The 115,343-nt window shown below is 70.2% G+C and carries 99 protein-coding genes and 3 tRNA genes (2 of these 102 only partly in view); 38 read left to right on the forward strand and 64 right to left on the reverse strand.

What is annotated here, in order from left to right; all coding sequences use genetic code 11:
- On the reverse strand, positions 1–509 hold the 5' portion of the coding sequence (locus N7E59_RS03920; protein WP_261623600.1) for a Nif3-like dinuclear metal center hexameric protein. 397 nt of this gene lie to the left of the window's left edge; only the first 509 of its 906 coding nucleotides appear in the window; the start codon lies at positions 507–509; its stop codon lies off the left edge, out of view.
- Between the two features lie 102 nt (positions 510–611).
- Here N7E59_RS03920 and msrA point away from each other — a divergent pair, with 102 nt between their 5' ends.
- From msrA to epsC, 3 genes are all read left to right on the forward strand, one after another.
- Positions 612–1,199: a peptide-methionine (S)-S-oxide reductase MsrA gene (gene msrA, locus N7E59_RS03925; RefSeq protein WP_261623601.1), complete on the forward strand. Its 588-nt coding sequence runs from the start codon at positions 612–614 to the stop codon at positions 1,197–1,199.
- Between the two features lie 135 nt (positions 1,200–1,334).
- Positions 1,335–2,270, forward strand: a complete 936-nt coding sequence (cysK, locus tag N7E59_RS03930; protein ID WP_261623602.1) for a cysteine synthase A — start codon at positions 1,335–1,337, stop codon at positions 2,268–2,270.
- A gap of 77 nt (positions 2,271–2,347) precedes the next feature.
- Positions 2,348–2,947 (forward strand): serine O-acetyltransferase EpsC, encoded by a 600-nt coding sequence (epsC, locus tag N7E59_RS03935; protein WP_261623603.1) that lies wholly within the window; start codon positions 2,348–2,350, stop codon positions 2,945–2,947.
- A 49-nt stretch (positions 2,948–2,996) separates the two neighbouring features.
- Here the strand turns inward: epsC and gndA are convergent, their stop codons facing one another.
- The 3 genes from gndA to zapE form a co-directional block, all read right to left on the reverse strand.
- Entirely contained in the window at positions 2,997–4,439 is a 1,443-nt protein-coding gene (gene gndA / locus N7E59_RS03940) for an NADP-dependent phosphogluconate dehydrogenase (RefSeq protein WP_261623604.1), read from the reverse strand.
- 83 nt (positions 4,440–4,522) lie between these two features.
- The gene (gene ppk2, locus N7E59_RS03945) at positions 4,523–5,458 is read right to left on the reverse strand and encodes a polyphosphate kinase 2 (RefSeq protein ID WP_261623605.1); all 936 of its coding nucleotides are present in this window, start codon (positions 5,456–5,458) and stop codon (positions 4,523–4,525) included.
- Positions 5,459–5,652: 194 nt separating this feature from the next.
- Positions 5,653–6,705 (reverse strand): cell division protein ZapE, encoded by a 1,053-nt coding sequence (gene zapE, locus N7E59_RS03950; protein WP_261623606.1) that lies wholly within the window; start codon positions 6,703–6,705, stop codon positions 5,653–5,655.
- 181 nt (positions 6,706–6,886) lie between these two features.
- Here zapE and N7E59_RS03955 point away from each other — a divergent pair, with 181 nt between their 5' ends.
- Positions 6,887–7,783 (forward strand): sulfurtransferase, encoded by an 897-nt coding sequence (locus tag N7E59_RS03955; RefSeq protein WP_261623607.1) that lies wholly within the window; start codon positions 6,887–6,889, stop codon positions 7,781–7,783.
- 105 nt (positions 7,784–7,888) lie between these two features.
- Entirely contained in the window at positions 7,889–8,326 is a 438-nt protein-coding gene (locus tag N7E59_RS03960) for a SufE family protein (RefSeq protein ID WP_261623711.1), read from the forward strand.
- Here N7E59_RS03960 and N7E59_RS03965 read toward each other — a convergent pair.
- Positions 8,316–9,701, reverse strand: a complete 1,386-nt coding sequence (locus tag N7E59_RS03965) for an alpha/beta hydrolase family protein (RefSeq protein WP_261623608.1) — start codon at positions 9,699–9,701, stop codon at positions 8,316–8,318. The genes N7E59_RS03960 and N7E59_RS03965 overlap by 11 nt on opposite strands.
- Positions 9,702–9,922: 221 nt before the next feature.
- On the opposite strand from N7E59_RS03965, the gene msrB reads away from it, so the two are divergent.
- From msrB to N7E59_RS03995, 6 genes are all read left to right on the forward strand, one after another.
- Positions 9,923–10,333: a peptide-methionine (R)-S-oxide reductase MsrB gene (gene msrB / locus N7E59_RS03970; RefSeq protein ID WP_261623609.1), complete on the forward strand. Its 411-nt coding sequence runs from the start codon at positions 9,923–9,925 to the stop codon at positions 10,331–10,333.
- Entirely contained in the window at positions 10,326–11,372 is a 1,047-nt protein-coding gene (locus N7E59_RS03975; RefSeq protein WP_261623610.1) for a threonine aldolase family protein, read from the forward strand. Before msrB ends, N7E59_RS03975 begins: the two co-directional genes overlap by 8 nt.
- 228 nt (positions 11,373–11,600) lie before the next feature.
- On the forward strand, positions 11,601–12,245 hold the full coding sequence (locus N7E59_RS03980) for a DUF3000 domain-containing protein (protein WP_261623712.1): 645 nt from the start codon (positions 11,601–11,603) through the stop codon (positions 12,243–12,245).
- A gap of 10 nt (positions 12,246–12,255) precedes the next feature.
- On the forward strand, positions 12,256–13,506 hold the full coding sequence (locus tag N7E59_RS03985) for an HRDC domain-containing protein (protein ID WP_261623611.1): 1,251 nt from the start codon (positions 12,256–12,258) through the stop codon (positions 13,504–13,506).
- Positions 13,507–13,607: 101 nt separating this feature from the next.
- The gene (locus tag N7E59_RS03990; RefSeq protein WP_261623612.1) at positions 13,608–15,755 is read left to right on the forward strand and encodes a 3-hydroxyacyl-CoA dehydrogenase NAD-binding domain-containing protein; all 2,148 of its coding nucleotides are present in this window, start codon (positions 13,608–13,610) and stop codon (positions 15,753–15,755) included.
- 164 nt (positions 15,756–15,919) lie between these two features.
- Complete coding sequence (locus tag N7E59_RS03995) at positions 15,920–16,204, forward strand: Rieske (2Fe-2S) protein (RefSeq protein ID WP_261623613.1); 285 nt, start codon at positions 15,920–15,922, stop codon at positions 16,202–16,204.
- A gap of 26 nt (positions 16,205–16,230) precedes the next feature.
- Here the strand turns inward: N7E59_RS03995 and N7E59_RS04000 are convergent, their stop codons facing one another.
- The 7 genes from N7E59_RS04000 to dut form a co-directional block, all read right to left on the reverse strand.
- Complete coding sequence (locus N7E59_RS04000) at positions 16,231–16,728, reverse strand: hypothetical protein (protein WP_261623614.1); 498 nt, start codon at positions 16,726–16,728, stop codon at positions 16,231–16,233.
- 39 nt (positions 16,729–16,767) lie between these two features.
- Positions 16,768–18,777 carry a 1-deoxy-D-xylulose-5-phosphate synthase gene (gene dxs, locus N7E59_RS04005; RefSeq protein WP_261623615.1) on the reverse strand — a complete coding sequence of 670 codons (2,010 nt, stop codon included), beginning with the start codon at positions 18,775–18,777 and terminating at the stop codon, positions 16,768–16,770.
- Between the two features lie 181 nt (positions 18,778–18,958).
- Positions 18,959–21,655, reverse strand: coding sequence for an aconitate hydratase AcnA (acnA, locus tag N7E59_RS04010; RefSeq protein ID WP_315942981.1), 2,697 nt, complete (start codon positions 21,653–21,655; stop codon positions 18,959–18,961).
- Between the two features lie 324 nt (positions 21,656–21,979).
- Positions 21,980–23,506: a class I SAM-dependent RNA methyltransferase gene (locus N7E59_RS04015; RefSeq protein WP_261623617.1), complete on the reverse strand. Its 1,527-nt coding sequence runs from the start codon at positions 23,504–23,506 to the stop codon at positions 21,980–21,982.
- Positions 23,506–24,231: a DUF3159 domain-containing protein gene (locus N7E59_RS04020; RefSeq protein WP_261623618.1), complete on the reverse strand. Its 726-nt coding sequence runs from the start codon at positions 24,229–24,231 to the stop codon at positions 23,506–23,508. The genes N7E59_RS04015 and N7E59_RS04020 overlap by 1 nt, the downstream gene beginning before the upstream one ends.
- A 109-nt stretch (positions 24,232–24,340) precedes the next feature.
- A complete protein-coding gene (locus N7E59_RS04025) occupies positions 24,341–25,225 on the reverse strand; it encodes a DUF3710 domain-containing protein (protein ID WP_261623619.1) in 885 nt (294 codons plus the stop codon).
- On the reverse strand, positions 25,222–25,731 hold the full coding sequence (dut, locus tag N7E59_RS04030; protein ID WP_261623620.1) for a dUTP diphosphatase: 510 nt from the start codon (positions 25,729–25,731) through the stop codon (positions 25,222–25,224). The genes N7E59_RS04025 and dut overlap by 4 nt, the downstream gene beginning before the upstream one ends.
- A gap of 103 nt (positions 25,732–25,834) precedes the next feature.
- Here dut and N7E59_RS04035 point away from each other — a divergent pair, with 103 nt between their 5' ends.
- Positions 25,835–26,317 carry a DUF3093 domain-containing protein gene (locus tag N7E59_RS04035; RefSeq protein ID WP_261623621.1) on the forward strand — a complete coding sequence of 161 codons (483 nt, stop codon included), beginning with the start codon at positions 25,835–25,837 and terminating at the stop codon, positions 26,315–26,317.
- A gap of 155 nt (positions 26,318–26,472) precedes the next feature.
- Here N7E59_RS04035 and N7E59_RS04040 read toward each other — a convergent pair whose 3' ends face one another.
- On the reverse strand, positions 26,473–26,772 hold the full coding sequence (locus N7E59_RS04040; protein ID WP_261623622.1) for a DUF4193 domain-containing protein: 300 nt from the start codon (positions 26,770–26,772) through the stop codon (positions 26,473–26,475).
- Positions 26,773–27,162: 390 nt separating this feature from the next.
- Between N7E59_RS04040 and sepH the strand changes: the two genes are divergently transcribed.
- Complete coding sequence (gene sepH, locus N7E59_RS04045; RefSeq protein ID WP_261623623.1) at positions 27,163–28,563, forward strand: septation protein SepH; 1,401 nt, start codon at positions 27,163–27,165, stop codon at positions 28,561–28,563.
- A gap of 22 nt (positions 28,564–28,585) precedes the next feature.
- Here sepH and N7E59_RS04050 read toward each other — a convergent pair whose 3' ends face one another.
- Both N7E59_RS04050 and N7E59_RS04055 read right to left on the reverse strand, forming a co-directional pair.
- The gene (locus N7E59_RS04050) at positions 28,586–29,827 is read right to left on the reverse strand and encodes an alkaline phosphatase family protein (protein WP_261623624.1); all 1,242 of its coding nucleotides are present in this window, start codon (positions 29,825–29,827) and stop codon (positions 28,586–28,588) included.
- A complete protein-coding gene (locus N7E59_RS04055; RefSeq protein ID WP_261623625.1) occupies positions 29,824–30,444 on the reverse strand; it encodes a DUF5998 family protein in 621 nt (206 codons plus the stop codon). Before N7E59_RS04055 ends, N7E59_RS04050 begins: the two co-directional genes overlap by 4 nt.
- Positions 30,445–30,534: 90 nt before the next feature.
- On the opposite strand from N7E59_RS04055, the gene N7E59_RS04060 reads away from it, so the two are divergent.
- From N7E59_RS04060 to N7E59_RS04070, 3 genes are read left to right on the forward strand one after another with little or no spacing between them, the layout of a single operon-like run.
- Entirely contained in the window at positions 30,535–31,563 is a 1,029-nt protein-coding gene (locus tag N7E59_RS04060) for a 3-oxoacyl-ACP synthase III (protein WP_261623626.1), read from the forward strand.
- 4 nt (positions 31,564–31,567) lie between these two features.
- Positions 31,568–34,375 (forward strand): alpha/beta fold hydrolase, encoded by a 2,808-nt coding sequence (locus N7E59_RS04065; RefSeq protein ID WP_261623627.1) that lies wholly within the window; start codon positions 31,568–31,570, stop codon positions 34,373–34,375.
- Positions 34,372–35,424 carry an NAD-dependent epimerase/dehydratase family protein gene (locus N7E59_RS04070; protein ID WP_261623628.1) on the forward strand — a complete coding sequence of 351 codons (1,053 nt, stop codon included), beginning with the start codon at positions 34,372–34,374 and terminating at the stop codon, positions 35,422–35,424. Before N7E59_RS04065 ends, N7E59_RS04070 begins: the two co-directional genes overlap by 4 nt.
- Before the next feature lie 19 nt (positions 35,425–35,443).
- Here the strand turns inward: N7E59_RS04070 and N7E59_RS04075 are convergent, their stop codons facing one another.
- From N7E59_RS04075 to N7E59_RS04090, 4 genes are read right to left on the reverse strand one after another with little or no spacing between them, the layout of a single operon-like run.
- Positions 35,444–36,907 (reverse strand): NCS2 family permease, encoded by a 1,464-nt coding sequence (locus tag N7E59_RS04075; protein WP_261623629.1) that lies wholly within the window; start codon positions 36,905–36,907, stop codon positions 35,444–35,446.
- Between the two features lie 31 nt (positions 36,908–36,938).
- Positions 36,939–38,186 carry an MFS transporter gene (locus N7E59_RS04080; protein ID WP_261623630.1) on the reverse strand — a complete coding sequence of 416 codons (1,248 nt, stop codon included), beginning with the start codon at positions 38,184–38,186 and terminating at the stop codon, positions 36,939–36,941.
- Positions 38,183–38,716: a redoxin domain-containing protein gene (locus N7E59_RS04085; protein ID WP_261623631.1), complete on the reverse strand. Its 534-nt coding sequence runs from the start codon at positions 38,714–38,716 to the stop codon at positions 38,183–38,185. The genes N7E59_RS04080 and N7E59_RS04085 overlap by 4 nt, the downstream gene beginning before the upstream one ends.
- Positions 38,713–39,111, reverse strand: a complete 399-nt coding sequence (locus tag N7E59_RS04090; RefSeq protein ID WP_390905005.1) for a DUF3052 domain-containing protein — start codon at positions 39,109–39,111, stop codon at positions 38,713–38,715. Before N7E59_RS04090 ends, N7E59_RS04085 begins: the two co-directional genes overlap by 4 nt.
- A 342-nt stretch (positions 39,112–39,453) precedes the next feature.
- Here N7E59_RS04090 and aceE point away from each other — a divergent pair, with 342 nt between their 5' ends.
- From aceE to fabF, 6 genes are all read left to right on the forward strand, one after another.
- Positions 39,454–42,195, forward strand: coding sequence for a pyruvate dehydrogenase (acetyl-transferring), homodimeric type (aceE, locus tag N7E59_RS04095; protein WP_261623633.1), 2,742 nt, complete (start codon positions 39,454–39,456; stop codon positions 42,193–42,195).
- Positions 42,196–42,316: 121 nt separating this feature from the next.
- Positions 42,317–43,495, forward strand: a complete 1,179-nt coding sequence (locus N7E59_RS04100) for a PucR family transcriptional regulator (protein WP_261623634.1) — start codon at positions 42,317–42,319, stop codon at positions 43,493–43,495.
- A 105-nt stretch (positions 43,496–43,600) separates the two neighbouring features.
- Positions 43,601–44,539, forward strand: a complete 939-nt coding sequence (locus N7E59_RS04105; protein ID WP_261623635.1) for an ACP S-malonyltransferase — start codon at positions 43,601–43,603, stop codon at positions 44,537–44,539.
- Positions 44,540–44,660: 121 nt separating this feature from the next.
- Positions 44,661–45,665 (forward strand): beta-ketoacyl-ACP synthase III, encoded by a 1,005-nt coding sequence (locus N7E59_RS04110; protein WP_261623713.1) that lies wholly within the window; start codon positions 44,661–44,663, stop codon positions 45,663–45,665.
- Positions 45,666–45,802: 137 nt separating this feature from the next.
- Complete coding sequence (locus tag N7E59_RS04115; protein WP_261623636.1) at positions 45,803–46,048, forward strand: acyl carrier protein; 246 nt, start codon at positions 45,803–45,805, stop codon at positions 46,046–46,048.
- A gap of 111 nt (positions 46,049–46,159) precedes the next feature.
- On the forward strand, positions 46,160–47,404 hold the full coding sequence (fabF, locus tag N7E59_RS04120; protein ID WP_261623637.1) for a beta-ketoacyl-ACP synthase II: 1,245 nt from the start codon (positions 46,160–46,162) through the stop codon (positions 47,402–47,404).
- A gap of 108 nt (positions 47,405–47,512) precedes the next feature.
- Here fabF and N7E59_RS04125 read toward each other — a convergent pair whose 3' ends face one another.
- The 14 genes from N7E59_RS04125 to ffh form a co-directional block, all read right to left on the reverse strand.
- Positions 47,513–47,872: a hypothetical protein gene (locus tag N7E59_RS04125; RefSeq protein WP_261623638.1), complete on the reverse strand. Its 360-nt coding sequence runs from the start codon at positions 47,870–47,872 to the stop codon at positions 47,513–47,515.
- 268 nt (positions 47,873–48,140) lie between these two features.
- A complete protein-coding gene (locus N7E59_RS04130; protein WP_261623639.1) occupies positions 48,141–48,644 on the reverse strand; it encodes a DUF3145 domain-containing protein in 504 nt (167 codons plus the stop codon).
- Positions 48,645–48,857: 213 nt separating this feature from the next.
- Positions 48,858–49,814: a tyrosine recombinase XerC gene (locus N7E59_RS04135; RefSeq protein WP_261623640.1), complete on the reverse strand. Its 957-nt coding sequence runs from the start codon at positions 49,812–49,814 to the stop codon at positions 48,858–48,860.
- 9 nt (positions 49,815–49,823) lie between these two features.
- Positions 49,824–51,215, reverse strand: coding sequence for a DNA-processing protein DprA (locus tag N7E59_RS04140; RefSeq protein ID WP_261623641.1), 1,392 nt, complete (start codon positions 51,213–51,215; stop codon positions 49,824–49,826).
- 3 nt (positions 51,216–51,218) lie between these two features.
- Positions 51,219–52,805, reverse strand: coding sequence for a YifB family Mg chelatase-like AAA ATPase (locus N7E59_RS04145; protein ID WP_261623642.1), 1,587 nt, complete (start codon positions 52,803–52,805; stop codon positions 51,219–51,221).
- The gene (locus tag N7E59_RS04150; RefSeq protein ID WP_261623643.1) at positions 52,802–53,176 is read right to left on the reverse strand and encodes a YraN family protein; all 375 of its coding nucleotides are present in this window, start codon (positions 53,174–53,176) and stop codon (positions 52,802–52,804) included. Before N7E59_RS04150 ends, N7E59_RS04145 begins: the two co-directional genes overlap by 4 nt.
- A gap of 164 nt (positions 53,177–53,340) precedes the next feature.
- Complete coding sequence (locus N7E59_RS04155; protein WP_261623644.1) at positions 53,341–54,033, reverse strand: ribonuclease HII; 693 nt, start codon at positions 54,031–54,033, stop codon at positions 53,341–53,343.
- A complete protein-coding gene (gene lepB / locus N7E59_RS04160) occupies positions 54,024–54,848 on the reverse strand; it encodes a signal peptidase I (RefSeq protein ID WP_261623645.1) in 825 nt (274 codons plus the stop codon). Before lepB ends, N7E59_RS04155 begins: the two co-directional genes overlap by 10 nt.
- A gap of 55 nt (positions 54,849–54,903) precedes the next feature.
- Positions 54,904–55,299 (reverse strand): 50S ribosomal protein L19, encoded by a 396-nt coding sequence (rplS, locus tag N7E59_RS04165; protein ID WP_261623646.1) that lies wholly within the window; start codon positions 55,297–55,299, stop codon positions 54,904–54,906.
- 204 nt (positions 55,300–55,503) lie between these two features.
- Positions 55,504–56,223, reverse strand: a complete 720-nt coding sequence (trmD, locus tag N7E59_RS04170) for a tRNA (guanosine(37)-N1)-methyltransferase TrmD (RefSeq protein WP_261623647.1) — start codon at positions 56,221–56,223, stop codon at positions 55,504–55,506.
- A gap of 8 nt (positions 56,224–56,231) precedes the next feature.
- Positions 56,232–56,822: a ribosome maturation factor RimM gene (gene rimM, locus N7E59_RS04175; protein ID WP_261623648.1), complete on the reverse strand. Its 591-nt coding sequence runs from the start codon at positions 56,820–56,822 to the stop codon at positions 56,232–56,234.
- A 25-nt stretch (positions 56,823–56,847) separates the two neighbouring features.
- Positions 56,848–57,090 (reverse strand): RNA-binding protein, encoded by a 243-nt coding sequence (locus N7E59_RS04180; protein WP_261623714.1) that lies wholly within the window; start codon positions 57,088–57,090, stop codon positions 56,848–56,850.
- Positions 57,091–57,108: 18 nt separating this feature from the next.
- Positions 57,109–57,567: a 30S ribosomal protein S16 gene (gene rpsP / locus N7E59_RS04185; RefSeq protein ID WP_261623649.1), complete on the reverse strand. Its 459-nt coding sequence runs from the start codon at positions 57,565–57,567 to the stop codon at positions 57,109–57,111.
- A 243-nt stretch (positions 57,568–57,810) separates the two neighbouring features.
- Positions 57,811–59,439 carry a signal recognition particle protein gene (ffh, locus tag N7E59_RS04190; RefSeq protein ID WP_261623650.1) on the reverse strand — a complete coding sequence of 543 codons (1,629 nt, stop codon included), beginning with the start codon at positions 59,437–59,439 and terminating at the stop codon, positions 57,811–57,813.
- A gap of 132 nt (positions 59,440–59,571) precedes the next feature.
- Between ffh and ftsY the strand changes: the two genes are divergently transcribed.
- Both ftsY and N7E59_RS04200 read left to right on the forward strand, forming a co-directional pair.
- Entirely contained in the window at positions 59,572–60,774 is a 1,203-nt protein-coding gene (gene ftsY / locus N7E59_RS04195) for a signal recognition particle-docking protein FtsY (RefSeq protein ID WP_261623651.1), read from the forward strand.
- 164 nt (positions 60,775–60,938) lie between these two features.
- On the forward strand, positions 60,939–62,273 hold the full coding sequence (locus tag N7E59_RS04200; protein ID WP_261623652.1) for an ammonium transporter: 1,335 nt from the start codon (positions 60,939–60,941) through the stop codon (positions 62,271–62,273).
- On the opposite strand, the gene N7E59_RS04205 is transcribed toward N7E59_RS04200, so the two are convergent.
- The 3 genes from N7E59_RS04205 to wecB form a co-directional block, all read right to left on the reverse strand.
- Positions 62,239–63,480, reverse strand: a complete 1,242-nt coding sequence (locus N7E59_RS04205) for an MFS transporter (protein WP_261623653.1) — start codon at positions 63,478–63,480, stop codon at positions 62,239–62,241. The genes N7E59_RS04200 and N7E59_RS04205 overlap by 35 nt on opposite strands.
- 72 nt (positions 63,481–63,552) lie before the next feature.
- On the reverse strand, positions 63,553–67,206 hold the full coding sequence (gene smc / locus N7E59_RS04210) for a chromosome segregation protein SMC (RefSeq protein ID WP_261623654.1): 3,654 nt from the start codon (positions 67,204–67,206) through the stop codon (positions 63,553–63,555).
- A 13-nt stretch (positions 67,207–67,219) separates the two neighbouring features.
- The gene (wecB, locus tag N7E59_RS04215) at positions 67,220–68,395 is read right to left on the reverse strand and encodes a non-hydrolyzing UDP-N-acetylglucosamine 2-epimerase (protein ID WP_261623655.1); all 1,176 of its coding nucleotides are present in this window, start codon (positions 68,393–68,395) and stop codon (positions 67,220–67,222) included.
- Between the two features lie 299 nt (positions 68,396–68,694).
- On the opposite strand from wecB, the gene N7E59_RS04220 reads away from it, so the two are divergent.
- From N7E59_RS04220 to N7E59_RS04230, 3 genes are all read left to right on the forward strand, one after another.
- The gene (locus tag N7E59_RS04220; protein WP_261623656.1) at positions 68,695–69,828 is read left to right on the forward strand and encodes a hypothetical protein; all 1,134 of its coding nucleotides are present in this window, start codon (positions 68,695–68,697) and stop codon (positions 69,826–69,828) included.
- A gap of 133 nt (positions 69,829–69,961) precedes the next feature.
- Entirely contained in the window at positions 69,962–70,918 is a 957-nt protein-coding gene (locus N7E59_RS04225) for an ABC transporter permease (protein WP_261623657.1), read from the forward strand.
- Positions 70,915–71,820 (forward strand): ABC transporter ATP-binding protein, encoded by a 906-nt coding sequence (locus tag N7E59_RS04230; RefSeq protein WP_261623658.1) that lies wholly within the window; start codon positions 70,915–70,917, stop codon positions 71,818–71,820. Before N7E59_RS04225 ends, N7E59_RS04230 begins: the two co-directional genes overlap by 4 nt.
- Before the next feature lie 13 nt (positions 71,821–71,833).
- On the opposite strand, the gene ndk is transcribed toward N7E59_RS04230, so the two are convergent.
- From ndk to valS, 5 genes are all read right to left on the reverse strand, one after another.
- A complete protein-coding gene (ndk, locus tag N7E59_RS04235) occupies positions 71,834–72,247 on the reverse strand; it encodes a nucleoside-diphosphate kinase (protein WP_261623659.1) in 414 nt (137 codons plus the stop codon).
- Positions 72,244–72,762 carry a DUF4233 domain-containing protein gene (locus tag N7E59_RS04240; protein ID WP_261623660.1) on the reverse strand — a complete coding sequence of 173 codons (519 nt, stop codon included), beginning with the start codon at positions 72,760–72,762 and terminating at the stop codon, positions 72,244–72,246. The genes ndk and N7E59_RS04240 overlap by 4 nt, the downstream gene beginning before the upstream one ends.
- A gap of 1 nt (position 72,763) precedes the next feature.
- A complete protein-coding gene (locus N7E59_RS04245) occupies positions 72,764–74,221 on the reverse strand; it encodes a bifunctional folylpolyglutamate synthase/dihydrofolate synthase (protein ID WP_261623661.1) in 1,458 nt (485 codons plus the stop codon).
- Positions 74,218–77,598 (reverse strand): isoleucine--tRNA ligase, encoded by a 3,381-nt coding sequence (gene ileS / locus N7E59_RS04250; protein ID WP_261623662.1) that lies wholly within the window; start codon positions 77,596–77,598, stop codon positions 74,218–74,220. The genes N7E59_RS04245 and ileS overlap by 4 nt, the downstream gene beginning before the upstream one ends.
- Before the next feature lie 345 nt (positions 77,599–77,943).
- Positions 77,944–80,628, reverse strand: coding sequence for a valine--tRNA ligase (gene valS, locus N7E59_RS04255; RefSeq protein ID WP_390905001.1), 2,685 nt, complete (start codon positions 80,626–80,628; stop codon positions 77,944–77,946).
- Between the two features lie 133 nt (positions 80,629–80,761).
- On the opposite strand from valS, the gene N7E59_RS04260 reads away from it, so the two are divergent.
- The gene (locus N7E59_RS04260) at positions 80,762–81,526 is read left to right on the forward strand and encodes an SDR family oxidoreductase (RefSeq protein ID WP_261623663.1); all 765 of its coding nucleotides are present in this window, start codon (positions 80,762–80,764) and stop codon (positions 81,524–81,526) included.
- A 47-nt stretch (positions 81,527–81,573) separates the two neighbouring features.
- On the opposite strand, the gene N7E59_RS04265 is transcribed toward N7E59_RS04260, so the two are convergent.
- Together N7E59_RS04265 and N7E59_RS04270 are read right to left on the reverse strand one after the other, a co-directional pair.
- Entirely contained in the window at positions 81,574–82,176 is a 603-nt protein-coding gene (locus tag N7E59_RS04265; RefSeq protein ID WP_261623664.1) for a mycothiol-dependent nitroreductase Rv2466c family protein, read from the reverse strand.
- A gap of 70 nt (positions 82,177–82,246) precedes the next feature.
- Positions 82,247–83,695 carry a mycothione reductase gene (locus N7E59_RS04270; RefSeq protein WP_261623665.1) on the reverse strand — a complete coding sequence of 483 codons (1,449 nt, stop codon included), beginning with the start codon at positions 83,693–83,695 and terminating at the stop codon, positions 82,247–82,249.
- Between the two features lie 57 nt (positions 83,696–83,752).
- Between N7E59_RS04270 and N7E59_RS04275 the strand changes: the two genes are divergently transcribed.
- Together N7E59_RS04275 and N7E59_RS04280 are read left to right on the forward strand one after the other, a co-directional pair.
- A complete protein-coding gene (locus N7E59_RS04275; protein WP_261623666.1) occupies positions 83,753–84,076 on the forward strand; it encodes a putative quinol monooxygenase in 324 nt (107 codons plus the stop codon).
- A 46-nt stretch (positions 84,077–84,122) separates the two neighbouring features.
- Entirely contained in the window at positions 84,123–84,923 is an 801-nt protein-coding gene (locus tag N7E59_RS04280) for a ParA family protein (RefSeq protein ID WP_261623667.1), read from the forward strand.
- 20 nt (positions 84,924–84,943) lie between these two features.
- Here N7E59_RS04280 and N7E59_RS04285 read toward each other — a convergent pair whose 3' ends face one another.
- The 4 genes from N7E59_RS04285 to gcvH all read right to left on the reverse strand — a co-directional run bounded on the left by N7E59_RS04285 (position 84,944) and on the right by gcvH (position 87,620).
- Positions 84,944–85,570, reverse strand: a complete 627-nt coding sequence (locus tag N7E59_RS04285; RefSeq protein ID WP_261623668.1) for a MerR family transcriptional regulator — start codon at positions 85,568–85,570, stop codon at positions 84,944–84,946.
- Between the two features lie 288 nt (positions 85,571–85,858).
- Entirely contained in the window at positions 85,859–86,617 is a 759-nt protein-coding gene (ftsR, locus tag N7E59_RS04290) for a transcriptional regulator FtsR (RefSeq protein WP_261623669.1), read from the reverse strand.
- Between the two features lie 144 nt (positions 86,618–86,761).
- Positions 86,762–87,199 carry an FHA domain-containing protein gene (locus N7E59_RS04295; protein ID WP_261623670.1) on the reverse strand — a complete coding sequence of 146 codons (438 nt, stop codon included), beginning with the start codon at positions 87,197–87,199 and terminating at the stop codon, positions 86,762–86,764.
- 34 nt (positions 87,200–87,233) lie between these two features.
- Entirely contained in the window at positions 87,234–87,620 is a 387-nt protein-coding gene (gene gcvH / locus N7E59_RS04300) for a glycine cleavage system protein GcvH (protein WP_261623671.1), read from the reverse strand.
- Between the two features lie 245 nt (positions 87,621–87,865).
- On the opposite strand from gcvH, the gene N7E59_RS04305 reads away from it, so the two are divergent.
- A complete protein-coding gene (locus N7E59_RS04305) occupies positions 87,866–89,542 on the forward strand; it encodes a glycoside hydrolase family 13 protein (RefSeq protein WP_261623672.1) in 1,677 nt (558 codons plus the stop codon).
- 37 nt (positions 89,543–89,579) lie between these two features.
- On the opposite strand, the gene N7E59_RS04310 is transcribed toward N7E59_RS04305, so the two are convergent.
- From N7E59_RS04310 to N7E59_RS04355, 10 genes are all read right to left on the reverse strand, one after another.
- Positions 89,580–90,842, reverse strand: coding sequence for an ABC transporter ATP-binding protein (locus tag N7E59_RS04310; RefSeq protein ID WP_261623673.1), 1,263 nt, complete (start codon positions 90,840–90,842; stop codon positions 89,580–89,582).
- Between the two features lie 103 nt (positions 90,843–90,945).
- On the reverse strand, positions 90,946–91,797 hold the full coding sequence (locus tag N7E59_RS04315) for a carbohydrate ABC transporter permease (RefSeq protein ID WP_261623674.1): 852 nt from the start codon (positions 91,795–91,797) through the stop codon (positions 90,946–90,948).
- The gene (locus N7E59_RS04320; protein ID WP_261623675.1) at positions 91,797–92,756 is read right to left on the reverse strand and encodes a carbohydrate ABC transporter permease; all 960 of its coding nucleotides are present in this window, start codon (positions 92,754–92,756) and stop codon (positions 91,797–91,799) included. Before N7E59_RS04320 ends, N7E59_RS04315 begins: the two co-directional genes overlap by 1 nt.
- Before the next feature lie 26 nt (positions 92,757–92,782).
- On the reverse strand, positions 92,783–94,090 hold the full coding sequence (locus N7E59_RS04325; protein ID WP_390905002.1) for an extracellular solute-binding protein: 1,308 nt from the start codon (positions 94,088–94,090) through the stop codon (positions 92,783–92,785).
- 161 nt (positions 94,091–94,251) lie between these two features.
- The gene (gene clpX / locus N7E59_RS04330) at positions 94,252–95,544 is read right to left on the reverse strand and encodes an ATP-dependent Clp protease ATP-binding subunit ClpX (RefSeq protein ID WP_261623676.1); all 1,293 of its coding nucleotides are present in this window, start codon (positions 95,542–95,544) and stop codon (positions 94,252–94,254) included.
- Positions 95,545–95,681: 137 nt separating this feature from the next.
- A complete protein-coding gene (locus N7E59_RS04335) occupies positions 95,682–96,323 on the reverse strand; it encodes an ATP-dependent Clp protease proteolytic subunit (protein WP_261623677.1) in 642 nt (213 codons plus the stop codon).
- A gap of 50 nt (positions 96,324–96,373) precedes the next feature.
- Positions 96,374–96,982: an ATP-dependent Clp protease proteolytic subunit gene (locus N7E59_RS04340; RefSeq protein ID WP_261623678.1), complete on the reverse strand. Its 609-nt coding sequence runs from the start codon at positions 96,980–96,982 to the stop codon at positions 96,374–96,376.
- Between the two features lie 207 nt (positions 96,983–97,189).
- Positions 97,190–98,662 carry a trigger factor gene (gene tig, locus N7E59_RS04345; protein WP_261623679.1) on the reverse strand — a complete coding sequence of 491 codons (1,473 nt, stop codon included), beginning with the start codon at positions 98,660–98,662 and terminating at the stop codon, positions 97,190–97,192.
- Between the two features lie 61 nt (positions 98,663–98,723).
- A tRNA-Pro gene (locus N7E59_RS04350) sits at positions 98,724–98,797 on the reverse strand.
- 102 nt (positions 98,798–98,899) lie between these two features.
- Positions 98,900–100,579 (reverse strand): AbgT family transporter, encoded by a 1,680-nt coding sequence (locus N7E59_RS04355; RefSeq protein ID WP_261623680.1) that lies wholly within the window; start codon positions 100,577–100,579, stop codon positions 98,900–98,902.
- 279 nt (positions 100,580–100,858) lie between these two features.
- Between N7E59_RS04355 and N7E59_RS04360 the strand changes: the two genes are divergently transcribed.
- The 6 genes from N7E59_RS04360 to N7E59_RS04385 all read left to right on the forward strand — a co-directional run bounded on the left by N7E59_RS04360 (position 100,859) and on the right by N7E59_RS04385 (position 105,830).
- A tRNA-Lys gene (locus N7E59_RS04360) sits at positions 100,859–100,931 on the forward strand.
- Between the two features lie 128 nt (positions 100,932–101,059).
- A complete protein-coding gene (gene bcp / locus N7E59_RS04365; protein WP_261623681.1) occupies positions 101,060–101,527 on the forward strand; it encodes a thioredoxin-dependent thiol peroxidase in 468 nt (155 codons plus the stop codon).
- Between the two features lie 74 nt (positions 101,528–101,601).
- Positions 101,602–101,685: transfer RNA gene (locus N7E59_RS04370), tRNA-Leu, on the forward strand.
- Between the two features lie 30 nt (positions 101,686–101,715).
- Positions 101,716–103,365 (forward strand): ABC transporter substrate-binding protein, encoded by a 1,650-nt coding sequence (locus tag N7E59_RS04375; RefSeq protein ID WP_261623682.1) that lies wholly within the window; start codon positions 101,716–101,718, stop codon positions 103,363–103,365.
- A 169-nt stretch (positions 103,366–103,534) separates the two neighbouring features.
- Positions 103,535–105,028: a malate:quinone oxidoreductase gene (locus N7E59_RS04380; RefSeq protein ID WP_390905003.1), complete on the forward strand. Its 1,494-nt coding sequence runs from the start codon at positions 103,535–103,537 to the stop codon at positions 105,026–105,028.
- Between the two features lie 7 nt (positions 105,029–105,035).
- Entirely contained in the window at positions 105,036–105,830 is a 795-nt protein-coding gene (locus N7E59_RS04385) for an alpha/beta fold hydrolase (protein WP_261623683.1), read from the forward strand.
- Here N7E59_RS04385 and N7E59_RS04390 read toward each other — a convergent pair.
- Complete coding sequence (locus N7E59_RS04390) at positions 105,820–108,984, reverse strand: AAA family ATPase (protein ID WP_261623684.1); 3,165 nt, start codon at positions 108,982–108,984, stop codon at positions 105,820–105,822. The genes N7E59_RS04385 and N7E59_RS04390 overlap by 11 nt on opposite strands.
- Entirely contained in the window at positions 108,981–110,276 is a 1,296-nt protein-coding gene (locus N7E59_RS04395) for an exonuclease SbcCD subunit D (protein ID WP_261623685.1), read from the reverse strand. The genes N7E59_RS04390 and N7E59_RS04395 overlap by 4 nt, the downstream gene beginning before the upstream one ends.
- Positions 110,277–110,341: 65 nt before the next feature.
- On the opposite strand from N7E59_RS04395, the gene N7E59_RS04400 reads away from it, so the two are divergent.
- The gene (locus N7E59_RS04400) at positions 110,342–111,178 is read left to right on the forward strand and encodes a hypothetical protein (protein WP_261623686.1); all 837 of its coding nucleotides are present in this window, start codon (positions 110,342–110,344) and stop codon (positions 111,176–111,178) included.
- On the opposite strand, the gene N7E59_RS04405 is transcribed toward N7E59_RS04400, so the two are convergent.
- The 5 genes in view from N7E59_RS04405 to murI are tightly spaced (at most 14 nt apart) and all read right to left on the reverse strand, a layout consistent with a single transcriptional unit that may run on beyond the window.
- Complete coding sequence (locus tag N7E59_RS04405) at positions 111,159–112,241, reverse strand: exonuclease domain-containing protein (RefSeq protein WP_261623687.1); 1,083 nt, start codon at positions 112,239–112,241, stop codon at positions 111,159–111,161. The two genes, N7E59_RS04400 and N7E59_RS04405, sit on opposite strands and share 20 nt — an antisense overlap.
- A 14-nt stretch (positions 112,242–112,255) precedes the next feature.
- Positions 112,256–112,921, reverse strand: a complete 666-nt coding sequence (rdgB, locus tag N7E59_RS04410) for an RdgB/HAM1 family non-canonical purine NTP pyrophosphatase (RefSeq protein WP_261623688.1) — start codon at positions 112,919–112,921, stop codon at positions 112,256–112,258.
- Complete coding sequence (gene rph, locus N7E59_RS04415) at positions 112,918–113,673, reverse strand: ribonuclease PH (protein WP_261623689.1); 756 nt, start codon at positions 113,671–113,673, stop codon at positions 112,918–112,920. The genes rdgB and rph overlap by 4 nt, the downstream gene beginning before the upstream one ends.
- Before the next feature lies 1 nt (position 113,674).
- Positions 113,675–114,523 (reverse strand): MBL fold metallo-hydrolase, encoded by an 849-nt coding sequence (locus N7E59_RS04420; protein WP_261623690.1) that lies wholly within the window; start codon positions 114,521–114,523, stop codon positions 113,675–113,677.
- On the reverse strand, positions 114,514–115,343 hold the 3' portion of the coding sequence (gene murI, locus N7E59_RS04425; RefSeq protein WP_390905006.1) for a glutamate racemase. The gene runs 142 nt beyond the window's last position; only the last 830 of its 972 coding nucleotides appear in the window; its start codon lies beyond the right edge, outside the window; its stop codon occupies positions 114,514–114,516. The genes N7E59_RS04420 and murI overlap by 10 nt, the downstream gene beginning before the upstream one ends.

Consider the following 115,343-nt stretch of genomic DNA (forward strand, 5'->3'; position numbering starts at 1 on the left):
CCCTGCGGCAGAGTCCCGACCCGTCCGAGGCCCTCCTCGCCGAGGCCGTCGGGGGCCGGACTCAGAGGCTCGGCGTCCTCGATCCCGAGGATCTCGGTGAGGACGTCGTTGACGCCGCCGACCGCCGAGTCACCGTTGGTGTGGGCCGTCAGCAGGGCGCATCCGGACTCGATCAGACGATGGACGACCTCACCCTTGAAGCCGTCGGCCTCCACGCTGTTCACCGGCCGGAGCAGCAGCGGATGATGGGTGATCAGCAGGTCGGCACCGGCGCCGCAGGCCTCCTCCACGACGGCCCGCACCGGATCGACGGCGAAGTGGACGGTCCGCACCTCGGCGTCGCGTCGCCCCGCCACGAGTCCCACGGCGTCCCAGTCCTCCGCCAGTCCGGCCGGCCAGAGCTCCTCGGCGACGTCGAGGACGTCCCGGAGCCGGGGGGTCCGCCGCGCCGCGCCGGCGCCCTGGGTCGGATGGTCGGTCGGCACGGCCTGCTCGGGAGTCTGTGACATACCCACTGTTCTACCGTCTGAGGGCACCGTGGTCATCACGGACACACCCTGGGACGGAGCCCGCGGGGAATGAACCGGACCCGGGACGGGTTGTCGATCGACATGAGCATCAGCACTCGGACCTCGTCGTCCGCAGCCGCCCGAGACCGCGGCGGGCACCTGAGGACCCTGGTCATGGGCGCCGGCTGCTTCTGGTGCCTGGACTCGCTGGCGCGCCGGCTGCACGGAGTCACCGACGTCCGCAGCGTCTACACCGGAGGCACGGGTCCCGCCGTCTACGAGGCGGTCTGCTCCGGCACCACGGGACACGCCGAGGCGGTCGAGATCACCTACGATCCCGAGCAGCTTCCGACCGACGTCGTCTTCGACGTCTTCTTCTCCTCCCACGACCCGACCTCGCTGAACCGACAGGGCTACGACGTCGGCACCCAGTACCGCTCGGTCCTCTTCTACTCCGACGACCGGGAACGGAGCGAGTTCGCCGAACGCATCGCCCGTGCGCAGGCGGCCTACGACCGACCCCTGATGACGGCGCTGGAGCCGCTGGGCCCGCTCTTCGAGGCCGAGCCCGAGCACCAGGACTTCCATTCCCGTCGGCCGGAGGTCGGCTACTGCCGAGTGATCATCGATCCCAAGGTCGCCCGTCTCAGGCAACGTTACGCCGCATGGCTCCGAGACCCCGACGGCTGAGGAGTCCGTCGATAGGCTGACAGAGCCGGACACTCCGATCAGGGCCCCCGATCCGAGACCGGCGACCAGAGAGTTCCGTCAGGTCCCGGTGCCCGCACCGGGACCGCCCGCAGCGAGAGAGGCGAGATCCCGACCATGGCCAAGATCCTCGACAACATCACCCAGGCCGTCGGCGGCACGCCGATGGTCCGGCTCAACCGGCTCGACGCCGACCTGCCCGGCGATGTGGCCGTCAAGCTGGAGTTCTACAACCCGGCGAACTCGGTGAAGGACCGGATCGGCACGGCGATCGTCGACGCGGCCGAAGAGGCAGGCGTGCTCACTCCGGGCGGCACGATCGTGGAGGGCACCTCCGGCAACACCGGCATCGCCCTCGCCATGGTGGGCGCGGCCCGGGGCTATCGCGTGGTGCTGACCATGCCCGAGACCATGTCCACCGAACGTCGCGTCATGCTGCGCGCCTACGGGGCGGAGATCGTCCTGACCCCGGGTGCCGACGGGATGCGCGGAGCGGTCGAGAAGGCGAAGGCCATCGTCGAGGAGACCGACAACGCCATCTGGGCCCGCCAGTTCGCCAACGAGGCCAACACCAAGGTCCACTACCAGACCACCGGTGAGGAGATCTGGGACGCGACCGACGGTGCCGTCGACGTGCTCGTCGCCGGAGTCGGCACCGGCGGGACGATCACAGGCGCGGGACGTCGTCTCCGCGAACTCCGCCCCGACATCCGGATCGTGGCCGTGGAGCCCGAAGACTCCCCCATCCTCTCCGGCGGGAACCCGGGCCCCCACAAGATCCAGGGCATCGGAGCGAACTTCGTCCCCGAGATCCTCGACCGCGAGATCTACGACGAGGTCCTCACCGCGAATCTGGACCGGGCGCTGAGCACGGCTCGCGAACTCGGCACCCAGGAGGGCATCCTCGGCGGCATCTCCACCGGCGCCAACGTCGCCGCCGCACTCGAGGTCGCGTCCCGTGAGGAGAACCGCGGCAAGCTCATCGTGACCGTCGCCTGCGACTACGGCGAACGCTACATCTCCACCCTGCTGTACGAAGACATCCGCGGCTGAGCGGACCGTCCGCGGTCCCGCACGGCCTCAGCCTCCACCCCGACGGCCCCTGCGCCGCCCGACCGAGGGAGCACCCGATGGGCATCCTGAACCGACTCCGCGACACCGTGCGTGAGGACATCCGCTCCGCCCGAGAGCACGACCCCGCCGCACGCAGCGACGCGGAGATCGCCATCGTCTACTCCGGGCTGCATGCCATCTGGTCCCACCGGGTGGCCCATCAGATGTGGCGCCATGAACGCCTGAGGACGGCGGCCCGTGCCCTCTCGCAGGTGACCCGCGGCGTGACCGGCATCGAGATCCACCCGGGAGCCACCATCGGACGGCGGTTCTTCATCGACCACGGCATGGGTGTCGTCATCGGTGAGACGGCGGAGATCGGCGACGACGTCATGCTCTACCAGGGAGTGACCCTGGGCGGGCGCTCGCTCGAGGCCGTGAAGCGTCACCCGACCCTGGGCGACGGCGTCGTCGTCGGCGCCGGGGCCAAGGTGCTCGGTCCCGTCGAGATCGGAGCCGGATCCGCCGTGGGTGCGAACGCCGTGGTGGTGAAGTCGGCGCCGGACGACTCCATCCTCACCGGCATCCCCGCCCATTCGCGTGAGCGCAGGGAGCAGGAGCGGAAGCCGGCGGTCGACCCGGCCGAATATGCGCTGGATCCGGCGCTGTTCATCTGAGGCGATCGGGGCTGCGCCGCGCCGAGCAGGGAGGCGGGGGTGGTCCCCGTCAGGCCTCCACCTCGCCGCGGTCGCCGGACCACAGCGTGTGGAAGGTGCCCTCCTGATCCACCCGTCGATAGGTGTGGGCGCCGAAGTAGTCCCGCAGGCCCTGGGTCAGTGAGGCCGGGAGCCGCTCCCGCCGCAGCCCGTCGTAGTAGGCCAGCGAGGAGCCGAACACCGGGGCGGGCACTCCATGGGTCGCCGCGGCGGCGACCACCCGGCGCCATGCCGGCAGACATTCGTTGATCGCCTCGGTGAAGTCCTCAGCCAGCAGGAGGTTGGCCGGACGGCGGGACGCCGGGACCTCGAAGGCCTTCATGATGGTGTCCAGCAGGTCGGCCCGGATGATGCAACCGGCCCGCCACAGCGAGGCCACGGACCTCAGGTCCAGGTCCCAGCCGTACTCCTCACCGGCTGCGACCAGCATGTCGAGCCCCTGGGCGTAGGCGACCAGCTTCGAGGCGTAGAGGGCCTTGCGGACGTCCTCGACGAAGTCGGGGCCGTAGTCCGGCGCGGGGGCATGTTCGTCGATCCCCGAGCTGAACACGGCGGTGGTCCGGCGGCGCAGATCCTCCTGGGAGGAGATCGAGCGGGCGAACACCGATTCGGCGATCGCAGTCACCGGTGACCCCACCTCCAGGGCGGAGATCGCCGTCCACCGGCCGGTGCCCTTCTGCCCGGCCGCATCGACGATGACGTCGACCAGCGGACGACCGGTGATCTCGTCCTCCTGCTCGAGGACCTCGGAGGTGATCTCGATGAGGTACGACGCCAGGTCGGTGGTGTTCCATTCGCGGAAGACCTCGGCCTGGGCGGCCGGTTCGAGCCCGGCGAGGCTGCGCATCAGGTCATAGGCCTCACCGATGACCTGCATATCGGCGTACTCGATGCCGTTGTGGACCATCTTCACGTAGTGGCCGGCCCCGTCCGTGCCGATCCACGCGCAGCACGGCTCACCGTGGAAGTCGGCGGCGATCCGCTCCAGCATCGGTCCGAGCGCGGCGTAGGACTCCTCGGAGCCTCCGGGCATGATCGACGGCCCGTTGAGCGCGCCCTCCTCGCCTCCGGAGACGCCGACTCCGACGAAGTGGATCCCCCGCTCCCGAAGGGACTGCTCACGCCGTCGGGTCTCCTCGAAGAAGGAGTTGCCGCCGTCGATGATGATGTCGCCCTCGTCGAGCAGCGGCACGAGCTCGTCGATGACGGCGTCGACCGGGGAGCCGGCCTTGACCATCAGCAGCACCCGACGCGGTCGGTCGAGCGACTCCACCAGCTCGGTGAGCGTCTCGGTGCGGACGAACGCACCCTCCTCGCCGTGGGCCTGCAGCAGCGCGTCCGTCTTGGCCGCGGACCGGTTGTGGAGCGCCACCGTGAAGCCGTTCCGAGCGAGGTTGCGTGCCAGGTTGGCACCCATGACGGCCAGTCCGGTGACTCCGATGTCGGCGGTCATTCAGTCTCCTTGGTGCGGGGGCGGGCGGCAGGACCACTCTAGTCGCTCGGGTCCGTCACGGAGCGAGCGGCTGCGGTGCGCCGTCAGTCCCCGACGGCCTCGCGGCCCCGCTGGACGATGTGCGGGTCCGGCTCCCCGACGACCTCGTGGTCCTTGCCCTCGTACTCGAACTGGCTCAGGAAGTAGCGCATGGCGTTGAGCCGGGCACGCTTCTTGTCGTTGGACTTGATCGTCGTCCAGGGGGCGTGGTCGGTGTCGGTCCGCAGGAACATCTGCTCCTTGGCCTCCGTGTAGTCCTCCCACCGGTCGAGGGACTCCAGGTCCATCGGCGAGAGCTTCCACTGACGCACCGGATCGATCTGCCGGATGGCGAACCGGGTGCGCTGCTCCTTCTGGGTCACCGAGAACCAGAACTTCGTCAGATGGATGCCGGCGTCGACGAGCATCTGCTCGAACTGCGGAGCCTGTCGCATGAAGATCTCGTACTCCTCGTCCGAACAGAACCCCATCACCCGCTCCACTCCGGCGCGGTTGTACCAGGACCGGTCGAACAGGACCATCTCCCCGGCGGTGGGCAGACGGTCGATGTAGCGCTGGAAGTACCACTGGCCGCGCTCCCGGTCGGAGGGCTTGTTCAGCGCCACGACCCGGGCCGTCCGAGGGTTGAGGTGTTCGGTGAACCTCTTGATCGTGCCGCCCTTGCCGGCCGCGTCCCGTCCTTCGAAGACGACCACATGCTTCAGGCCGTGGTCCTCCGCCCAGTACTGGAACTTCAGCAGCTCCACCTGCAGGTGGTACTTCTCGATCTCGTAGACCTCGCGGCTGAGCCGCTCGTCGTAGGGGTAGTTCTCCTGCCAGGTCTCGACGGCATTGCCCTGGGGATCGATCAGATCGGGGTCAGGGGTGTGCCCGTCGAGCACCTGATAGCCGCCGTCGCGCAGCCGGTCGATGAATTCGCGCAGATTCTCCCTGGGGGTGTCCTCCACGTCGAACCATGACTCATCGAGCGATTCCTTCATCGCCTCTCCTCCCTGACGCCCCATCACCTGGACCGGGGACGCGGGATCGTGTGTCCCGCATCTCTGCCGGTCAGCCGCCGACGGCCCGGCGACGCCGTCGTCCGCGCGCCGCAGCGGCTCACTGCCATCCTACTCGGTGCCGGGCTCCCGGACGCCGCCGGACGCGGGAGCCGATCGGAACGTCGGATGAACGCTCAGAGCGCGTCCTCGCCCATCTGTCCGGCGCGCGCGAGGGCCGTGAGTCGGGACACGGCTCGGTTGTACTTCTTCATGTAGCCGCCCGACATCATCTCCTCGGTGAACAGTGCGTCGAAGGGCCGTCCCGAGGCCAGGACCCTGACGTTCTGGTCGTAGAGGCGGTCCGCCAGCACGACGAAGCGCAGCGCCACCGACTGGGACTCGATGGTCTCCACATCGCGGAGCACCAGCACGTCGACCCCTTCGACGAGCTGTCCGTACCGGCTCGGATGCACCTGGGTCAGATGCGAGGTGAGCTCCGAGAAGTCGTCCACCGCCACGGCGGCCTCCGGGAAGGTCTCCTCGGCGACGCTCTCCAGCTCCGAGGTCTCCAGGGGGGCGGGAGCCTCGGGCAGGCCGCGATGCCGGTAGTCCTCCCCGTCGACCCGGATCGCCTCGAACTGATCGGCCAGGACCTGGATCTCCCGCTTGAAGTCCTGCGCGGCGAATCGGCCGTCGCCCAGCGATCCGGGAAGCGTGTTCGAGGTGGCGGCGAGCTTCACACCGGCGTCGGCCAGCTCGCGCATGAGGCGTGACATCAGGACGGTGTCCCCGGGATCGTCGAGCTCGAACTCGTCGATGCACACCAGGGAGTACTCGCTGAGCACATCCACCGTGCGGCGGAAGGAGAGCGCTCCGACCAGGTTCGTGTACTCGACGAATGTGCCGAACGCCCGCTGACCCGAGGAGGCGTGGTAGAGCGAGGCCAGCAGGTGGGTCTTCCCGACCCCGAACCCGCCGTCCAGGTAGATCCCGCTCGGCGACGCCGTGCGACGTCCTCCCCCGAACAGGCGTCCCAGGAGACCGCCGCCGCCGGACCCCCGTCCGACCGTCTCCGAGAACTCCCGCAGCCGTTCGACGGCGTGGGCCTGCGACGGATGGTTCGGGTCCGGGATGTAGGAGTCGAAGGAGACCTCTGCGAAGCGGAACGACGGTCGCAGCCCCTCGAGCAGCTCGCCGACGCCGACCTTCGGGCTGCGGCTGCTGAGCGGAGTGGCGGTGGACGTCATCGGAGACCTCGTTCTGTGGGGCTGGTCATGCGGAGCCGGTCGGGTGAGACCTGTGTGCCGCCACTCTACCGCCGGCCGGTGTGTCAGCAGATGACGTCGGCTGTCTGTCGTGCGGGCCCGGCCGATACGATGCCGGTGGAGCACGTGATCCGACCGGCACCGACCAGAAAGGCCGTCCCCCATGCCTGCTGAGACCGCAGAGAAGGACTTCTCCCAGTACGCCCACCCCGAGCGTCTGGTCTCCACCGAATGGGTGGCCGCGCACAAGGACGACGACGACGTCGTCCTCGTGGAGTCGGACGAGGACGTCCTGCTCTACGAGACCGGACACGTCCCGGGCGCCGTGAAGGTCGACTGGCACACCGAGCTCAACGACCCCGTCGCCCGCGACTTCCTCGACGGTGAGCGCTTCGCCGAGTTCGCCGCGTCCAAGGGCATCTCGCGCAGCAGCACGGTCGTCTTCTACGGCGACAAGTCCAACTGGTGGGCGGCCTACGCCCTGTGGGTCTTCACGCTCTTCGGCCACGAGGACGTCCGCCTGATGGACGGCGGACGCCAGAAGTGGACCGAGGAGGGTCGTCCGATGAGCACCGAGCGCCCGGACGTCGCCCCCGGCGACTACCCGGTCGTCGACCGTGACGACTCGACCGACCGCGCCTTCCTGCAGGACGTGCTCGGTCACTTCGGCCGGCCCCTGGTCGACGTGCGCTCACCCCTGGAGTACTCCGGGGAGAAGACCCACATGGAGGGCTACGAGGAGGAGGGCGCCCTGCGCGGCGGCCACATCCCCACCGCGGCCTCCGTCCCCTGGGCCAAGGCCGCGAACGAGGACGGCACGTTCCGCTCCCGCGAGGAGCTGGAGGCCATCTACCGCGACGAGGCCGGACTGGGCACCGCCGACGACGTCGTCGCGTACTGCCGCATCGGTGAGCGGTCATCGCACACGTGGTTCGTGCTCAAGCACCTCCTCGGCTACGAGAACGTGCGCAACTACGACGGTTCCTGGACCGAGTGGGGCAACGTGGTCGGCGTGCCGATCGTCCAGGGGGATCAGCCCGGAGAGAAGCCCCGCCGCTGAACCGCCCGTCGGCGGTAGGCTGGACGGGATATGACGACCTCACAGGACTCCGTGCCCCAGCCCTCCGCCGCACAGGACGACCGGAACGGCGCCCCCGACACGCATATGCCGGCCGCCCTCGACGAGATCGTCGAGGAGTTCCGCGCCGTGGGCGACCGCGACAAGCTCGAGCTGCTGCTCGAGCTCTCACGAGAGCTCCCCGAGCCGCCGTCGAGCTATGCGGACCGGCTCGACGAGATGGAGCAGGTCGTCGAATGTCAGACGCCGCTGTTCCTGGCGGTCGAGTTCGACGATGCGGCCGGGACCGCCGACCTGATCTTCGCCGCGCCGCCCGAGGCGCCCACCACCCGCGGCTTCGCATCCATCCTCCATCAGGGCCTGAGCGGTCTGCGCTGCGAGGAGATCCTCGCCGCGCCCGACGACATCGCCGACCGCCTGGGGCTGAAGAGGGCCATCACGCCTCTGCGGATGCGTGGGATGTCCGCGATGCTGGCCCGCGTCAAGGCCAACGTCCGCCGACACACCCACTCGGTCAGCGGCTGACGCCGGCCCCTCGGTGGCGCTGCGCCTCGGACATGTGTGCCGGGGCGTCGCCGAACAGATCGGTGACCCAGGTGCGCACCTTGCGGTTCCACCGGTCCGGGGCGCAGTTGTACTCCTTGATGTGACGGGCGTCGGTGAACGGGACGTAGGTGACCAGCTCGTTGCGCTGGGCCAGGTCTCGCGAGGGACCGTAGGGCACGACGAGGTCGTCCACGCTGTGGAGGATGAGCGTCCGCACGTGCAGCTGGTCGGACCGGGCGATCCAGTTCATCGCCTTCAGATCGACCGGGGCACCGAGGCCCGTCACCACCCGTCCGGCCCTGTTGCTGATGTACCAGCGCCCCATCCGACCCACCAGGGTGGGTATGCGGTTCGCCCGGGCCTGGTGGGCGAGCACGTCCGTCCAGTCGATGACCGGCCCGGTCAGCACCAGTCCGCGCACCGCCGGTGACAGCCGCGAGCGGTCCGCCGTCTGCAGAGCGATCGCTCCCCCCATCGACCAGCCGAAGAGCAGCACATCCTCGGCGCCCTGGTCGAGGGCGTATCGGACGGCCACCTCCACGTCCTCCCACTCGGTGATGCCCAGTCCGTAGCGCCCGTCCGCGGCGTCCGGGGCCTCGCCGTCGTTGCGGTAGGAGATCAGCAGGGCATCGATGCCCAGCTGATCGGCCACCTCCAGGGCACGGATCCCTTCGGAGCGTCGTCCACCCCTGCCGTGGACCATGATCGCCCAGACCTTCGATCCGGCCAGCGGCCCGTCGGTCGACCGCGGTCGGACGTGCCAGGCCGGCGCCGGCCCGCCGGGCAGCTCGAGCACCACATCCTCAGCCTCGAATCCGGCCTCCTGGGGGGTGCGATGGGCCACCGAGGTCCACTGCCCGCGGACGGCGCGGCGCAGATCGCCGTCGTAGACGCGCTCCACCCGGCGCGCGATCGTCCCGTCGCGCGGCGCGAAGCTGGTGATCTCGGCGATGCGGGCGAAGCCGCGCCCTCCGTCGAAGTAGAGGCCGTAGGTCCCCTCCACCACGGTCTCCTCGGTCGCCGGCAGAATGATCTCATCGCCGTGGGAACCCCGCATCACAGCCAGGATCGGCATGTCTTCCGGGTGGATCCGCACCGGAGTGACGACGACCCGGGCGAAGTACCCTGCGGCCGCCGAGAGCAGAGTGCCGCCGAGGACCCCGGCGCCGACGCCCAACGTCGAGGATCGGAGCCACGGGGTCCGGGGCTCCGGCTCGGGCCCGAAGCGACGTCGCAGCGTCTCAGCCGTGCGGGTCAGTCCCGTGGCCGCCGCCTCTGCGCCGAGCCCCATCCCGTGCCAGGTCCGACGTCGGAGCTCCGCATACCAGGGCTCCTCAGCAGGGCGCAGTCGCATATCCGGTGTCCTCCGTGTGCTGGGTGCGGCGGCAGCGGGCGTACGGCGCTGCCCGTTCCCGCACCACACTACGTGTCGGGGACCGCTCCGGGCAGGGCCCTCGATCGCCCCCGCCCGCGGAGGCCGCCTGGTCAGGCGCCCGCGGCGGTGAGAGAGTGGGACACCGGAGCGCCGGGCCGCACGCCGCGGCACGCCACGCGCGACGTCACGAGGAGGACCCGATGGCAGAGCACGAGACGACCGATGAGCAGTGGCGCCGGCGGCTGACGCCCGAGGAGTTCCAGGTACTGCGGCGCGGCGGCACCGAGCGGGCCTACACCGGCGAGTACTGGGACAACCATGCCGCAGGGACGTACAGCTGCCGAGCCTGCGGAGCCGACCTGTTCACCTCCCGGGAGAAGTTCGACTCCCGCTGCGGATGGCCGAGCTTCTACCAGCCCGCCGCCGGAGACCGCGTGACCTACCTGCGTGACGGCTCCGCCGGGATGGAGCGCATCGAGGTCCGGTGCACACGATGCGACTCGCACCTGGGCCACGTCTTCTCCGGCGAAGGCTTCGACACCCCCACCGACAGGCGCTACTGCATCAACTCGCTCGCGATGCGCTTCGTCGAGGAGGAGTCCGATGGCTGAGGCTCCGGATCCGTCGTTCGCCTCCGACAACGTGGCCGGGGCCTCCCCCGAGATCCTCGAGGCGCTGACCGAGGCGGCCCGTGGAGCCGACGCCCCCTACGGCGACGACTCCGTCACCGCGCGGCTCGGGGAGGTGATCCGCGAGCAGTTCGGATCCCGGGCCGAAGTGCTTCCGGTGTTCAACGGCACCGGCGCCAACGTCGTGGCCCTGCAGGCGGCCTCCCCGCGGTGGGGAGCGGCGATCTGCAGCGCCTCCGCCCACATCCACCGCGACGAGGGCGGGGCGCCGGAGAAGGTCGGCGGGGTCAAGCTGCTCCCCCGGCCCGCCGCACATCTGGGGGTCGAGGACGTCCGGGAGGAGCTGCGGACCCAGGGCTTCGTCCATGCCGCACAGCCCACCGTGGTGAGCCTGACCCAGGCGACCGAGCAGGGGACCGTCTATCCGCTGGACCAGGTCGCCGCAGTCGCCGACGCCGCCCACGCGGCCGGGCTGACCGTCCATATGGACGGCGCCCGACTGGCGAACGCGGCCGCGGCGCTGGGCGTCGACCTCCGCACGGCGGTGACCGACGTCGGCGTCGACGTGCTCAGCCTCGGGGCGACGAAGAACGGCGCCGTGGGTGCCGAGGCCGTCGTCGTCATCGACCCGGACCGGGTGCCGGGCATCGACTACGTCCGCAAGGCTTCGATGCAGCTGGCCTCCAAGCAGCAGTTCCTCTCGGCACAGCTGGTGCGGATGTTCGGCACCGACCTGTGGCATCGTCACGCCTCCCATGCGAACCGGCAGGCCCGGAGGCTCGGTGAGGCCCTGGACCGCTGCCCGGGGGCACGTCTGGCCAGGGACCCCGAGGTCAACGCCGTGTTCGTGGAGGTCTTCGACGAGGTCGCCGCCGCCGTGCGCACACGCTACGTCTGCCACACCTGGGAGCACTCGGACGAGGGCCACCAGGTCCTGCGGCTGATGTGCTCCTTCGAGACCACCGATCGGCAGATCGACGACCTGGTCGCCCTGGTGCGCGGCGTGGGAGCGACCGACTGAGCCGACTCATCACGCGGCACGCCGTCGACGTCGAGGGCTGAGGACGGAGGACGCACCGGTGCCTCGGCGCGCCTGCCGAGGCACCGGTGCGCGGCTCCATACGCTGGAGTGGTGACCTTCTTCGGCCCCCTCGGATCCGGTGCGCTGCGCTCCCCCGCGCAGCGCCGCACCGACGCGCCGGGCTCCGACGCGCAGGGCTCCGACGCGCAGGGCCTCGATGCTCCCGGCATCGACGAGCTCCCGGAGGAGTTCCGCACGGCGCTGGGCGAGATCCGGCGGTCGGCTCCCCGAGCCGAGGCGCAGATCGAGGAGATCCCGGCCCCGCGCCGACTCGCCCCCTACGCCGTGGCGCTTCGTGCTGAGGTCGCCGCCCCCGATCCGCACCATCTCCGGACGGGCGGACCAACCGGGGCGGTGTCGGCGATCGGTGGGGCGGACGCTCGGGACTCCGACGACGAGGCCGAGCAGCTCGCTGCCGGACGCTTCATCCTGCTGCACGACCCCGACGGCCAGGACGCCTGGGACGGCACCTCGCGCGTCGTCATCTACATCCGGGCCGAACTCGACGCCGAGATGAGCAACGACCCCCTCCTCGCCTCCGTCGCGTGGACCTGGCTGGCCGATTCGCTCTCGCAGTACGGCGCCGTCCACCGACGAGCCGGCGGCACCGCGACCCGGATCCTCTCCGAGAGCTTCGGCGAGCTCGCCGACAGGGACGCCTCGAACACCGTCGAGCTGCGCGCGTCCTGGACCCCGGGCCCCGGCGCCCTGGACACCCATGTCGAGGCGTGGTCGGATATGGTCTGCTCATTCGCAGGACTCCCGGCGCTGCCCGACGGCGTCGTGGCCATGCCGACCCTCCGCAGGAGCTGAACTCCCCCGCATGAAGCCCATCGAGGATGAGACCGAGGACGAGCAGGACCGTCCCCCGCTGCTCACCGAACCCGAGGACGGCGTGCCCTTCGTCGTCGACGAGCCCCGAGGCCTCCTGCGCTGCGCAGAGGCACTGGCCCGCGGCCACGGCCCCGTCGCCGTCGACGCCGAGCGGGCCTCGGGCTTCCGATACGGTCAGCGTGCCTTCCTGGTCCAGCTCAAGCGCGAGGGATCCGGCCTGTGGCTCGTGGATCCCGAGCCGTTCGACTCCCTGCGACCGCTGCAGGAGGCCCTCGAGGGCGTCGAGTGGATCCTCCACGCCGCCTCCCAGGATCTGCCGTGTCTGGCGGAGCTGGGGATGCACCCCCATGCCCTGTTCGACACGGAGCTCGCCTCCCGGCTGGCCGGTCTGCCGAAGGTGGGCCTGGGGGCGATCGTCGAGTCCCTGCTGGGACTGCGTCTGGCCAAGGAGCATTCGGCCGCAGACTGGTCGAAGCGTCCCCTGCCCTCCGACTGGCTGCGCTACGCCGCCCTCGACGTCGAGCTGCTGGTCCAGCTGAGGTCCGAGCTGCAGACCCTGCTGGCCGCACAGGGCAAGACCGCATGGGCCGAGCAGGAGTTCGAGCACCTGCGCACCGCCCGAGCCCCGGCGGTCCCTCGCGCCGAGCGCTGGCGCAGGACCTCGGGCATCAACCGTCTGAAGAGTCCCCGCGGGCTGGCCGCGCTGCGCGAGATCTGGCACGCCCGCGAGGACCTGGCGGAGGGAAAGGACGTCGCCCCCAGCCGCGTCCTGCCCGACTCCGCACTCGTCGCGGCCGCCCGCGCCATGCCGTCCACCGTCCCCCAGCTGCTGGCGGTCGACGGCTTCCACGGCCGCGGTGCGCGGAGGGAGGCGCCCCGGTGGCTGCGTGCCCTCCAGGAGGGCTCCCGCTCCCAGGACCTCCCCAGCGCAAGGCGCCGGAGCAGCGACGAACCTCCGCCGCCCAGGACGTGGCGCGACCGCGCTCCCCTGGCCTTCCGACGTCATCGCACGGCCCGTGAGCGCCTGGGCGTGCGCGCCGAGCAGCTGCAGGTGATGCCCGAGACCCTGCTCCTCCCCGCGACGCTCCGCCAGCTGTGCTGGAACCCGCCGTCCGCCGTGGACCTGGACACCGTCTCTCGGGCCCTGCGGGACCTGGGGGCCCGACCGTGGCAGATCGAAGAGACCGCAGCCGTGATCACCGTGGCCTTCCTGGATCCGGACCCGCTGGAGGAGCTGTGACGCTGTGGCATGACGTGCTACTCGCCGGTAGCATGTGATCTGCCGCTCATCTCCGGCCAGGAGATCAGACCGTCACCCGTTCGTCTTCCGAGAGGACCACCATGACTGAGACGCCGCGCACGATCACGGCCGATGCCGCCGACTTCAGCCGGTTCGCCGACTTCGCCGAGACCTTCACCGACGAGGTCGTCACCCACAGCCGCCTCGAGGACGTCGAGCTGCCGGACGGCGGAGGCACCATGGCCCTGATCCGCCTGGACAACGACGACCCCCGCCGGCCCACCACCCTCGGGGCCCGTTCGCTGATCGGATTCGGCGAGGCGGTCGCCGGCCAGCTCGATCGTGCCCGCCGCGGTGAGATCGTCGCCCTCGGGGTGATCGGCACGCCCGGCTACCTCGTCGCCGGCGCCGACCTCTCGGCCGTCGGCCGACTCGAGTCCCGCGAGCAGGCCCGGACGATGGCCGAGCTCGGTCACCGCGCCTACGACCTGCTGGAGGACTTCCCCGTCCCCACCTTCGCCTTCATCAACGGTACGGCGCTCGGCGGCGGACTCGAGATCGCGCTCGCCGCCCAGCACCGCACCGTGTCGTCCTCAGCCCGCTCCCTGGGCCTGCCGGAGGCGTTCCTGGGGCTGATCCCCGGCTGGGGCGGCATCTGGCGTCTCCCCCGCCTGATCGGCCCGGAGGCTGCGGCACGGGTGATCTTCACCGACGCGCTCAACAACAACCGGACCATGAAGGGCCCGCAGGCCTACGAGCTCGGCGTCGCCGACGCGCTGTTCGACGCCGAGGACTTCGAGGCGGAGTCCCTGGCCTGGGCGTCCGCCGTGGTGCGACAGGAGGCGGAGGTCCTCGACCGACTCTCGGAGCACCGGGCCTGCGACACCTCGGACGAGGCCTGGGACCGTGCCCTGGAGCGCGCCCGCAGCACCGTGGCCGCCAAGATCGGCGAGTCGGCCCCCGCGCCCCAGCGCGCCCTGGAGGAGTTCGCCGCCGGACGGGGCCGGGACCGCGACGCCGAACGTGCGGCCGAGTGCGACGCTCTGGCCGACCTCATGCTCACCGACGAGTTCTCCAACACGATCTACGCCTTCCTCGACCTCGTCCAGCGCCGCGCCAAGCGCCCCGCCGGAGTCCCCGAGACCCCGCCGCGGACCATCTCCAAAGTGGGCGTCGTCGGTGCGGGGCTCATGGCGGCCCAGCTGGCGATGGTCTTCGCCCAGCACCTGCAGGTGCCGGTGGTGATCTCCGACCTCGACGAGGAGCGGGTCGAGAAGGGCCTCGACCACATCCGCTCGCAGACGCAGAAGCTCGCCTCCAAGGGCCGGATGTCCGAGGAGCAGGCCGAGGCGCTGGTCGGTCTGGTCACCGGCTCCACCGACAAGCAGGTCTACGCCGACGCCGACTTCGTCATCGAGGCCGTCTTCGAGGAGATCGGCGTGAAGAAGAAGGTCTTCGCCGAGCTCGAGGAGATCGTCGCCGACGACGCGGTCCTGGCGACCAACACCTCGTCGCTGTCGGTGACCGAGATGGCCGCGGACCTCCGACGTCCCGAGCGCGTCATCGGATTCCACTTCTTCAACCCGGTCGCCGTGATGCCGCTCATCGAGATCGCCCGCACCCCGGAGTCCACCGACGAGGCGATCGCCACAGCCTTCGACCTGGCCGCCCGGCTGCGCAAGACCCCGGTGCTCACCAAGGACTCCACGGCCTTCGTGGTCAACCGGATCCTGCTTCGGCTGATGGGGGAGGTGCAGCGGGCCTTCGACGAGGGCACCGATGCCGAGACCGCGGACTCCGCGCTGCGGCCCATCGGCCTCCCGATGAGCCCCTTCACCCTCCTGGCGATGGTCGGCCTCCCGGTCGCCCAGCACGTCACCGAGTCCCTGCAGGCGTCCTTCGGTGACCGCTTCTACGTCTCGCAGAACCTGCAGCGGCTCATCGACGCCGGAGTGACGGAGATCTGGAGCCGCGACGACGAGGGTCGGCCGCACATCGCCGAGTCCACACGGGCGCTGCTGACCCAGGGCTCGACGGCGCTCACCCGCGACGAGCTGCTCGTCGTCGTCCAGGATGCACTGGCCGAAGAGATCGGGCTGATGCTGGAGGAGGGCGTGGTGGCCTCGCCCAAGGACGTCGATCTGTGCCTGATCCTGGGCACCGGATGGCCGATGCACCGCGGCGGCATCACCCCGTACCTCGACCAGATCGGTGCGAGCACACGAGTCAACGGGCGACGGTTCCACTGAGCACGCGACCCGGAGCCGCGGCCGACCGCCCGCGACGCTCGTTCCTGCGCTCGGCCGCGGCGGCGGGCGTCGGCGCCGCCTGCGGCGGCCTGACCCTCTCCGGGTGCACCCGCGCCGACGAACCCGGGGACCCACAGGTCCACTCCGGGTCCGCGTGGGAGACGGTGCTCGACGCCGAGGAGCTGGCCGTCGGTGCGTCGGCGGAGGTCGAGGCCGGCGGACGTCGGCTGGTGCTGCACCGGTCCGCCGATGACCGGGTCCACGCCTTCGAAGCGGTCTGCACGCATGAGGGGTGCCGCGTCGAGGCCGAGGCCGAGCGCTTCCACTGTCCCTGCCACGGCTCGGTCTTCGGACTCGACTCCGGGGAGGCGGAGGCCGGCCCCGCACGGGAGCCCCTGCTGCGGTTCGAAGCCCGAGTCGTCGACGACGCCGTCGAGGTCCACATCTGAGAGCCCCTCGCCGGTGCGCCTGGGATTCAGCGCACGGTGATGTCGACCTTGGAGGCCGGGACATCGCTGCCGCGCAGAGCGGCCCGCGCCGCCTGCTGCGCCTTGGCCCGGTGGACCGTGCGGGCCTCCATGACCAGGGCGTGCGTTCCGTCGTCCTCCGACACCGCCTCGGGGTCGGAGAGCGCCCCGAGCCCGCGCCATGCCAGCTGGACCAGCACCGCCTGGTGCACCGACTCCGCGTTGCGCCGCTCAGAGGCGATGGGTGTCGGGCCCCGCAGGGGCAGGGTCAGGCGGAGGGTCCTCAGCTGCTCACCGGTCGGTGCGGCGTAGCCGTCCTCCGCGCACCGGGCCAGGAAGCCCTCCATCAGCGGGTCGGCGTCCTGCTCTGTGACCTGTTCGGCGGTCACCGTCCCATTGGTCCCGACGACGCCGTGATGCACGACGAACTCGCCCGCGGCGGAGTCGTACCAGGCTTCGCGATAGCACCAGCCCTGCTCGGGGTCACGGCGGTAGAGGGTGATCATCGGGTGAGCGTCTCCTCAGCGTCGGCTCGGGGCACAGCCTCAGAGGCTGCCCGGGTGGTGGTCGAAGCGGGGCATCTCCCCGGTGGGCAGCGACTCCCCCGGCAGGGGCCGGGCGAAGGGCACCTTGGTCCCGAGCACCTGGCCCACCGTGTCCTGGGCGATCTGCTGGGCGGTCATTCCCACACGTGTCAGGACCTCGTCGCGGCTGCCGTGCGAAAGGAACTCCACGGGAAGACCGACTTCGTTCAGCGCGGTGTCCACTCCGGCCTCACGCATGGACTGACGGATCCTGGAACCGACGCCGCCGGCACGGACCCCGTCCTCGAGGCAGACCACGATGCGATGGCGGGCGGCCAGTGAGACCACGGACTCGGGCACGGGCAGGACCCACCGCGGGTCGACCACGGTGGCGCTGATGCCCTGGTCGGCCAGCCGCTGGGCGACGTTCAGCGAGAGCCCCGCCGTCGTGCCCACCGAGACGAGGAGGACGTCGTGCCCGTAGCGCCGCTCCGGGTCTGAGGAGGAATCCGACTCCCAGAGGACGTCGACCCCGTCGTCGAGGCGTTCGATCGCGTCGATCTCCCCGTTGACCGAGCCCTTGGAGAAGCGCACGACGGTCGGTGCGTCGTCGACGGTGACAGCCTCGCGGAGCTCCTCGCGCAGGCGGGAGGAGTCCCGCGGCGCCGCGATCTGCAGCCCGGGGACGATCTGCAGCAGGGACAGGTCCCACATGCCGTGGTGGCTGGCGCCGTCGGGTCCGGTCACCCCCGCACGGTCGAGGACCACGGTCACCCCGGCACGGTGCAGGGCCACATCCATGAGCAGCTGGTCGAAGGCCCGGTTCAGGAAGGTCGCATAGACGGCGACGACGGGGTGCATCCCCCCGTAGGCGAGTCCGGCGGCCGAGGTCAGCGCATGCTGTTCTGCGATGCCGACGTCGAACACGCGGTCCGGGTGGGCCGCGGCGAGGCTGCGGAGCCCCACGGGGATGGTCATCGCCCCGGTGATCGCCACGATGTCCTCGCGCTCCTCGGCGATGGCGGTGATCTCCTCCTCGAACACCGAGGTCCACGAGCGGGCGCCGCCCCGGCTGACCGGCTCCCCCGTCTCCGGGTCGATGACCCCCACGGCGTGGAACTGATCGTTCTCGTCCGCTCGGGCCGGCGCATAGCCCCTGCCCTTCTCGGTCAGGGCGTGGACGATCACCGGACCGCCGTAGTTCCTGGCGTCGGTGAGAGCCTGCTCCATGGAGGCCAGGTCGTGTCCGTCGACCGGGCCGATGTACTTCATGCCGAGGTCCTCGAACAGACCCTGCGGGGCCCAGAAGTCCTTGGCGCCCTTCTTCGCGGCGTGCAGGCTGCGATACACCATCCGTGAGACGGTGCCGCCCTCCTGGAGGCGACGCCTGGTGTCGTCGAGGGTGCGTTCGTAGAACCTGTGGGTGCGGACCTTGTCGATGAAGGTCCGCCGCAGGGCGTTGAGCTGCTCGGCGACGCCGCCGACGGTCGGCGCATAGGAGCGGCCGTTGTCGTTGACCACGATCACCACCCGCCGATCCCTGCCGGCGGCGATGTTGTTCAGCGCCTCCCAGGCCATTCCGCCGGTCAGCGCCCCGTCTCCGATGACGGCGACGACGGAGCGGTCCGATTCGCCGGTCAGCACGCGGGCCTTCGAGATCCCGTCGGCCCAGGAGAGCGAGCTGGAGGCGTGCGAGGATTCGACGATGTCATGCACGGACTCCGACCGCTCCGGGTAGCCCGAGAGCCCGCCCTCCTGCCGCAGGGTGGTGAAGTCCTGGCGCCCGGTGACCAGCTTGTGGATGTAGCACTGATGGCCGGTGTCGAAGACGATCGAGTCCCGCGGGGAGTCGAAGACCCGGTGGATCGCCAGGGTCAGCTCCACCACACCCAGGTTCGGCCCGAGGTGACCGCCGGTCTTGGACACGTTGGCGACCAGGAACTCGCGGATCTCCTCACACAGGCGCTCGAGCTGCTCCTCGCTCAGCCGTGTGAGGTCCTGCGGGGAGCGGATCGTCTCCAGAATCGTCACGTCGATCCCGTCCTTCCCTTCACCCGTCGAGCTCGACGGGCCGTCGTCGTCCCGCGAGTCTACCGGTCCTGCCTGCGGCGACGTCGCAGACGACTCGGCGGGGCGGACCGATCCGCAGAGGATCGGTCCGCCCCGCCGAATGCGGGTCGACCGGGGCCGACTCAGGCGGTGCGCCCTCCGATCAGGCGACCAGCTGGCGCAGCACGTACTGCAGGATGCCGCCGTTCCGGTAGTAGTCGGCCTCACCCGGGGTGTCGATGCGGACGACCGCGTCGAAGGTCACGGTGTCGCCGTCCTCCTTCGTGGCGGTGACCTTCACCGTCTTGGGCGCGTCCCCGTCGTTGAGCTGGGTGATCCCCTCGATGTCGAAGGTCTCGAAGCCGGTCAGGCCCAGCGAGTCGGCCGACTCGCCGTCCGGGAACTGCAGCGGCAGAACGCCCATTCCGATGAGGTTCGAACGGTGGATGCGCTCGAAGGACTCGGTGATGACGGCCTGCACGCCCAGCAGCTTCGTGCCCTTGGCCGCCCAGTCGCGGGAGGAGCCGGAGCCGTACTCCTTCCCGCCCAGCACCACCAGCGGTGTTCCCTGCTCGCGGTAGTTCTCCGCCGCGTCGTACACGTAGGCCTGCGGAGCCCCGTCCTGGGTGAAGTCGCGGGTGAAGCCGCCCTCCACACCGTCGAGCAGATGGTTGCGGATACGGATGTTGGCGAAGGTGCCGCGGATCATCACCTCGTGGTTCCCGCGGCGGGAGCCGTAGGAGTTGAAGTTCTTCCGCTCGACGCCGTTCTCCAGCAGGTAGCGTCCCGCCGGGGTGTCCGACTTGAACGCGCCGGCCGGGGAGATGTGGTCGGTGGTGACCGAGTCGCCCAGCTTCAGCAGCACCCGGGCGCCCTTCACGTCCTCGACCGGTGCCGGCTCCATGGACATGCCCTCGAAGTAGGGCGCCTTGCGCACGTAGGTCGAGGCGTCGTCCCAGGAGAAGGTCGAACCTTCGGGGGTCTCCAGCTCCTGCCAGCGGCGGTCCCCGTCGAAGACGGTGTCGTACTTCGAGGTGAACATCTCGGTGTCGATGGACTCGTCGATGATGCTCTGGACTTCGGTCGGGTCCGGCCAGATGTCGCGCAGGAAGACGTCCTCGCCCTCGGAGTCCTGGCCCAGCGGGTCGTTCTCGAAGTCGAAATCCATCGTCCCGGCCAGCGCGTAGGCGACCACCAGCGGCGGAGAGGCCAGGTAGTTCATCTTCACGTCCGGGTTGATGCGTCCCTCGAAGTTCCGGTTCCCGGAGAGCACCGAGGTGACCGCGAGGTCGTTGTCCTGGATGGTCTGGGAGATCTCGGACTCCAGGGGCCCGGAGTTCCCGATGCAGGTGGTGCAGCCGTAGCCGACGATGTAGAAGCCCAGCTGCTCCAGGTACGGGATCAGACCCGACTTCTCGTAGTAGTCGGTCACGACCTTCGATCCCGGTGCCACGGAGGTCTTGACCCAGGGCTTGTTCTCCAGACCCTTCTCCACCGCATTGCGGGCCAGCACCGCGGCGGCCAGCATCACGTTCGGGTTGGAGGTGTTGGTGCAGGAGGTGATCGAGGCGATCGAGACCGCACCGTGGTCCAGCTCGAACTCACGTCCGTCCTCCATGGACACGCTCACCGGCTTGGTGGGGCGGCCCACCTCGCCGGAGGAGTCCTCGGAGTAGTTGTGGATGTCCTTGCGGAACTGCTCCTTGGAGTCGGACAGCTCGATCAGGTCCTGCGGGCGCTTCGGACCCGAGATCGCCGGCACCACGGTGGAGAGGTCGAGCTCGAGGTACTCGGAGAATCGCAGCTCGCGGGAGGAGTCGTGCCACATGCCCTGCTCCTTGGCATAGGCCTCGACCAGCGCGAGCTGCTCCTCGGTGCGGCCGGTCAGCCGCAGGTAGTCGATGGTGACCTCGTCGATCGGGAACATGGCCGCCGTGGAGCCGAACTCCGGGGACATGTTCCCGATGGTGGCGCGGTTGGCCAGCGGGACCGCGGCCACGCCCTCGCCGTAGAACTCGACGAACTTCCCGACCACACCGTGCTGCCGCAGCATGTTGGTGATGGTCAGCACCACGTCGGTGGCGGTGGCGCCGGCCGGGATCTCACCGGTCAGCTTGAAGCCCACGACCCGCGGGATGAGCATGGAGATCGGCTGGCCGAGCATCGCCGCCTCGGCCTCGATGCCGCCCACGCCCCAGCCCAGCACGCCCAGGCCGTTCTCCATGGTGGTGTGCGAGTCGGTGCCCACGCAGGTGTCCGGGTAGGCGCGCAGCACCCCGTCGACCTCACGGGTCATCACAGCACGGGCCAGGTGCTCGATGTTCACCTGGTGGACGATGCCCATCCCCGGGGGGACGACCTTGAAGTCGTCGAACGCGGTCTGGCCCCAGCGCAGGAATTGGTAGCGCTCCTCGTTCCGCTGGTACTCGATGTCCATGTTGCGTTCGATGGCGTCACGGTTGCCGAAGGAGTCGATCTGGACGGAGTGGTCGATGACCATCTCGGCCGGCGCCAGGGGGTTGACGCGGTCCGCATCGCCGCCGAGCTCGGCCACGGCCTCACGCATCGTGGCCAGGTCTACCACGCATGGGACTCCGGTGAAGTCCTGCATCAGCACTCGACCCGGGGTGAACTGGATCTCGGTGTCGGGCTGGGCGTCCTGGTCCCACTGCCCCAGCGCCGAGATGTGCTCGGCGGTGATGTTCGCTCCGTCCTCGTGGCGCAGAAGGTTCTCCAGAAGCACCTTCAGGCTGTACGGCAGGGTCTCATACCCCTCGACCGCATTGAGGCGGAAGATTTCGTAGTCGGCGCCGTCGACGTTGAGAACGCCTTTCGCTCCGAAGCTGTCCACAGTGCTCACTCGGGCTCCTCTATTCATTGCCGGACAGATGACGTCCGCGGGATCGGCACCCCGCGGACTCCGAGCCCTGAGTGGGTGCCGCCGCAGCGGGACCGGTGCGTCGAGGCCGCGACCGCCACGTGCGACGCAGGCGCTCCGGTGCGGGAGCGCCCGTTCCCGCCGCGCGTCGACAGCGATCGGGCCTGAGGCGCCTGTCCCTCATAGGCGCTCAGAGCCGTGACATGCACCATCCTACTCGGTCGCCCGGCGCCCGGACCGTCCGTGTCTCGGCCGGTCAGGCACCTGTCGGGCGTCCACGCGGTGCACGGCGGGAGACCTCGGGGATCAGCGGGCGAATACGGCCACCGACTCCATGTGATGGGTGTTGGGATAGAGGTCCAGCACGCGCAGGTCGACGAACCGCCATCCGCGGCGCATCAGGCCGGCGGCGTCCCGCGCGAACGAGGCCGGGTCGCAGGATACGTAGACGATGCGGCGCGGTGCGGCCTCGTCGACGCCGGCGATCACCTGCGGGCCGGCGCCGGCCCGCGGCGGGTCCAGGACCACCACGTCCTGCCCGGCCAGGTCGCCGAGCACGTGCTCGACAGGACTCCGCCGCAGCGTGATCCTGCTGTGGTCGCCGAACCGTTCGGCCGCGGAGGCGGCCGACGGTCCCGCGGCCTCCACCGACAGGACCCGACCGGTCTCCCCCGTCCGCGCCGCCGCCCAGGCCGTGAACAGGCCGGCTCCCGCGTAGAGGTCGGCGACGGACTCACCCCCGTCGAGCGGGCACATCTCGTCCACCGTCCGCACCAGGGCCTCCGGAGCGCTGCGGTGGATCTGCCAGAACGACTCGGGACGCAGGGACAGGACCCCCGCGCCGTAGGGGGGCTCGGGAGCCGTCGGCAGCGGCTCGGTGACCGTGCGCGGTCCGCTCAGCAGCTCGAACCGCTCCTCCGTGCCTGCCTGGGACGCCGTCGTCGCCCGTCCTCGCTGAGGCCTGCCTCCGCGACGACCGCGTCGACCCGCACGTCCGCCGTCCGGGCTCTGCTCGGCCAGCAGGACCGTGCCCACTCGCTCGTCCCGACGGGCCATCGAGTCCAGCCGGTCCCGGAGCCCCTGCAGCTGCGGGCCGGACTCCGCCGCGGGGCCGGACTCCGCCGGTCGGACCACGAGGGCCAGAGGTCCCTCCCCGCCGGGGGCGATCAGGTCGACGGTGCGGGCGCCGGTGAAGTCGGCTCCGAAGAGGCCGGAGCCGTTGACCGCCGGCACCGCCAGGGGCATGCCGCGCAGCTCGATCAGCTCGTGGCTCCGATGGGGCTTCATGCACAGTGCGCCGGCGTCGTCGACGGCGAAGCTGACCCGCGTCCGCCAGTGCACTCCGTCCTCGGCGCGGTCGCCGACGTCGCGGACGTGCAGCTCACCGTCGATGAGGCTCCTGCCCGAGGCCAGATCGTGGACGGAGATCCCGCCGACCCGCTGCAGCGTGTCCCGGAAGACATGGGCCTTGATCCACCGCTGATGCTGGTCGGTCATGTGGCCGTACTCGGCGCCGCCGACGGGCGGGCGGCCCATCTGATGCGCACGCAGGGCGTCGGCCAGCTTCCAGATGTGACGGCGCCGGTGCTCCGAGCGCTCCAGGACCTCGATGACGTCGCCGCGCCAGAACTTCGCGCCCGGCTGCGGGTCGTCGATCCGCACCCTGACGGTCTCGCCCGGCACCGCATGACGCACGAAGACCACGCGGCCTTCGTGCCGCGCCACGCAGTGACCGCCGTGGGCCATCGGGCCGACGCCTACGGTCAGCTCCACCGACGCGCCCCGACCCTCCTGGGCCGAGGGGCCTCCTGATCCCTGCTGGGCGTCCGGCATCACCGGCGCGTTCCGTCCGGAGCCCCGGCCTCGGGATCGGTCTCCGTCCCGGAGACGTCATCCGTGACGTCCTCCCGAGCGGCGTCCGTCGCGCCGGGCACCCCGACGGCCTCCGGTCGGGTGATCATCCACGCCGCCCACAGCGCCAGCCCGTACAGGGGCAGACCCATGATCAGGCGAGCGGTGCCCAGGGCGACCAGGGCATCGGCGAAGTAGAGGGGGACCTGGACCAGCAGGCGGGCGACGAGCACCCCTGCCACGATCCATGTCCCCAATGCGTAGCGTCGGACCCGCACCGGGTCCCTCCGCCACGTGACACCCTCACCGCGGACGAGCCCGAACAGCAGTCCGATGAGCGGCCACCGCACCGCCGTCGAGATCACGAACGCCACGATGTAGACGGCGTTGGTGAAGAAGCCCCATACGTAGAAGTCCCGCGCCTCACCGGTCTGGCCGGCCACGACGACGCACAGGACGATGGCGGCGAGTCCGGAGAGGGACTGCACCAACGGACCCCGCTGCAGCAGCCGCAGCACCGCGAAGACGGCACCGAGCCCGACGGCGACCACCGCGGCGGGGGTGATGTCTCCCACCACGACGAAGATCACCAGGAAGGCGGCCGCCGGGAGCGAGGCTTCGAGCAGCCCACGGATCCCGCCCAGTGAGGCCAGCACGTCGAGGGAGCCGTCCTCCCGGGCCCTCAGGCTCGACGCCGCCTGCGACATGGTGGATGAGCGCGTGGATGAGTGCGTGGAAGAGGCCTCGGAGGGCGCCGCGGAGGCACCCGCGGATTCGGGCTGCCGAGGTCCGGGGTCCTGACCCGTCGATGTCATCTCAGACCGTCCGCCCCGCGGCGTCGTCGGGGGCCTGGTCCTCCGGCCGGGACTCCGGCTGCTGGGCCGGGTCGACGCTCGGACCGTCCTGCGTCCGCTCGGCGCCGCGCCGCGCGCGGACCACGCGGGTGGCCCCCTCCGGCTGCCGCAGCGGCAGCAGCTCCCGGGGCGGCAGGGGTTCGCCGCCCCGCTCGACGACGAGGCGGGAGAAGAGGTCCTCGACCTCGGCGGCCGCCTGCGGGTCGATGGCCCCGCGACCCCCGATGACACCTCGCAGGAACCAGCGCGGGCCTTCGGCTCCGATGAACCGGGCCACACGCCACCCGGCGCGGCCGTCCTTCAGCGTGGTCGGGACGCGAGCCACCACTTCGGTGCCGAAGGTGCCGTCGACTTCGCGGGCGCGGCCCTTCTGCGAGGTGATCGACTCGCGTATCTGGGCGCGGACCTCCTCCCAGGTGCCGCCCGACTTCGGAGCCGAGAACGGCTGGATCTGGATGCTGGCCTGACCGGCCGAGATCGTCAGAGCGATCACTCGGCGGCTGCGCTGGTCGATGTCCAGACGCACCTTCTGGTCGCGTCCGACCGGCACCTTGACCGCACCGAAGTCGAGGAAGCCCTTGGCCACATCCGCCTGTGCGATGTCGTAGGGCCCTTCGCCGGAGACCTTCGGGCGAGCGGCGGCACCGCGGTCGGAGGCCGCGGCACGCTCGGCCGGGGCGGACTCCGTGTGGTCGGCGGGTTCCTGGGCATCCCCGGAGCCCTCGGCCGAGCGGTCTGCGGCCCCGTCGACGGGGTCGGCCGCGTCATCCTCGGACTGCCGCGCCAGCGTCTCGCTGATGGTCGCGGGCTCGGCCCGCTCCTTCTTCCTCCTGGGTCCGAAGATCATGCTGCTCCCTGCGGGGACGGGGTCGTCTGTCCTGCGGCGCCGGTGGTCCCGGTCGACCCGAATCCGCCCTCGCCTCGGGCGCTCTGCTCCAGCTCCTCGACGACGACGAACTCGGCCTGGGCCACCTGCTGGATCACCAGCTGCGCGATCCGGTCCCCTCGGCGGAACGTGACCTCGGCCGTCGGGTCATGGTTGATCAGGCACACCTTGATCTCCCCACGGTATCCGGCGTCGACGGTCCCGGGGGCGTTGACCAGACCGACGCCGTGGCGCACGGCCAGTCCGCTGCGCGGGTGGACCAGCCCGACCCATCCGGTCGGCAGGGCCAGAGCCACGCCGGTGGGGACCAGGCGTCGCCGGCCCGGGCCCAGTGTGAAGTCCTCCGCACTGACGAGGTCCGCACCCGCGTCGCCCCGGTGGGCGTAGCCCGGAACCGGAAGGTCGGGGTCCAGTCGGCGCAGGGGGACGCGCAGCGACTGGGCGGGGGGCTCGGGCAGGTTCATCATCAGCTCCGCTCGACGGGGTGCTCGGTCCGGGTGTGCAGGGGCGCTCGATCGGTGCGGCGCGCGACGTGTCCGAGTCTACGCATTCGTGAGACCCTGGATGACTATGACGACTCGTCCCGACAGCTATTCCGAGAAGCTCTGGCCCGCCTGGTGGATCTGGACGGCCGGGACCCTCATCGGCGCTTCCGTCTCCCTGATGTTCTTTCCGATCGACGCGGTGTTCGGGTTCCTCGCCATGGCGGTCGGGGTCGCGCTCGTGCTGTTCGCGCTCGTCGTCACCACACCGCGGCTCACGGTGACGGGGGACAGTCTGACCGTCGGACGGGCACAGATCGGCACCGAGCACCTGGGACACGTCGTCGCCCACAGGGGCGACGCCGCGCGGGAGCAGCTGGGCCCCGGCCTCGACGCCCGCTCCTACCGGTGCATCCGCGGATGGGTCGACCCTGTGGTGACGGCGGAGATCACCGACCCCCAGGACGAGACGCCGTACTGGCTGTTCTCCGTACGCCGTCCGGAACGTGTCCTCGCCGTACTCGGGTCGACCGAACCCGTCCGCGAGCAGGGGACGAGCATCACCGGCTGAGCGCCGCTCCTGCGACTGCGCACTCCGTCCGCGCAGACAGACGAACACACAGAAGGGGACCCCTCGTCATCGAGGGGTCCCCTTCTGTGTGGGTCGACGATCTTCGTCGACGGATGCCGGCGGGCGCCGGTGCCCTCAGAGGCTCCGGCCGGCCCTCAGGCCTCGCAGTCCGCGCAGATCAGCATTCCGTCGTGCTCACGGGCGACCTGGGAGCGATGCCGCACCAGGAAGCATGAGCCGCAGGTGAACTCGTCGGACTGCGCCGGGAGGACACGGACCTGCAGCTCCTCGTCGGAGAGGTCCGCGCCGGGAAGTTCGAAGCCCTCGGCCGCCTCCGCCTCGTCCTCGTCCACGACGGAGGACTGGTGGTTCGGCTGCCGGTTCTTCAGCTCCTCGATGGAATCTTCGCTGACGTCGTCGTCGTTCTTCCGAGGGGCATCGTAATCAGTGGCCATGCGTCGCTCCACACTCTGTTCGAGATCGGGATCGGAGTACGCGCCGACCAGGCCGTCGGTCGTCCGGAGGGCAGGTCCGGCCAGGGTTCGCGCGCGTGGTGTCGCACAGATTGTGCCGCATCGGAACCCACCGACAAAATCGGATCCGCTCAGGGCGGACATGTCGGGGCGGACAGGGCCCCACCCCCACCCCAAGGTTCAACCGGCGGTCCATGGGCCCGGTGGACGACGCGCCCGCAGCCGCTAGAGTGACCCCGATGCAGTCCGTGCGCGGTGACGCCGCTGTACGGTCTGCCGACGCCGTCGTGGCCCGGGCGCTCCGCAGAGGCCTGCCGCGACTCGACGACCTCCGACGACCGACGACTGTGACCGTGAGCGAGGACTGGACGGATGAAGGACCTGAGGCTGAACGGTGTCCGCCACGAGGACGGGGAACTCCGCCTGGACCTGGTCGACGACGAGGGACGGGAATACACGCTGACGGCCGACGATGCGCTGCGCGCCGCAGTCGCCCGTCCTGCCCCTGCGGCTGTCCGACGCCCCTCTCCCGCCGCGGCGCCGCGCCGTGCCGCGCTGTCGCCGCGGGACGTCCAGGCCCGCATCCGTGCCGGGGCGACCGTCGAAGAGATGATCGAGGCCTCAGGACTGGATCCCGCCCACGTCGAGCACTATGCAGGACCGGTGCACGCCGAGCGGTTCCACCTCGCCCAGCGCGCCCGCGAGACCCAGGTGGCCGCAGCCTCCACCGCCGAACAGCACCGGCTGGCCTTCGGCGACTCCCCCGCCACCCTCGAGGCCATGGTGCGGGTACGGCTGCGCAGTCTGGGGTCCGACGTCTCGGAGATGCTCTGGGATGCGTGGCGGCGTGAGGACGGTCAGTGGCAGCTGGCCTGCTGGTTCGACCACCCTGAGGACCCGGACCTCGCCGCCGAACTCGAGTCCCCCGCACTGTGGATCTTCCACGCCGGAACCCGGCACCTGGTGCCCGCCTCGCCGACGGCCCAGCGCCTCCACACCCTGCCCTCCCGACCGGAGACGCCCCGGCGCCGCCTGGCGGCCGTGGACGGACCCTTCGACGTCGAGGACGAAGCCGCCCCGGCCCGGGAGGCCGACGACACCACCGAAGGGGAGCGCTCCGGCCCGCGCCGCGCCGCGGTCGAGCCGTTGGCCGGGCGCCCGCAGCGGGGAAGAAGCCGCTCCGAGCACACGACGCCGCGCGGACCCTCCCAGTACTCCGACCAGGAGGGCGCCGAGCATGAGGACCTGCTCGACATCCTGCGCGCCAGGCGGGGTCGCCGACTCGGCGCCGACGAGGAGTCGGACGACAAGCTGGCCCTGATGCTCACCCGGGACGAGCGGCCCGCGCAGGAGGACGAGCGCCCCCGGCTCGGTGCGGTCGACCAGGACCGGTCCGAGGAACCCGACCTCGAGGAGACCCCGTTCGGCACGCGTCGCCCGGGTCAGGACGGCGAGTCCGGGACCACCGACGCCTGGGGGTTCAGCTATGCAGAGAGCGGGGACGAGGACTCTGAGGCGGATCCGACCGCGGCGGAGGACTCGGAGGACTCGGAGGAGTCCTTCGGCGCCGAGGCCGACGCTGAGTCCGTCCGACGCACCGACGAACTGCCGCGACCCGGCGGCGTGTCCGAGGGCTCGGAACCGGACCCGTCGGAGGAGCAGGCCGACGACGACTCGGACCGGGAGCCGAAGGCGCAGCCCAAGGGCGGTCGCGGTCGTCGGCCCAACATGCCTCGCTGGGACGACATCCTCTTCGGGTCCCGCGACGACTGAGCTCCGTCGCGGAGGGGCCCGGTCAGCCGGTGTCGAGACCCTGGCCGGTGAGCACCAGCAGCGGCACCTCTCGTTCGGCCTCCGTCAGGGACCCGTGATGCCCGACCATCCCCAGCGGACCGCGCCCGGTGCGCATGGTGTCGAAGAGCGCTCCACCGCCGCATTGAGCGATCAGCAGATCACCGATCCGGCCCCGGACGCGGGGCTCGACCACACCGAACCAGCCATCCTCCACGGCTTCGTCGCGGCTGCGGATCCATGCCTGATCTCCGAATCGGTCCTCCCAGAGGTGCTGGAGCCTCGCGGCGCGGGTCGGTGACGTCTCCGGTCCGAGGATCAGCTGCATCAGGCGGGGCTCCCCGGCGGTGTGGGCCACGCCGACGAGCAGCTCCGGGGACTCCGCCACATCCACCCGGTCCTCCGGCGCGACGTCGACCATGCCGTGGTCGGCAGTGAGCACCACGGCCGCCCTGCTCCCGTACCTGCGCTCCAGGCCCTCGCACAGCTGCTGAAGCTCGGCGTCGAGCGTCTCCAGCGCGTCCGCCCATTCCGAAGAGGCGGTCCCCCAGCGGTGACCGGCCTTGTCCAGTTCGTCGACGTAGAGGTACATCAGCAGCGGGGTCGCCGGCCCGCGTCGTGCCCCCGGCTTCTGCGGGCGGTGTGCGGCGATGCGGTCGGCCGCCGCCGTGAATCGAGCTCCGAGTCCCTCGGCACCCAGGAACTCGCCGCCCCACAGCGCCGCTCGGGTCAGTGATGAGGTCCGGAATCCGGGGCGGGAGACGGTGACGACGGTCGCCCCCGCCTGCTCGGCTCGGGTCAGCACCGTCGGATGCGGCTGCCACTCGTGGGGGTCGACGTCCTCGTCCCATCCGCCCAACATGTTGACCACCCGATCGTGCTCCGGGGAGTAGACGTCGTATCCCACCAGACCGTGCTCCCCGGGTGTGCGGCCGGTGCCGAGGCAGGCCAGCGAGTTGGCCGTGGTCGTCGGCACGGCGGCGTCCAGCACGGTCGAGGATCCGTCGGAGCGGCGGGAGCGGGCCAGGAACCGGGCGTGCCCCGAGCGGCGGGCCAGCAGCTCATCGCCCAGGCCGTCCACCATGACCACCACCATGATGTCGGCCGAGGGGAGACCCAGCCGCTCGTCGAAGCCGTGCAGCCCGCACGCCGCCGCCGCAGAGCCCATGACGTGGCGCAGGTGGGCCCCGTCGTAGTCCACCGGACGGGGCGCCTGGCCCGAACCGGGAGCGGTGGGGGTGGTCATCGGGCCCGTTCGATGCCGGCCCGACGCAGCGCGCGGACGAAGCTGCGGGCCTCGTCCACCGCGGTGTCGCCCTCCGCAGTGGCGGCGATGCGCAGCATGATGTCGTCGGGCACGAAGGTGCCGTTGTCGCCGTGGTCGGCGATGCACTCCGAGTCGGTGCACTGCGCCGGAGCGGTCTCGAAGCGTGCCGCACCGGTCCAGTGGATGGTGAGCGTCACCTCAGCCAGGGCCCGGTCCGGATCGAAGCGTTCGGGACGCCGGTGCACCTCGGACAGGATCAGCGAACGGATCCTGGACACCGGGACGACTTCGGTGGAGATGCGCGCGACGGTGTCCCCGCCGTGGGCATCGACCGCCTCATCGGCCTCGAAGTCGTGGTCGTCCAGGTGGGCGACGACGAGGACGTCCTCCGCGAGCGCCAGCACCGTGATGTGGCGGTGGACCTCCTCCATGTCGAAGTGGGTGTCGACGTGGACGATCTGATGGTCGGCCTCCCTGCCGTCGAGGGCGTCGCGGACGGCGTGCAGCGTCAGATCCGGATAGAACCCGCCGCGGGCGATCGCGGCCTCGAGGGAGAGCCGGCTCGCCTGCTTCGATGGTTCGCGCCTGAAGGTCATCCCCCCATGCTAACCGCGTCGGGGACGGGGCCGAGGCCGCTCTCCACAGTCGGATTCGCCGGGATCGGGCTTCTGCGAGATACTGGTCCGGTGCCAGGTAACGCCACCTTCCGTCATCGCAACGCCGCCCTCCTCTCCGTCACCGAGGCGCAGGCTCCCCTCCAGCTGACCTCGAAGGACATCGATTCCAAGCTCGCCGACGCGCTCAAGCGGCTCAAGCTTCCCAGAGGTCTGCTGCAGCGGGTCGCCGGGGTCAAGACGCGCCGCATCTGGGCCGAGGACGACGGCAACCGTCGGGGCACCGTCGAAGCCGGTCGCCGTGCCCTGCAGCAGGCGGGGATCGGGGCCGAGGACGTCTCTATGGTGATCAACACCTCCGTCTCGCGGGAGCACCTCGAGCCGTCGGTCGCGGTCGGAGTCCATTCCGACCTGGGTCTGCCGACCTCGGCGATGAACTTCGACATCACCAACGCCTGCCTGGGCTTCGTCAACGCCATGACGCTGGCCTCGTCGATGATCGACGCGGGACAGGCGAAGTATGTGCTCATCGTCGGCGGCGAGGACCCGCGGAAGCTCCACGCGGCCACCATCGACCGCATCAACTCGCTGGAGACCATGCCCTCCCGCGAGGACTTCATGCGCGAGTTCGCCTCCCTGACGCTGGGCTGCGGCGCGGCGGCCGGGGTCGTCGGTCCCGCCGACGCCCACCCGGAGGGACACCGCATCGTCGGCGGCGTCGTCCGCGCCGCCTCACAGCACCACAATCTCTGCGTGGGGTCCAACGAAGGGATGTACACCGATTCCCGCGGGCTCCTGGAGGGCGGCCTGGAACTGGTCATGGAGGCCTGGACCGAGGCCCAGGAGGAGTTCGACTGGCGTGACATGGACTCCTACGTCACCCATCAGGTCTCGTCCCTGCACACCTCCGCCATCATCAAGGCGGCCACCCTGGACAAGCGGCGCGTGCCGGTCACCTATCCGGAGCTCGGCAACGTCGGCCCCGCCTCGCTGCCGATCACCCTGGCCCGAGAGTCCGGGAACCTGTCCTCCGGAGACCGCGTCCTGTGTCTGGGCGTCGGTTCCGGGATCAATACCGCGCTTCTGGAGATCGAGTGGTGATGAGATGACCTCCCCGCGGCTGGCCGATCGCGCTCAGTCCCTGCTCCGCCGGCGGACCCGTCCGCTGGAGCCGGAGCCCGCCCGGCTGCCCGCCGGCGAGGCGGGCCGGGCCTTCCCGGGGCTGGACCCTCAGTGGTCCCGACTGGTGACCACGGAGGTCGCCGACGGCCCGCGCAGCTTCCACGTCCTGGACAACGGGCCGATCCTCACCGCCCGAGGCCACACCGTCCGCGGGACGATCGTGGCGGTCCACGGCAACCCGACCTGGTCGTACCTGTGGCGCCGGGTCATCGGTGCGGCTACGGAGCAGGCGGCCAGGACGGGCGCCGGGTGGCGCGTCGTCGCCCCGGACCAGCTGGACATGGGGTACTCGGAGCGGCTCGCCCACGACGCTCCGCCGCGGCCGGTGCGCCACGGCGACGGCGCGGAGGCGACCGGAGGATACCGTCGGTTCGCCCAACGTGTGGAGGACCTGGACGCCGTAGTCGAGGCCCTCGACGTCGACCGTGGGAGCCCGCTGATCACCCTGGGCCACGACTGGGGCGGACTGGTGTCCTTGGCCTGGGCCGTCCGTCACGCCGACTCCGTGGACGCGGTCACCACGCTGAACACCGCCGCCCACCACCGGTCGGAGGACCCCGTGCCCGCCGCCCTGCGGGCCGCCCTGGTGCCCGGCGTGCTCGAAGCCTCCACCGTGGAGACCACCGGGTTCCTGGACGTGACCCTCTCGCTGGTCGAGGGCGGACTCGATCCGGAGGTCCGGGCGGCCTACCGCGCACCGTATCTGACCCGTTCCCGCCGCGGCGGGATCGGCGGGTTCGTCGCCGACGTCCCCGCCTCCGCCGACCACGCCTCACGTCCCGCCCTCGATGAGCTGGCCGCCGGCCTCGCGGAGTGGGACGTCCCGTCCCTGATCATGTGGGGGCCGAAGGATCCTGTGTTCCGGGAGCGGTACCTCTCCGATCTGCAGGATCGGCTGCCCCAGGCGGACCTGCACCGCTTCGAGACCTCGGGACACATGCTGGCCGAGGACAGCGACGTCGCCGGCGTCCTGCTGACCTGGCTGGACGAACGGTTCCCCGGCTCTGACGGGCCCGCGCCGGCGACCGAGCCCGCGGAGCGCCGCTCACCCGAGCCGGCCGGCGAGGTGCTGGGCATGCACGACCAGCTCGAGCGGATGAGCGTCGAGAACCCGGACGACCCCGCCGTGGTCGACATGACCGCCGACGGCGCCTCCCTGACCTGGTCCCAGCTCGCCGAAGAGGTCGACGCCCTCGCCTCGGGTCTCGCGGACCTCGGCGTATCCCCCGGTGACCGGGTCTCCCTGCTCGTGCCCCCCGGCAACGACCTCACCGTGATCCTCTACGCCTGTCTTCGGGTGGGGGCCGTGGCCGTAGTCGCCGACGCCGGTCTGGGCCTGAGGGGGATGACCCGCGCGGCACGCAGTGCGCGGCCGGACTGGGTGATCGGCGCCGCCCCCGGGCTCGGTGTGGCCCGGACCATGCGCTGGCCCGGCAGCCGGATCTCAGTACGGACCATGGAGGGTCCGGCCGGCAGGCTCCTCGACACCGTCGCCTCCGTGGAGTCCCTCCGCGACGACCACCGCGGCCGACGGCCCGACTGGGTGCCGACCCCGCGCCCCAGAGACCAGGCCGCCGTGCTGTTCACCTCCGGCTCGACCGGACCCGCCAAGGGTGTGGTGTACACCCACGAGCGGCTCGGCGCGCTCGTCGCGCTGCTGAGGCGCCAGCTCTCCGTAGAGCCGGGCTCCTCGCTGATCGCCGGGTTCGCTCCGTTCGCCCTGCTCGGACCCGCAATCGGCGCCACCTCGGTGACGCCGGACATGTCGGTCACCCGGCCCGCCACGCTGAGCGCCGCGGCCGTGGCCGACGCGGCCCGAGCCGGCCGAGCCACGATGCTCTTCGGCTCCCCCGCCGCTCTGCGGAACATCGCGGCGACCGCCGACGAGCTCGACCCCGCCGAGGAGGAGCACCTCCGCGGAGTCCGGCTGGTGCTCTCCGCCGGTGCTCCGGTCCATCCGGACCTGCTCGACACCGTCCACGGAATCTTCCCCGATGCTGAGATCCACACCCCCTACGGCATGACCGAAGGCCTGCTGCAGGCTGACATCGAACGTGCTGAGGTCCATGAGGCCATGGCCACCGGTCAGCCCGGCGTATGCGTGGGCCGACCGGTGGCCGGAGTGCGGTTCGCCCTCGCGCCGCTGGACGCCCAGGGGGTGCCGACCGAGCGGCTGGTCGACCCGGAGGAGGCCCCCGGCACACTGTCGGAGCTGGTCGTCTCCGCCGCACACCTCAAGGCCGGCTACGACCGGCTGTGGTCCACGGACCGTGACAGCCGACGCGACGACCACCGTGACCTGCTCTGGCACCGCACCAACGACGTCGGGCACGTCGACGACCAGGGTCGGATCTGGATCCAGGGCCGCCTGCAGCACGTCATCACCACACCGCAGGGGCCGATCGGACCGGGAGTGGTGGAGACGCCGGTGGACGGACTGGCGGAGGTGGTCCGCAGCGCCGCCGTGGGCGTCGGACCCGGCGGGGCGCAGGCGGTCGTCGTCGTCGTCGAGCCCGAATCCGGCGTCGGAGGGCTCCGCGCCGGCCGGACCCCGGTCGCGGATCCCGAGTTTGCGGCACGCGTGCGCGGCGCCTCGCCGGTGCCCGTGGCCGCCGTGCTGATCCTGGACGAGCTGCCCACCGACATCCGTCACAACTCGAAGATCGAACGGAGCCGATTGGCCGTCTGGGCCGATGCGGTCCTGGCCGGAAGGAGGGCTCGGACCCCATGAACGGCACCGAGACCGTCCCGCACCCCGACGATTCGGACGAGGTGCTCCCGGGCGCCCGCGTCCTGGTGACCGGGGCATCCGGCCTGCTCGGACGTTCCGTCGCCCAGCGCCTGGTCGACCTCGGCTATGAGGTGACCACCCTGCAGCGCAGCGCCTCCGGTGTGGAGGGGGCCCGCGAGGTGCGCGGATCTCTCAACGACGCCGACGCCGTCGCCGAGGCCGTGTCGGGACAGGACGTCGTCGTGCACATGGCCGCGAAGGTCTCCGTCTCCGGACCGCGCGAGGACTACGTACGGGTCAACATCGACGGGACCCGTGCGATCTTCGACGCCGCAGAGGCCGCCGGAGTCCGTCGGGTCCTCCACGTCTCCTCCCCCTCCACCGCCCATTCCGGGTCCTCCCTCGTCGGGGTCGGTGCCGGGCCCGCGGACCCTGAGAACGCGGAGGGGAACTACGCGCAGACGAAGGCCGCCGCAGAGCTGCTGGCCGAGGAGCGCGGACGCACAGCGTTCGGCGGCGCCGGCATGGACGTGCTGATCATCCGACCGCACCTGGTGTGGGGCCCCGGCGACACCCAGCTCACCGCACGGATCGTCGACCGCTCACGCTCCGGACGGATGCCCATCCTGGGCACCGGCGCTCCCCTGGTCGACACCATCTACATCGACAACGCCGTCGACGCCTTCGTCGCCGGGGTGCGTCGGCTGCCGCAGATCGCCGGTCGCCGTCTGGTGCTGACCAATGGGGAGCCCCGCCCCATCGGAGAGCTCATCTCCGGGTTCGCCGAGGCCGGAGGCGCACCCCGTCCTCGGCTGCGGATCCCGCCCGCCGTCGCGAAGGTCCTGGGCCTGGTGGTGGAGAAGCTCTGGGCCCTCGGCGAGCACGACGACGAGCCGCCGATGACCAAGTTCCTCGCCGAACAGCTCTCCACCGCCCACTGGTTCGACCAGCGGGAGACCCGTGAGGCCCTGGACTGGGAGCCGGAGATCAGCATCGATGAGGGGATGGCCCTGCTGGCCGCCCACGTCCGCGCCACCGGTTCCGTGTGAGTCGGGGGCCGTCCGCACGTCACCCCGAGCCGAGGAGCTCCTGGATGGGCCCGGAGACGAAGTAGATGAGGAAGAGGGCGGCGGTGAGGTACATCAGCGGATGGACCTCGGCGAACTTCCCTCGGCTCATCTTCAGCATCACATAGGTGATGAAGCCGGCCCCGATCCCATTGGTGATCGAGTAGGAGAACGGCATCAGCACGATCGTCATGAACGCCGGGATCGCGATCTCCACATCGGTCCAGTCGATACGCGTGATCTGCTGCAGCATCAGGAATCCGACCAGCACCAGAGTCGCCGACGCCGCCTCCGTGGGGATGACCGCGGCCAACGGTGAGAGCACGATGGTCAGGAGGAACAGGGTCCCCGTGACCACGTTCGCCAGACCGGTCCTGGCCCCGTCGCCCACGCCCACGGTCGATTCGATGAAGCCGGAGTTCACCGAGGTCGCACCGATGCCCCCGCCCATCGAGGCGACGGCGTCGGAGACCATGATCCGCCGGGAGTGGTGGATCTCTCCGTCGGCCGACTTCAGATCACCTGTGTTCGCCACGGCGACCATCGTGCCGAGCAGGTCGAAGAAGTTGGCCAGGAGCATGGTGAACAGTGCCAGAGTGGCCGCCACCAGGCCGATGTTCTGCCAGGAGCCGAGCAGGTTGAACTCACCGATGAGCGAGAGGTCGGGCAGGGAGAACCAGTCCTGATCCAGGGTCGGCACCGACAGGCCCCAGCCGTGCGGGTTCTCCTCGGACTCGGGGCCGATGTCGAGCACGGCCTCCATCGTCATCGCCAGGACCGACGCGGTGATGATCGCGAACAGGATGGCGCCGCGGACCCGGGCCGCCCACAGGGCGAAGAGGACGAACAGCGCGATGAGGAAGATGAGCAGGGGCCAGCCCATGAGGAAGCCGCCCACTCCGAGCTCCAGCGCCGGGCCTCCTCCTGCCTGGATGAAGCCGGCGTTGACCATCCCGATGAGCGCGATGAACAGCCCGATTCCGACGCTGATGGCGGTCTTCAGAGGAGCAGGTACCGCGCGGAAGATCGCGGCACGGAATCCTGTGAGCACGAGGATGAGCAGGATGAAGCCTTCGATGACGACCAGGCCCATCGCATCGGCCCAGGTCATGCCGGGCAGGATGACGATTCCGTAGGTGATGAAGGCCGAGAGTCCCAAGGAGGACGAGACCGCCATCGGGAACTTTGCGATGACCCCCATCAGGATCGTGAGCACTCCCGAGACCAGCGACGTGGCCGCCGCCACAGCGGGCAGATTCGGCTCGTCGCCACCGCCCAGGTAGCTGCCGGTCGAGTCCATGGCGGCGCCTATGATCAGCGGATTGAGGACGATGATGTAGGACATCGCCAGAAACGTCGCGAGTCCGCCGCGGACCTCACGCCCGATCGTCGAACCGCGGGAGGTGATGTGGAAGTACCGGTCGACGGCGCCGAGCCGCGCCTCGTTCTGAGCCTGAGTCGTCACGGACGTCGATCTTAGTGGAACCTGAGCGGGTTCAGGGACCGACGTCCGTCGTGACGTCCCTTCCGGCACGGAGTCCTACGACCGTCTGGACCACGGCCACCGCCGCGAAGGTGAGGAGCACGATGCTCCAGGACTCGACCGCCCCGTACAGCGCACCGGCGAGGAACGGCCCCAGCGCCGCCGACGTGTAGCCGATGCCCTGAGCCATGCCTGAGAGGCGGGCCGCGTCGAAGGAGTCGCCGCTGCGCAGTCCCACCAGGGAGAGCGCCACCATGAGAGTCGTCCCTGAGGCGACCCCACCGATCAGTGTCCAGACGGGATAGAGTTCCGGCACCAGGGCGAACCCCGTCAGCGCCGCCGTCATGGAGCATCCCAGCGCAAGGATCACCCCGCGCTGATCCCGGGTGCGCTGCATGATCGATCCGACGACCAGACTGCCCGCCACTCCGACCGCCTGGTAGGCCGCAAGCGCCCAACCCGCGACGTCGGCGTCCACGCCGTCGTCGACGAGCACGGAGACGAACCAGGTGAGCATGAAGTAGAAGATCGAGGACTGGAGCCCGAAGAACGCTGTGACCTGCCAGGCCACCGCGGAGGTCCACATCGTCGGCCTCCGAGAAGGCGTCGAGCCCGGGCCGACTCGGATCGGACTCGGTTCCGAGCCGGTCGGCGATCGCCGCACATCCCTGCGCAGGTCGCCGCGCAGCGCCCAGACTGCGGCACCGAGCACCGCCCAGAGCCCGGTGAGCATCAGGGCCGGAGCCCATCCGACGGCCGCGGCCAGGGGTACTGCGGCCGCCGAGCCTACGGCGGCGCCGGCGACCATCGTCGCCGCGTAGAGCCCGGTCATCAGCGACACGCGGTCAGGAAAGTCCCGTTTGACGACCGCGGGGACGAGGACGTTGGCCACGGCGATCGCCGCCCCGATGATGACCGTGCCCAGATAGAGGCCGACGAGACCTCCGATCCCGGCGTGCGCCTGAGAAGGGCCGGCGGCCAACACGGGCAGGCTCCGCACCCCGGTGCCGAGGGCGAGCAGCACCATGGCGACGAGTATGCACCGCTCCACTCCGATACGTGCTGAGACCGCATGCACCCCCGGCGACACCAGCCCGAGGGTCAGCACCGGCAGCCCGCCGAGCAGTCCGAGCATGATCGGATCGAGTCCGGCGTCCTCACCGATGGTCTCGACGAGCGGGCCGACGACTGTGATCGCCGGCCGCAGATTCGCCGCGACGATCAGCACCGTGGCCACCAGCAGCAGCCGGCCGCCCCTCATCCCGCCCTGCGCAGCAGGTCCACGGTTCGATCCGGGTCGCGCGCCTCACCCGCCCCGGAGGTCTGCACCGCGGTGACGGTCAGCTCCGGATCGAGGACCACCGTGAGGCGCCCGGCGGCGCCGCGGGCCGGGTCGAAGCAGCCGTAGGACTCGGAGATCGCACCATGGGGCCAGAAGTCGCTGAGCAGGGTCAGGCCGAGCGGACCGTCGGCGTGACCGCGGCCGGAGGACACGAGCTCCTCGGCGTAGGCGCGCAGGGTGTGCATCGCATCGCAGCTGACCCCCACCACACGGGCACCGGCCCGTTCGATCAGACTCCGGCGAGCATGCAGGGCGGCCAGCTCACCCCCGCAGATCCTGCTGAAGGCGAAGGGGAAGAAGACCAGCGCCGAGGGACCGCCGGCGAGATCCTCGAGCCGCAGGTCCTCTCCGTGGTGGGTGCGTCCGGCGAAGCCCGGGGCCGTCGTGCCGGGCTCCGGGGGGCGGGTCGGCGCCGGGAGGCCGGGAGAGGCTCCGGCGGCGGCGCTCACTTGCGCGCCATGAGCTTCGCGGCCGCCCAATCGGCGCTGGCACCGGCGGAGGAGGTCACATGCAGCCCGGCGTTGGTCGCCGCGTCCTCGATCTCGACCGGCGGCACGTAGCCCTCACGGCCGGAGCGCGGAGTGAAGAGCCAGACGACTCCGCCGTCGTCCAAGGTGGTCAGGCAGTCCATCATGGCGTCGACCAGGTCCTCGTCCCCGTCGCGGTACCAGAGGATCACGGCGTCGACGACCTCCTGCTCGTCCTCGTCGATCAGCGGCTCCTCCAGGAGCGCCTCGAGTGCGTCGCGGAACTCGTCGTCGACATCGTCGTCCACGCCGACCTCCTGGACGAGCGACTCACGGGAGAGTCCGAGCTCCTCCAACAGTCCTGAGGTCTGGACCACGTTCGTGTCGGCGTCGTGGTCCCCCTTGGGACCGGTCTCGACGTTCAGCGGATCCTCGGCGGCGGAAGCCTGACTCACCTGAGCTGTCCTCTCTCTCGCTCGGCTCCGACCTCCGGCCGCAGCGCAGTGACGTTCAGCCGCCACGTTACTGGGCCGCCGGCATGACTGGGAAGTACGACACCGCCCCATGACAGAGGTGCACGGCGACGCGGTAGAGTGACATGGATCGGTCACCGTGGCCCTGCGCGCAGGGTCACGGTGACCTGCAGCGAAGGGTGCCCCCGGGCCGCCGCAGGCCGCGTCCGCCCGGGCACCCGTCCGCCGACCCCGAAAGAGGTTCATGTGAGCGCCGGTGAAGAGAACTCCCACATCCGCAGCGGTCTGACGAATCAGCTCCCCGACCGTGACCCGGAGGAGACCAGCGAATGGCTGGAGGCCTTCGACCAGCTGGTCGACGTCCATGGGACGGCTCGGGCCGAGTACATCATCCGCAGCCTGCTGCAGCGTGCCGGTGCGAAGTCGGTCGGTGTCCCGATGGTCACCACCACCGACTACGTCAACACGATCCCGCAGGACCAGGAGGCCCAGTTCCCCGGCGACGAGGAGATGGAGCGCCGGTACCGTCGGATCCTCCGGTGGAACGCCGCAGTGATGGTCCACCGGGCCCAGCAGGAGCACATCGGAGTCGGCGGACACATCTCCTCCTACGCCGGAGTTTCGACCCTCTACGAGGTCGGGCAGAACCACTTCTTCCGCGGTCCGGACCACGCCGGCGGCGGAGACCAGATCTTCTTCCAGGGCCACTCCTCCCCCGGGAACTACGCCCGCGCCTACCTGGAGGGCCGACTCAGCGAAGACGAGCTGGACGGCTTCCGCCAGGAGGTCTCAGCGGCCCCCAACGGGCTGAGCTCCTACCCGCACCCTCGCCTGATGCCCGAGTTCTGGCAGTTCCCCACGGTCTCCATGGGCCTGGGCCCGATGAACGCCATCTACCAGGCGCAGTTCAATCGGTACCTCCATAACCGTGGGATCAAGGACACCTCGGACCAGAACGTCTGGGCCTTCCTGGGCGACGGCGAGATGGACGAGCCCGAGTCGCGGGGCCTGCTGCAGCTGGCGGCCAACGAGAAGCTGGACAACCTGAACTTCGTCATCAACTGCAACCTGCAGCGCCTCGACGGGCCGGTCCGCGGCAACGGGAAGATCGTCCAGGAGCTCGAGGCCTTCTTCCGCGGTGCGGGCTGGAACGTGATCAAGGTCCTCTGGGGACGCGAATGGGACACGCTGCTCTCCGAGGACGACGACGGCGAGCTCGTGCGGATCATGAACGAGACCCTCGACGGCGACTACCAGACCTACAAGGCGGAGTCCGGCGAGTTCATCCGCGAGCACTTCTTCGGGCGCTCCGAGAAGACCAAGGACATGGTGGCCGAGTACTCCGACGAGGACATCTGGAACCTCAAGCGCGGCGGCCACGACTACCAGAAGGTCTACGCGGCATACAAGGAAGCGGTGGACACCAAGGGGCGTCCCACGGTCATCCTGGCCCAGACGGTCAAGGGCTACGGCCTCGGCCCCAGCTTCGAGGGCCGCAATGCGACCCACCAGATGAAGAAGCTCACCGTGGAGGACCTCAAGAGGTTCCGCGACACCCTGCGCATCCCGCTGAGCGACGAGGACCTGGAGGCGGACCCCTACCGCGTGCCGTACTACCACCCCGGTGAGGACGCCGACGAGGTGAAGTACATGCGTGAGCGCACCGAGACCCTCGGAGGTCCGGTGCCGCAGCGTCGGGTGCCGAAGAACTCTCTGGGGCTGCCCGACGAGAAGGCCTACGCGGCGTCGAAGAAGGGGTCGGGCAAACAGGACGCCGCCACCACCATGGCCTTCGTGCGTCTGCTGAAGGACCTGATGCGCGACAAGGGCATCGGCAACCGCATCGTCCCCATCGTGCCCGACGAGGCGCGGACCTTCGGTATGGACTCGTTCTTCTCCACCGCCAAGATCTACAACCCCAAGGGTCAGAACTACCTGGCGGTGGACCGGGAACTGATGCTGTCCTATAAGGAGTCGGCGCAGGGACAGCTGCTCCACCCGGGCATCAACGAGGCCGGCTCCACGGCGGCGTTCACCGCTGCCGGCACCTCCTACGCCACCCACGGCGAACCGATGATCCCGTTCTACGTCTTCTACTCGATGTTCGGGTTCCAGCGCACCGGCGACTCCTTCTGGGCCGCCGCCGACCAGCTGGCCCGCGGATTCATCATCGGTGCGACCGCGGGGCGGACGACCCTGACCGGCGAGGGCCTGCAGCACATGGACGGCCACTCCCCCGTGCTCGCCGCGACGAACCCGGCGGTGAAGCACTTCGACCCGGCCTACGGCTACGAGATCGCCCACATCGTGGAGAACGGTCTGTACGAGATGTACGGCGACCACGACGGCGACCACGACGTCATGTACTACCTGACGGTGTACAACGAGCCCATCCATCACCCGGGCCAGCCCGAGGACCTGGACGTCGAGGGGCTCAAGCGGGGCATCTACCGTCTGTCCCAGTCGGAGACCGACGGCCCGAAGGCCCAGCTGATGGCCTCGGGCGTGGCCGTACCGTGGATCGTCGAGGCTCAGAAGATCCTGGCCGAGGACTGGGGCGTCAGCGCCGACCTGTGGTCGGTCACCTCCTGGTCGGAGCTGCGGCGCGAGGCGCTGCGCGTCTCCGAGGAGACGCGTCTGCAGCCGGGGATGGAGCACGGGACGCCGTTCGTCGCCCGGCAGCTCGAGGGCGCGGAGGGTCCCGTGGTCGCCACCACGGACTTCATGACCCAGGTCCCCGACCAGATCCGGCAGTTCGTGCCGAATCGGTTCGCGACCCTCGGCGCCGACGACTTCGGATTCTCCGACACCCGCGCGGCCGCCCGTCGCCACTTCCGCATCGACGCCCACTCGGTGGTCGTACGGACTCTGCAGATGCTGGCCGATGACGGCGCGGTCGACGACGACGCTCCGCAGAAGGCGTTCGAGAAGTACTCGCTGGACGACCCGCGGGCGGGGACCTCCGGCGGAGAGGGCGGGGACGACTGAGCCTCGGCGCCGCCGTACGGCGGGGTGTCCACCGGCGACCGGACCGGCGGGCACCCCACCATCGCTTTGTGGGAAGAGTACAACTGGCCGGTCACCGAACAGTGGGCATAGGCTCCCTGTCATGACCGTCGACGACGCTCCGCGGGAGCAGCTGACCTCGATGCTCTCCGACGACGCCCTGGACAGGCTCCGTGCCCACGTCGGCACCCTGACCACGGCGGTGAACCGGCACCTCGAGGCGGCTCTGCCCTGGTACATGCAGCTGACCACCGATGAGCGGGCGTCGCTGCGTCTGATCGCCCAGCGCGGCATCCAGGGACTCCTGAACTGGCTGGAGAACCCGGAGTCCCGTCACATGCCGCTGGTGAACGACCTGCTCGGCTCCGCTCCCACGGACCTGATGCGCAGCATCTCCCTGCAGCGGGCCCTGCAGCTGATCCGCTCCATCGTCGAGGAGGTCGAACGCAGCCTGCCCGGCATGCTGGCCGAGCCGGACCGCCGTCCCATGCTGGAGGCCATCCTCAGGTACTCCCGGGAGGTGGCCTTCGGCGTCGCCGACGTCTACGCACGCGCGGCCGAGTCCCGGGGGGCCTGGGACTCCCGACTCGAGGCCCTGCTGGTCGACGCCGTCCTGCGCGCCGAGTCCCGCGACCAGATCGACTCGCGGGCCTCTGCGGTGGGCTGGCGCTCCACCGGCGGGGTGGCCGTGGTGGTCGGGCGGGCCCCGGTGCAGGCCGACGCGGTGTTCATCTCCGAGCTGCGCCGCCAGTGCGTCCGATTCGCCGCCGACGCCGTCGTCGGGGTCCAGGGCGACCGGCTGGTGCTGCTGCTCGGCGGGGTGACCGACCTGCAGGAGGGGCTGGCACGGGTGATGCCGCGCTTCGGCGACGGCTCGGTGGTGTACTCGACCACGGACCGTCCGATCAGCGAGGCACCGCCCTGCGCCCAGGCCGCGAACTCGGGGTTCTCAGCCGTCGCGGCCTGGCGGCGCGCCCCGAACCCGGCCGCCGCGGAGGACCTGCTCCCCGAGCGCGCCCTGGCCGGCGACGAGGCGGCCAGGGCGGCTCTGCGCCGCGGAGTCTTCGAGGTCCTCGAGTCCGCCGGCAATGCGCTGCTGGAGACGGTCGGAGCCTACGTCGAGGACGGCCACTCGCTGGAGGCCACGGCGCGGGAGCTGTTCGTCCATCCGAACACCGTGCGCTATCGGCTGCGCAGGGTCTGCGACCTCACCGGGTGGGATCCCACCGAACCGCGCGACGCCTACGTCCTGCAGACCGCTCTGGCGGTGGGTCGCCTGTAGACTCTCTGCCCAGCGACAGTTTTGTAGGATCTCGACAAACGTTGTCCGCGAGGTTGGTCCGCGGTTCTCCCGCTGTCGGCCGAGCGCGTATGGAAAGTTGGTAGTGTGCTAGCGATCATCTGCCCGGGACAGGGCTCCCAGTCCGCCGGATTCCTCGCCCCGTGGCTCGAGGACGCCGACTCGCGCGCCGCACTGGAGTCCTATTCGGAGGCCGCGCAGACGGACCTGGTCCGGCACGGCACCGAGTCCGACGAGGACACCATCCGCGACACCGCCCTCGCCCAGCCCCTGCTGGTGGCCGCCGCGCTGCTCTCCGCCCGCGCGCTGGGCCTGGCTCCGGCGAACCGGGAGGCGGCGCCGTCGCCGAACAGCCTGGTCGCCGGGCACTCGGTCGGGGAGATCCCGGCCGCCGCACTGGCCGGAGTCCTCACCGAGGAGGAGGCCCTGCGGCTCATCCGGGTGCGGGCCGCCGGCATGGCCGAGGCGGCCGCGGCGACCCCGACCTCGATGGCCGCCGTCCTCGGCGGCGTCGAGGAGCAGGTCCTGGAGGCCATCGGGGCGGCCGGACTGACGCCGGCGAACCGGAACGCCCCGGGCCAGATCGTCGCGGCCGGAACGGTCGAGCAGATCGCAGCCCTCTCCGAGCAGCCCCCGGCCCGGGCCAAGGTGGTCCCGCTGAAGGTCGCCGGGGCCTTCCACACCGAGCACATGGCGCCCGCGCGGGAGCCGCTGGCCCGCGAGGCGGAGGACTGCTCGCCGCGGGACCCCACCGTGCGGCTGCTGTCCAACCGCGACGGCGAGGTGACAGACACCGGAGCGGATGCGCTGGAGCGCATCGTCGGTCAGGTCACCCGGCCCGTGCGCTGGGACCTGTGCATGGAGACCATGGCCTCGCTCGGAGTCACCGGAGTGCTGGAGCTGCTCCCCGGCGGCACCTTGACCGGCCTGGCCAAGCGCGGACTCCGCGGCACCCCGGCACTGGCGGTGAGGACCCCGGAGGATCTCGAGGCCGCACGCGGTTTCATCGAGGAGCACACCGCCTGAGACCGCGCCGGATGCGCCGCCGACGCACCGGAGGACATGTCGTAAGCCAGTGGAGAAGACGAGGACCGAGACCGTGACCGCCACCCTGAACCAGCCGATCCCCGCGGCCGCCTCCCGACTGATGGGGATGGGCGCCGCCCGCGGCGACCAGATCGTCGACAACGAACAGATCTGTGAATGGATCGACTCCTCCGACGAGTGGATCCGCCAGCGCACCGGGATCCGCACCCGTCACCGGGCCGCCGAGGACGTCTCCGTCGTCGACCTGGCCCATCAGGCCGGAGCCGAGGCCATCTCCGCGGCCGGCCTGGACGGCTCGCAGATCGATGCGGTGCTCGTCTCCACGGTCACCCACCCCTACGCCACCCCGTCCGCGGCCGCCGACCTGGCCCACCGGATCGGGGCGACCCCGGCCGCGGCCTTCGACATCTCCGCCGCCTGCGCCGGCTACTGCTACGCCATCGCCCAGGCCGACGCCCTGGTCCGTTCGGGACTCGCCCGCCACGTGCTGGTCGTCGGCGTGGAGAAGCTCTCCGACTTCATCGACCACCACGAACGCTCGATCTCCTTCCTGCTGGCCGACGGGGCCGGCGCCGCGGTGGTGGGCCCCTCCGAGACTCCGGGCATCTCGCCGTCGGTGATCGGATCCGACGGAGACAAGTGGGGCGCGGTGTCGATGGACGGGTCCCTGCTGCCGCTGCGCGACGCTGTGGCCGAGGTGCGTCGCACGGGCGACCCCTCGCCGCTGACCGCGCCGGAGCGGACCCTGTGGCCGACCCTGCGCCAGGACGGCCAGACGGTGTTCCGATGGGCCGTGTGGGAGATGGCCAAGGTCGCCAAGCGGACTCTGGACGAGGCCGGCGTCACCGCCGAGGACCTCGTCGCCTTCGTCCCGCACCAGGCGAACATGCGCATCATCGATGAGATGGCCAAGCAGTTGCGCCTGCCGGAGCACGTCCACGTCGGCCGGGACATCGCCGAGGCCGGGAACTCCTCGGCCGCATCGATCCCGCTGGCCACCCATCGTCTGCTGCAGGAGCATCCCGAGCTCTCCGGAGGGCTGTCCCTGCAGATCGGCTTCGGCGCCGGCCTGGTCTACGGAGCACAGGTGGTGCGCCTGCCGTGACCTCCGCGGCGCCCGCGCCGCGACGAGCCGCCGCCGAGGCGGCCACAGACGTCCCGCTCCCACGGAGCGGACGAAGAGCATCAGGGGACACCTGAGGCCAAGAACGACACAGATGAACCGAGAGAAGGGAACGGCCGATGGCTGACAAGAACGAGATCCTCACCGGGCTCGCCGAGATCGTCAACGAGGAGACCGGTCTGGAGACCGAGGAGGTCCAGCTCGAGAAGTCCTTCACGGAGGACCTGGACATCGACTCCATCTCGATGATGACCATCGTGGTCAACGCCGAGGAGAAGTTCGACGTGAAGATCCCGGACGAAGAGGTCAAGAACCTCTCGACCGTCGGCGACGCCGTCGACTTCATCGCCGACGCGCAGGGCTGAGCCCTCAGCCTCAGTGTCCGCGCGGCGGACGACGTCGCCCGTCGGCGTCGTCCGCCGCGACCAGCACTCCTGCAACCACAGTTCAGACCACCTGACACCGAAGGTATACCCATGACACGCCGTCTCGTCATCACCGGCCTGGGAGCCACGACTCCGATCGGCGGCGACGTGCCGACCCTGTGGCAGAACGCCCTCGTCGGCACCCCTGGCGCCTCGACCCTGGAGAACGACTGGGTCGAGAGGTTCTCCCTCCCCGTCTCGTTCGCCGCCACCGTGGAGGTCGAGCCCGCCGACGTGCTCGCCCGCCCGGAGACCAAACGCATGGACCGCTCCACCCAGTTCGGCATGGTCGCCAGCCGAGAGGCCTGGAAGGACGCCGGTCTGGACGAGGCCGACGTGGACCCTGATCGCCTGGCCGTGGCCTACGGCACCGGCGTCGGCGGCGTGTGGACGCTGCTCGACAGTTGGGACACCCTCAAGGAGAAGGGCCCGAGGCGGGTCATGCCGATGACGGTGCCCATGCTCATGCCCAACGGGTCCGCCGGCGCCCTGAGCATGGAGTTCGGCGCCCGTGCCGCGGCACGGACCGCGGTCTCAGCCTGCGCCTCGGGCACCGAGGCGCTGGACATCGCCATACGACAGCTCACCGCCGGAGAGGCTGACGTCGTCATCGCCGGCGGCGCGGAGGCGGCGATCCACCCGGTCTGCCTGGCGGCGTTCTCCTCCATGCAGGCGCTGTCCCGCCGCAACGACGACCCGGCCGCGGCCTCCCGCCCCTACGACGTCGACCGCGACGGATTCGTCATGGGCGAAGGCGCCGGCACTCTGATCGTGGAGACCGAGGAGCACGCCGCGGCACGCGGTGCGAAGATCTATGCCGTGCTAGCCGGCTCCGGGGTCACGTCCGACGCGCATCACATCACCGCTCCGGACCCGGAGGCCTCCGGCGCCGCCCGTGCCCTGCGCCGGGCGCTGGACTCCGCCGACGCCTCGGTCGACGAGGTCACCCACATCAACGCCCACGCGACGTCGACCCCGGTCGGGGACCGGCCCGAATACGCGGCGCTGCGGTCCACGTTCGGCGACCACGTGGACGATCTCGCCGTCTCGGCCACGAAGTCGCAGACCGGGCACCTGCTCGGCGCCGCCGGCGCGGTGGAGTCGGTGCTCACGGTCCTGGCCCTGCACGAGCGGCGGGCTCCGGTGACGATCAACCTGGACAACCAGGACCCGGACATGCCGTTGGACGTGGTCACCGGGGAGCCGCGCGCGCTGCCCCCGGGCGATCAGGTCGCGCTGTGCAACTCCTTCGGCTTCGGCGGCCACAACGCCGTGGTGGCCTTCCGGAACGCCTGACTCCGACGGCACCCGGACAGGTGCCTCAGACGCGCATCGGCCCCGAGGCCGCCCGCTGCGGGCGGCCTCGGGGCCGACGTGTCTCGGTCTCCCGGGCTCCCGGGACGATCACCACACCACGGCCAGGACGATGTTCAGCACCGTGAGCCCGGCGATGGATCCGAGCACCCATCCGGCCACCGGGACGCGCCGTCGGTTGAAGAAGGCGATGGCCCAGATCGCGAGCAGGACCAACGTCTTGACCCCGATCTTCATGTGGTCGAGCTCGGGCGATCCCGCGTAGGTCTCGAAGATGCCGACCAGCAGCACTCCAGAGATGAGCATGAGGTAGGAGCCGTGCAGGATGCCCTTGTTCAGGGCCCGCTGCTCGCGGGGCGGTTTGGGGCGTCCCTGGATGACGGCGCCGCCGAGGACGAAGGCCAGTCCGATGAAGTGCAGGATCTTCAGAAGGTCGATGAGGATGTCCACTCGGCGCTCCTATGCGGGATGGATGCTGTTTCGGATGCCGGGCCATCCTAGTCGGTCCCCGGGCGCAGGTTCACCTCGACCGCCGGGACGGAGGTGACGGCCCCTCCGGATCTGAGCGGAGGGGCCGTCGGTGCGGTGATGGGAAGGGATGCCGCGCTGCGGGAAGCGGATGGCGGCGGGTCTGTGGGGGCCGATCTCCGGTGCCGGGTCGCGCGATGATGGAGGGGATCGCGCGGTGCTCGGTCCGGGTCAGCAGTGGGTGGGTGGTTCAGCCGACCTGGTGGAGCCAGCGAACCGGCGCGCCTTCGGCGGCGTGGCGGAAGGGTTCGAGTTCGTCGTCCCAGGCCTCTCCCAGGGCGAGTGAGAGCTCCTGGTAGACCGCCGACGGGTCGCCGGCGCCCATCTCATAGGCGTAGCGGATCCGGTCTTCGGAGACCATGATGTTGCCGTGGGAGTCGATGGTGGCATGGAAGATGCCGAGCTCCGGGGTGTGGGACCAGCGGCTTCCGTCGCAGCCGGGAGAGGCGTCCTCGGTGATCTCGAAGCGCAGGTGCGACAGTCCGCGCAGCGTGGAGGCGAGCGTGGCGCCCACACCCTGGCGGCCGCGCCAGAAGAGTTCGGCGCGGAAGGTGCCGGGGGCGGCCGCCTGGGCCTCCCATCGGATGTCCAGCCGTGCGTCGACGACGGAGCCGACCGCCCATTCGACGTGCGGGCAGAGGGCACCGGGCGCCGAATGGATGTGCAGGACACCCCGGGCCGTGTGGTCAGACATATCCATCCTCCATCGTGCTGTCGGTACGTCTTCCCCTACGTCCTGCAGCATCGTCCGGAGTGATGGACTGCTATGAAGTTGCTCGAGCACCAATTGTGCATGAGGTGGACCCCTATTGCCAACGGTCTCTGTTCCGCTGAGCAGGAGGGTCCCTCCCGGTGGTGCCGCGTTCAGCTTAACAGCATGGTCGTGCGATTAACAGCTCTTCGCCCCTCAGGCGCGCGGATGGGCCTGTCCGTAGGCCTCGGTGAGTCCCTGCACCGAGACGTGGGTGTAGAGCTGAGTGGTGGAGAGCGAGGCGTGTCCCAGCAGCTCCTGGACGGTGCGCAGGTCGGCGCCTCCGTCGATGAGGTGCGTGGCCGCTGTGTGCCGCAGCGCGTGGGGGCCGCGGGCCGATGTGGTGCCGAGTGTAGAGAGTGCGTCGTCGATCATGGCGCGCACGACCCTCGGATCGATGCGGGAGCCGCGTCGGCCGAGGAAGATCGCCCGGGCCGACCGTGGTCCTGCGAGCACCGGACGTCCGTGCTCGAGCCATTCTCGCAGGGCGTGCTGCGCAGGGACCCCGTAGGGGACCATCCGTTCCTTGTCGCCCTTGCCCAGGACTCGGATCAGCCGCCGTCCGTGGTCGACGTCGTCGAGGTCGAGCCCGACCAGTTCGGAGACCCTGACTCCGGTGGCGTAGAGGAGCTCGACCAGGGCGAGGTCCCGGAGGGCCGCAGCCCACGCCGCCGAGGCCGCCGGTCGAGCCGCCTCCTCGGCCTGCTGACGGCGCTGCTCGGCCTCGGCCGTCCGGTCCCCCAGCAGGCTCAGCAGCTCCTCGATCTGCTGCCGCTGCAGGACCTGGGGCAGATGGCCTCCGCGGCCGGCGGTGCGCAGTCGGACGCCGGGGTCCTCGGCCAGATGGCCGCTGCGGTGGGCCCATGTGGTGAAGGCCCGTGCGGAGGCCGTCTTCCTGTTGAGCGTGGCTCGTCCCGCCCCGGTCGTGTGGAGCTCCGCCAACCACGTCCGGAGTGCGGGGAGATCGATGCGCCGCAGCGGTCCGGCACTGTCGGCAAGCTGGCTCAGGTCGCTGCGATAGGCGCGCACGGTGTGCTCGGAGAGACCACGTTCGTGCACCAGATGCTCGACGAACTCCTCGAGCAGCGGGTCCGGTTCCTGTGCGGCGACCATACCTGGAGTCTAACGAGGTGGTGCGGCCCGGCCCGGACCAGCACGGCGCGACTTCCGCCAGCGCCCCTCGACCTGATCGGCCAGACCTGAGCGCTCCAGACGGCTCAGACCTCCGAGGACCCGGGTCAGCGGCACCCCTGCCGCCTCGGAGATCCGCCCAGGTGTCGCACGTGCCCGCACCGGCAGGGCGTCGTAGAGGAGGCGGTCAGGCGCCGACAGGCCGTCCTCCGGACGCTGGTCGGGCCCCACCACCGCCTCTCGGGCCGCCGGACTGGTGGGCCCGGTGTGACCGGCGGCCAGCTGCTCGGCGCTGAGCAGCGGCCGCTCCTGCGGCCCCGTTCCCGCGTCGACGGCTTCGGCCGCGTCGGCCCAGGTCTCGGAGAGCCGCCCGTGGGCCATCAGTTCCGCGACGTCGGCGGCGTCGGTGACGACCTGGGCCGGCGTGCTGCGCAGCAGCCGGTGGCAGCCCGCCGAAGAGGCCGAGTAGACGCTTCCCGGCACGGCGCCGACCGGGCGGTCGATCCCCAGGGCGTGCGATGCGGTGTTCTGCGCGCCGCTGCGCCATCGTGCCTCCACCACCACCGTGGCCGCTGCGAGAGCGGCGATCAGACGATTGCGCTGCAGGAACCGATGTCTGGTCGGAGCGCATCCCGGCGGCAGCTCGCTGAGCAGGACCCCGTGGTCGAGGATGCCCTGCAGCAGGGACGCATTGCCCGCCGGGTACCAGCGGTCCAGTCCCCCTGCCAGCACCGCGACGGTCGGGGCGGTCTCCGCGGCCTGGTCCTCGGTGCCCTCCGCGGGGGTTCGATCCGTCTCCTCGGTCACCCGCATCCCGGTCCGCAGAGCGGCGCGGTGCGCCGCGGCGTCGATCCCGTACGCCCCGCCTGAGACCACGCAGACACCGTGTCGGACCAGGTCCTCAGTGATCTCCGAGGTGACCCTCAGCCCGTAGTCGGTGATCTCCCGCGAGCCGACGACGGCGACGCTGCGCCGTACCGCAGGCAGCCGATGCGCAGGACGGCCGGATGTGCGGTACCAGAGCGCCACGGGTGCCGCCGGGCCCAGATCGTCCAAGCTCGTCGGCCAGCAGTCGTCCTCCGGAATGATCAGCCCGCCTGAGGCCGCGTCCATCCGTGCGAGGTCTTCGTCGGGGTCGGCCCGTCCCCGTCTGGTCCGCCATCGTGTCAGCCCCGCGCGCAGGTCCCGCTGCCGCGGACCGAGTCCCGCAGCCTCGGCACGCACCCCGACGCGGGTGCGCAGCGCCTCACCGGGGTCGGTGTCGGAGCGGACCGCGGCGAGCGCGGCTTCGGGGCCGGCTTCTGCCACCAGGGCTCCGGCCAGGAGGTCACCGGGCTCGATGAGCCGGCTCAGCGCGGCTCGGGCGCGTCGTCTCTCGTCCATGGGTCAGCTCCTGTCCTCTGCGGTCTGCCGCAGCTGCATGGCGGCGTCGACGGTGTCACCGTCGGGTCGGTCGGACCCGGCGAGATCGGCCAACGTCCATGCCAGGCGCAGCGTCCGGGCATATCCGCGCAGCGACATCCCGACACGGTCCAGGGAGGCGTCCAGCTGCGCCGTGGCCCTCGGCGGCAGCCGCAGATGCGAGGTCAGCAGGCTCATAGGCACCCTCGCATTGGTGGTCAGCGACCACGGGGACAGCCGATCGGCCTGGACTCGACGGGCCTCACGGACCCGTCCCAGCACCGCTGCCGACCCCTCGCCGCCGGTGTCGCGGGCCATCGTGGCCGAGCGAGGCCGCTCGACCTGGACCTGGATGTCGATCCGGTCCAGCAGCGGGCCGGAGAGCTTCGCGGCGTAGCCCCGGCGCTGGGCGGAGGAGCACGTGCAGGAGGTCCCGGCTCCCGAAGCCATGCCGCAGGGGCACGGGTTGGCCGCCAGCACCAGTTGGAACTCGGCCGGGTAGGTGACCGCTCCGGCGGCCCGATGCAGGGTGATGCCGCCGGTCTCCACCGGTTGGCGCAGCGCCTCGAGGGTGGATCGCGGGAACTCGGGCGCCTCGTCGAGGAACAGCACGCCGCGGTGGGCCCGTGTCACGGCACCGGGACCGGCGATGCGGGTTCCGCCGCCGATCAGAGATGCGGTCGAGGCGCTGTGGTGGGGCGATTCGAACGGCGCCCGGCGTCGCAGGGCTGTGACCGGGCCCGTCCCTCCGGCGACCGAGGCGATGGCGGTGACCTCCGTGGCGGCCTCGTCGTCCAGCGGCGGGAGGATGCTCGGCAGCCGCTCGGCGAGCATCGTCTTGCCCGCGCCGGGCGGGCCCATCATGAGCAGATGGTGCCCTCCGGCCGCGGCGACCTCCAGCGCCAGACGCGCCTCATGCTGACCCCGGACGTCGGCCAGGTCCGGCATCTCTGCGGTCCCGGCGGCCGGCGGCTCGTCACGAGGGGCGCTCGGCCCCGCGCAGCGGTCGGGCGCGAGCTCGTCCAGGTGGAATCCGGCGCGGTGCAGGTCCTGGCGGACCTTCTCGGGGACGGCGAACGCCGCAAGGACCTCAGCCGCATGGTCGGCGGCGAGCACGGTCAGACCGGAGACGAGGGTCGCCTCAGCGGCATCGGCCCGGCTCACGACGAGGGTCTCGACCCCTGCGCGTGCTGCGGCCGCCGCTGCCGGAAGCACACCGCGGACCGGGCGCAGCCGACCGTCCAGTCCGAGCTCCGCGAGGAATGCCACATGCTCGGTGCCGCGGACCCGACCGTCCGCGGCCCAGGCACCCATGAGGATCGCCAGGTCCAGGCCGGAGCCGGACTTCGGCAGCGAGGCGGGGAGCAGGTTGACCGTCAGTCGCCGGTCGGTCAGGCCCACTCCCGTGTTCTTCGCCGCCGCGCGGATCCTGTCCTGGCTCTCCCGGAGGGATGCGTCGGGCAGTCCGAGCAGCACGAATGCGGGCAGCGACTGCCCGATGTCGGCCTCGACGTCGATGAGATGGCCCTCCAGACCGACCAGTGTGACCCCGCGGGCGCGCCCCATCGTCATCGCCGCACATCCTCGAGGTGGTCGATCACGGGAGCGCCGTGATGCTCCGCCCCTGCGGGACCGAGGATGACGGAGACGACGTCGACCCGTCGCCGGCGACGACCGGCGCCGCTGTGGACCGCGTAGTCGGCCAGCAGGAGGTGCAGACGCCGCAGCTTCTCCGGGCTGATCGACTCGGCCGGATGCCCGTATCCGCGACCCCGGCGGGTCTTGACCTCGACGGCCACCAGCACGTCCTCGTCGAAGGTGATCAGGTCGAGCTCGCCTCGGCGGCACCGCCAGCGCTGCTCCATCACATGGTGACCGGCCCGTCGCAGGTGGTCGGCGGCCAGCTCCTCTCCGATCAGCCCGGTCCGATCTTTGGCACGCATCGCCGCTCAGCTCCTCCCCCGGTCGGGCGTGTTCCGCCCTCCCGGCCGCTCGGACGCCCCGGGCCCGATGCCCGGTCGTCATCTGCGGTCCACTGTGCCGACCGTCGGTCAGCGGGGGCGAGCGTCCCGGGGTCCCCTGTGGAGAGGGACGAGCAGACTCAGCCTCAGCGGGACTCTGTGGAGGACTCGGAGGCCTGGGTGATGAGATTCCAGCTGAGTCGATGCAGACTGGTCGGTCCGTGCAGGGCCAACGCCTCCCGGTGGGCGGCCGAGCCGTAGCCGCGGTTGGACTCCCAGCCGTAGTCCGGATGGGTCGCCGCGAACTCCTCCATGAGCTGGTCGCGTTCGACCTTGGCCAGCACGCTGGCGGCGGCGACCGACAGCGCCAGGGTGTCTGCCTTCGCCATGGCGGTGACGCGCGCGGACCTCCCGCCGGTCAGCCAGTCGTGGGAGCCGTCGACGATCACGGCGTCGATGCGGAGTCCCAACCGTGATTCGGAGTCGTGGAGGCCGGCCAGCCCCGCCTCGCGGAGCGCGCCGGAGAGACCGATCTCGTCGATCCGGTGCGCGGCGCGATGTTGGACGCTGTACGCGGCCGCGGACTCGCGCACCGTCGGCGCCCAGCGCGTGCGGGCGCGGGCGGTGAGCTGCTTGGAGTCTCGGACCCCGGCGAGCACGGGCCAGACGCCGTCGTCCGCGTCGGCGATCTCGGGATGCTCCAGATCGAGCACCGTCACCCCGACGCTGACCGGACCGGCGAGCGCCCCGCGGCCGACTTCGTCCACGCCGGCGACGAACCGCGCACCGGTGCGCGCAGCCAGCCGGAGCTCCGGGATGAGTGTGGCGTCTATCGGCATCGCACCGGTTCCGGACGGTCGGCCTCGGCTGAGGACAGGACCGATGACGGGGCCGCTGACTGGCCTGCGGCGATGCCGCGCCGGTCGGACCAGGGCCAGAAGACCTCGGCGGCCTCGCCGATGACCCGATCCTCACCGATCATCCCCCCGCCCGGGGCGCCGAGGAGGTCGCGGGAGTCCACCGAGTCATGACGGTTGTCGCCCATCACCCAGAGCCGTCCCGGGGGCACCTCCACGTCGAACTCGGTGCGGGAGGCGGGGTCCTCGGACGACACGCTCCGGCCCAGGTAGGTCTCATGCGCGGGTTCGCCGTCGACGGTCAGTCGCCCGTCGGAGTCGCAGCAGGTGATGCGGTCGCCCTCGACACCGATCACACGCTTGACGTAGGTCTCCGGGGGCGAGCCGATCCCGAACCAGTGTCCGATGCGGGCCAGCGTCTGACCCGCCGCACCCGCATCGCCGTCGTAGGGGGTGAAGGAGCCGGTCCCGTCGAAGACGATCACGTCGCCCCGTGCGACGTCGCCCTCCCCGACGGTCCGGTCGACCAGCATCCGTTCACCGTCGGCGAGGGTCGGATGCATCGAGTCCTGGTGGACCGTATAGACGTCGACCACCAGGCTGCGGAGCACGGCGACTGCGAGGACGGCGAGGACCGCGGTGATGAGCAGCAGGTGGCGCAGCCGGAGACCGGAGATGAGACGCGGCGGACGGTGCTCACGACGGTCCTCACGACGGTCCTCACGCCGGTTCTCACGACGCAGGCCCCGAACCCGGCCGGTGTCTCCGGCGGATTCGGGGCCTGCGGGTGCCGTCATGAGTGGGGCGTCCGGACTCGCGGACGCCACGGCCCGCGGGTCTGCGGAACGGCCGTCAGGCCTCGACCGAGGACTCGACGTCCTCGCCCAGCTGACGTGCGATCGCAGACTCGCGCTTCTCCGGGATGCGCGCGGCCTTGCCGTGGCGGTCGCGCATGTAGTAGAGCTTGGCCCGGCGGACGTCGCCGCGGGCGACGACGTCGATCTTCTCGACGACCGGGGAGTGCACCGGGAAGGTGCGCTCGATCCCCACGCCGAAGGAGATCTTGCGGACGGTGAACGTCTCACCGACGCCCGCGCCCTGACGACCGATCACGTAGCCCTTGAAGACCTGAACACGAGAGGTCCGACCCTCGATGATGTTCACGTGGACGTTGACGGTGTCGCCGGCGTCGAACTCCGGCACATCGGTGCGCAGGCTGGCTGCGTCGACGAAGTCGAGAGGCTTCATGTCTTCTCCTCGGACGACTGCCACAGGTCAGAGGTCCGTACTGTCACTGACCGGTGCCCGCGCGCAGCGCGGGCGTGCATCGGCAGGCCGATGCCGGTCTTGAGACTCAGGTGCTCCGTCCCCGCGCGGACTGCGGGGCGGGCGGCTGCTGTCGACGTCCGTCCCCCATGGCAGATCGGATCGTCCGGCAGGCGCAGGGCACGATTATGCCAGATCGCCCCCGCGTCGGGCCAGGTGGCGCGCGTAGAGGTCGGGGCGGACGTCGCGGGTGCGCCGCATCTGCTGCTCGCGGCGGTGCGCGGCGATCTTCGCGTGGTCGCCGGACAGCAGCACCTCGGGCACCGGGATGCCCCGCCAGACGGCGGGCTTGGTGTAGACGGGGTACTCCAGCAGACCGTCCGAGTGCGACTCCTCGTCCAGGGACGCGGGATTCCCGATGACTCCGGGCACCAGGCGGGTGACGGCCTCGACCATGGCGATCACGGCGACCTCTCCCCCGTTGAGCACGTAGTCCCCGATGCTCAGCGGACGCACGTCGAAGCCGTCCTCGGCCCATTCGGTCACGCGCTGATCGATCCCCTCGTACCGTCCCGCGGCGAAGACCAGATGGTCTCGGGCGGCGAGGTCCTCGGCGGTGCGCTGGGTGAAGACCGCCCCGGCAGGGGTGGGGATGATCAGGGTCGGGCGCCCGGAGGCCCCGGCGAGGACGTCGTCGAGGGCCAGCGCCCAGGGTTCGGGCTTCATGACCATGCCCGCCCCGCCCCCGGTGGGGGTGTCGTCGACGGTGCGGTGCCGGTCCGCGGTGTGCTCGCGGAGCTGGTGTCGTCGCACGTCCAGGATGCCGTCCTGTTGAGCCCGGCCGATGAGGGACAGGTCGAGGACGTCGTAGAACTCGGGGAAGATCGAGATGAGGTCGATCCGCATGCGCCCGATCATCGCGGGTCCTCCGCGGGGAACAGGCCCGGCGGCGGGGTGAGGATGATGTGTCCGGCGGCGGGGTCCACGGTGGGCACCAGCTCCTGCACCAGCGGCACCAGGACCTCTCCGCCGTCCGGAGTGCGGACCACCAGGAGGTCCTGGGCGGGACCGGGGAGGATCTCCTCGGCGGTGCCCAGGCTCTCACCGCGGTCGTGCTCGTGTCCGGAGAGGCAGCTCAGCCCGGCGATCTGGTGGGAGTACCAGCCCTCGTCGTGGTCGTCGGCGACGTCGATGTGGAGCTGGGAGCCGCGCAGCGCCTCGGCGGCGCTGCGGTCGGCGACCTCCTCGAAGCCGAGGAGGCAGATGTCCTTGTTCCAGCGCTGCGTCCGCACGGTGAGGGTGGTCGTCCCACGGTCCTCGGTGTCGCGCCCGGGGGTGCGGGTCAGCTCGGCACCGGGGGCGAGCCGGGTCTCCGGCTCATCGGTGAACAGCTGCACGGTGACCTCGCCGCGGACGCCGTGGGGTCTGCCGATGCGAGCGACCCGCAGGCGCTGGGCCTGCGGGTCGCTGTGCCGTCGGTCCCGAGGGGGACGGTCGGTGCTCATCTGCTGTCGCCGCCTTCGGTCCCGGTCAGCGACGGCGGTCGGTGTCGACGACGTCGACCCGGACCTCCTCGCCGCCGGGCAGAGCTCCGACGACGGTGCGCAGCGCCTTGGCGGTGCGCCCGGCCCGACCGATCACCCGGCCCAGGTCGTCCGGGTGCACGCGGACCTGGAGGACGTCGTTGCGGCGACCGGACTTCCGACGCACGTCGACGTCGTCGGGAGAGTCCACGATGCCGCGGACGAGGTGCTCCAGGGCGTCGGTCAGCACGGCGTCAGCAGACATGGATCACTCAGCCTTCTCGGCGTCGGCGTCCTCGGCGGGCGCCTCAGCGGAGGCCTCGGACGACTCGTCGGTCCCGGAGGTCGGCTCCTCCGACTCGGCGGGGGCCTCCGGCTCCTCGGACTTCTCGACGACGACCGAGCCCTTCTCGGGTGCGACGAACTCGTCCTTCGGCGCCTGGGACTTCAGACGACCCTCGGCTCCGTCGAGGCCCTTGAACTTCTGCCAGTCGCCGGTCACCTTCAGCAGCGCCAGGACCTGCTCGGTCGGCTGCGCGCCGACGCCGAGCCAGTACTGAGCGCGCTCGGAGTCGATCTCGACGAACGAGGGCTCCTCGATCGGGTTGTACTTGCCGATCTGCTCGATCGCGGCTCCGTCGCGCTTGGCGCGGGAGTCCATGACGACGACGCGGTAGAACGGTGCGCGGATCTTGCCCATCCGCTTGAGGCGAATCTTCACTGCCACGTTTGTGGTCCACTCCTGTTGCTCGTATCAGGGGGCGCGGTCCGGCATCGGGCTGCGTGGGGACTGCTGCTCAGTCGATGCGACCGCTGACGACGATGGTCGCGCCGCGGAGGTAGAGGGTGTCCGCCGCCGACCAAAGTACCTGTACAGTGTGCCAGAAAACCCCGGGCGACGCGATGCGCATGCGATTCGGCACGACACGCCTCATCCCGGAGGCCGCGTCGGGCGCTCACATCGAGTCCCTCACCTGAGGTACTTGTCGAAGCCCTTCGGCAGGTCGAGGTCCTCCGGAGTGAACTCTCTTCCGCCCGAGCCTCCGAAGCTGGAGCCGTCGAAGCGCTTCTCGGCGGAGGCGGCCCGCCGCTGCTCCGCCTCGCGCGCCTGCTGGGCGGCCTTGGCCGGATTGCCGGAGCGTCCCTTCTTCTTCCCCTTGGTCTGCTGCTGCTTCCGCTTGGACTTGGCCCCTCCGGCACCGCCGGCGCCCATTCCCGGCGGCATCCCACCGCCGGGCATGCCCCCTCCCATACCGGGCATCCCCTGGGGCATACCGCCTCCCGAGGCCATGCGCTTCATCATCTTCTGGGCCTGGCCGAACCTCTCGAGGAGCTGGTTGACCTCGGAGACGTGGACTCCCGAGCCCTTGGCGATGCGGGCCCGGCGGGACCCGTTCATGATCTTCGGGGCGGCACGCTCGTGGGGGGTCATCGAATAGATGATCGCCTCGATGCGGCCGAGCGAGGAGTCGTCGAACTGGTCCAGCTGCTGACGCATGCCCTGGGCGCCGGGCATCATGCCCAGCAGCTTCTTCATCGAGCCCATCTTCTTGAGCTGCTGCATCTGGGCGAGGAAGTCCTCGAGGGTGAAGTCCTCCTGGTCGGCGAACTTCTTGGCCATCTTGGCGGCCTCGTCCCGGTCCCAGGACGCCTCGGCCTGCTCGATGAGCGAGAGCACGTCGCCCATGTCCAGGATCCGCCGCGCCATCCGGTCGGGGTGGAAGACCTCGAAGTCCTTCAGACCTTCGCCCGTGGAGGCGTACATGACCGGTTTCCCGGTCACCGACGCCACCGACAGCGCGGCACCGCCTCGTGCATCGCCGTCGAGCTTGGAGAGGACCACACCGGTGAAGTCCACACCTTCGTCGAAGGCCTGGGCCGTGGCGACCGCATCCTGACCGATCATCGCGTCGATGACGAAGAGCACCTCGTGCGCACCGACCGCGGTCCGGATGTCGCCCGCCTGGCGCATCAGCTCCTCGTCGACGCCGAGGCGGCCGGCGGTGTCGATGATGACGACGTCGTGCAGGGCCTGACGCGCCTGGGCGACTCCGTCCCGGGCGACGGCGACCGGGTCGCCGGTGGCGGTCTCGGCCTCCGAGGAGACGCCCGGGTGCGGTGCGTAGACGGGCACGCCGGCGCGCTGCCCCCCGACCTGGAGCTGATTGACCGCGTTGGGACGCTGCAGGTCGCAGGCCACCAGCAGCGGAGTGTGGCCCTGGTTCTTCAGCCGGTAGGCGAGCTTTCCGGCGAGGGTGGTCTTTCCGGCGCCCTGGAGGCCGGCGAGCATGATGATCGTCGGCGGCTGCTTGGCGAACGCCAGCTCCCTGGTCTGCCCGCCGAGGATGCCGACGAGCTCCTCGTTGACGATCTTCACGACCTGCTGGCCGGGGTTCAGCGCCTCGGAGACCTCGGCGCCGAGCGACCGGGCCTTGACCTTGGCGATGAACTGACGGACCACCGGCACGGCGACGTCGGCGTCGAGCAGCGCCCGCCGGATCTCTCGGGCGGTGCCGTCGATGTCCGCCTCGCTGAGCCGTCCCTTGCCCTTGAGGTTCTTGAAGGTGGCTGTCAGGCGGTCGGAGAGGGAGTTGAACACGGGGTGGTCGGTCCTTGGTTCGTGGGGTCCGTCGGAGGTCGTCGTCACAGGCGCGTCGGGCCTGCGGCATCGGAGATCCAGGGTACCAACCGCCGGCATCGGTGAGGGATCCGGCTGTGCCACACTGGACGGGTGGATTCCCAGGTACTGATTCTCTTCATCGTTCTGGCCGCCGTCCTGGTCGGCCTGGTCAGCCTCCTCTTCGTTCGGGCCGGTCGTGCCCGGGGCCTCGAGGACTACCCCGAGACGCGGGACGCCGACGACCCGGCTCCCGGTGCCGGCTCGGAGTCCGAGGGCGACGTCGCCGTCGCCGAGCGTGGGACCGCACAGCGCGGTGCGGCCGAGGAGACCGAGGGCGTCGACACCGTGGACACCGCGGAGGCGGCCGAGGTCGGCATCGAGACCCCGGAGCCGGTGGCCGGCCGACTCGCGCGGCTGCGCGCCCGACTGGTCCGTTCGAACAACGTCTTCGGCCGCTCGCTGCTGGCCCTGCTCTCCTCGGACGACATCGACGAAGACGTCTGGGAGGAGATCGAGGAGACCCTGCTCACCGCCGACCTCGGCACCGAGCCCACCATGGAGCTGGTCGACCGGCTGCGCGAGCGGGTCACGGTGGAGGGCTCCACGGACCCGGAGCGGGTGCGCGCGATGCTCCACGATGAGCTCACCGCCCTCATCGACCCCACGCTGGACCGCAGCCTGAACCTCGACGCCGCCGGCCGTCCCTCGGTGGTGATGGTCGTGGGCGTCAACGGCGTGGGCAAGACCACCACGGTGGGCAAGCTGGCTCGTGTGCTCGTCGCCGAGGACAAGGACGTGGTGCTCGGCGCCGCCGACACCTTCCGCGCCGCCGCCGCAGAACAGCTCTCCACCTGGGGCGCCCGCGTGGGCGTGCCCACGGTGAAGTCCGACGTCGAGGGCGCCGACCCGGCGTCGGTGGCCTACGACGCCGTCGAGGCCGGCATCGAGCATGAGGCCGACGTGGTCATGGTCGACACCGCCGGACGCCTGCAGAACAAGGCGAACCTGATGGACGAGCTGGGCAAGGTCAAGCGCGTCGTCGAGAAGCGCTCGGAGGTCGACGAGGTCCTGCTGGTGCTCGATGCGACGACCGGACAGAACGGCCTCAGCCAGGCCAAGGTGTTCTCCGAGGTCGTCGACGTCACCGGCATCGTGCTCACCAAGCTCGACGGCACGGCGCGCGGCGGCATCGTCGTCGCGATCCAGCGCCAGCTGGGCGTGCCGGTGAAGCTGGTCGGACTCGGAGAGGGGCCAGACGACCTCGCCCCCTTCGAGGCCGAGAGCTTCGTCGACGCGCTGCTCGAGAACCGCTGAGCCGCCGACCGCCTCCGGCCGCGCCCCGGGGGCGCCCCTCTCCCCACGCGCTTTACACAGACGAAACACCGGTGAGCCCGTCCCGAAACATGGCGGGCGGATCATAGGTCCCAGCCGCCCTCCGGTGATCCGCATCGGAGGGCACCGATGACCGGGAGGTTGGGATGGAACTGGGTGCTCTCGATGTGTGGCTGATCGTGGCCGGGGCGCTGGTCCTGCTGATGACGCCGGGACTGGCCTTCTTCTACGGCGGACTGACCCAGGCGAAGGCCTCGGTCAACATGATGATGATGAGCTTCTCCGCGATGGGCCTGGTGGCGATCGTGTGGGCGCTGTGGGGCGCCTCGGTGGCCGAAGGCGATTCGATCGGAGGCGTGTTCGGCGACCCGCTCACCGACTTCGGGCTCTACCGCACACTGGTTGAGGATCCCGGAGCGCTGATCGGCATCGGCTTCGGGGCGACCTTCGCCGTCATCACCGTGGCACTGATCTCCGGCGCCGTCGCAGACCGGGCCAAGTTCTCCGCCTGGATGGTCTTCGTCCCGGTCTGGGTGACGCTGGTGTACTGCCCGCTGGCGTTCATGGTCTGGGGCGACGGCGGCCTCCTGGTCGAGGGCGGTGCGATCGGCGACGCCCTCGGAGAGGCGGTGGACTACGCCGGAGGACTGGTCGTCCACATGTGCGCCGGCCTGGCCGCCCTGGTCCTGGCGCTGATCCTGGGCAAGCGCGGCACCTTCGACCGTCGGGAGCTGCACCGTCCGCACAACACCCCCTTCGTGCTGCTGGGCTGCTCCTTGCTGTGGTTCGGATGGTTCGGGTTCAACACCGGTGCGGCCGAGGAGGCCGGAGAGGCCGGGCTCATCTGGGTCAACACGCTGCTGGCTCCGGCCGCCGGCCTGGTGGCCTGGCTGCTGACGCAGCGGCTGCGCGGCGTCCGCCCCAACGCCCTCGGTGCGGCGTCAGGGATCGTCGCGGGCCTGGTGGCCATCACTCCGGCCTGCGCCTTCGTCGATCCGGTCAGCGCGATCGTCATCGGCGGGGTCGCCGGCGCGGTCTGCTGCCTCGCGGTCGAGCTGAAGTACCGCCTCGGGTTCGACGACACGCTCGACGTCGTCGGGCTCCACTTCGTGGCGGGACTCTGGGGCACCCTGGCCATCGGCCTGGTGGGCCGCGCCGAGCTCATCGACGGGGAGCGCTCCGGCCTGCTCCTCGGAGGCGGCACGGAACTGATGGTGGCTCAGCTGGTGGCGTGCGCGGTGACCCTGGGCTTCACAGTGGTGATGACTCTGGTCATCGGCGCGGCGATCCACGCCGCGATCGGCTTCCGGATCCCTCCCGAGGAGGAGGCCCGCGGCATCGACGCCGCCCAGCACGACGAATCGGCCTACGTCTTCGACGACCTGCTCAGCGCCGCGGTGCCCCGGGGCGGAGACTCGGACGAGCAGGCGCGGGCGCGGACGGAGCTCACCCCTCACCCGGCCGGGACCGGGCCCGCGTGAGCGTCTCGGGCGCCCGGGACCAGGCGGCGGCTCCGACCATGAGGATCACACCGGTGATCGCGAAGGCCCAGGAGTAGCCGAACCGGTCGACCAGGACGCCCGCCAGCAGGGGTCCGACGATGGCTCCCGAGTCCTGGACCATCTGGAAGGTGGAGACGATCTGACCGCCGTTGCGGCCCTCGCCGACGATGTCGGCGAGGGCCGCCTGCTGTGCCGGATTGACCAGTCCGGTGCCGACTCCGGCCACGATGCTGAGCACGACCAGCACCAGCGGATGCGGCGCGAGGCCGAACACCGCGGTGGAGGCCGCGGCGATGACCAGTCCGAGGATGATGGGGCGGCGCCGTCCTGCGACGTCGCTGCGTCGGGAGAACACCAGCACGGCGGTGACGTTGCCCGCGGCGAAGGCGGCCAGCACGACCCCTGCCAGCTGTCCGGAGTCGACGATCCAGCCGGTGCCGGCGAACGCCGAGGCGGCGAACAGCGGAACGATGGAGTTCCGCATTCCGAAGGTGGCCCAGCCGTTGGCGAAGGCGGCGGTGAGGGCCGCACGGTAGGACGGATGGGCCCAGGCCGTGCGCAGGGTGGTGACCTCACGCTCGTCCTTGGTCTTCCGGTCCTCCAGGCGGGATCTGCGCAGCATGAAGAACACGATGGAGGCGGCCGCGATCAGCGCGCCTCCGTAGACCAGGAACGGCACCCGCTGGCCGAAGGTCAGCAGGCCGGACCCCAGCAGCGGCCCGGCCACGTTGCCGATGAGGAATGCCGAGGCGAAGGCGCCGGCCACCCTGCCGCGGATCTGCGGGGGCGACTTCCGAGCCAGGAAGGTCATGGCGGCGACGGTGAAGAAGGTGGAGCCGATCCCCCCCACCGAGCGGAAGGCCAGCAGCAGCTCGTAGGTCGGGGCGTAGGCCGTGGCGATCATCGAGGCCGCGACGATGAGCAGGCCGACCACATAGACCGGTGACTCTCCCAGGGTGCGCGTCAGCCGCCCGGACAGCGGAGCGAAGAGCAGGCGGAACAGGCCGAAGGCGGAGACCACTGCAGAGACGGCGAGCGCGGAGACTCCGAAGTCGGACGCGTACTGGGGCAGGATGGGAGCCACGATGCCGAAGCCGATGGCGACGATGAACGAGGCGCCGATCATGACCTTCAGCTCGGGCGGGATCCTCACCGGCTCCGGGGTGGTCGTCTCCGCCTCGGCCATCTGCCGCTCCTCGCCGTCGTCGTGCTCCGTCTGTCCGGGGCCGGTCCATCGACCCGAGGTTGCGTAACACAACTACCCGTCGTTCTGTTCCGCGCCCTCTTCCACCGTGCCGTCGCGGCGCAGGCGCTGCGAGACGACCCGGGTCGAACCGTCCTGACGCATGGAGACGCCGTAGAGCGCGTCGGCGATCTCCATCGTGCGCTTCTGGTGGGTGATGACGATCAGCTGCGAGGAGGCGCGCAGCTCCTCGAAGATCACCAGCAGCCGGGAGAGGTTCGTGTCGTCGAGCGCGGCCTCGACCTCGTCCATGACGTAGAAGGGGCTCGGCCGGGCCTTGAAGATGGCCACCAGCAGGGCCACTGCGGTCAGCGACCGTTCGCCGCCGGAGAGCAGGGAGAGGCGGCGGATCCGCTTCCCGGGCGGCCGGGCATGGACCTCGATCCCGGTGTTGAGCATGTCCTCCGGGTCGGTGAGCTCGAGACGTCCCTCTCCGCCGGGGAACAGGCGGGCGAACACGTGCTCGAACTGGCCTCGTGTGTCCTCCCACGCCTGGGTGAACACGGACTCCACGGTGGAGTCGACGTCGGCGATGATGTCGAGCAGGTCCTGTCGGGAGGCCTGCACGTCGGCCAGCTGCTGCTGCAGGTAGGTGTGGCGCTCCTCGAGTGCGGCATGCTCCTCAAGCGCCAACGGATTGACCTTGCCCAGGGCGCGAAGATCCCTGCGCGCCCGTACCAGTCGGTCCTCCTGCTCGGCTCGGTCGTAGGGGCGCGAGGACGTCGACGCGTTCCCGCCGTCATCCTCGGCGCTCCGGTCGGCCGGGGCCTCGGGGGGCTCCGCCTCCGGATCGGGGACCGGCTGGTCCGGCCCGTAGTGCTCGATCAGGTACTCGGCGCTGAGGCTGAGCTCCTCATGGCCACGCTGTTCGGCGGACTCGAGGTTCAGGCGCAGCTCGGTGCGACGGACCTCCGCACGGTGGAGCCTGTCGGTGACCTCGTCCAGCTCTGCGGCGAGCTGTGTGCGTGCGTTCCGGACAGTCTCGATCTCCTCGGACAGGCTCCGATGCTCGGACCGTGCGGCCTCCTGCGCCTGCTGGGCCCGGCCCAGGATCCCGTCGAGACGCTCGACGGCCTCTTCGGCGCGCGCGCCCACGTCCTGTGCCCGGCGACCTCCCGCCTCCCGCCGCTCGGCCTCCCGGCGAGCCTCCTGCCTGCGGGCCTCCTCGGCTGCGGCGCTGCGGCGCAGCCCGGCCGCACGGTCCACCAGCTGGGCGTGCGTCTCCTCGGCGGCCCTCAGACCGAGCCGGGCGTCGACCTCCTCCCGACGTCGGGTCGCGGCGTCCTCGGCCAGTCGGTCCCGCTCGTCGGTGGAGGGGTCGTCCTCGACCTCGTCGGACTCCGCGGCCGCCAGCCGCCGCGTCGCCTCCTCGAGCTGCTCGGAGGCTTCTCGTGCGATCCTCTCGGTCTCCTCGAGCTCGACCTCGGCGGTGCGGATCCGTTCGGCGGCCCGCTCGGAGTCGGCACCGAGCCGTCCCAGCTGATCGGTGACGGCAGTGAGCTCGGCGTCGTTTCCGTGCAGCGCCTCCAGGGCCTGATCGACCTCGCGTGAGGCCTCATCCGCGGCATCCCGACGGGCGGCGAGGGTGTCCGCCACCCGGCGCAGCTCCTGTTCGTCGGTCTCCAGCGCCGCGGAGACCTCTTGGATCCTGGCGGTGACGGCCACGTCGGAGCCGGCCAGTCCCGTGCCTCCGATCCGTTCGCCGGCCCGCAGGATCTGTCCATCCGCGGTGGCCGCGGTGTCGACGTCGTCGCGCTCGAGCATCTGCTCGGCGATCTCCTCGGCGGACCGGGGCGGGTCGGCGGCGACGAACACGGTGGCCCCGAAGAGGCGGTGCAGCGGAGCGGCGAGCTCCTCGGGGGCCTCGACGACGTCGAGGGCCCACCGCACCTGGTCCGGCAGCCGGGTTCGGCGTGATGCGGGGGGATCCGCGGGCCGCCCGCTCGGGTCGGGGTGGACCAGGTGGGCTCGTCCGGCGTCCTGGTCGGCCAACCAGCGCACCGCGGCTGCGGCGGACTCTGCGTCCTCGGCCACCAGCGCGGCATCCAGACTGCCGAGGCAGGAGGCGGCCGCCGTCTCCCATCCCGACGCCACGCTCAGCCGCTCGGCGAAGGAGCCGCGCACCGCATCCCGAAGCTGCGGCGGCGCCCCGTCCCGCAGCGCCGCTCCGCCGTCGCGCGGGGCGCGGGCGGCCTCCAGCCCGCCGAGGGCGGCCCGATGCTCCCCCACCACCGCCTCCAGGCGTCGGTGCTCGGCGACCGCGGCTTCGTGCTCGTCGACGAGGTGGTCTCGGCGACGCGCCGCCTCCTCATAGGCTCGGTCCAGGTCGGCTTCACCGGCTTCGACTCCGCCGACCGTCTGCTCCAGCTCGGCGAACCGGGACCGGGCCTCCTCGCGGACGCCCCGAGCCTCCTCACGCTGGGCCTGGGCCCGACTGCGACGGGTCGCGGCGGCCTCGATCCGACCTTCGGCCGCTTCGACCCGTCCCCGCAGCGTGGCCAGGCCGGCCCGCCGGTCCGCGGCGGCGCGGAGGAGTTCGGTGATGCGGTTCTCCTCGGTACGCAGCCGGTCCTCTGCGGCGGACCGCACCTCGGAGGCCGCAGTGAGCGCCGCGGCGGCGTCGTCGGTCTCGGTCTGCTGCACCTCCGCGTCCCGCTCCACCTGCGCCGCCTGCTGCCGCAGCCGTTCGGGGTCCCGTCCGGCGTCGGGCACGACGGCGGAGTCGAAGAGGCTGCGGGCCCGCTCGGCGGCGACCGAGGCGGTCGACCGCAGCCGTTCCTGGACCTGTGCCAGTCGGTGGTGTCCGGCGACCAGCCGCTGATCCAGGTGCCGGGCCGCACGGGCCCGACCGTCGAGCTCCGCGATCTCGGCGTCCCGGCTCCGCACGTCGTCGCGCAGCTGCTCGGCGCGGCCCCGATCGGCCTCCTCGCCCTGGCCTGACTCGTGCAGGGCGGTGGCGGCGGTCACCAGGTCGTCGGCGATGATTCGGGAGAGGGCGTCGCGCACGTCGAACTGGATCCGCTGGGCCCGTCTGGCCACCTTGGCCTGCCGGCCCAGGGGCGCCAGCTGGCGGGAGATCTCCGAGATCAGGTCCTCGAGGCGGTCCAGGTTGCCCTGCATGGAGTCGAGCTTGCGCACCGACCGTTCGCGGCGGCGCCGATGCTTCAGGACGCCGGCCGCCTCTTCGATGAATCCGCGACGCTGCTCCGGGGTCGCCTGGAGGATCTGGTCCAGCTGTCCCTGGCCGACGATGACGTGCATCTCTCGTCCGAGTCCGGAGTCGGAGAGCAGCTCCTGGATGTCGAGCAGCCGGCACCTGCGACCGTTGATGGTGTACTCGGACCCGCCGGTGCGGAACATGGTCCGCGAGATGGTCACTTCGGAGTATTCGATGGGCAGCGCGCCGTCGGCGTTGTCGATGGTCAGCGCCACCTGCGCCCGTCCCAGCGGTTGACGCTCGGCGGTGCCGGCGAAGATCACGTCCTCCATCGAACCGCCGCGCAGGGACTTGGCCCCCTGCTCCCCCATGACCCAGGCCAGCGCGTCGACCACGTTGGACTTGCCGGAGCCGTTGGGGCCGACCACGGCGGTCACTCCGGGTTCGAACTCGAAGGTGGTGGCTGAGGCGAAGGACTTGAAGCCGCGGACGGTCAGGGTCTTCAGATGCACGCGGGGGCCGTCCTCAGCTGGTCGAGGCCGGGAGCTCGACGTCGGGGGCGAAGTCGGGCTCACGCCGACCCATGCCGAACAGTGCGCGCACCGCGGCCACCGTGCGGCGCGCCGCCTGCCCGTCTCCGTAGGGGTTCACGGCGTGGGCCATGGCGCGGTAGGCCTCCGGGTCGTCGAAGAGCCGGGCGACCTCGGCGACGACGCGGTGCTCGTCGGTGCCGATCAGCCGCACGGTGCCGGCGTCGACGGCTTCGGGGCGTTCGGTGTTGCTCCGCATCACCAGCACCGGCTTGCCCAGGCTGGGAGCCTCCTCCTGGACCCCGCCCGAGTCGGTGAGCACCACGGTGGCGAGGTCCATCAGCCGCGTGAACTCACCGTAGGGAAGGGGCTCGGTGACCACGACGTTGTCCAGACCCTGAAGTGCCGGAAGTATCGCCTCACGCACCACCGGATTCCGGTGGGCGGGCAGCACGATCAGCTTCTCCGGGTACCGGGACGCCAGCTGGGCCAGGGCCCGTCCGACCCCCTGCATGGCGCGGCCCTGGTTCTCGCGGCGGTGCGTCGTGACGAGCAGGACGTCTCGACCCGAGTCGGCGGCCTGCTCGAGCTGCGGGTCGGAGAACGGGACACGCTGTTCGGCGACGGTGAGCAGCGCGTCGATGACCGTGTTGCCGGTGACGGCGATCTGGGTCTCATCGACCGCCTCGCGCAGCAGGTTCCGCTTCGACTGTGCCGTCGGGGCCAGATGCAGCGACGTGATCTGGGTGGTCATGCGACGGTTGGCCTCCTCCGGGAACGGGGAGAAGAGGTCGAAGGACCGCAGCCCCGCCTCGGCGTGGACGACGGGAACCCCGGCGTAGAACGCGGCCATGGCGGCGGCCGTCGTCGTCGTGGTGTCGCCCTGGACCACCACGGCGTCGGGACGGACGTCGGAGAACAGCTCGTCGAGGCCCTCTACGGTGCGGGTGAGCACACCGTTGAGCGTCTGACGCGGCCGGAAGATGTCGAGGTCGTGGTCGGGGACGATGCCGAAGAGCTCGTTCACCTGGTCGAGCATCTCCCGATGCTGGCCAGTGACGGTGACGGGGCAGTCGAAGTCGGCGTCGGCACGCAGCGCCCGGATGATCGGGGCCATCTTGATGGCCTCGGGGCGGGTGCCGTAGATGGGCATGATGCACGTGGCCGTCATCTCTCGCTGCGCCTCCTGTCCACTCACTGACCTCCTCGCGTCGGCCCGGCGGGATGGGCCGCCGGTCGGTCGACGCCGTCTCAGCCTATCCCGTGTCCCGGGAGCGACCCGGGACCGACCCAGGGTGCGATGCGGGACCGACCCAGGGTGCGATGCGGGACCGACCCAGGGTGCGATGCGGGACCGACCCGGGGTGCGACGTGGGGTGCGGCGTGCGGCTCCTCCGGCGGACTACGATGGGGCGCGAACGCCGAGCCGAGACGCCGCCCGAGGGACCGGGCCGGGCGGGACAGGATGAGATGAGCAGCGAGACCGATCCCGCCGAGCGCGGAGCCGTCCTCCAGGCCCGGCGTCAGGCGCGCGCCCTCGACGACCCGGAGGCCGCACTCCCCCGATTCCTCGACGAGGCCGAAGAGCGGCTGCGCATCGACTGGTCCCGCCCCAACGAGTTCCCCCGCGGCCAGCGGCAGGTCCAGATGATGATCACCGGGGCCCAGCGCAACCGCGCCCGGGCCCCCAAGCTCGCACCGGGACTGTGGGCCGTGCTCCGCGGAGGGTCGGTGATCGGCTCCTTCGACGCCCGGATGTCTTCGATGCCCAGCGCGATGGGTGTCGGCGTCACACGCTCACGGCCGCTGACCCACGCCTACCTCACACACTCCGCAGTGCCGACCCCTCGGAGCCGAGGGTTCGACGTCGAGGACGTCGACTCGGCGGCGAGCTTCGCGGTCGAGCTGGGTACGGTCGCCGTCAAGCCCGGGACGGGTCGAGGCGGGCGTGGCGTCTCATGGGGCGTCGGGCTCGACTCAGGCCGAGACGACTTCGACGCCGCATTCGCCTACGCGGCGTCGCGCATATGGAGGCGGCCGGCCTACTGCCCGCAGGTGGTCGTCCAGGAGCACCGGGAGGGACTGGACCTGCGTCTGCTCGTCGTCGCCGAGGAGGTCGTCGGGGCCGTGGCGCGGGTGCCGCTGCACGTCGTCGGCGACGGCACATCCACCCTCGGGCGACTGGCGGAGCAGGCGGCCGCGCGTCGTCGCAGCAACCAGCTGCTGGCGCGGTTCCCCGTCGAGGTCGGAGCCGAGGAGCTGCGCACGCTGGGCACCGACCCGGAGTCCGTGCCCGCACTCGGCCGACGAGAAGTGGTCTCGGCGATCGGCAACCCCTTCTCAGGAGGGATCTCCGTCGACGTCACCGATCTGATCGCCGAGGATCTGAAGGCCCTGGCGGTGGACGCGGTCTGGTCGCTTCCGGACGTGAAGGTCGCCGGTGTGGACCTCATCGCCCCGTCGCCGGACTCGGCCGAGGGTGCTGTGGTCACCGAGTTCCGCGAGGACCCCGTCCTGGGGCTCCACGGGTTCCCGCTCTACGGGCGTTCGCGGTCGACGGCGACGCCGCTGATCGAGGCGATGATCACGCGGGCCCGAGACTGAGCTCCGAACGGCCCGTGGTCCCCGGAGTGTGCGCCGCCCGCTGATAGGCTGAGCTTCGCACGGCGCCGGGCCGCGCCGAGTCGGACGGGCCGCGGCATCTGCGGCGACGCACGCGCGGAAGGATCACCGACAGATGGCAGGACGGAAGCAGGCCCCAGCTCGGCACGACACCGACGCCGGAGCCTCCCCGGATCTGCGGCCAGCTCCCCGACGGGTCGACCTCCACGGCGACGGGCTGATCAGGGTCGGCGCACGCCCGAACCTCTGGCAGTACCTGAAGCAGATCTGGGCGTTCCGACACTTCGTCATCTACGACTCCCACGCCCGTGTGGCGACCTCGAACACCTCAGACTCGTTGGGCCGTCTGTGGATGATCATGAATCCGGTGCTGTTGGGCTTCGCCTTCTTCCTGGTCTTCGGCCTGCTGCTCCAGACCTCACGCGGCATCAGCAACTTCATCGGATACCTGATCATCGGCGTGTTCATGTTCCGGTTCGCCACCCAAGCGATCGGCAACGGTTCCCAGTCGATCACCAAGAACCAGAACGTCGTCCATGCCTTCAACTTCCCCAGGGCCTGCCTGCCCCTGGCGACCAATCTGCGAGAACTCTTCGCCCAGATCCCCACCCTGCTGGTGATGACCGTCCTCGTCTACACGCTCGGGGATCTGCCCCTGCCCGGTTCTGAGCCTGACCCCATCGATCTGTCCTGGCGGTGGCTGGCCATCTTCCCGGTCCTCGTCCTCATGGTGATGATGACCACGGGGTTCAGCCTCCTGCTGGCTCGGGCCGTGGCGACCTTCGACGACGTCAAGCATCTGATCTCCTTCGGTACGCGCATCTGGATGTACGCCTCCTGCGTCTTCTTCTCCAGCGAGCGTTGGGAACGAATCGGCGGGGACACCGCGCTGCTCATCCTGCATCTGAATCCGATGTACTGCGTCCTCGACATCGTCCGTCAGGCCTGGCTCTACGACGCCTGGGCAGACCCCATGCGGTGGTATGTCCTCGGTGGTTGGGCGTTCGGGCTCTGCCTCATCGGCATGCTGGCCTTCTGGCAGGCCGAGGAGACCTACGGGAGGGAGCGATGAGTCTGGATGTCGGACAGGAGCAGACCGACTCGGCGGACACCGTCCCGGAGGACCTGGCCGTCGTGGTGGACGACGCCTCGATGACCTACCGCATCCGCTCCTCGAGCGAACACCTGCGCGACGACGGCCGGTGGTCTCGGCGCTTCAAGCGGGTGACCGGATCGGGCTGGGCCAGGGTGCATGCACTGGACAGCCTGAGCTTCGTGGTACGTCGGGGCGAGTCCGTCGGGGTCATCGGGACCAATGGGTCGGGCAAGTCCACGCTGATGAAGCTGCTGACGGGAAAGCTCCGACCCACTACGGGTGAAGTCTTCGCCACCTCGACTCCGGTCATGCTCGGGGTCAACGCCGCCCTGGTCAAGGACCTCTCCGGGCAGGAGAACATCCGACTGGGCTGTCTGGCCATGGGCCTCACGCCGGCGGAGACTGCGCGGAAGTTCGAGATGATCGTCGAACTCTCCGGGCTGCGCGACGCCCTGCACCTTCCCCTGAAGTCCTACTCCTCAGGCATGGCCTCACGTCTGCAGTTCGCGATCGCCACCGCGGTGGATCCGGACATCCTCATCATCGACGAGGCGCTGAACACCGGAGACGCACAGTTCCGATCTCGGACAAAGAAGCGGCTGGACGAAGTCCGGGAGCAGGCCGGCTGCGTCTTCCTGGTCTCCCATTCGCTCGGCACCATCCAGCAGATGTGCACCCGGGTGCTGTGGATCGAGCAGGGGCGGCTGCTGGCCGACGGAGACCCGGAGTGGGTCACCGAACAGTACCAGGAGTACACCGAGCACAAGGCGTCGGGACGCCGCCGCAGCTCTGAGATCGCCTACCAGCGCACGCGGATGCACCTGGACTCAGTGTCGGTCAGCTGGGCCGACGGAACACGTCCGACCCGCGCGGGCTGAGCCGGTGTCCGGCTCAGCCGAACCAGATGCCGATCTCCCGATCCGCCGACTCCGGAGAGTCCGAGCCGTGGACCAGGTTCTTCTGCACCTTCTCTCCCCAATCGCGTCCGAGGTCGCCGCGGATGGTCCCCGGGGCGGCGGTCGTCGGTTCGGTGGCCCCGGCGAGCGAGCGGAACCCCTCGATCACCCGATCGCCCTCCAGCACCGCGGCCACCGTCGGACCAGAGGTCATGAAGTCCAGCAGGGGCTGGTAGAACGGTTTGCCCTCATGTTCGGCATAGTGTGCCGCCAGCTGCTCGGTCGTGGCCTGAAGCTGAGTCAGACGGGTGATGCGGTAACCCTTGGCCTCGGCGCGGCGCAGGATCTCACCGGTCAGTCCGCGCTCGACGCCGTCGGGCTTGATCAGGATGAGCGTCTGTTCGGTCATGGTGTCCTCTCCTCGGGGTCGTTCTCGGATGTCTCGGCTCCGTCGCTGCTGCGCGGGCCCTGCGTGCCGGGCTCCGGAGGCGACGACGCCTCCGCCTCGTGGGCCAGTCGCTGTTCGGCGAGGAAGCGTTCGTGCTTCTCGACGTCGAGCTGCCGACCCTTCACCACGGCGAACCACCAGCAGCCCAGGAAGATCGCCCCGATCACGAACATCAGCGGTTCGAAGATTCCTCCGGCGATGATGACGAACTGCAGCACCCAGCCCATGAGCCATCCCAGGCGGGTGCGCAGCAGCCCGCAGGTGACAACCAGCAGCGCGGCGACGCCCAGCGACCCTCCGAAGAGCCACCAGGCGAACCACTCGTGCTGATGCAGTCCCCACACCATGAGGGCGTAGAAGAACATCAGCAGGGCTTCGAGGCACAGCACCGTGGAGGCGAACAGGACCTTGACCGAGCGCGGCGGACGGACCTGGCCCGGGCGCCATGCGCGCTGGGCACGCGTCTGTCGTGCCATCTCAGCCGACCCCCCTGCGCGGCCCGGAGGCATCGGCGTCTCCGGCGCCGAACTCACGGCCACCGTCCTCCTCGGCTCCGAGCAGCGTCCGCGCCTCACCGACCAGAGTGATGGACCCGGTGATCAGCACGCCCCCGGCCAGGCCGACGTCGGCGTCGTCGGAGCGGCCGACCGCCCAGTCGATCGCCTCGTCCAGTCGTTCGGTGATGTGCAGGTCCTCCTCGCGGAACCCGACGTCGAGGGCCAGTTCGGCCAGCTCACCCGGGGGGATCGCCCGGGGTGAGGTGGATCGGGTGAAGCAGACGTCCTCGACGAGGCCGTCGTACTCGCGATGCAGGGTGGTGAGGATCTCGCGGGCGTCCTTCTCCTGCAGGATCCCGACCACCAGGACCAGCGACGACAGGCCGAAGGACTCCTTCAGGGCCTGGGCGGAGGCCTCCGCACCGGCGGGGTTGTGGGCCGCGTCGACGATGATGCTCGGAGCGGTGCGCAGCACCTCGAGCCGTCCCGGCGACGTCATGTGCTCACAGGCCAGCTGGAGGTTCTCCGGCGTGAGCTCCTGCTCTCCGCCGCCGATGAAGGCCTCCAGCGCGGCGACCGCCAATGCCAGGTTCTCCGCCTGGTGGGCGCCGTGCAGGGGCAGAAGGAGGTCCGGATACCGCCCGGCGATGCCCTGGACGGTGACCTGCTGGCCCCCGACGCCGGGGACCCTGGACTCGACGCCGAACTCGACACCCTCGAACCGATAGGGCACCTGCGCCCGACGGGCCGCCTCCAGCAGCACATCGGCCGCCTCCGGCACCTGTGCGGCGGAGATCAGGAATCCGTCGGACTTGATGATCCCGGACTTCTCCTCAGCGATGTCCCTCTCGTCGTCGCCGAGCAGCTCCGTGTGGTCCAGAGAGATCGGAGTGACCACGGAGACAGAGCCGTCGGCCACGTTGGTCGCGTCCCAGACGCCTCCGAGTCCGACCTCGAGCACCATGACGTCCACCGGCTCGTCCGCGAACACGGCGAAGGCCAGCACGGTGAGCAGCTCGAAGTAGGTCAGGGGGCGCTCCCCCTGCTCCTCGAGCCGCTGGTCGATCAGCCCGAGGTGCGGGCGGATCTCGTCCCAGATGCGGACGAACGTCTCATCGGCCACCGGGCGCCCGTCGATGCAGATGCGCTCCGTGACCGAGGACAGGTGGGGCGAGGTGTAGCGCCCGACCCGCAGGTCGTGGGCCATGAGGCCGGCTTCGATCATCCGTGCGACCGAGGTCTTGCCGTTCGTGCCCGTCAGATGGATGACCGGTGCGGAACGCTGCGGCTCCCCCAGGATGTCCACAGCCATGCGGACCGGCTCCAGGCGCGGTCGCATGTCGTTCTCCGGGGCGCGGGAGAGCAGTTCGGCGTACACGCTCTGCACGGAGAACCGGTCGATCCCCTCGTCGGCGTCTCGGTGGTCCGGGTCGCTCATCGAGCTCCTTCCTCGGCGCCGCCGCCGACCGTCGCACTTTCGGCCACGGCCACCTCGACGTGCGGTCGCGCCTCCTCAGCGGCGACCAGCCGCAGCTGGACGCTGAGGGTCTCGGTGCCGATCAGCTCGCGGTGAGCCTCCAGGGCGTCGATCGTCGCGGCGTCGGCGGTGACGGTGGTCGTGATGCGGTCCGAGACCCGGAGGTCGGCGTCCTTGCGTGCCTGCTGCACGGCACGGACCATGTCTCGGGCCGTGCCCTCGGCGAGCAGCTCGTCGGTCAGCGCGGTGTCCAGCACGAGGAACCCGCCGTCGTCGAGGACCGTGACAGCCTTGTCGCCCAGCTCCTCGGAGACGGTGGTCGCCAGGGTGAACTCGCCCTCCCGGAGCTGGAGGCCGCCGGCGACGACGACGCCGTCGGTGACGGACCAGTCTCCGGACTTCGCCGCGCGGATCGCCGTCTGGACCTCGCGGCCCAGGCGAGGCCCGGCGGCGCGGGCGTTGACCACCAGCTGCCGGCCGATGCCCCACTGCTCGGCCGAGACCTCCGCGGCGTCGAGCAGCTCCACCTCCCTGATGTTCAGCTCGTCGGCGATGATCTGCTGGTGGGTGCCCCTCAGGGCCTCCGCCCGGTCGACCACCACGGTCAGCGTCGACAGGGGCTGGCGCACCCGCAGCTTCGCCGATTTGCGCAGCGAAGAACCGGCGGAGCACACCGCACGGGTGATCTCCATCAGCTCGACGCCGCGGTCGTCGGCCAGATAGTCCTCGGCGTCCGGCCAGTCGGCCAGGTGCACCGACCGCCCTCCGGTCAGGCCCCGCCAGATCTCCTCGCTCATCAGCGGCAGCAGCGGTGCGGCCACCCGGGTGAACGTCTCCAGCGCGGTGTAGAGGACGTCGTAGGCGGCGAAGTCCTCGTCGAAGAACCGCTGCCGGGACCGGCGGATGTACCAGTTCGTCAGGGTCTCGGAGTACCGGCGCAGCGCCTCGCAGGCCCCGGAGACGTCGTAGGCGTCCAGCGCCGCGGTCGCCTCGCGGACCAGGTCCCCGGTGGCTGCGAGGATGTAGCCGTCCAGGGGGGAGAACTCCTCACGGCGGGCCGCGAAGTCCTCGGCGGTCACACGCCGCGCCGCATAGCCGGCGCCGCCGTCGGCGGTGTTGGCGTACAGGGCGAAGAAGTGCCAGGCGTTCCACAGCGGAAGCAGCACCTGGCGCACACCCTCACGGATCCCCTCCTCGGTGACGATGAGGTTGCCCCCGCGCAGGATCGGGCTGGCCATCAGGAACCAGCGCATCGCATCAGAGCCGTCGCGGTCGAACACCTCCGAGACGTCCGGGTAGTTCTGCAGGGACTTCGACATCTTCTGTCCGTCCGAGCCCAGCACGATGCCGTGGCTGATCACATTGGTGAACGCCGGGCGGTCGAACAGCGCCGTGGCCAGGATGTGCATGGTGTAGAACCAGCCGCGGGTCTGACCGATGTACTCCACGATGAAGTCGGCGGGGTGGTGCCCCTCGAACCAGTCGGCGTTCTCGAAGGGGTAGTGCACCTGGGCGAACTGCATCGATCCGGAGTCGAACCAGACGTCGAGGACGTCGGAGACCCGGACCATCTGTGACCGCCCGGTCGGGTCGTCGGGGTTCGGCCGTGTCATCCGGTCGATCCACGGGCGGTGCAGGTCAGGCTCCCCCTCGGCGTTGCGCGGGACGTCGCCGAAGGCCTCCCGCAGCTCGGCCAGCGAGCCGTACACCTCGGTGCGCGGGTGGGCGGGGTCGTCGGAGACCCACACCGGGATGGGGCTGCCCCAGTACCTGTTGCGGGAGATCGACCAGTCGCGGGCGTTGGAGAGCCACTTGCCGAACTGCCCGTGCTTGACGTTGTGCGGGATCCAGTTGATCTGCTCGTTGAGCTCGACCATACGGTCCTTGAACTGCGTGACCGCCACGTACCAGGAGGTCACCGCCTTGTAGATCAGGGGGGTGCGGCAGCGCCAGCAGTGCGGGTAGGAGTGCACGTAGGACTGCTCGCGGACCAGCCGCTCCTGGGCCTTCAGCGCGTTGATGATCGCGCGGTTGGCCTCGAAGACCTGCACGCCGGCGATGTCGGCCAGCGGAGCGTCCCCCGCCGGCGTCGGCTCGGCGAACTGCGGGAGGAACCTCGCCCCCTCGTCCACGGAGAGGATGACGGGGATCCCGTTCTCCTCGGACGACCTCTGGTCCTCCTCACCGTAGGCGGAGGCCTGGTGGACGAGCCCTGTGCCGTCGGTCGTGGTGACGTAGTCCTCCACCAGCACCCGGAACGCGTTCTCGGTGCCCCACGCCTCGGTGTCGGTGTAGTAGTCCCACAGCGGACGATAGCGGACACCGGCCAGGTGCGGTCCCGGCACCCGGGCGACGACGGCCTGCTCGGCGGCCTGAGCCGCGCTGACGCCGTCGTCGTCGACGAAGCCCAGATCTGAGGCATAGGCGGACAGGAGGTCCGAGGCGATCACGTGACGTCCCGGGACGGCGGCGCCCTCAGGGGCCCGGACGAGGACGTACTCGACCTCGGGACCCACGGCGATGGAGAAGTTCGTCGGCAGGGTCCAGGGGGTGGTGGTCCAGGCCAGCAGCTGGGCTCCGAGGAAGAGGTCCGCGACGTCGGTCGGCAGGTCGCCGGTCTCCGTGACCTCGAAGGCCACGGTGACCGAGGGGTCCTGTCGGTCCTTGTAGACCTCGTCGTCCATGCGCAGCTCGTGGTTGGACAGCGGTGTCTCGTCGCGCCAGCAGTACGGCAGCACGCGGAAGCCCTGGTAGGTCAGGCCCTTCTCGTGGAGCTGCTTGAACGCCCAGATCACCGATTCCATGTACTCGACGTTGAGCGTGCGGTAGTCGTTCTCGAAGTCGACCCACCGGGCCTGCCGGGTGACATAGTCCTCCCATTCGGCGGTGTACTTCAGCACCGACGCGCGGCAGGCGTCGTTGAACCGGTCGATGCCCATGGCCTCGATCTCGGCCTTGTCCGTCATGCCGAGCTGCTTCATCGCCTCCAGCTCGGCGGGCAGACCGTGGGTGTCCCACCCGAAGCGACGCTCGACGCGGTGTCCGCGCTGGGTCTGGTACCGCGCGATCAGGTCTTTGACGTAGCCGGTGAGCAGGTGCCCGTAGTGGGGCAGCCCGTTGGCGAAGGGCGGACCGTCGTAGAAGACGAACTCGTCCTGCGTGCCGTCCTCCCCCTGCGGCGGCCGATTCTCCACGGAGGCCTCGAAGGTGCCGTCGGCGGCCCAGGTGCTCAGCACCCGCTCCTCGATCTCCGGGAAGCGGGGGGCGGCCGGCACACGGCCGACGTGGTCGCCCGAGGAGGCGCGCGGGTAGACGGGCTGGAGGTTCTGCTCAGTCATGGGGTCGTCCTGGATGGTCACGAACGGGTGGGCCGGGGGTGGCACAAAGGCGTGTGCCGCGCAAGGACGCTGCGAACGCCTCGACCGTGCGAGGTTCCGCCGCGCGGTACCACCTTGCTTGCCCGGGCGCACCCGGACCGCTCCATGACTGCTGTGACGGGCTTACCCGTCCGGTTCTACTGGGATCCCCATGCCGCAGGAGCTGCGGATCCGTTCTTCCGGAGGCTCACCGGTGATGGCCGGGTCGACGCCTGTGCGCCCAGTGTACGTGAGGAAGGGTCCGGTTCTCGACGTGGGAGAACGCCGCACGAGAGCTCCGCCGCGACGAGCCGCCCGAGGGAGCAGTCAGCCCTCCTCGGGATCCGCCAGATCGACCTCGGAGACCACGACGCCTCCCCCTGCGGCGCCCTCGGAGACCAGCTCCAACGAGTGCGACCGGGTGGCGGCCAGCAGGTCGCCCAGCGCGGCCTCGAGGTGGCCGGCCTCTGTCGCACCAGCGGTGATCCGGGCCGAACGCACCTCGGTGCGCTGCCTGACCTTGGCCTCCGACTTGGCCCGACGGATGCCCGCCAGGGCCTCTGCGACCGTCGACATCAGCGCGGGGGCGCCCTCGACGGACCCGAGGTCCTCGGGTGCGGGCCAGGCGGCGGCGTGCACCGAACCGGAGCGCCACCACCGCCACACCTCATCGGTGGCGAACGGCAGCACGGGCGCGAAGAGTCGGAGCACCGTGTCCAGGGTCGTGGCCAGGGCGGCACGGACCGAGGCCTGCGCGTCCTCGCCGCGGGAGCCGTAGGCCCTCTCCTTCACCAGCTCCACGTAGTCGTCGGTGAAGGACCAGAAGAAGGACTCCACCAGCTGCAGGGCCCGAGCGTAGTCGTAGTCCTCGAAGCTGCGGGTCGAGCGCTCGACGACGTCGCGCAGCTCGGCGATCAGCGCCCGGTCCACCGGCTCGGACAGCACCGCGGAGGTGTCGGCGTCGTGGACGATGTGCTCCTCGGTCACCCCGAGGTTGAACGCGAACTTGGAGGCGTTGAGCAGCTTGATGGCCAGGCGCCGCCCGATCTTCATCTGGGCGATCTCATAGGCGGTGTCCGCCCCGAGCTTGGCGCTGGCCGCCCAGTACCGGACGGCGTCGGAGCCGAACTGCTCCAGCGGCTCGGTGGGCACCACGACGTTGCCCTTGGACTTCGACATCTTCTTCCGGTCCGGGTCCAGGATCCACCCCGACAGCGCGGTGTCGGTCCACGGCACGGATCCGTGGAGCGTGTGGGCCCGGACCACGGTGGAGAACAGCCACGTCCGGATGATGTCGTGGCCTTGCGGCCGCAGGTCGTACGGGAACACGGCGTCGAAGAACGTGTCGTCGCGGCCCCACCGACCGGCGATCTGGGGGGTGAGCGAGGAGGTGGCCCAGGTGTCGAGGACGTCCATCTCGCCGACGAAGCCTCCGGCCGCGCCCCGCTGAGACTCGTCGAATCCGGGGGCCGGCTGCGCGGCGGGGTCGACGGGCAGCTGAGACTCCTCGGGCAGGATCGGCGCCTCGTAGTCGGGCTCGCCCTGGGCGTCGAGCCGGTACCACACCGGGATCGGGACGCCGAAGAACCGCTGTCGGGAGATGAGCCAGTCGCCGTTGAGGCCCTCGACCCAGTTCTCGTAGCGTGACCGCATGAACCCGGGGTGCCACCGCACCTCGCGCCCCCGCTCGACCATCGCGGAGCGGCGCTCGGCGTCACGACCGCCGTTGCGGATGTACCACTGGCGGGAGGTGACGACCTCGAGGGGTTTGTCGCCCTTCTCATAGAAGTGCACCGCGTGGGTGATCGGCGTCGGTTCGCCGTCGAGCAGGTCCTGCTCACGCAGCATCTCGACGACGGTCTCCTTGGCCGAGTGGACGGTCAGCCCGGCCATGCGGCCGTAGTTCGCGCGGGCCGACTCCGTGGTCAGCCACTCGGGAGTCTCGGCCGAGAAGCGCCCGTCACGTCCGATCACCGTCCGGGTCGGCAGGTCGAGCTCCCGCCACCAGGTCACGTCGGTCATGTCGCCGAATGTGCAGATCATCGCGATGCCCGACCCCTTCTCAGGGTCGGCCAGGTGGTGGGCCCTGACCTCGACCTCGACGTCGAACAGCGGCGAGGTGACCGTGGTCCCGACCAGGTGTCGGTACCGCTCGTCGTCGGGGTGGGCGACCAGGGCCACACAGGACGGGAGCAGCTCGGGGCGGGTGGTCTCGATGAACACCTGCTCTCCCCCGGCCGCGGCGAAGGCGTACCGATGGTAGGCGCTGGGCCGCTCCTTCGCCTCCAGCTCGGCCTGGGCCACGGCCGTGCGGAAGGAGACGTCCCACAGCGTCGGGGCCATCGCGGTGTAGGCGTCGCCGGAGACGACGTTGCGCAGGAACGCCCGCTGGGAGACCGTGCGCGAGTCGTCGTCGATGGTCCGATACGTCTGAGTCCAGTCGACCGAGAGGCCGAGCCGGGTGAACAGGTCCTCGAAGACCTTCTCGTCCTCGACGGTGAGGTCCTCACAGAGTTCGATGAAGTTCTGCCGGGAGATCACGTCCCAGTCGCGCTGGTTCTTCGCCGGGCTCTGCGGCGGCGTGTAGTCCGGATCGTAGGGACGCGAGGGGTCGCACCGGACTCCGTAGTAGTTCTGGACGCGGCGCTCGGTGGGCAGACCGTTGTCGTCCCAGCCGAGCGGGTAGAACACGTTCCGTCCCCGCATACGATGGAAGCGGGCGAGCACGTCGGTCTGGGTGTAGGAGAACACGTGGCCCACGTGCAGGGACCCCGACGCCGTCGGCGGCGGGGTGTCGATGGAGTACACGGTGCCGCGTTCGGCGTCTTCGTCGAAGCGGTAGAGCCGCTCCTGCTCCCACGCGCGGGAGAGCTTCTCCTCAAGTCCCTCGAGGGCGGGCTTCTCCGGCACCGAGGGGGTCATCGGAGTCCCGTCTTCGGCGGCGGTGGGGCTGTGCGGGGGCGTGTCGGGCGAGTCGGTGCCCGGGGTGTCAGCCGTGTTCAGATCAGACATGCGGCCCATTGTGCCACGCGCACGTCACGACTTCGGCGCGGTGTGCGGACCCGCAGCTCCCCCGTCTCGGGGCACATCTCAGCCACTGGTCACACAGTGGTGAGGAACGCCACACGCTCACTAAGGTGGTGCCATGATCGCGACCCATCCCCACTCCCGCAGCGTCCTCATCACAGGAGCCTCCTCGGGCATCGGAGCCGCCTCGGCCCATCGTCTCGCCGCCGAAGGATGGCGGGTCTTCGCCTGCGCGCGACGGGCGGAGAAGCTGGAGCGGCTGGCCGAGCAGGAGGGCATCATCCCGCTGGTCTGCGACGTCACCGACGCCGACCAGGTCCGGGCGGTCCTCGACGAGGTGAGCGAGGCCGGGGGCATCGACACCCTCATCAACGTCGCAGGAGGGGCGCTGGGCACCGAGTCCGTGGCCGAGGCCGAGCCTGAGGACTGGCGCTGGATGTTCGAGGCCAACGTCATGGGGACCCTGAACACCCTCCAGGCGTTCCTGCCCATGCTGCGCGCCCACGGTCACGGGACCGTGCTGAACGTCACCTCCACCGCGGGGACCGTGGCCTACGAGGGCGGATCCGGATACAACGCCGCGAAGTTCGCCCAGCACGGGGTGACCGGGGCGCTGCGTCTCGAGGAGGCCGAGCACAACGTCCGCGTCCTCGAGGTCCTGCCGGGCATGGTCCACACCGAGGAGTTCTCCGCCAAACGGATGCGCGGCGACGCCGCCGCCGCGGCCGCGGTCTACCGGGGCGTGGAGGATCCCCTGAGCGCCGACGACGTCGCCGAGGTGATCGCCCATGCGGTGAGCCTGCCGCACCACATCAATCTGGACCAGATCACGGTCCGTCCGGTGGCGCAGGCGGCTCACCACAAGGTCATCCGTACCGGCTGAGCCTCCGCGGAGCGCTCCGACCCCACCCGGCAGTCCGGCGCACGGGGTCAGTCGAACTGCGGACGCTCGGTGCGACTGCGCTTGAGCTCGTAGAAGTGCGGGAACTCGGCCAGCTGGACCGAGGCGTCGAAGAGCCGACCCGCGTCCTCGCCCTGCGGCACCCGTGTGATGACGGGGCCGAAGAACGCCGTGCCTCGGAAGGCGACGATCGGGGTGCCGACGTCCTGGCCGACCTTCGAGATCCCCTCGTCGTGGGAGGCGCGCATGGCGGCGTCGTTCGCGTCGGTGGCGGCCGTCTCGGCGATGCCGGCGTCGAGCCCCAGCTCGTCGAGGGCGCGGGACACCGCTGAGGCGAGGTCCTTGTTGTCCCGATGGTGGATCTCCGTGCCCAGTGCCGTGTAGAAGCGGCCCACGGTCTCCTGGTCGTACTGCTCCGCCACCGCCGTCGACGCCCGAGAGGTCATCCATCGGGCGCGCTGGTCGGCGTCCTCGGACGGGGAGGGGTTCTTGTGCTCATTGAGCACTCCCAGGCTCATCACGTGCCAGACCACGTCGAGGTCACGCACGGCCGCGGCCTCCAGGATCCACCGGGAGGTCACCCATGCGAAGGGGCACAGGGGGTCGAACCAGAAGTCCACACGTTCGGTCATCGTCGTCTCCTCTCGTCCGCCCGTTCGGGCGGTCGTCTCTTCCGTCACCCCCGCTGCGGGCCTGCGGCGCTCACAGCGGGGCGTCCTCCCCCACGGGCACGTCGAGCCCGAGCAGGGCGTTCTCCACGACCTCGGACAGCGCCGGATGGATCCAGTACTGGCCGCGGGCCGCGGTGTGTGCGTCCTGGCCGAAGCTCATGGCCTGCACCACCGGTTGGATGAGGTTGGACGCCTGGTATCCCATCACGTGGGCACCCAGGATCTCTCCGTCCCGACGGTCGGCGATGACCTTGAAGATGCCGGTGGTGTCCTCCATCGCCCAGCCGTACGCGGTGTCGCCGAAATCCTGGGTCTTGGTGGTCACATGCTCCGCCCCCCGCTCGGCGACGGCCTCGGCCTCGGTGAGGCCCACCTGGGCGAGCTCCGGGTGGGTGAACACCGCCGAGGGGATCGCTCGGTGTCGTGCCGTGCGCAGACGGTCGGGGTGTTCGAGGTTGTGGGCCACCACACGGGCCTCGTGGTTGGCCACATGCTTCAGCTGCACGGCCGAGCAGATGTCTCCCAGCGCGAACAGGCCCGGCACCGGAGCTCCGTCGCGGAGGACCTGCTGGTGCGCGTCGACGACGAGGCGTCCGTCGGCATGGAGGTCCAATCCGACCTCGTCGGCACCGATCAGGTCGGTGTTCGGGCGGCGCCCCAGGGCGATGAGGACGATGTCGGCCTCCACCGTCTCCCGACCCTCGGGACCGTCGATGAGCGCGGTCACCGCGCCCTGCAGCTGGTCCTCGGAGCGGTGGACGTCGAGCAGCGTCCGGCGCAGGCGGACGTCCCAGCGCTGCTGCGCGAGGTCCGTGTAGCGGTCGGCGACCTCGGCGTCGACGGACTTCATCAGACCCTGCGACCGGTTGATCTGGACGACCTCGCTGCCCAGACCGTCGAAGATCCCGGCGAACTCACAGGCCACGTATCCGCCTCCCACGATGAGGATCCGGCGGGGCAGCTCGCCCAGCCGCATGATCGAGTCCGAGGTGTGCACCTGGGGCAGCTCGATGCCCGGCACGTCGGGGAGTTCGGCGCGCGACCCGGCGGCGAGGACCAGACGGTCCGCCTCGACGCGGGTCCCGTCCGCGGCCGCGAAGCTCCTCGGTCCGGTGAGCCGCACCTGCTCCCGGATCAGCGTCACATGGTCGAGGTGCTCGTCCCGATGGCGGCGCCCGGCGGCGGAGATCGGGTCGATGCGGGAGAAGATGCGGTCGCGGAGGCCGGGCCAGTCGACGGCCTCGGTGCGCTGGGAGACGTTGAGCCGAGCCGCCTCCTCCGGCGCCCTGGCGGCCTCCGACGCCCGCACGAACATCTTGGTGGGGATGCAGCCCACATTCAGGCAGGTGCCGCCGAAGGCGCCTTCGCTGCCCACACCCTTCTCGGCGAGGACGACCTGCTTGTCGTCCCAGAAGGGAGTCACCAGCGTATTGCCGGAGCCGGAGCCGATGATGGCGAGGTCGGGTCGCAGGATGGCCATGAGGACATCCTAGGCTGGGAACCGGACACCCGTCCCCCGACCCGGCAAGGAGAGACCATGATCCTGATCGTCGTGAAGTTCCCCGTGAAGCCCGAGCACGCCGAGGAGTTCCCCGAGCACGTCCGGGAGTTCACCGAGGCCACCCGTGCGGAGCCGGGCAACAAGTGGTTCGAGTGGTCGCGCAGCCTCGAGGACCCGAACGTGTACGTCCTCGTCGAGGCGTTCGACGACGACGCCGCCGAGGCACACGTCAGCTCCGAACATTTCCGGCGGTTCGTCGACGGGCCGATCGATCAGATCCTCACCGCCACCCCGAAGATCATCTCGCGGCAGGTCGAGGGCGACGGATGGGACGAGATGGGCGAGATCACCGTCTCCTGACCGCACGGTGGACGCCGGCTCCGGGAACTTCCGTATGATGGGGCGCGTGCAGATTGTGAGCGTCTCGAGCTTGAAGGGCGGGGTCGGCAAGACCTCCGTGACCACCGGACTGGCGTCCGCCGCGCTGATGCGGGGGATGCGCACGCTGGTCGTCGACCTGGATCCCCACGCCGACTCCACCACCAGTCTGGCGGTGGCCCGCGGCGACGGCACCGAGGTCGCCCAGCTGCTGCGCAATGCCCGCCGGAGCAGGGTCTCCGAGCATGTGGTGCGGTCCGGCTGGCTCGACCTGCTGCCGCCCGAGCACCGGTCCGAGGCCAGGCTCGACGTCGTCGTGGGTTCGGCGCTGTCCTCCACCTTCGACCGTCCCGACATCCGTCCGCGTGATCTGCGGCGGCTCAAGGCGCTGCTGACGGGGCTCACCGGCTACGACCTGGTGCTTCTGGACTGTCCGCCGTCGTTGTCGGGACTGACCCGGATCGCCTGGTCGGCCGCGGATCAGGTGGTGCTGGTGGCCGAGCCGAGTCTGTTCTCGGTGGCCGGCACCGAACGTGCCATGCGGGCGATCCGACTGTTCTCTCAGGAGTTCAACCCCGGCCTGGGTCGGACGAAGGTCGTGGTGAACCGTGTGCGCACCGACTCCACCGAACACGAGTTCCGCCTCTTCGAGATGGAGAGCCTCTACCACGACGCCCTGCTCGTGCCGGTGCTGGAGGAGGACTCTCAGTGGCAGCAGATCCAGGGCGCCGCGTATCCGGTGCATCGCTGGCCCGGGGATCAGGCGCGGGGGCTGGCTGAGGCGTTCGACCAGCTGCTCGTGCAGCTGGTCCCCCCGACCGGCGACTGAGGTCAGTCGACCGGGTCGCCTCAGGAGGCGGAGCGGCGACGTTCCCGCATCTTGGCCAGCTCGTCCTGCTGGGAGAACGGCGCCAGCGTCGGCTGCTGGACGTTCGGCTCCGATTCGGTGCGCTCACGGGGCAGCTCGGCGAGGCTGCCCTCGACCTCACGCCAGACGCGGCCCACTGCGATGCCGAACACCCCCTGTCCGCCCTGGACGAGGTCGATGACCTCATCGGCGGAGGTGCATTCGTAGACGGAGGCGCCGTCGGACATCAGCGTGATCTGTGCGAGGTCTTCGACCCCGCGCTCCCGGAGGTGCTCGATGGCGCTGCGGATCTGCTGCAGCGAGACCCCGGTGTCCAGGAGGCGCTTGACCACCTTCAGCACCAGGATGTCTCGGAAGGAGTAGAGCCGGGCCGATCCGGAACCGCTCGCGTTGCGGAGTGAGGGCTGGACGAGCTTCGTGCGCGCCCAGTAGTCGAGCTGACGGTAGGTGATGCCGGCCGCCGCGCAGGCGATCGGACCGCGGTAGCCCATCTCCTCGTCGAGATCCGGCAGGCCGTCGTCGAAGAGCCGCTGCTGAGGCGCATAGCGCTGCGCGGCTTCGCCGTCGTGCTGCGCCTGCTCTCCGCCGGCGCGAGAATCGAGACTCACGTAGTACCCTCCTCGGTGCGGTCCCGCCGGGGGAAGTCTCGCCGCCCTCCGCCGACGTGAGTCGAACGGTGAGAGAGTCCGGGCGGCGCGTGCGGTGACCCTTGTGCCTCGACCGTAGAACGCGAGGGTGCAGGGGTCAACGACATCTGTCCGGACGACGAGGTGTGTCGCATGGGAGGACCGACGGTCGCTCCCGTCCGACGGAGACCTGTGACGCCACTGTACCGCGAGAGGGTCCGCGGCGCACCACCGGATCGACGGGGATCCCGACGTCTCCGGGCCCGGGACTCAGCCGCGGTCGAGGTTCTCCACGGCCGCGTCCATCATCGAGGCCCGCAGCTCCCGCAGGTTCTGCAGCATCTCGCGCGAGGACTCGGCGACCCGGGCACGGGCCGCGGCGTCCTTGCGTGCGGCGTACGGCGCCATGGCCCGCCCGATGAGGTCCAGTTCGTTGTCCGCCGAACGGCGGATGTTGACCAGGTGCTTCGGCTCGAGGCCGTACCGGGCCAGCACCCGCACCGACTTCACGGCCTGCAGGTCGTGGTGGCTGTAGTTGCCGTCGCGGTCCGCTCTGATGATGCGGAAGTTCTCGAGGGTGTCCAGCATCCCTCGGGTCGCCCCGGACTGTGCGCGGAGCTCCTTGCGGCTCAGGGGCCTGATCCGCCCGGAGAGATGGGCGGCGAGCTCCTCGGTGACCTCGCGCGGACCCACCGGTGCGGCGTCGGGCAGCTCCTCGGGCTGTTCGCCGGCGTCGATGGCGTCCATCGTCTTCTTGATGACGTCCAGGGGCATGTATCGGTCCCGCTGCAGACCGAGCATGAAGCGCAGCCTCTCGACGTCCGCCGCGCAGTACTTCCGGTAGCCCGACGCCGTCCGTGCCGGTTCGATGAGCTCGCGCTCCTCCAGGAAGCGCAGCTTGGAGGCCGTCAGGTCCGGGAAGTCGCCGTGGAGCTCGCGCAGCACCTCGGAGATCGTGAAGACATGGCTCGACGCCGGATCCGGCGCTGCGGATCCGGTCCCCGGCTGTCTGATCGGTGCGGCACTCACGGCGCTGCCCCTCCCTCGGTTCCTGGGCACGGTGCTTGACGGTGTGGCACGGGCCACCGACCGTCTGCGGAAAGGATACCCTGCTCACCGTCCGGCGAACACCCCGGCCGCGTTCAGCCCCTTCTCGGGCGTGTCACGGTCCGCTCACTTGCTCCCGGCGTAGAAGGTGAGACGGAACTTTCCGATCTGCACCTCGTCACCGGCGCGCAGCACGTAGCGGTCCACTCGGTCGTGGTTGACGTAGGTGCCGTTTAGGCTGCCCAGGTCCTCGATCTCGAACCCCTCCGGCACCCGGTGGAACATCAGGTGGCGCCGAGACACGGTGACGTCGTCGAGGAAGATCTCCGCATCCGGATGGCGCCCTGCGGTGGTGACGTTGCGGTCCAGCAGGAACCGCGCACCCTGGTTGGCGCCGGTGTGGGCGATCAGCAGCCCTGATCCCTGAGGCAGGGCCGAGATGGCCTCGTGGTCCTCCTCCGTCAGGTACGGAGCGGCGGTCCTGGGGTCGGCCGGAGGCAGGGAGATGCTGGTCGTCTCCACGCTGCGGCGGCCCTCATCCGGAGTTCCGGGCGACTGGGTCACGGCGGTCTCCTCTCTCAAGTGCGTCGGACGACGGTCAGCCGACCTGGTTGCGGTAGTCCTCGTCGGAGAGCAGCTGCTCCAGCTCGCCGGCGTCGGAGAGGCGGACCTCGAACAGCCACCCCGCTCCGTAGGAGTCCGAGTTGACCGCACCGGGGTCGGACTCGAGGTCCTCGTTGACCGCGACGATCTCGCCGCTGACCGGAGCATAGATGTCGGAGACCGACTTGGTGGACTCGACCTCGCCGACGACGTCGCCGGCCGCGACGGTGCCGCCGACCTCGGGGGACTCGACGTAGACGACCTCGCCCAGGGCGTCCTGGGCGAAGTCGGTGATGCCCACCCGCACGACGCCCTCAGAGTCGCCGTCAGCGATCCACTCGTGGTCGGCGCTGTACCGCAGTCCTGCCGGGATGTTGCTCATAGTCGGTGCTCCGCTCCTGATGATGTGGGACGAATACGTCGGGTCCGAGGCGCGGACGAGTCCCGGCTCACAGATCCCTACAGGACAACTTAGCACCCTGCCGCGACGGCGGCATCGACGAGTCCCCCCAGGGAGACGGGCTCCGTCGGCGATGGATTCCGTCCGCCGATCTGACATATCCTCACCCGAGACCTCGCGTGAGCCGTCCGCGGCGACCGTGACGCCCCGCGACGAAAGGATCCGGCGTGACCGATCAGACGAGCACGCTCACCGCCGACGGCACTGCGCCCTCCCCCGAGTCCGACCCGCAGTGGTGGCGTCAGGCGGCGGTGTACCAGATCTATCCGCGCTCCTTCGCCGACTCCGACGGAAACACCATCGGTGACCTCCGGGGCATCACCGAGCGCGTGCCCTATCTGTCCGCATTGGGGATCGACGCCGTGTGGCTGAGTCCGTTCTACCCCTCGGCCCTGGCCGACGGAGGCTACGACGTGGACGACTATCGCGACGTCGACCCGAAGATCGGCACGCTGTCCGACTTCGACGAGATGATCTCCGCGCTGCACGCGGCCGGGATCCGGCTGATCGCCGACATCGTGCCGAACCACACCTCAGACCGTCACGAGTGGTTCCGCGCCGCAGTGGAGGCCGGACCGGGATCGCCCGAGCGCGCACGGTTCATCTTCCGCGACGGGCTCGGCTCCGCCGGCGAGCTCCCCCCGGCTGACTGGACCTCGATCTTCGGCGGTCCGGCCTGGACACAGGTGCCCGACGGCCAGTGGTACCTCCACACCTTCGCGAAGGAGCAGCCCGACCTGAACTGGGAGAACCCGGAGGTGCGCGAGGACTTCAAGGAGACCATCCGGTTCTGGTCCGAGCGCGGAGTGGACGGCTTCCGCATCGACGTCGCCCACGGACTGGCCAAGCGGCTGCCCGAACAGCTCCCCTCACAGGCCGAGCTCGACCGCCTCCCCTGGGACGGCTCCCATCCGACCTGGGACCGCGATGAGGTCCACGAGATCTACGCCGAGTGGCGCGAGGTGTTCGACGAGTTCGATCCGCCCCGGTCCGCCGTCGCCGAAGCATGGGTCGGGGCCGACAGGCGCCCGCTGTACGCCTCCGAAAAGGGTCTGGGTCAGGCCTTCAACTTCGACCTGCTGGAGGCGCACTTCGACGCAGACCAGTTCCGCGACGTGGTGACCTTCAACCTCGAGCTCGCCGAACGTGCCGGCTCGTCGTCCACCTGGGTCCTCTCGAACCACGACGTCGTGCGGCACGCCACCCGATACGGGCTGCCGCCCAAGGCCGCCCACGAGGAGAAGGCCGGGACGGACTGGCTGCTCTCCGGAGGCGTCGAGCCGCGGCTCGACGCAGAGGGCGGGCTGCGCCGAGCCCGCGCGGCGAGCCTCTTCGAGCTGGCGCTGCCCGGCAGCGCCTACATCTACCAGGGTGAGGAGCTGGGTCTCCACGAGGTCGCCGATATCCCCGACGAGGCGCGGCAGGACCCGACCTTCTTCCGGAACACCGGTGTCGAGATCGGGCGCGACGGCTGCCGCGTGCCGCTGCCCTGGAGCAGCGAGGGAGCCTCCTTCGGGTTCGGTCCGGCCCGACCGCACCTCCCCCAACCGTCATGGTTCGCCCGCTGTGCGGTGCAGGTCCAGGACGGCGACCCGGAGTCGACGCTGAACCTCTACCGACGGGCTCTGTCGCTGCGCTCGCGTCTGCGCACCGACGAGGAGCTGGAGTGGCTGCACACCGACGACGCCCAGGTGCTGGGCTTCGTGCGCCCCAACGGGTGGGCATGTGTGACGAACTTCGGCACGGCGCCGGTCACACTCCCGGAGGGCGAGGTCCTGCTGAGCTCGTCGCCGCTGGACGACGGCCGCCTCCCGGGCGAGGCGACGGCCTGGCTGCAGACCTGAGGTCGGCCCCGGCCGGGGCACGACCTGGTCGCCGCCGTCAGCTCTGAGCGGCGGCCTCGGTCCGCTCCTTGGCCCGTTCGGCGTCCCGCCGACGTTCGTCGGCCGCCCGGCGGGTCAGCTCGGCGCCGGCCTCCGGGTCGTGGGTGAGGTTCTCGCCGGTGGCCGGGTCGAAGAGGTGGATGCGGCTGACGTCGACCCAGATCGTCGCCCGGTCACCTCCGCGCAGCTTCGACTCGGGCGAGACGGAGATGACCAGCTCGGGACGGGTCTCGTCGGCGTCCATGTCCTCGGCGAGCGACTGCAGGGTGTCCTCCACACGCTTGTCCATCTCGTAGTGGACGTAGACGTACTGCTCGTTGCCCAGCCATTCGGTGTGGGAGATCTCGACCTCGAGCAGGCTCCCGCGGTCCCGCTTGGACCCCTCCAGGGTCTCGGCGTCCTCGAAGAACTCCGGGCGGATGCCCGCCAGGACGATGTCCTTGCCTTCGCCCGCCCGCTGGTGGCCCTCCGGGATGTCGAAGTCGCCCACCGGGGTAGAGAGCCTCCCGTCGGTGACGGTGCAGGGCAGGAAGTTCATCGACGGCGCGCCGATGAAGCCTGCGACGAACAGGTTCGCCGGCTGCTCGTAGAGCTCGCGCGGGGACGCGATCTGCTGCAGCTCCCCCTTCTTGAGCACGGCCACCCGGTCGCCCAGGGTCATGGCCTCCACCTGGTCGTGGGTCACATAGACCGACGTGGTGCCCAGGCGCCGCTGCAGCTGCGAGATCTGCGTGCGCATCTGACCGCGGAGCTTGGCGTCCAGGTTGGACAGCGGCTCGTCGAAGAGGAACGCCTTGGCCTCACGGACGATCGCCCGACCCATGGCGACACGCTGCCGCTGACCGCCGGAGAGGTTGCCGGGCCGGCGCTTGAGGTGCTCGTTGAGCTCCAGCATCTCCGAGACGCCGTTGACCTTGTCGGTGACCTCCTTCTTGGAGAAGCGCCCCTTCTGCAGCCGCAGGGGGAAGGCGATGTTCTCGAACACGGTCAGGTGCGGATAGAGGGCGTAGTTCTGGAACACCATCGACAGGTCCCGCTGACGGGGTGCGACGTCGTTGACACGCTCCCCGTCGATGAGCAGGTCACCCTCGGTGATGTCCTCCAGGCCCACGATCATCCGCAGCAGCGTCGACTTCCCGCAGCCGGAGGGTCCGACGAGGATCACGAACTCCCCGTCCTCGATGTCGATGGAGACGTCGTTGACCGCCGGGTAGCCGTCGGCGTACTTCTTGACCAGGTTCTTCAGTTCGATGGATGCCATGCTGCGGGCCCTCTCATCTCGGACCGGACTCCTCCGGCCGGTGCGGGTGTGATGTGTGCGAGCTGTGCGACGGCGCTGCGCCGCGGACGTGGTCCGGGTCCCCTCATCCCTTCACCGCTCCCTGGGTCAGACCGGAGACGATCTGACGCTGGAAGAGGACCACCAGGATGACCACCGGGACGGTCACCACGATGGCGGCCGCCGAGATCGCGCCCGCCGGCTCTTCGAACTGTGAGGCTCCGGTGAAGAACGCCAGGGCGGCGGGGACGGGTCTGGCCGCCTCGGTCGAGGTCAGCGAGATCCCGTAGACGAAGTCGTTCCAGGCGATGAAGAACGCGAGGATCGCGGTGGTGAACACTCCGGGGGCGGCCAGCGGGACGATGGCCTTGCGGAAGGCCTGCCACTGGGTGGCGCCGTCCACCTGCGCCGCCGCCTCCAGCTCCCAGGGGATCTGACGGAAGAACGCCGAGAGCGTCCAGATCGACAGTGGAAGCGTCAGCGACAGATACGGGATGATCAGTCCGATCCAGGTGTCGTACAGGCCGATGGTGCGCCACAGGTTGAACAGCGGGGTCACCACTGAGATGACCGGGAAGATCGAGACCGCCAGCGCCGAGGCCAGGATGACCTTCTTGCCCGGGAAGTCGAACCGCGCCACTGCGTAGGCGCACAGGGTGGCCAGCACCACGGCGATCGCGGTGGCGATCAGGGTGATGCCGATGGAGTTCACCAGCGCCGAGAGGAAGAGCGTCTGGGCTCCCCCGACGAAGATCTCCTCGTAGTTCTGCCAGGTGAACGAGGCCGGCAGCAGCGTGTTCGACGCGAGGTCGCCCGGGGTCTTGAAGCTGGTCATCAGGATCGAGAAGACCGGGAACAGCGCGTAGACGAGGGTGACGACGAAGAGCACCGCCCACCCGACCTTGATCTTCGTGGTGTTTCCTCCGGGGGCAGCCATCACTTCTCCTTCCCAGCGTCCTGGTGGTCCGTGCCGGAGGCCAGATCCACCTTGAAGCCCCAGACGGTGACCGCGCAGATCAGCAGCACACAGGCGAAGAGCACCACGGAGAGCGCCGACCCCATGCCGATCTCCAATCGGGTGATGGAGGTCTTATATGCCAGCATCGAGAGCACTTCAGTGCCGTGCTGCCCTTGGGTCATGATGAAGACGTTGTCGAATATGCGGAATGCGTCCAGCGCACGGAACAGTACCGCGACCATGATGGCGGCCTTCATGTGCGGGATGACCACCCGTGACATCTGCTGCCACCAGGTGGCGCCGTCGACCTTCGCCGCCTCGACCATCTCATCGGGCACCTGGGCGAGCCCCGCCAGCAGGAGCAGCGCGATGAACGGTGTGGTCTTCCAGATCTCCGAGGCCATAATCACCGAGATCGCAGTGCCGAAGTTGGAGAACCAGTCGAGGTCGGAGCTGATGCCGGGCACCCAGCTGAACCACTCGTTGATGTAGCCGGTGTTGATGTCGAACATGTAGTACCAGGCGAAGGCGGAGACCACCGTGATGATCCCGTAGGGCACCAGGATGGAGGTGCGCAGCGTCCCGCGCAGGCCCTTCAGCGCCCGATGCATGACCAGCGCCAGGGCGAAGCCCAGGACGAGTTCGACGGCCACCGTGACCACGGTGACGAACACCGTGACTCCCAGCGCCCACCAGAACACCGAATCGGAGAAGATGGTCGCGTAGTTGCCGAGGAAGACGAACTCCCGGGCATCCGGCTCGGTGAGGCGGTACGAGAACAGCGACTCGTAGACCGCCTGGGCGATCGGATACGCGGTCACCGACAGCATGATGAGGAAGGCGGGGCCGGCCATCATCCACCCGAGACGCGCCTCGGCGCGTGCCCGTGGGGACTTCTTGGGACGGACGCTCTCCTCGCCGGCTTCGAGGACGCGCATCCTCTGTGTCTCTGTGCTGAGCCTGCTCACAGCAGCCGCTCCCCTCTGAGGACCTGCTTCACGTAGTCGTCGGTCGAGGGCGGTGTGCCCTCGGGGTCGACGCCCGACAACGGCGTGTAGTTCTCCTGGATGATCTGCGAGATGTCGGAGTAGTACGGGGTCTGGGGCCGCGGCGCCGCGTCGTCCAGTGAGTCGGCGATCACATCAGCCATGGGGTAGGCGTCTTCGACCTCCTCATCCTCGAAGGCCTGCGCCGAGGACGGCGGGTTGCCGTTCGTGATGAAGTACTCGACCTGGTTCTCCGGGGAGACGATGCACTCCACGGCGTCCCAGGCCAGCTCGGGGTGATCGGACTGGGCCCCGACGCCGAGGTTGATCCCGCCCAGCGGGGGCGCGGCGTCCGTGTCCTCGTCCACCCGCGGGTACTTGGCCCATCCGATGTCGTCGAGCATCTCCTGATCGACGTCGCCGTCCTCGACCGCCGCCTGGGTGGCGGTCCAGATGAACGGCCAGTTGACCATGAACGAGCCGTCGTCGCCCTGGAAGAGGAACATCGACTGGTTCTCGTCCATCGCGGAGACTCCGGGGCCGGCGAGCCCCTCGGATCCGATGGTGTGCATGATCTCGGCCGCCTTGACGCCGGCTTCGGTGTCCAGCGCGGTCTCGATCTCGTCCGAGCTCAGCGTCGGGTCCGGCAGGATCTGCTCGCCCTGGGACTCGTAGAGCGCGTTGAGCCAGACGGTGGCCGACTCGGCCTGGATCCCCTGGATGCCGAGGAGGGTGTCGGTGTCCTCGGCCGCCGTGATGATCTCGTCCCAGGTGACCGAGTCGTCCATCTCGAGTCCCGCCTCCTCGGCCACCGATTCGCGGTACCAGAGGATCTGGGTGTTCGCCCAGAAGGGGACGGTGACGAGCTCGTCGTTCCACATGGCTCCCGCCAGGGCTCCGTCGAGGGTGTCCTCGGTGGTGGCCTCGGCCACGTCGTCCGGAACCGGCGCCAGGAAGTCCGGCTCGGCGAACTCCGGGATGAACGGCGGGTCGAGACTCATGATGTCGAGGGAGGAGTCACCGGCGGCGAGGCGACGGGCGAGCTGCTCACGCTGCGACGGCGCGTCCTGGGGCAGCAGCGACGTCTGGATCCGGTACTCCCCGTCCGCCTCCTCGGTGCACGTCTGGGCGATGGCGGCCTGGCCGCCGTCGTCGGGATTGATGTACCAGGTCAGCACGGGCGGACCGTCGTCCTCACCGCAGCCGCTGAGCACCAGCCCGGTGATCATGGCGGCACCTACGACGGCGGTGCGCCGTCGGAACCGTCCGGGCCTCTTCCTAGCCATACGTCCACCCTCTCCGGCACAGGCTCGGCCCGTCGCCGTCCCGCTGACCTCTCAAGGCGAGTGACCTTGATCACGATTCGAGTGGGATCACTCTATAGGAGAGGACGGTCACACGCCTAAGAGAACGCGCCGACACGCGGTGGAGCACCCAGGTCAGGGGCTCAGGCGGACTTCTTCCGCATCTTCTTCGCCTCGGTGCGGGTGAGCAGCTCCGGCTCAGCACCGTCCCGGACGACGTCGGCGGTGATGGTCACCTGGGCGACGTCATCACGGCCCGGGAGGTCGAACATGACCGGGTGGAGCACCCCCTCCAGGATGGAGCGGAGGCCACGAGCACCCGTGCCGCGCGCCTCCGCCTGCTCCACGACCGCCTCCAGGGCGGCGTCGTCGAACTCCAGGTCGACGCCGTCGAGGGCGAAGATCTTCTGATACTGCTTCAGCAGGGCGTTGCGGGGCTCGGTCAGGATCCTGATCAGCGCCTCACGGTCGAGGTCCTCCACCGTGGCCACCACGGGCAGCCGACCGATGAACTCCGGGATCAGACCGAACTTGTGGAGGTCTTCAGGCTCGACGTCGGCGTAGCTGACCTCCGCGCGGGAGATCGTGTTCAGCGGAGCACCGAATCCTATGCCCTTGCGTCCCGCCCGAGAGCCGATGATCTCCTCCAGCCCGGCGAATGCGCCGGCGACGATGAACAGCACGTTGGAGGTGTCGATCTGCATGAACTCCTGCTGCGGATGCTTGCGGCCTCCCTGCGGGGGGACCGACGCGACCGTTCCCTCCAGGATCTTCAGCAGCGCCTGCTGCACGCCTTCGCCCGAGACGTCGCGGGTGATCGACGGGTTCTCCGACTTCCGGGAGATCTTGTCGATCTCGTCGATGTAGATGATGCCCTGCTCGGCCTTCTTGATGTCACCGTCTGCGGCCTGGATGAGCTTCAGCAGGATGTTCTCCACATCCTCGCCCACGTAGCCGGCCTCGGTCAGCGAGGTGGCGTCGGCGACGACGAACGGCACCTGCAGCTTACGGGCGAGCGACTGTGCGAGGTAGGTCTTGCCGGAGCCGGTGGGGCCGACCATCAGGATGTTCGACTTGCCGATCTCGACGTCGTCCAGGGGCCCCTTCTCCAGCGACGTGGTCTTCGCCGCAGACCCGGTGGCCTGGATCCGCTTGTAGTGGTTGTGCACGGCGACCGCCAGCTGGCGCTTGGCGCGATCCTGGCCGACGACGTACTCGTCCAGGAACGATGCGATCTCCCGAGGGGTCGGCAGCTCGAAGTCGTCCGGCTCCTGGACCTCGTTGAGGTACTCCTCGATGATCTCGTTGCACAGCTCGATGCACTCATCGCAGATGTAGACCCCGGGACCTGCGATGAGCTTATAGCGGACCTGCTTCTGGCTCTTCCCGCAGAAGGAGCATTTGAGCAGGTCTGCGCTCTCACCAATGCGTGCCATGCGTACGTTTCTCCTCAGGCAGACGGACTCGGCGCCTCGTTCGTGACTATCTCAGAGTACTCCAGAGGTGTGACACGACCGCGGCGCCGACCCCCGATGTCTCCGACGTCGGCGCCGCCCATCATGTCGGGGAGCGCTCAGACCGGCAGCTTGCGGGAGCTCAGCACCTCGTCGACGAGCCCGTACTCCTCGGACTGCGCCGCGGACAGGAACTTGTCCCGGTCGATGTCATCGCTGATCTCCTGCGGCGTCTTCTTCGTGTGCTCGGCCAGGATCTGCTCCATCCACTGGCGGATCCGCAGCACCTCGTCGGCCTGGATCTGCAGATCGGTCGCGGTGCCGCGCGTGCCGCCCATGGCCGGCTGGTGGATGAGCACCCGCGCGTTGGGCAGGGCCAGCCGCTTGCCCGGAGTGCCCGCCGCCAGCAGGACGGCGGCGGCCGAGGCCGCCTGACCGAGGCAGACCGTCTGCACATGGGGACGGATGAACTGCATCGTGTCGTAGATGGCGGTCATCGCGGTGAAGGAGCCGCCCGGAGAGTTGATGTAGAGCGTGATGTCCCGCTCCGAGTCCATCGACTCCAGCACCAGCAGCTGGGCCATGATGTCGTCGGCCGACGCGTCGTCCACCTGGCTGCCGAGGAAGACGATGCGGTCCTCGAACAGCTTCGCGTAGGGGTCCTGACGCTTGAAGCCGTACGGCGTGCGCTCCTCGAACTGCGGCAGGATGTAGCGGGCCGAAGGCATCTCCGGCGCGGTCTGGGAGGGGTCGAAATGCATGGATTCAGCTCCTGTGGTCCTGTTGGCGTCGTCTCGCTGCCCGGTCGTCATCAGACTCCGCCGCCGCCCGAGACGGCGGAGGAGCGCTCAGCGATCTTGTCGAAGAAGCCGTACTCGAGGCCGTCCTCGGCGGTGAACCACTTGTCGCGGGCGTTGTCGTTCAGGATGGTCTCCAGGCTCTGGCCGGTCTGCTCGGCGGTCAGCTCCGCCATGACCTGCTTCATGTGCTGGATCAGCTGGGCCTGGATGCGCACGTCCGACTCCGTGCCGCCGATGCCGCCCGAGGGCTGGTGCATCAGGATGCGGGCGTGCGGGGTCGCGAAGCGCTTGCCGGGAGTCCCGGAGGAGAGCAGGAACTGCCCCATCGACGCTGCCAGACCGGTCGCCACGGTCACGACGTCGTTCGGGATGAACTTCATCGTGTCGTAGATCGCCATACCGGCGGTCACCGAGCCGCCCGGCGAGTTGATGTACAGGTAGATGTCCTGCTCGGGGTCCTCGGCGGAGAGCAGCAGCATCTGGGAGCAGATGGCGTTGGCGTTGTCGTCCCGGACCTCCGAGCCCAGCCATATGATCCGCTCCTTGAGGAGCCTGTTGTAGATGTAGTCCTCGCGCGAGGCCGGATCGACCGTCGTCATGGTGGGCTGGCTGTGCGTCATGGATGTTCCTCCACTCACGTGTACTGAAGGTCCTCGGTTCTGTCACGACACTACTGGGCGGCGGCGCGCGGATCGGAGCGACGCGGACGCTGTTCGCTGTTGGCGCAGGGTCCGAGGATCCCGTGCTGACCACCCTGCTGCGACGACGGCGGGCCGGGACCGCAGTGTGCGATCCCGGCCCGCCGTCGTCGGATCACCGACAGGTGATCACTTGGTCTGGTCGGACTCCTCGTCCGGAGTCTCGGCCTCGGCCATCTCGGCCTCCTGGGTCTCCAGGGGGTCGCTCTCGGAGTCCTCGGAGCCTGCGGGCCCCTGCTCCTCGGCGCCCTCGGCGTCCCCGGCGCCCTCGGCGTCCCCGGCGTCCTCAGCGTCCTCGTCCTGCTCACCCTGAGGAGTGACGAAGCTGGAGAGGTCGACCTCGGCGCCCTCGGTGTCCTTCACCACCGCGAGCTCGAGGACCTTCGCCAGGGCCTTGCGGCGCCGCACCTCACCCATGATCATCGGCACCTGACCGGCCTGGTCGAGCATCTGGGCGAACTGGTTCGGCTCCATGCCGTACTGGGAGGCGGTGGAGACGATGTACTCGATCAGCTCGCTCTGGTCGACGCCGATCTCCTCACGGTCCGCCACCAGGTCCAGCACGATCTCGTTGCGGAAGGCCTGACGGGTCTGCTCCTCGATCTCGGAGCGGTGCTCGTCGGTGTCGTGGTCGTCGCCGGAGCTGTGGTCGCCCTGGGAGAAGTGCTGCTCCACCTGAGACTCCACGACCGACTCGGGGACCGGCACCTCGACCAGGCTCAGGAGCTCCTCGAGGACCTTGTCGCGGGCCTCGACGCCCTGCTCGACGACGACCTCCTCCTCCGCCTTGGTGCGCAGGTCCGCCATCAGCTCCTCGGCGGTGTCGAACTCGGAGGCCATCTGGGCGAACTCATCGTCGGCCTCGGGCAGCTCCCGCTCCTTCACACCCTGCAGGGTGATCCTGACCGAGGCCTGCTCGCCGGAGTGCTCGCCGCCGCTGAGGGTGGTGTCGAAGGTGGCGTCCTCCCCGGCCGAGAGGCCCTCGAGGGCCTCGTCGATGCCCTCCAGCATGGTGCCCGCGCCGACCTGGTAGGACAGGCCGTCGGCAGAGTCCACCGTCTCGCCGTCGATGGTGGCGACCAGGTCGATGGAGACGAAGTCGTCCTTCTGGGCGGGCCGCTCGACGTCGACCAGGGTGCCGAACCGTCCGCGCAGCTCGTCCAGCTGCTTCTGAACGGCCTCGTCGTCGGCGCTGCGCGCCTCGACCTCCACCTCGAGTCCGGAGTACTCGGGCAGCTCGACCTCGGGCTTGATGTCCAGCTCGCCGGAGAAGCGCAGCACGCCCTCGTCGGTCTTGGGATCCGGGATCTCGTCGACCTCGACCTCCGGACGGGAGAGCGGCTCGATCTCCGCCTCGGCCAGACCCTGCTGGTAGAACTCCTGGAGACCGTCGTTGATGGCGGTCTGGATGACGTACTCGCGACCGATGCGCTGGTCGATGATCGGTGCCGGCACCTTGCCCTTGCGGAAGCCGGGCACCTGAACCTGCTCCGCGATGGACTTGTAGGCGGCCCTGATCTTCGGCTCCAGCTCCTCGGAGGACACCTCGACCGTGAGCTTCACTCGGGTCGGGTTCAGATTTTCGACGGTGCTCTTGACCACGTAGGGCTCCTGGATAGGGATGATCGGATCTTTCGTGCCGCGGGCCGGCGGACGGCCGCAGTCGGGGTGACAGGATTTGAACCTGCGACCTCACGCTCCCAAAGCGCGCGCGCTGCCAAACTGCGCCACACCCCGCTCCGGCATCCCTCGGGACACCGGCTCATGCCGCACGGCACGGACTGACCCACGATACCGTGAGCCCGGCTCCGCCGACGAATCACACCGCCGCAGGGCCGATCACGGCTCGTAGGTCACCGGAGAGTTCGGTCCCAGCGGGAGGTCCAGCCACATCCACCCCATGGTCATCGCCGTCCACGCCAGGACGAAGGCGATGGAGTAGGGCAGCATCGTGGCGATCATCGAGCCGATCCCGATCCGCCGGTCATACTTCTGCGCGACCGCGATGATCAGCGCGAAGTAGGTCAGCAGCGGCGACAGGATGTTCGTGGAGGAGTCGGCCACGCGGTAGGCGGCCTGGGTGAACTCCGGCGAGATGCCCAGGTGCATCATGATCGGCACCATGATCGGCGCCAGCATGGCCCACTTCGCCGAGGCGGAGCCGACGAAGAGGTTCACCACCGACACGAAGAGGATCAGTGCCAGCACCAGGGGGACGCCGGTGAGGTTGATCGAGTCGAGGAACTCCGCGCCGAAGACCGAGACCAGCAGGCCCAGGTTGGACTCGTCGAAGTAGGCGATGAACTGTCCCGCGGTGAAGGCCAGGACCAGGAACACGGCCATGCCCGCCAGAGTCTTGGAGAGCTGGTCGACCACGTCGGTGTCGTTGCGCACCACCTTCGTGACGATTCCGTAGACCAGTCCCGGGACGAAGAACGCGATGATGATGATCACCACCAGCGAGTCCATGAACGGCGACTGCACGACGTCGCCGTCCTCGCCGCGGAGCATGGCGTCCTCCGGGACGATCAGCAGCGCCAGCAGGGCGGAGGTCACCACCAGGGCGATTCCGGCCGCGACCAGTCCCCGCCTCTCGATCCGAGTGATGGCGACGTCCTCGTCCTCGGCGCTGATCACGCCCTCGCCCTTCCAGGCTCCCAGCCGCGGCTCGACGATGAAGTGGCTGACCAGCGTGCCGACGATGGTCAGGAGGAATGTCGAGGCGATGATGAACCAGTAGTTCATCGCCAGGTTCATCCCTTCGGCGTACGTCGAATCCACGGTTGCGGCGGCTTCGATGGTCAGCTCACCGAGCATCACGTCGGTCCCCGAGAGCAGCAGGTTGGCGCTGAAGCCGGCGGAGACCCCGGCGAACGCGGCGGCGATCCCGGCCAGCGGGTGACGCCCCAGCGCGATGAAGAGGATGGCGGCCAGCGGCGGCAGGACCACGTAGCCGGCGTCGGAGGCGACCGACGACATGATGCCGGCGAAGACGATGCCGGTGGTCACCAGCAGCTTGGGCACCGAGAGGATGAACGAACGCAGCAGGGTGCCGATCAGTCCGGACTGTTCGGCCATGCCGATGCCCAGCATGGTCGCCAGGACGACTCCCAGCGGCGCGAAGTTGATGAAGTTGTCCACTGCAGAGGTGAACATCCACTCCACGCCCTCGGCGGAGAGCAGGTTGAAGACCTCGATCTGCTCGCCCTCCACCGGGTCCTGGGCGGTGACTCCCAGCTGGGAGAGCAGCCAGGAGAGGCCGACGACCAACAGCGCCAGCAGGGCGAAGAGGGTCGCCGGGTGGGGAAGCTTGTTGCCGGCGAACTCGACGCCGTCGAGGAACGACTGGAAGATCCCGCGTCGACCTCGGCGGCGTCCTCCGGGCTGCTCCCCCGTCGTCGCGTCGTGGTCGGCCGCGTCGTGGTCGGCCGCGTCGTGGTCGGCGTCGTGGGCCACGTGCTCGTCGCGCGGCTGCCCGTCGACGTCTTCGCGGCTCTGTCCCTCTGGTCTCATGCTCATCTCAGCGGTGCTCTCCGGGGAAGGATCTCGGGTGCCGGATGCACCTCCTGGGCGGGCGTCTCCGCCCGTGGACGTCGTCGGCCCCGAGAGGTGCTCGGGGAGTCTACGTCAGAGTCGATCGTCATCGGGGACGGATATGAACTCCACCACACTCCCCCGCTCAGGAGGCCCGAGAATTTTGTGGCCGGGTGGGGCGGTGCTAGAGTTTCATGTCGTTGCGCCGACGGCGCGGCGGATGCCGCATGCGGGATTCCGAGGATTCCGTCCGTGCGCGCAGGCGGGCCTCTAGCTCAACTGGCAGAGCACTTGACTCTTAATCAATAGGTTCCGGGTTCGAGTCCCGGGGGGCCCACTCCTCAGTCGAGACCCCGTCATCCCCACCGGATGGCGGGGTCTCGTCGTACTCCGCGGTCCGCACCTGCGCCCGACGCCCCTCTAGAGTGGACACCTGTACCGGCACCGACCCAGGAGCACACCACCATGAACGCACGACTCGAGCCCGGCTACGCCGCCCCCGACTTCAGCCTGCAGGACGCCTCCGGCGACGAGGTCTCGCTGAGCGGTCTCCGCGGCCGCCGCGTCATCGTGTACTTCTACCCCAAGGCCTCCACCCCCGGCTGCACCACCCAGGCCTGCGACTTCCGCGACTCCCTCGAGTCGCTGCAGGGTGCGGGCTACACCGTGCTGGGGATCTCGCCCGACCCCGTGGCGAAGCTCGAGAAGTTCACGGAGGACGAGGGGCTCACCTTCCCGCTCCTCAGCGACGAGGACCACGCGGTCGCTGAAGCCTACGGCGCATGGGGCGAGAAGAAGAACTACGGCAGGGTGACCGAGGGGCTGATCCGTTCCACCGTCGTCGTCGACGAGGACGGAGCCGTCGCCCTGGCCCAGTACAACGTCAAGGCGACCGGCCACGTCGCCAGGCTGCGGGACAAGCTCGGCGTCTGAGCGCCGGACACCGACGGGCCGACACCGACCCCTGCTGTAGACTGATGGGCCGCGCCGCCGTGGGGCGGTCGCCCGCGGGCGTGGCGGAATCGGTAGACGCGCTGGATTTAGGTTCCAGTGTCTTTGACGTGCGGGTTCAAGTCCCGCCGCCCGCACCAGAGTCACCCGGCCCCGGCGCAGGAGCAGCGATGAGCGAACCGATGACCCGCAGGACGGTGCTCGGTGCGGCGTCCGTGGCGGGGATCGGCGGAGTCGCAGCTCTGCATCGGTTCACCGCGCAGGACGGTCCGGCCTCCCCGGGGGAGCAGGACCTCGTCTCCGAGGACCGGTCCTCCGACGACGAACCTCTGGTCATCGCCGGGGTCTCCGCCCCGGTCTCGCTGGACCCGGCCCTCTCGGTCGACACCGAGACCGAACGGATCTGCCGTCAGATCTTCGAGACCCTCCTCGGCGTCGACGGGGACACCGGCGGGACCTCTCCCCTTCTGGCCGAGGAGTGGGACTCCTCCGACGACGGCCTGCGATACACCTTCACCCTCCGCGCAGGAGTGACCTTCCACGACGGCGCCGCCCTGGACGCCGAGGCCGTGGTCGCCAACGTCGAACGGTGGGGCCGCCTCGACGAGCTCTACGGCAGCGGCAACATGCGGCGCTCCCCCACCCCCGCGTTCGTCTCGGTGTTCGGCGGATTCTTCGGCGACGACTCCTGCATGCTCGAATCCGTCGAGGCGGAGGACGAGAACACCGTCACGCTGACCCTGAGCGAACCCATCGTCCACCTGCCTCAGGCGCTGACGCTGCCCGCCTTCGGAATAGCCTCCCCCCAGGTGCTCTCCGATGCCGATCCCGGACTGGTCTCTCGCCGCCCGACCGGGTCGGGAGCCTACCGGCTGGTGCAGAGCGAAGAGGCCGACATCACCCTGAAGGCCTTCGACGACTATTGGGGCCCAGCTCCGGAGGTCGGCACGGTCACCGTGCGGTCGCTCCCGCGGTCCTTCGACAGGCTGCGGGAGCTGCGCCGCGGGCAGCTCGACGTCTACGACTACATCACCGCCGACAACCTCCGCCCGCTGGTCCAGTCCGGCCGGCTGATCCTGCAGCGGGACCCCTTCTCCGTGCTGTACGTCGGCTTCAACATGGACCACCCGGTGATGGAAGATCTGCGGGTGCGCCAGGCCGCCGCGCACGCCGTGGACCGCACCGCACTCATCGAGCGGTTCTTCCTCGACGGCACGCGCACCGCCCACCAGTTCACCCCTCCGGCCCTGAGCGTCCAGTCGGACTCGGTGGAGCGCTTCGGCTATGACCGGACCGAGGCGGAGGAGCTCCTCGAAGAGGCCGGATACGACGGCGAGCCGCTTCCCTTCTATTACCCCATGCATGCCACGCGCAGCTACCTGCCGCAGCCGGAGGCGGTGTACGCCGCCGTCGCCGCGGACCTCACCGCCGCCGGATTCGTGCTGAGTCCCCGGCCGGTGGCCTGGGAGGACGACTATGTGGACACCATGCTCCGCGACGAGGACCGAGCGATGCACCTTCTGGGCCGCAACGGCGGCTACCGATCCGCCCATTCGTTCCTGGGTCCGCTCTTCGGCCGCAGGACCGACGAGTTCCACTACGACTCCGAAGAGGTCCGAGACCTGCTGGTCGAGGCGCGCGGCATGTCCTCCGAGGACCGACGTCGCGAGACCTACCGGGAGATCGCGGACCTGGTCTCCGAGGACCTGCCGGCGCTGCCTCTGGCCTACCCCATCTCCGGCCTCGCCCTGGGCCGTGAGGTCTCCGACTATCCGATGTCACCGGTGCTGCACGAACTGTTCCGGGACATCCGCCGCTGACCCGCCGCCCCGGGGGGATCCGGGAAGGTCCGCCACGCCCTGCGGTCCCGCTTGCTGCGGCGGCTGCTGAGATTTCGGGGCCCATCATCGGCCCAGGTAGAGTCTGCACGTGGCCGCGCCCCATCCGGCACGGCCGCCTCACGATCGAGAACTAGGCAAGGAGATCCCTGTGGCCGACTCATCCTCGAGCACCGGCGACCGGTACGACGTCGTCCTCATCGGCGGCGGCATCATGTCGGCCACGCTGGGCGCGATGCTGAAGGAACTCGAGCCCGACTGGTCGATCGCGCTCTTCGAGACCCTCGACCAGGCCGGCGAAGAGTCCTCCGACCCCTGGAACAACGCCGGCACCGGCCACGCGGCGCTCTGCGAGCTCAACTACACCCCCCGCGGAGCGGACGGCTCGATCTCGACCGGCAAGGCCCAGGGGATCAATGAGCAGTTCCACGTCTCCCGCCAGCTCTGGTCGCACTGGGTGGACAGGAAGACCGTCGGCGCACCGCGCAGCTTCATCAACGCCCTGCCGCACATCTCCTTCGTGTGGGGCGAGAAGAACGTCGCCTATCTCCGAGACCGCTACGAGGCGATGCGGGCGCAGCCCCTGTTCGCCGACATCGAGCACTCCGAAGACGTCGACACCATCGCCGGATGGGCGCCCCTGCTGGCTGAGGGACGGGACCGGAGCCAGCCGGTGGCGGCCTCCAAGTTCGACACCGGCACCGACGTCGACTTCGGCGCGCTGACCCGACAGCTGATCCGTCATCTCGGAGAGACCGGCACCGACCTGCACTTCAACCATCAGGTCTCGGGCATGCGCCGCGGCGGGGACGGCCGCTGGGACGTCTCGGTGAAGAACAAGTCCACCGGTGAGAAGCGGCGCGTCGCCGCACGGTTCGTCTTCGTGGGCGCCGGTGGGGGTGCACTGAGCCTGCTGCAGTCCTCCGGCATCGAGCAGATCCGAGGGTTCGGCGGCTTCCCCGTCTCCGGGAAGTTCCTGCGCACCACGGATCCTGCGGTGGCCCAGCGGCACCACGCCAAGGTGTACGGACTCGCCTCGGTGGGAGCGCCGCCCATGTCGGTCCCTCATCTGGACACCCGATTCGTCGAGGGGCGCAGGACTCTGATGTTCGGCCCCTACGCCGGCTTCTCCACGAACTTCCTCAAGAACGGTTCCCTGACCGACCTCCCGTTCTCCGTGCGTCCGCACAACCTTCTGCCGATGATGCAGGTCGGCGCCTCCAACACCGACCTGGTGACCTACCTGGTCAAGGAGGTCACCAAGTCTCAGAAGCAGAAGATGGGGGCTCTGCACGACTTCTACCCGGAGGCCTCAGCCGACGACTGGGAGATGATCACCGCCGGTCAGCGGGTCCAGGTGATGAAGAAGGATGAGCGGGGCCGGGGCGTGCTGCAGTTCGGCACCGAACTGATCACCGGCGCCGACGGCACCATCGCCGGCCTGTTGGGCGCCTCGCCCGGCGCCTCGACGGCGCCGTCGATCATGCTGAAGCTCCTCGAGCGGTGCTTCCCCGCCCAGGTCGTCGGGTGGCGCGGGCGGCTCCAGGAGATGATCCCCTCCTACGGCCACGCCCTCAACGACGAGCCGACTCTGCTCGATGAGGTCTCCGAGGCCACCCGCCGGTCGCTGCAGCTCGACGTCTGAGACGACCATGTCGTCGGCACAGACCGTCGCGGCCGCGCCCCGTCCGGACCGCACGGTGCGCACCGAGGGCGGACTGACCCTCCACACCTGGGCGCACAGGAGTGCTGAACCCGATCCGGTGCTGCTGGTGCACGGGTTCGGCTCCTCCACCCTCTACAACTGGGTGAAGACCGGGTGGGTCGCGGCCCTGCTCCGGGCGGGACGCACCGTGGTCTCGGCCGATCTGCCCGGCCACGGCGAATCCGCCGACGTCGACCCGCGCGGGATGCGCACCCGTGACATCGTCGCGGATCTGACCGAGCAGCTGGAGCGGCGAGGGCCTGCCGAGGTCCACGGATACTCGCTGGGCTCACGACTGTCCTGGGAGCTCGCGGCCGGCCGTCCCGACCTAGTGGCCTCCCTGGTGGTGGGCGGGGCTCCGAGCACCGACAGGCTCGGCGACCTCGACACGTCCCAGGCCCGCCGCTGGTACCGCACCGGTGACCTGCCGGATCACGAGATGACGCGGGCGGTGGTCCCGACCGCCGCCGCGCTGCCCGGTCAGCACGTGCCCCATGCGGTGGAGCTTCTGCTCAGCCTCGCCGAGGATCCCTACGACCCCACGGCCGCAGTGCCTCGGGTGCCCACCCTGGTGGTCGCCGGGGAGAAGGACGTCATCGCCGCCGACGCCGCCGGCCTCCGCGACCTTGTGCGGAAGGCCGGCGCGGAGTCGGAGTACGTCTCGGTGCCGGGCCGCAACCACGTCAATGTGCTGACGTCACAGCACTACCGACGGGCCGTGATCGACTTCCTCAGCCGCTGAGCGGAAGCACGTGGCTGGTCGTCGAGCCGTGCGGGCCGCGGTGGATCCTCAGCTGTGTGGGAATGGCCCGATGCATCTCGGTGACATGGCTGACGACTCCGACCCGGCGTCCCTCTCCCTGGAGACGGTGCAGGGCGCCCATCACATGGTCGAGTGTCTCCTCGTCGAGGGAGCCGAAGCCCTCGTCCACGAAGAGGCTCTCGAGCCCGATGCCCCCGGACTCGGACTGCACGACCTCGGCGAGACCCAGCGCCATGGCCAGCGAAGCCATGAACGTCTCCCCGCCGGAGAGCGACGAGGTGGGGCGCTCGTCGTCGCTGTGCTCGTCGAGGACCTTCAGATCGAGCCCGAGGCGGCCCCGTCCGGTCTCGACGTCATCATGCCGAAGCCGGTACCTGCCGTCGGACATGGTGCGCAGGTGACGTGTGGCGGCCTCGGCGACGCGCTCCAGCCGAGCCGCCAGGACATAGCTGGTCAGCGTCATGCTCCGCATGTTGTCCGGGCCGGTCCCGCTGACCGTGGCGGCGAGCTCGGCCCGCAGGCGCTGATGGGCGGCGAGCTCCTCCTGCTCCCGCAGGGTCCCGCTCAGCTGGTCGGCCGCCCGGTCGAATCCGCCGCGCAGACTGTCGAAGGTGTGCAGCGCGAGGCGGTCGGCCTCGGCGGCCCGCCGGGCTGAGGCGAGGGCCTCCTGTGCGGCCGCGACGGAGTCCGCGCCGGGGTCGGAGACGCCGTCGTGCTCGTACCGCAGCGCCGTGGTGATCTCCGGCGTCCGAGCCTGATCCTCGAGCTGCTGGGAACGCCGGTCGAATCCGTCCCTGCGCCCGACTCTGAGGTCCAGGTCGTCGGGGGCCAGGCGTGCGGACTCGACCGCCTCGGCATCGGTGAACTCGGACTCCGCCAACCGTCGCTCGGCGGTCCGTTCGGCCTCCTGGTGCTGTGCCTGCGATTCGCGCAGGCGCTCATGGAGCTCCTGCGCCCGGACCAGGGTGAGCCGGAGCTGTTCCAGCGCATTCATCCGGGCCGCCACCGTCGGATGGGGGCCGCGCAGTCCGTGCAGGGTCTCGACGATCTGCACGGTCCTTCCCCTGGCGTCCTCCAGCTGACGGTCCAGGGTCTCAGCACTGTGCTCGGCGGTCAGTCGGCGCCGGTCGGCGGTGTGGAGCGCAGTACGACGCCCCTCCAGCAGTTCGCGGCGGCGCCTGCGCGCGGCACGTGAGGCCTCGACGTCTTCGGCGGCGGACTCGGCGGCCCGTACTGCTCGAGCCACGTCGTCGAGGTGAGAGCCCTCATCATCGGTCGAGCCATCGGTCAGGTCTTCGGTCAGGTCTTCGGTCGGGGCGTCGGGCAGGCTGTTCAGCTGCTCCTCGGCCTCCTCGACCCGGGCGCACAGCGCGTCGTGGTCGGCCTGGGCGCGGGCGAGTCGTCCGCGCGCGTCCTGATGTCGGGCTGAGGCGGCTTCGACGTCCTCCTCCGTGATCGGGTCGTCCCCGGACGGCGCCGGATCCGGATGCTCCGGGGAGCCGCACACCGGACACGGTGTGTCGGACTCCAGACCCGCGGAGAGCCGTGCGGCGACGCCGCGGAGATGACCTTCGAGCAGACGGCTGTGCTCCTGCGCCGCCGACCGGGCCTGCTCCGTGAGCGCGGCGCATCGGGTCTCGGCCTGATCGCGGGAGACGACGTCGTCGGCCCGCCTCTCGAGGATCTCGGCGCGACGACGCAGGCCGTCGATCCGCCGCCGGAGTGCGTGGAGCTCCTCCTCGAGGGGCGCATCGTCGAGGGCTTCGGCCTCGAGCTCGCGGATCTCCGTCCGGAGTCGCTCGACCTGATCGGCGGACTCGGCGGACGTCTTCCGAGCCGATTCCAGGTCGGCGCCGAACGACTCGATGCGACCCTCCAGCGACGTCCGCTCCGCCTCGAGCTCCTCGGCACGCTGTGCGCCGAGCCTGCCCCGCAGCTCGTGGAGGGCCGTCAGGGCGGCCTCGAGCCGCTCCCTGGCCGAAGACTGCTCGGGGACCTCGACGTCCTGCTGCGCGCCCAGAGATGCGTCGGCCTCTTCCAGCGTCGACTCCGCCTCCGTACGACGCCGTTCCTCCTGGTCTCCGAGACGACGGGCCTCGAGGAACCACCCGTGGAGCTCGTCGGCCCGTCGGTGTGCGGCGACGGCCGCACGATCACATTCGACCTCCGCGCGGCTGCGCTCATGCTCCTCGACCTGCAGCCGGTGCGCGGCCAGCGCCCGGAGGCTGCGGTGCTGGGTCGTGAGCTCCTGGAAGCGACGGTCCGCCGCCTCGGCGGCGGCATCGGTCCTCTCACGGCGACGGGTCAGACGCTCGGCGAGCTCCTCGACCTGATCCCGGAGCCGGGCGATGAGCACCGGCCCATCCTCATCCTCCTCACGGAGATCCTCCTCAGGCGTCGCGCGCCCTTCCCCGTGTCCCCCGTCGCCCTCATCGGCCGAGCCGTCGTCCTCCACGGGATCCAGCAGGTCGCCGGCGGCACCGCGCAGCACCGCTGTCTGCTCGGCGATCCGAGTGGCCAGCGCGTCGCTCCGCCGACGGAGATCCCTGGCGTCGTCGGTCAGCCGCAGCTGCAGCTCCTCGAACGTACGCGTGTCGAACAGCTTCTGGAGCACCTCCTGCTTCTCGCTGCTGTTGGCGTGGAGGAACTCTGCGAACTCGCCCTGAGGCAGGAGGATGACCTTGGTGAACTGCGCCGGAGACAGCGGAAGGAGGTCTCGCAGCTCCGCTCCCGCCCCCTGGATGTTGGCGCTGACGGGCAGCAGCTCCTCACCCTCGCGTCGGCTCAGAAGCAGCTTGGCGTTCTCGCGCACGGTCCCGGTTCCCCGCTTCTTCGGCCGGTCGAACACGGCCCGCCTGCGCACGTTCCACCGGACCTGGTCCAGCGTGAACTCGAGCTCCACCCAGGGCTCCCGCTCCGCGGGGGCGTGGCTGGACTTCAGTCCGGCGGTCGACCGCTGTCCGGGCACCACTCCGTAGAGGGCGAAGGTGATCGCATCGAGCACCGTGGTCTTGCCGGCCCCGGTGCGACCGTGGAGCAGGAACAGGCCGTCGGCGCCGAGGGCGTCGAAGTCGACCGTCTCGGTGTCTGGGAACGGCCCGAACGCCGTCATCCGCAGGGTGTGGAACCTCACGACGCCGCCTCCTGCCCCGCCCCGCCAGTCGTCGCCGCGTCAGTCGTCGCCGCATCCGAGGGGCGTCGGGCCGTCCCGGTGCTCCTCGCGGCACGCACCGACTCGAGCGTCTCAGCGATGATCACAGCCTCCTCCGGGTCCATCGCGCGCCCGCGCACGTGGTCCAGGAAGCCGCCCACGACGTCGGTCTCAGTGACGGCGCGCTCCACGGCGTGGGAATAGGTGCCCGTCTCCCGAGCGATCGTGCTGCGATGGCGGAACGTCGCCAGGTGGGGGAACGCCTCCCTGACCCGCTGGTGGGCACGCTCAGGCCGCTCATCGTCGGTGAGCGTGACCTGGACGAAGGACTCGGCATGCTCGGCGACGACGGAGGGATCCAGCACCTCGTCGATCCGCCCCTCCAAGGTCGCCAGCGGTCGACCCAGGGACCAGTCGACCGCGGAGACGGCCGGACCCGGCCCCATCCCGGAGAGGGTGTCCCCCAGCCAGGCACCTTTGGCCTGCCGGGCCTCCGAGAAGGAGAGTCGCAGCGGCGAACCGCTGTAGCGGACCGAGTCGGTCAGCCGCTGACGACCGTGCAGATGTCCCAGGGCGACATAGTCGAACCCGTCGAAGATCTCGAGGGGCACCACCGCGAGCCCGCCCGCAGTCTCCACGTCATGGTCCAGCTGGGCCCCCGCGGAGGCCTCGGCACCGATGATCCGCTCCGAATCCGAGGCGACGCCGCGGGCGGCGAACACGTGCGCCATGAGCATCGCCCTCGGCCTCGAGCCGTCGTCGCCGTCCTCGGACCGCTGCGCCAGGTCCCTGCGGATCCGACGGACCACCTCGGTCATCACCGCGGTGTGGTGCGCACGCTCCAGCCCGAGCATCGGTGCGCTCAGCGCCGGTTCGAGATACGGCACGCCGTAGACGAGGAGCGGGACGCCGTCGTCGTCGGTCAGCTCGACCGGCGTCCAGGCGTCCTCGAGACGGGTCCGCAGATGGAGCCCGGCCGCCGACATCAGCCCGGACCCGAAGCCCAGGCGTCGGGCCGAGTCGTGGTTGCCGGAGGTGACCACCACCTGCGCCCCGAGGCTCACCAGACGGGTCAGGCACTCTTCGAGCAGCAGGACTGCCCACTCCGGAGGCAGAGCGCGGTCGTAGACGTCCCCGGAGACCAGCACGAGGTCCACCTGCCGACGCTCGACCTCCGCGCAGACGGCCTCCACCGTCTCACGGTGCGACTCCTCCAGGGAGTGCCCGTGGAATCCCCGTCCCAGGTGCCAGTCCGATGTGTGCAGCCAACGCATGGTCCCACGCTATCCGGAGGCACTGACATGATCCCCGATCCGCACCGTCCCGATAGGGTGGGACGATGCCTCAGGACATCGTCGACGACGGACACCGCGACCGGCTGCTCATCCGGCGATTCCCCGCCCTGCTGCACGGGCTGCTGCCCGCCGACCACCTCCGCCGGGACGGCCTCGAGGAGTCGGAGGCCGCCGCAGCGCCGATCTCTGTGGACGCAGAGCTCCTCCACGCGCTCTGCACCGCCGATGGTCTCCTGGAGCTGCTCGACTGGTCGCGCCGCGGCGTCGGGGCAGATCCGCTGGCCTGCATGTGGCTGGGGTCGCTGCGGTGGTATCGCCTGGTGACGGGGGCGTCTCCGCCGCAGGCGCCGACACCCCCGCCGCGGGACCTGGACGCCTCCCTGGAGACGGGGCTCCGGAGCGGTGAGCTGACGCTGAGACCGGGAACCGGCGGACTCTCACGCTCGGGCCTGGCCACCGGTGAGATGGCGTACCCTAGCGCGCCGGCCCAGGCGGACGCCGAAGACCCGGACGCGCTGATCCGGGTGCTGCCGTTGGCCCTGGTGCCCTACGTCGAACTGCGGATGCTGCACGGCTGGGCGGATCAGACCGTCTGTCTGACCCAGGGCGGCGACCGGCTGCGCCGCAGGGCGGCCGTGCTCGTCGAGGAGCTGCATCATGTGGCCGGCGCGTCGGAGCGCACGGAGCGGGTCGTCACCGCCCTCGCCCGTCTCGGGGAGATCGCAGAGGATGGGGGGTACGCGCTGCGCGCGGTCCTGTCCCGCGTGGTGACAGCCCTGGATCGTGCGCTCGAGGGCGAGGTGCCCCGCGAGGAGGCGCTGCATCCTCGTCTGCGGGGCTTCGCCTCGGCCTGGCGGCAGATCACCGACGACGACCGGTGAGGGGCGTCGGTGACCGGACGACGCCGCCGTGCCGCACCGGCAGATCGTTCAGCACAGCGTCGAACGTCTCTTCGTCCATGACTCTGATCGGCTGACCCGCCGACCGGCGTCGCAGCGCCTCCGTGACCTTGCGGCTGCCCGGAGGGGGGTTCGGGCCGCGGTGCTCGATGTCGTCCGCGGTGAGGCCGTCCCCGATCACGATCACGGTCGTACCGGCTGTGACACGTGACGCCGTCCGTGCGCCCCGAGACGCGCAGAGCTGTTTGGCCCGCGGGCGGGGAACGGCCAGCGTCCCGGAGAAGACCACCTGCTCCCCGAAGAGCGGATGGTCGGGGTCGGCATCGGGGTTCGGCGGCGGATTGCGTCCCTCCTCCTGCCACCGCATGAGGTCCGGCAGCGACCACGGATCGACCGTCGGGTCCCGGGCGTCGAAGACCGGGCCGAGACGACGCACCTGACGCGTCGCCCGGGACTCACGGGACCTCGGCGCCGTCCATGGCGAGAGCTCCACCGCGTGGAGGGCCTCGGCGCGGAACGTGTCCTCCACCGATCGGGTGCCCAGTCGGGAGGCGACGTCCACGACGACGGCGGTGCACGCCCTGGCATCGGCCAGGGCGTGGTGGTGCGCGGTGAGCCGATGCCCGGCTTCGGCGGCGGCGTGAGGCAGCGCGTGGGAGGGCAGTCGGTACACTGCGCGGGCCAGCTGCACCGAGCACCAGGCGCGCAGTCCGGGCGCGTCGAGGCCGCTGACCTCCAAGGAGGATTCGAAGACCTCTACGTCGAAGGTCGCGTTGTGGGCGACGAGGTCGTCGCCGTCCAGGAAGTCCATCAGCTCGGGGAACAGCTGGTCGAACCTGGGCTCGGCGGCCACATGGTCGGCCTCGATGCCGTGGACGCCCACGTTCTGCGGATCGAACCGGTCGAAGCCGAGCGGAGGACGCATCAGGCGATAGAGGGAGTCGACCTCCACGCCGTCACGGACCCGCACGAGTCCGACGGAGCACGGAGAGCCGCGGAATCCGTTGGCGGTCTCGAAGTCGACGGCGGTGAAGTCCAGACCCATCTGCACTCCGAACCTCAGCGCCGACCGCCGGCCGGGCCCCTCCCGAGCAGGACCTCGACCACATCGTGGCGCAGGGCGAGGAACGCCGCAGCTCGGTGGGAGATCGCGTTCTTCTCCTCCATGGTCAGCTCCGCGCAGGACCGGTCGTACCCCTCGGGCCGCAGGATCGGATCGTATCCGAACCCGCCCTCACCGCGGGGCTCCTCCAGCAGGGTGCCCTCCAGACGGCCCAGGCGGGTGGTCTCGGTTCCGTCGGGGGTGACCAGTGAGGCGGCGCAGACGAAGGCGGCGGAGCGGTGATCCGGGCCCACCTCGGCCAGCTGCTCCAGCAGCAGGTCCAGGTTCCGGGAGTCCGAGGCCTCGACCCCGGCCCACCGGGCGGAGAAGATCCCCGGGGCGCCGCCCAGCACGTCCACGGCCAGTCCGGAGTCGTCGGCGACCGCGGGCAGACCGGTCCGGTCGACCACTGCGCGCGCCTTCAGCAGCGAGTTCTCGGTGAAGGTCACTCCGGTCTCCGGCACGGCGGCGCATCCCATCGATCCGGCGTCGACCACCGCGGCGTCGAGGCCCTCCGGGGTCCAACCGGCCGCGGTGAGGTCCGGATCCGCGCCGAGCAGGGCGCGGAGCTCCCGCACCTTCCCCGGGTTGTGGGTCGCCAGCACGAGCCGGGGTCCGCTCATCGGGCCAGCACCTCCTGCTGGATCTCGGTCAGTCGTGCGGTGCCGATCACTGCGAGGTCCAGGAGCGCGTCGAGCTCGTCGCGGCGGAACGGCACACCTTCAGCGGTGCCCTGCACCTCGACGAAGTCGCCGGAGCCGGTGGCCACCACGTTCATATCGGTCTCAGCGGTGGAGTCCTCGACGTAGGGCAGGTCCAGCACGGCCCGACCGTCGGGGAGGATGCCCACGGAGACGGCGGCCACGGAATCGGTGAGCACCTTCGACGGCCGAGGCACGTGCCCCTGCTCTCCGGCCCATGCGACGGCGTCCGCCAGGGCCACGTAGGCCCCGGTGATCGCGGCGGTCCGGGTTCCGCCGTCGGCCTGCAGGACGTCGCAGTCCAGGGTGATCATGTGCTCGCCGAGCGCCTCGGTGTCGACCACCGCACGCAGGGCCCGTCCGATCAGCCGGGAGATCTCGTGGGTCCGGCCGCCGATCTTGCCGCGGACGGACTCCCGGGCGGAGCGGGTGTCGGTGGCTCGGGGCAGCATGGCGTACTCGGCGGTGACCCAACCGGTTCCGCGCCCCTTCAGCCACCTCGGCACCGACCGTTCGAAGGAGGCGGTGCACAGCACCTTGGTGGCGCCGAACTCGATCAGCGCCGATCCTTCGGCGTGCGCCGACCATCCCCGGGTGATCCTCACCTCGCGCAGCTCGTCGACGGTGCGCCCGTCCTGCCGTGCGTACCCCTCGACGGCGGTGTCTGCGGTCATCTCAGCGATCGTCCTCTCGTCGTCCTTCGGCTTCGGCGGATGCGGCCCTCTCCTGAGGAGATCGGCCGACCCGATACGTGACCCCCGCGACGGCGACCGCGACGTCGCCGTCGAAGGCCTGCTTCGAGCGGCGCAGCAGCACCTGCTGCGAGGTCCAGACCGGGATGTGGGTGAGCAGGAGCCGGTCCACCTCGGCCCGCCGCGCCATCGTACCGGCCCGCTCTCCGGTCAGGTGCACCCCCTCGATGTGGTCGTCCCGACCGTCCTCGAAGGCGGCTTCGCACAGGAAGATGTCGGCCTCGCGCGCCGCGTCGACGAGCCCTTCGCACGCGTCGGTGTCGCCGGAGTAGGTGAGGACCCGGACGGCGCCGTCCTCGTCCCGCGCCTCCACCCGCAGGGCGTAGGCCTCGTCGATCGGGTGGCGCACGGGGAACGGAGTGATGGTGAACGGGCCGACGGTGACCGGGCGGTGCGGGGCCCAGGCCCGGAAGTCGAAGTCGGGGTGCATCCCCGGGTCCGCATCCATGCCGTAGGCGTGGGCGATCCGGTCGGCGGTGTCGGTCGGAGCCAGGACCGGCAGATGGATCCCGGGCCAGCCGCCGGGACGCCAACGGATCGCCACGTGGAGGCCGCACAGGTCCATGAAGTGGTCCGGGTGGAGATGCGTCAGGCACACCGCGTCGAGGTCCTCGAGCGCGATGTGCTGCTGGAGCCGGCCCAGGGAGCCGTTCCCCAGATCGAGGATGATCCGCCAGGTCCTGCCCTCGTGCTGTGCGGTCAGCAGATAGCAGGATGCCGGCGACTCAGGTCCCGGGAACGATCCGCTGCAGCCGATGATCGTCAGTTCCATCGTTGGTGTGACAGCCCCTCGTCGGTGGTCCGGCGGTCTGCTTCGGGTGCGGGCCCGGTGTCGACGACCCGCGGGATCAGGCCCGTGGGATATCTCTCGGTGACGTGTGCGATGTGCTCCACGGTGACGACCTCGGGCCCGAGGAAGCGCCGTGCCAACCGTTGGAATGATACGGCGTCTCCCGTGGAGAGGAAGGTGTTCGCCGCCTCCGCGCCCGTCGGGTCCGTCTCCGCGGCGGGGTCCCTGAGCAGCGAGTCCCGGGTCAGGGCTCGGAAGAGGTCCTTCGCCGTCTCCTCGGCGGAGGAGACGAGCGTGACCGCGTCCCCCATGACGTAGGACAGCACACCGGTCAGCAGCGGGTAGTGGGTGCAGCCCAGCACGAGGGTGTCGACGTCGGCCGCGCGCAGCACCGCCGTGTACTCCTCGGCCACGCGCAGCAGCTCGTCGGAGGCCGTGATGCCGCGCTCGACGAACTCCACGAACCGTGGGCACGGCGCGGAGGTGATGTCCAGGTGGGGTGCGGCGGCGAACGTGTCCTCGTAGGCGCGGGAGCTGACCGTGGCCTCGGTGGCGATGACGCCGATGCGGCCGTTCCGCGTGGCGGCCACCGCGCGGCGCACCGCCGGTTGGATGACTTCGACCACGGGGATGCCGCGGCGACGGGTGTACCGTTCCCGGGCGTCGCGCAGCACCGCCGCGGAGGCCGAGTTGCAGGCGATGACCAGGGCCTTGACCCCGGCGTCGACCAGCTCGTCCATCACCCCGAGGGCGTGGGCCCGCACCTTGGCGATGGGCAGCGGCCCGTAGGGGCCGTGGGCGG

This window comes from Nesterenkonia marinintestina (assembly GCF_025420485.1).
Taxonomy (GTDB): domain Bacteria; phylum Actinomycetota; class Actinomycetes; order Actinomycetales; family Micrococcaceae; genus Nesterenkonia; species Nesterenkonia marinintestina.

Excerpts from the sequence above, each read along its gene's own strand:
- msrA (WP_261623601.1), top strand. The coding sequence starts at position 612 with ATGAGCATCAGCACTCGGACCTCGTCGTCCGCAGCCGCCCGAGACCGC.
- cysK (WP_261623602.1), top strand. The coding sequence starts at position 1,335 with ATGGCCAAGATCCTCGACAACATCACCCAGGCCGTCGGCGGCACGCCG.
- epsC (WP_261623603.1), top strand. The coding sequence starts at position 2,348 with ATGGGCATCCTGAACCGACTCCGCGACACCGTGCGTGAGGACATCCGC.
- gndA (WP_261623604.1), bottom strand. The coding sequence starts at position 4,439 with ATGACCGCCGACATCGGAGTCACCGGACTGGCCGTCATGGGTGCCAAC.
- ppk2 (WP_261623605.1), bottom strand. The coding sequence starts at position 5,458 with ATGAAGGAATCGCTCGATGAGTCATGGTTCGACGTGGAGGACACCCCC.
- zapE (WP_261623606.1), bottom strand. The coding sequence starts at position 6,705 with ATGACGTCCACCGCCACTCCGCTCAGCAGCCGCAGCCCGAAGGTCGGC.
- N7E59_RS03955 (WP_261623607.1), top strand. The coding sequence starts at position 6,887 with ATGCCTGCTGAGACCGCAGAGAAGGACTTCTCCCAGTACGCCCACCCC.
- N7E59_RS03960 (WP_261623711.1), top strand. The coding sequence starts at position 7,889 with ATGCCGGCCGCCCTCGACGAGATCGTCGAGGAGTTCCGCGCCGTGGGC.
- N7E59_RS03965 (WP_261623608.1), bottom strand. The coding sequence starts at position 9,701 with ATGCGACTGCGCCCTGCTGAGGAGCCCTGGTATGCGGAGCTCCGACGT.
- msrB (WP_261623609.1), top strand. The coding sequence starts at position 9,923 with ATGGCAGAGCACGAGACGACCGATGAGCAGTGGCGCCGGCGGCTGACG.
- N7E59_RS03975 (WP_261623610.1), top strand. The coding sequence starts at position 10,326 with ATGGCTGAGGCTCCGGATCCGTCGTTCGCCTCCGACAACGTGGCCGGG.
- N7E59_RS03985 (WP_261623611.1), top strand. The coding sequence starts at position 12,256 with ATGAAGCCCATCGAGGATGAGACCGAGGACGAGCAGGACCGTCCCCCG.
- N7E59_RS03990 (WP_261623612.1), top strand. The coding sequence starts at position 13,608 with ATGACTGAGACGCCGCGCACGATCACGGCCGATGCCGCCGACTTCAGC.
- N7E59_RS04000 (WP_261623614.1), bottom strand. The coding sequence starts at position 16,728 with ATGATCACCCTCTACCGCCGTGACCCCGAGCAGGGCTGGTGCTATCGC.
- N7E59_RS04015 (WP_261623617.1), bottom strand. The coding sequence starts at position 23,506 with ATGCCGGACGCCCAGCAGGGATCAGGAGGCCCCTCGGCCCAGGAGGGT.
- N7E59_RS04020 (WP_261623618.1), bottom strand. The coding sequence starts at position 24,231 with ATGTCGCAGGCGGCGTCGAGCCTGAGGGCCCGGGAGGACGGCTCCCTC.
- N7E59_RS04025 (WP_261623619.1), bottom strand. The coding sequence starts at position 25,225 with ATGATCTTCGGACCCAGGAGGAAGAAGGAGCGGGCCGAGCCCGCGACC.
- dut (WP_261623620.1), bottom strand. The coding sequence starts at position 25,731 with ATGATGAACCTGCCCGAGCCCCCCGCCCAGTCGCTGCGCGTCCCCCTG.
- N7E59_RS04035 (WP_261623621.1), top strand. The coding sequence starts at position 25,835 with ATGACGACTCGTCCCGACAGCTATTCCGAGAAGCTCTGGCCCGCCTGG.
- N7E59_RS04040 (WP_261623622.1), bottom strand. The coding sequence starts at position 26,772 with ATGGCCACTGATTACGATGCCCCTCGGAAGAACGACGACGACGTCAGC.
- sepH (WP_261623623.1), top strand. The coding sequence starts at position 27,163 with ATGAAGGACCTGAGGCTGAACGGTGTCCGCCACGAGGACGGGGAACTC.
- N7E59_RS04050 (WP_261623624.1), bottom strand. The coding sequence starts at position 29,827 with ATGACCACCCCCACCGCTCCCGGTTCGGGCCAGGCGCCCCGTCCGGTG.
- N7E59_RS04055 (WP_261623625.1), bottom strand. The coding sequence starts at position 30,444 with ATGACCTTCAGGCGCGAACCATCGAAGCAGGCGAGCCGGCTCTCCCTC.
- N7E59_RS04065 (WP_261623627.1), top strand. The coding sequence starts at position 31,568 with ATGACCTCCCCGCGGCTGGCCGATCGCGCTCAGTCCCTGCTCCGCCGG.
- N7E59_RS04070 (WP_261623628.1), top strand. The coding sequence starts at position 34,372 with ATGAACGGCACCGAGACCGTCCCGCACCCCGACGATTCGGACGAGGTG.
- N7E59_RS04080 (WP_261623630.1), bottom strand. The coding sequence starts at position 38,186 with ATGAGGGGCGGCCGGCTGCTGCTGGTGGCCACGGTGCTGATCGTCGCG.
- N7E59_RS04100 (WP_261623634.1), top strand. The coding sequence starts at position 42,317 with ATGACCGTCGACGACGCTCCGCGGGAGCAGCTGACCTCGATGCTCTCC.
- N7E59_RS04110 (WP_261623713.1), top strand. The coding sequence starts at position 44,661 with ATGGGGATGGGCGCCGCCCGCGGCGACCAGATCGTCGACAACGAACAG.
- N7E59_RS04115 (WP_261623636.1), top strand. The coding sequence starts at position 45,803 with ATGGCTGACAAGAACGAGATCCTCACCGGGCTCGCCGAGATCGTCAAC.
- fabF (WP_261623637.1), top strand. The coding sequence starts at position 46,160 with ATGACACGCCGTCTCGTCATCACCGGCCTGGGAGCCACGACTCCGATC.
- N7E59_RS04130 (WP_261623639.1), bottom strand. The coding sequence starts at position 48,644 with ATGTCTGACCACACGGCCCGGGGTGTCCTGCACATCCATTCGGCGCCC.
- N7E59_RS04135 (WP_261623640.1), bottom strand. The coding sequence starts at position 49,814 with ATGGTCGCCGCACAGGAACCGGACCCGCTGCTCGAGGAGTTCGTCGAG.
- N7E59_RS04140 (WP_261623641.1), bottom strand. The coding sequence starts at position 51,215 with ATGGACGAGAGACGACGCGCCCGAGCCGCGCTGAGCCGGCTCATCGAG.
- N7E59_RS04145 (WP_261623642.1), bottom strand. The coding sequence starts at position 52,805 with ATGACGATGGGGCGCGCCCGCGGGGTCACACTGGTCGGTCTGGAGGGC.
- N7E59_RS04150 (WP_261623643.1), bottom strand. The coding sequence starts at position 53,176 with ATGCGTGCCAAAGATCGGACCGGGCTGATCGGAGAGGAGCTGGCCGCC.
- N7E59_RS04155 (WP_261623644.1), bottom strand. The coding sequence starts at position 54,033 with ATGCCGATAGACGCCACACTCATCCCGGAGCTCCGGCTGGCTGCGCGC.
- lepB (WP_261623645.1), bottom strand. The coding sequence starts at position 54,848 with ATGACGGCACCCGCAGGCCCCGAATCCGCCGGAGACACCGGCCGGGTT.
- rplS (WP_261623646.1), bottom strand. The coding sequence starts at position 55,299 with ATGAAGCCTCTCGACTTCGTCGACGCAGCCAGCCTGCGCACCGATGTG.
- trmD (WP_261623647.1), bottom strand. The coding sequence starts at position 56,223 with ATGCGGATCGACCTCATCTCGATCTTCCCCGAGTTCTACGACGTCCTC.
- rimM (WP_261623648.1), bottom strand. The coding sequence starts at position 56,822 with ATGAGCACCGACCGTCCCCCTCGGGACCGACGGCACAGCGACCCGCAG.
- N7E59_RS04200 (WP_261623652.1), top strand. The coding sequence starts at position 60,939 with ATGGAACTGGGTGCTCTCGATGTGTGGCTGATCGTGGCCGGGGCGCTG.
- N7E59_RS04205 (WP_261623653.1), bottom strand. The coding sequence starts at position 63,480 with ATGGCCGAGGCGGAGACGACCACCCCGGAGCCGGTGAGGATCCCGCCC.
- wecB (WP_261623655.1), bottom strand. The coding sequence starts at position 68,395 with ATGACGGCCACGTGCATCATGCCCATCTACGGCACCCGCCCCGAGGCC.
- N7E59_RS04220 (WP_261623656.1), top strand. The coding sequence starts at position 68,695 with ATGAGCAGCGAGACCGATCCCGCCGAGCGCGGAGCCGTCCTCCAGGCC.
- N7E59_RS04225 (WP_261623657.1), top strand. The coding sequence starts at position 69,962 with ATGGCAGGACGGAAGCAGGCCCCAGCTCGGCACGACACCGACGCCGGA.
- N7E59_RS04230 (WP_261623658.1), top strand. The coding sequence starts at position 70,915 with ATGAGTCTGGATGTCGGACAGGAGCAGACCGACTCGGCGGACACCGTC.
- ndk (WP_261623659.1), bottom strand. The coding sequence starts at position 72,247 with ATGACCGAACAGACGCTCATCCTGATCAAGCCCGACGGCGTCGAGCGC.
- N7E59_RS04240 (WP_261623660.1), bottom strand. The coding sequence starts at position 72,762 with ATGGCACGACAGACGCGTGCCCAGCGCGCATGGCGCCCGGGCCAGGTC.
- N7E59_RS04245 (WP_261623661.1), bottom strand. The coding sequence starts at position 74,221 with ATGAGCGACCCGGACCACCGAGACGCCGACGAGGGGATCGACCGGTTC.
- ileS (WP_261623662.1), bottom strand. The coding sequence starts at position 77,598 with ATGACTGAGCAGAACCTCCAGCCCGTCTACCCGCGCGCCTCCTCGGGC.
- valS (WP_390905001.1), bottom strand. The coding sequence starts at position 80,628 with ATGTCTGATCTGAACACGGCTGACACCCCGGGCACCGACTCGCCCGAC.
- N7E59_RS04260 (WP_261623663.1), top strand. The coding sequence starts at position 80,762 with ATGATCGCGACCCATCCCCACTCCCGCAGCGTCCTCATCACAGGAGCC.
- N7E59_RS04265 (WP_261623664.1), bottom strand. The coding sequence starts at position 82,176 with ATGACCGAACGTGTGGACTTCTGGTTCGACCCCCTGTGCCCCTTCGCA.
- N7E59_RS04270 (WP_261623665.1), bottom strand. The coding sequence starts at position 83,695 with ATGGCCATCCTGCGACCCGACCTCGCCATCATCGGCTCCGGCTCCGGC.
- N7E59_RS04275 (WP_261623666.1), top strand. The coding sequence starts at position 83,753 with ATGATCCTGATCGTCGTGAAGTTCCCCGTGAAGCCCGAGCACGCCGAG.
- gcvH (WP_261623671.1), bottom strand. The coding sequence starts at position 87,620 with ATGAGCAACATCCCGGCAGGACTGCGGTACAGCGCCGACCACGAGTGG.
- N7E59_RS04310 (WP_261623673.1), bottom strand. The coding sequence starts at position 90,842 with ATGGCATCCATCGAACTGAAGAACCTGGTCAAGAAGTACGCCGACGGC.
- N7E59_RS04315 (WP_261623674.1), bottom strand. The coding sequence starts at position 91,797 with ATGGCTGCCCCCGGAGGAAACACCACGAAGATCAAGGTCGGGTGGGCG.
- N7E59_RS04320 (WP_261623675.1), bottom strand. The coding sequence starts at position 92,756 with ATGCGCGTCCTCGAAGCCGGCGAGGAGAGCGTCCGTCCCAAGAAGTCC.
- N7E59_RS04325 (WP_390905002.1), bottom strand. The coding sequence starts at position 94,090 with ATGGCTAGGAAGAGGCCCGGACGGTTCCGACGGCGCACCGCCGTCGTA.
- clpX (WP_261623676.1), bottom strand. The coding sequence starts at position 95,544 with ATGGCACGCATTGGTGAGAGCGCAGACCTGCTCAAATGCTCCTTCTGC.
- N7E59_RS04335 (WP_261623677.1), bottom strand. The coding sequence starts at position 96,323 with ATGCATTTCGACCCCTCCCAGACCGCGCCGGAGATGCCTTCGGCCCGC.
- N7E59_RS04340 (WP_261623678.1), bottom strand. The coding sequence starts at position 96,982 with ATGACGCACAGCCAGCCCACCATGACGACGGTCGATCCGGCCTCGCGC.
- N7E59_RS04355 (WP_261623680.1), bottom strand. The coding sequence starts at position 100,579 with ATGAGCATGAGACCAGAGGGACAGAGCCGCGAAGACGTCGACGGGCAG.
- bcp (WP_261623681.1), top strand. The coding sequence starts at position 101,060 with ATGAACGCACGACTCGAGCCCGGCTACGCCGCCCCCGACTTCAGCCTG.
- N7E59_RS04375 (WP_261623682.1), top strand. The coding sequence starts at position 101,716 with ATGAGCGAACCGATGACCCGCAGGACGGTGCTCGGTGCGGCGTCCGTG.
- N7E59_RS04385 (WP_261623683.1), top strand. The coding sequence starts at position 105,036 with ATGTCGTCGGCACAGACCGTCGCGGCCGCGCCCCGTCCGGACCGCACG.
- N7E59_RS04395 (WP_261623685.1), bottom strand. The coding sequence starts at position 110,276 with ATGCGTTGGCTGCACACATCGGACTGGCACCTGGGACGGGGATTCCAC.
- N7E59_RS04400 (WP_261623686.1), top strand. The coding sequence starts at position 110,342 with ATGCCTCAGGACATCGTCGACGACGGACACCGCGACCGGCTGCTCATC.
- N7E59_RS04405 (WP_261623687.1), bottom strand. The coding sequence starts at position 112,241 with ATGGGTCTGGACTTCACCGCCGTCGACTTCGAGACCGCCAACGGATTC.
- rdgB (WP_261623688.1), bottom strand. The coding sequence starts at position 112,921 with ATGAGCGGACCCCGGCTCGTGCTGGCGACCCACAACCCGGGGAAGGTG.
- rph (WP_261623689.1), bottom strand. The coding sequence starts at position 113,673 with ATGACCGCAGACACCGCCGTCGAGGGGTACGCACGGCAGGACGGGCGC.
- N7E59_RS04420 (WP_261623690.1), bottom strand. The coding sequence starts at position 114,523 with ATGGAACTGACGATCATCGGCTGCAGCGGATCGTTCCCGGGACCTGAG.